This window comes from Flavobacterium cryoconiti (assembly GCF_048158645.1).
GTDB lineage: Bacteria > Bacteroidota > Bacteroidia > Flavobacteriales > Flavobacteriaceae > Flavobacterium > Flavobacterium cryoconiti.
Genome location: NZ_JBLNKW010000007.1, coordinates 115,344 through 230,686 on the forward strand (window position 1 = coordinate 115,344; position 115,343 = coordinate 230,686).

The window sequence follows — 115,343 nt, forward strand, 5'->3', positions numbered from 1 at the left end:
AGGTACGGATTTTAGAGCTCTTGGAGGATTATGGCAATCGTTTAGCTACTGATTTTACAGCGGTAGTAGAACAAAATTCAGTTTCAAAATTGCATTAATGTATCATTTATTGGTATAAATTAATTCATCTTTTATTTCTAAGTTTCAAATTCATGAAAAAATATTTCAGCGTTATTTTTATTGCATTTCTTATTTTTAATAGTGCTAATGCACAAGGGCTTCTTGGACATAAAGAGCAAGTATTTACCAGACAAGATTCATTACGAGGTAGTATTACTAAAGAAAGAGCTTGGTGGGATGTGAAATACTATCATCTTGATGTAAAGGTAAATCCTTCCGATAGTACTATAACAGGCTCTAATACCATACGATATCAAGTGGTACAAGAATACTATAGGATGCAAATTGATTTGCAGAATCCAATGGAGATATACAAAGTCATTCAAGATGGCGTAACTTTAAAATTCAAAAGAGAAGGAAATGCTTTTTTTATTGAATTTATAGCTCCTCAAAAAATAGGTTCAACAAAAGAACTTACTGTGTTTTACGGAGGAAAACCTAAGGTTGCTGTAAATCCACCTTGGGATGGTGGTATAACCTGGAAAAAAGACAGTAATGGGAATCCTTTTATAGCTTCTTCTTGTCAAGGATTAGGTGCCAGCGTTTGGTGGCCTAACAAAGACCATATGTATGATGAAGTTGAGAATATGCTTATTAGCGTGAATGTTCCAAAAGGTTTGACAGATGTTTCCAATGGTCGTTTGCAAAGCGTCAAACAAATGAAAGACGGAACGAAAACATACAATTGGTTTGTATCAAATCCCATCAATAATTATGGAGTAAATATAAATATTGGTGATTACGTTACCTTTTCAGAAAAATTTAAAGGAGAAAAAGGAGATTTGGATTGCACTTACTATGTTTTGAGAAACAATCTGGACAAAGCAAAAAAACAATTTCAAGATGTACCAAAAATGCTAAAAGCTTTCGAACATTGGTTTGGACCTTATCCATTTTATGAAGATAGTTATAAATTAGTTGAAGCTCCTTATTTAGGAATGGAACATCAAAGTAGTGTAACGTACGGGAATGGTTTTAAAAATGGATATTTAGGAAGAGATTTAAGTGGAACGGGTTGGGGTTTAAAGTTTGATTACATCATTATTCATGAATCAGGACATGAGTGGTTTGCTAATAATATCACTTATAAAGATATTGCTGACATGTGGATACATGAAAGTTTTACTGATTATTCTGAAAGTCTTTTCCTTGAATATTATTATGGTAAGGAAGCGGGATATACATACGTAAGAGGAATTAGAAAAAATATTGCAAATGATAAACCAATTATTGGTAACTATGATGTAAACAATGAAGGCTCCAGTGACATGTATTACAAAGGAGCAAATATGCTACACACTTTGCGCCAAATTGTGAATGATGATGCCAAATGGAGAACTATTTTAAGAGGTTTGAACAGTACTTTTTATCATCAAACAGTTACCACCAAACAAATCGAAGATTACTTAAGTCAACAAGTTGGAATTGAGTTAAATCCATTCTTTAACCAATATTTGAGAGATATCAGAATTCCGACATTAGAATATTTTTTCAAGGATAATCATCTTGGCTATCGTTGGACGAATTGTGTTCCGGGATTCAATATGCCTGTTAAAGTAACTTTAAATGGAAAAGAAGAATTGCTGAAACCAGAAACGGAATGGAAAGGTATTCCAGCTAAAACTGAAAATTCAAAATTAGAAATTGACAAAAATTTTTATGTTGCAGGATTTAATATAACTGAATAAAAAGTTAATAGAAGGATGTGTTATTCAAATATAATTAGGAACGCATCCTTTTATCTTTTTTTAAACTGAATCGGATTTTCACCTACCACTTTTTTGAAAATTCGATTAAAATAGGATAGACTTTCAAAACCGCATTCGTAACAAGTTTCAGTTACATTTTTATCACTTTTTAAAAGTCTTTTAGCTTGTTCAATTCGATATTGATTTAGAAATTCAGTAAACGTCAATCGTGTCATTTTCTTAAAATAGCGACAAAAAGCAGCTTTTGATAAATGAGTCAGCTTTGCTATTTCTTCAATGGAAACAGCCCTTTGATAATTATTTTCTATAAATTTATAGACCTCTTTTAATCGTAGCTGTTCTTTATTATTATATAGATTTTCAAATGGCTTATCATGTAAAAGAGTCATTTCACTCGATGTTGCTAAAATTTGAAATAAAGACAACACCTCTATAAATTGTTCAAAATGGGATAAAAGATGAATTTTTTGAAGTCTTTTTCCAATTTTATTCTTTATGTCTCCATGAAAACTAACTACCTTTTTTGAATTTTCAAATAATTGATAAATGGAAACTAATTCAGGAGTTGTAATAAAATCATTTTTGAAAAAATCTTCTTTTATTTGTAAAACTACTTTTTCATATTCCGTTTTAATTCCATAATCAAAATTCAAATGAGGAATATTGGAACCTATAAAAACCAAATCACTTCCTTCAAAATCACTAACATGATTTCCCACATGTCGGGTTCCATTTGGCGCAAAAATAAAAGTCAATTCAAATTCGGGATGAAAATGCCAGTAGTAAAAATCATTCAATTTTGGATTCACTAAGATTCTAAATGAACTTCCAGCTAATCTTTTTATATCTTCAAAAACTATTTTCATACTTTGATAAACTCTATAATTGTTCAAAAATATACATATCTTAGATTAAAGGTACTAAATAAATCAATATTGTACAAATAGTAGTAAATTTTGTGAAAGTATTTAGCCTTCACTTTTTCTAATTTTGAATTAGTAATAACACTAAATATCAGAACAATGGAAAAGAATGATAAATCAATGACACCAACTATGACTCCTACAATGGCGCCAAATAATGCTCACAAAGATATTCCTGGGAATCCATCAACAGCAAAATCCAGTACATCTAAATTAAATGATCGGTCTAATGGGAAACCATTACGTTTACTGACAGAAGAAGATTGGAAATTTTGGATCGAGAATGGATACATTGTAATAAAAAATGCTGTGCCAAAGGAAAATGCTAAAAAGATGGCAGATTTTTTATGGGAATTTGAAGAAAAAAATCAAAATGATCCTGAAACTTGGTACGCTCCACCCAGAGCCGAAATGCAAATGAAAGAGCTTACTAATAGTGGTATGGTTGAAGTATACAACCATCAATACCAATGGGATAATAGACAAATGCAAAAAGTATATGATGCGTTTGTAGACATTTGGGGAACAGAAAAATTATGGGTTACAATAGATAGAGCCAATCTCAATTTGCCAATTAGACCTGGTTATGATTTCAAAGGATTCATACATTGGGATTATGACCCGGAAACAAAACCGCAAAACGTACAAGGAGTACTTGCATTAGCCGATCAAACTGATGAAAACATGGGAGGTTTTCAATGTATTCCTGATTTATATCGAAATTATGACACTTGGAAATTAACGCAACCAGAAGGTAGAAATCGTTTCAAACCTGATGTTGCCGGACTGGAAGATAAATTTGTAAAAGTAAAAATGGAAGCGGGTGATTTATTAATTTTCAATAGTACACAACCTCATGGAATACGTCCAAATATTACAAAAGATAAAGTGAGAATGGCACAATATATTTCAATGATGCCAGCTGAAGAGGATAATGAAGAATTACGTCAATGGCGTATCAATTCTTGGCAAAACCGAATTGCACCAGAAGGATATGCATTTCCTGGAGATCCTCGTAATTGGGAACAAACTAAATATGAAACAGCTAGATTGAGTAAATTGGGAGAAAAATTATTAGGAGTAACAAAATGGTAATAAAAAAAGGGATACTGAGTATCCCTTTTTTATATAACTATATTTCTTGAAAATTATATTAAATTATTTTTAATGTAATTGTAACTTACCGCTGCAGATTCTATTGGATTGGGTTTGTAATTAGATTCATGTTCCAAAAAGAAACGTTTCATTCCAGAAAGTTCGGCTTCAGCAAAAATAGCTTTAAAATCTATCGAACCAGTTCCAATTTCTGCATTAAAATTTGGATTTATTTTATCCATATCTTTTACATGCCACATTTTAAAACGTCCCGGATGTTCCTTAAATAATTGCAATGGGTTATTTCCGGAACGAACTACCCAGTATAAATCCATTTCAAAATCAACTAAGTTTTTATCAGTATTGTTTAATAAAATCTCATATCCTGTAGTAGATTCAAATTTTTCAAATTCAAAATCATGATTGTGATATGCTAATTTTAAACCTGAAGCCTTACAAATTTCAGCAGCCTGATTTATTTTTGATGCTAATTTTTTATAATCATCAATACTTTTTCCTCTTAAGTTTTGTACAATATAAGGTACTGTAACGTATTCACTCCCTAAAATATTTGCAGTCTCAACATAAGACTTAATAGCTTCTGTTGATCCATTTTCTATATATCCATTGAAATCAAAATGATTACTGGTCGCCTTTAAACCATTATCGCACAGCATCGATTTAAAATCCTTTACAGAAGTACCAAAAAAACCATTACTTGGGGAATATCCAAAAGTTTCTACTTCATTAAATCCTACTTTTCCAACTTGGGCTAATACACCTTTAACATCTTTAGGTAAAGTCTCTCTTAAAGTCCATAATTGAATTCCAATCGCTTTTTTTCTTGAAGTAAATGCAAATGAAGGAGCAATAGCTAATGCTCCCAATGCCAAACCGCTATTTATTAAAAAATCTCTTCTTTTTATCATCAGTAATTTTTTTTAATTAGTTAAATATCACATATTGTAATAGCCTGTTTTAAGGAGGCTAATTTGTTTGGATTTTTAGGAATAAATTCTTGACCTACAAATCCTTTATAACCTGTTTTGGCAATTGCTTTCATTATTGCCGGGTAATTTAGTTCCTGTGTCTCGTCTATTTCATTTCTACCAGGAACTCCTGCAGTATGAAAATGGGCAATATAATGGTGATTTTCATTTATGTTTCTAATAACATCACCTTCATCAATTTGCATGTGGTATATATCATATAGCAACTTGAAATTTTCAGAATTTAAACGTTTTGCCAATTCAACTCCCCAATATGTTTTATCACATTGATAGTCTTTATGGTCGATTTTACTATTTAACAATTCCATTACCAGTGTTACATTATGTTTTTCTGCCAATGGGATTAGTTTCTGCAAACCAATTACGCAATTATTCCAACCTTCCTCATCTGTTTTCCCTCTTCTGCTTCCACTAAAACAAATTAGATTTTTATATCCAGCTTTCGCAACTAGCGGAATCATTTCTGTGTAATTTTTTATCAGTGTTTCATGGAATTTGACATCATTGAAACCATCAACTAAATTAATTTCTGCTCCATTGCACATGGTAGATACTAAATCATATTTTTTCAATATAGGCCAATCTTTAGTCCCAACTAAATCTATACCCGTGATTCCCATTTTTTTCACTTCGATGCAAAGATTTTCTATGTCAAAATCGCTAAAACACCATCTTGCAACGGAATGATTTATATTTCCCTTTAAAAAATTAGATGTCATATCTGTTTCATTTTTTGGCATAGCCAAAGCAGAAAAACCACTTGGAATACTCATTGCCGCAGTCCCGGCAAGAATCCCTTTTATAGCAGATCTTCTATTTAAATTGGTACTCATACATTTTGTTTTTATACTGCTGTAATTTCATTTTCTGTTTTACTTTTATCATTAAATAGAAGTGCAAAAAGGAAAAATACCCCTAATGCTATACCTGCTGGAATAATCCATACCATTTTCCAATCAATTGTTCCATCAAGCATTTTGTAATTATCTGTTATCCAGCCCGCAACTGCAAAACCTATCAACATACCTACACCATAAGTAGCTAATGTTATTAAACCTTGTGCAGCACTTTTATATTTTTCACCCGCTTTGGAGTTGGTGTATATTTGACCTGATACAAAGAAGAAATCATAGCAAATACCGTGTAAAGCAATACCAATTATAAGCATAAAGCTCAAATCACTTCCATTACCATAAGCAAATAAAACATAACGAATTGCCCAAGCTAACATTCCTAATAAAATGGTTTTCTTAAAACCAAAACGGCTGAAAAATACTGGAATTAATAATAAAAATAAAGCTTCAGATATTTGTCCAATGGCCATTTTCCCTGTTGGATTTTCAACTCCAGCTTCGGTTAAAAATGGATGTGCATTTTGATAGTAAAAAGCTAATGGAATGCATATAAGGATTGATGAGATAAAAAAGACTGCAAAGTTTTTATCTTTTAAAAGTTTTAAAGCATCAAGACCGATAATATCTCCAATTTTAATTTTTTCATCACTTACTTTCGGTGGCGTTTTTGGTAATAAAAAACTAAATATTCCTAAAATGAAAGCGGCTATTCCTGCTAAAAGGAATGTGTTTTTTAATAATCCATTTGATACACCTTCAGCTGAATCCCAATGAAACAGAAAGCTTATAGATAATCCGGCTAAAATCCAACCGATGGTTCCCCAAACTCTAATATTTGCAAATTCTTTTTCAGGATCTTTCATTTGATTAAAAGCAACTGAATTTACCAGTGCCAATGTAGGCATATACAAAATCATATATCCTAAAACATAAGAGTAAAAAACAGTAACATCATCTGAAACATACATTTGATACATCAAAAATGCTCCAATGAGATGAAGAATACCAAAAATTTTCTCTGCATTAAAATAACGGTCGGCAATCAAACCAATAATAAAAGGAGCAATAATTGCGCCCCACGATTGTGTTGAAAAAACAGCAGCAGTTTCTGAACCTGAAGCATGTAAATTACTTGCTAAAAAAGTGCCTAGTGTTACAAACCATGCTCCCCAGATAAAAAATTCTAGGAACATCATTACAGATAATTTAATTCGGATTGTGGTATTCATTGGTTTTAGGTTAGTTAATATAAATCGTTTATAGTTTTTTATTTTAATGTTAATTTGTGAAAATTATCTCCTAGAATTATAGTTCTTTAATTACAATATTTCTATACCAAACATTTTCACCATGATCTTGCAGGGCTATTTTTCCAGTTTTAAAGGTTCCAAAATTTTTCCAAGAAGCAAATTTACTTCCAGCAATAAGTGATTTCCAATTGTCATTCCAAAGTGTTGTTTCAACAACAATAATTCCATTCAATTTTAAAGTAAGCTGACCATTATTACTAATTATTTCAGCTGTATTCCATTCTCCAACAGGTTTAACGGGTTCAATATCACTTTTTATTAGATCGTATAAATTGCCAGCTCTATGTTTAATTATTTTTCCATCAGGATGTCCATCATTATCCAAAACCTGCATTTCTAAACCAGTTTCATAAGTATTCTTATACTTTTTAGGATCTTCATGAATGTAGAATATAATTCCGCTATTCGATTTTGGTGCTACTTTCCATTCCAATTTTAAATGAAAATTAGTATATTCCTTATCAGTTACAATATCTCCTCCCTGACCATTTGTAATTGCTGATGGGTCAAAATGTAGCGTACCATCTTCAACTTTCCAAGCAGTGCCCACTGTACTTTTGCCATAAGTATGCCAACCTTTGGTGGTTTTTCCATCAAAAAGTGGTTTAAACTCATTTTGAGCATTTGTTATTTGTACCATGACCATTAATGTTAATAAACTTAGGATTTTTTTTATCATGATGATTGTTTTAAATACTTTTATAAAGTTAAATTATTCCAACCCTGACGATATTCCCTTTTTACAAATTGATTAACATCATCAAAATTTGTAATTTTCATAGCATCATTATCCCAAAGTAATTTTACGGATCTACCTGGATATTTAATTTTCCCAAGTGTTTCTTTTTGAATATCGTAGCCTCTGATAGCCAAATTAGCCATTAATAATGCCTCGGTTAAAGGACCAGCTATTTCAAAAGGAGAACTTAATTCTTGCTTCCCAGGACCCGCAATAGCAGCTTCAACCCACTGTTTATAATGTCCATCTGCTCCACCGCTTACTCTAGCGTATTTTTGGGTAACGTTTATATTTTGATTTTTTGTCAAAGGGAGCAAACGAGGGTTCATTCCATAAGTATCACACATCATTTTTCCTTTTGTACCAACAAATAAAGTACCGTTTCCACCATCTCCAAAAATTTCATTTGGTTCTAATTCTAAGGGTCTTTCTGGTTGAATTCCTCCATCCATCCAATGTAAAGTTACATCACCATTCGTTTTATTAGTTTTAGGAAAGGTTAACGTCACATGGCTTGAAGGGGGGCAACTTTGTGGAAAGTAACCTCTTTTAAATTCATCAACATAGACAGATCCAACACTACATTGTACATCTTTAGCATATTTTAAATTTAATACACTAAAAGGAGCTTCAATCAGATGACACCCCATGTCGCCTAATGCACCTGTACCATAATCCCACCATCCACGCCAGTTGAAAGGGACTAATTTATCTACATAATCTCTTTGTGGAGCAGTTCCTAACCATAAATTCCAATCTAATTCTTTTGGAATTTCAGCTTTTGTAGTAGGCCAGGGGATACCTTGTGGCCAAACTGGACGATCAGTCCAAGCATATACAGTATGAACATCTCCAATTAAATCAGCTTCAAACCATTCCTTCATTATTCGGGTTCCATCGTTTGATGCACCTTGATTCCCCATTTGGGTTACCACTTTGTATTTTTTTGCAGCTTGAGTTAAAATACGAGCTTCATAAATATCATGTGTTAACGGTTTTTGAACATATACATGCTTACCTAATTGCATTGCTGCCAAGGTTTGTATTGCATGATTATGATCTGGCGTTGCTACTGAAACAGCATCAAAATTTTTATGTTCTTTATCGAACATTTCTCGCCAATCTTTGTAATATTTGGCTTTAGGAAATGCTGCAACGCTCTTAGCCGCTCTTCGATCATCAACATCACATAGAAAAGAAATATTTGCTTTTCCACTTTTATCAAACATAGCAATATCAGATTGCCCTTTTCCACCCACACCTATACTGGCAATTAATAAACGATCACTTGGAGCTACAAATCCTCTTCCTAAAACATGTCTGGGAACAATCATAAATGCCGCAGCAGCTATAGCACCAGTTTTTATAAAATCACGACGATTCGTTATAATTTTATTCTCTTTATCGTCTTCTTTTTTAATATCCATTATAAGATGTATGTTTTTATTATGAAATACAGAAAGTCTATTGGTACTTGAACTTATTGTCTAATTTGACTACGTTTCGGATTGTTTTATAATCCTAAATTCTTCATATTGAATGCTTTGTCTGTTTCAACTGCAGCAAAATCATCGAAAGCTTTATCAGTTACTTTTATAATATGTTTTTTTATAAATTCAGCACCTTCACGGGCTCCATCTTCTTGATTTTTAATACAACATTCCCATTCCATAACTGCCCAACCTTTATAATCGTATTGTGCTAATTTGCTAAAAATGGTTTTAAAATCAATTTGCCCATCGCCAGGTGAACGATAGCGTCCTGCACGATTTGCCCAACTTTGGTATCCTCCAAAAGTGCCTTGTTTTCCTGTTGGGTTAAATTCTGCATCCTTAACATGAAATGCTTTTATTCGTTCATGATAAAAATCAATATACTGGATATAATCTAATTGTTGTAAAACAAAATGGGAGGGATCGTATAAAATACAAGCTCTGGAGTGATTATTTACAGCTTTTAAGAACATTTCATATGTTTCACCGTCAAATAAATCTTCTCCGGGATGAATTTCATAACAAAGATCGACACCGTTTTGATCAAATTCATTTAAGATAGGCAACCAACGTTTTGCTAATTCAGCAAATCCATCTTCCACTAAACCTGGTGGACGTTGTGGCCATGGATGAAAATATTGCCAAAGTAATGAACCACTGAAAGTAGCATGTGCATTTAAACCTAAATTATGAGATGCTTTTGCAGCATATTTCAACTGTTGAACAGCCCATTCTTGTCTTGCTTTTGAATTCCCATGGACATTTTTAGGTGCAAAAGCATCAAAAAAATCATCATAAGCAGGATGAACCGCTACTAATTGACCTTGTAAATGCGTTGATAATTCAGTGATTTCTAATCCGTATGATGCAATGGTACCTTTTAATTCGTCTGCATACGTTTTACTTTCAGCTGCTTTTTGTAAATCAATGAATCGAGTATCTAATGTTGGCATTTGAATACCTTTAAAACCTAAATCGGCTGCCCATTTACAAATTCCATCTAAGGAATTAAAAGGAGCTTCATCACCAATAAACTGGGCTAAAAATACTGCAGGACCTTGTATTGTTGTCATTTATTTATTTTAATTTTTTTTATGAATACCCTTTTACTACAAAATGTAAGGAGTCCATTTTTTATCTGAATGTGCTGAAACAACTACGTTATCAATAAATGCCATACCTCTTAATCCATCTTCAACAGAAGGGAAATCTAACATTTCTGGAGTAGGTTCTTTACCATCTAGTTTACAACCAAGCGTTAATGCAAAATTGCGATAGATATTAGCAAATGCTTCTAAATATCCCTCTGGATGACCTCCAGGAGTACGACAATTATGGGTAGCAAATGAGGATAAATGTCCATAATTGCTACCGGCTCTTAGAATTTGTGCGGGTTCTTCTAACCATCTTACGATTAAAGTATTAGGATCATGTTGCAACCATTCTATTCCACCTTTTTCACCATAAACTCTAATTCTTAAAGCATTTTCTTCTCCTGCAGCAACTTGAGACGCCATTAAAACACCTTTAGCACCATTATCAAATTTTAACATTACGGCTCCGTCATCATCCATTACACGTCCTTCAACTAATGTATTTAATTCCGCACAGACATCTGTAATCTTAGATCCTGTAATATATTCTGCTAAATGAGCTGCATGAGTACCAATGTCTCCCATTACAGAACTTTTTCCCGCCTTTGTTGGATCTGTTCTCCAAGCAGCTTGTGCATTACCTTCTCTTTCAGATAATTTACTCAACCATCCTTGAGGGTATTCTACCCAAACTTTTCTTATCTTTCCTAGTTTGCCTTCTCTTACCATAGCTTTTGCCTGTTTTACCATTGGGTAACCGGAATAGGTATGTGTCAAACAAAGGATTAATCCTGTTTCTTTTATTTTTTGTTCCAAAAGTTTAGCTTCTTCTAATGAAAAAGTGATTGGTTTTTCGATTACGACATTAAAACCATAATCTAAAGCCATCATAGCAGGTGCAAAATGCGCAAAATTGGGAGTAACAATAGTCACAAAATCCATTCGCTCATTAGCTGGCAATGCAGCTTCAGCTTTAAACATTTCTTCATAAGTTAGGTATGTTCTTGATTCTGGAAGAAACAAGGCTTTTCCTGATGCAATTGCGGTTTCTGGTTTTATACTCAATGCACCACAACTTAATTCTATAAGCCCATCCATATTGGCGGCTAAGCGGTGAATGGCACCTATAAAAGCATCTTGGCCACCACCGACCATACCCATTTTTAATTTTCTATTCATCTTTTGTATACTAAATATTCCCTTTTTTTAATTCTTTTACTGCATAATCACAAGCTCTAGCCGTTAATGCCATAAAGGTCAATGATGGATTTTGGCAAGCAATTGATGGCATACAAGAACCATCTGTTACAAATACATTATTTACTTCGTGCATTTGATTCCATTTGTTTAGGACAGAAGTTTTAGGGTCGTTACCCATTCTGGCTGTACCCATTTCGTGGATAGCCATTCCAGGATAACATTCATTATCATACGTTTCTACATTTTTAATTCCTGATGCTTCAAGCATTTCTGCTGCATCATTCATCATGTCAATTCGCATTTTTTTCTCATTTTCTTTGTATTCGCAATCAATGGCTAATACCGGTTGACCCCATTTGTCTTTTTTATCATGGTTGATATAGACCTTATTTTCATAATATGGCAACATTTCACCAAAACCACCTAATCCCATATTCCATGTATCAGCAGGAAGACTCATTTTGTCTTTAAAATCTCCACCAAAAGCTAATTCTGCAACTTCTTCATGCCAAGGATTTCTACTGGCACCACCTTGATAACCAAAACCTCTTAAATAGTCTCTTTTGTCATTGCCAATATTTTGATACCTAGGAACATAAATACCATTAGCTCTTCGGCCATAAGTATATTTATCTTCAAAACCTTCCGCTTTTCCTGAAGCACCACAACGGAAATGATGATCCATTAAGTTATGTCCTAATTGACCACTGGCATTACCTAATCCTTCCGGATGTGCTTCTGAAGTTGAATTTAATAAAATAAATGTGGAACCTAAAGTGGAGCCATTTACAAAAACAATTTTAGCATAAAACTCCATTGTTTCATTGGTTTCTGCATCAATCACCATAACCCCTTTTGCTTTCTTGGTATCTTTATCATAAATGATATGATTTACAATGGAGTAGGGTCTTACAGTTAATCTTTTAGTTGCCATAGCAGCAGGAAGGGTAGCAGATTGTGTACTGAAATAAGCACCAAACGGACAACCGCGACTACATAAATTTCTATATTGGCAATTCCCACGACCATTATGAGGAACAGTCAAGTTTGCTGTACGTCCAATGGTAAGAATACGTGTTCCTTTATAATGCTTTTCCATTCTTTCCTTAACGGATTTCTCCACACAGTTCAAATCCATTGGTGGTAAAAATATACCATCTGGTAAAAGAGGCCAATTTTCTGCTTGCCCGCTTATTCCTGCAAATTTTTCTGCATAATCGTACCAAGGGGAAATATCTTTATAACGAATAGGCCAGTCATTACCATGACCATCTTTGGCATTATCTTCAAAGTTATGATCACTTAAACGATAACTTTGACGTCCCCACATTAAGGATTTTCCACCTACATGAAAACCTCTGTACCAGTCAAAACGTTTGTCTTCGGTATACGGGCATTCTAAATCATTTACCCACCATTTTTCATTTGCTTCACTATATGGGTAATCTCTTGTTTGAACAGGATGCGTTCTTTTTTGCTCTTCGGTCATTTTTCCGGCATGCTTAAATTCCCATGGATTTTTCATGGCCGAATCGTAATCTTTTATGTGTTCGATGTTCATTCCGCGTTCCAACATCAAGACTCTTAATCCTTTTTCAGTTAGTTCTTTTGCGGCCCAACCACCACTTATTCCTGAACCTACAACAATTGCGTCATAAGTATTTTCTTCTTTTAAATTTGAATTTATATTCATTCTAGAGGAGTTCTATTAGGTTAATTTGAAGATAATATTTCGAAAATTTTTTTGCAATAAAATCCTGTAACATTTATAAAAAAAGATTTTATTTTACCAATTGATTTCTATGTAGCCCAAGCTTTTTGCCCCGGTTTGTAATCTGCACTTCCATCATATCTTCCGGGAACTGCTATATATTCACGTGCTTGAGTACAACCAATTTCTGATGAAAAATATCCTAAAATTGTTAAATCTCTTGCTATAATAAAAAATGAAGGTTTTTTAACATCTACAAGTGATTCCGTTCTTAAATGCTCCATTATTTTAACACGCTCCTCAGGAGAAAGAGAGATGAAATTTTTGCTATATTCTTTTTGACATTTCTCTTCCATCTCTTTCATTCCAGATGCAAAAGTTTGTTGTAAATCAGCAGGATAACATTCATTAATCATCATAGGGATAAAAACTCCTAAACCGGCTGCTTTAGCTCCGGGTGCTGCTTTTGTAGTAGGAATAATTATATCTGCAAATTCAGCTAAAAGAGCTTCATCTGTAGGTGAAAATGATACTTTACTATTCTCGTTGTCAGGAATTACATAATCTTTAATTAAAATTCCAACTGTTGTTGCTGAGATAACACCTCCCAGCACCAATGCCAAGTTTTTGATTGCTCTACGTCTATCCATTTACTAAATTATTAAAAGTATTACTATTTGTTGAATATTATGTATTTATTATAACAATACAATAATAAATAAAAATAAGACAGATTCATTTTTTTAATGTTAAATTATTGACAGAATTCAATAATTTGTAAATTATTAAGGAAATAGATTTAAAAAAATCATCAAACACTATCTCTAATCAATAAAAATTATAAAAAATTGATTTTTTTCAAACAAAGTAGAGGCTTTTTTTTTTCTAAAAAAGGGGAAATTTGATTTTTTTGTAAGTTTTAAATTACACATGCATTAACTAAAACGTTTTATTCAAATGTCAATGCGTTAAAATGACGTTTTTGTTGTCGAAATACTATTAAAAAAAATCAGCGCTCAAATAATCCCAAAGTACCACCAACCCAGTCCTTATCTTTATTAAATTTTACACCTATCATTTCACCGCGACTCAATCGTACTAAGTTACAAAGTAGAGTAGGAGCGGTATCTTCTTTTTTCCAAATACAAAGCATACGCACTTCAGCTTTTACTTTTCCATCAGGAGATTGCACTATTGGAATATAGGTAACCTTTTTTTGGAGAATATATAGTTCTTTTTCAACTACCGCTTCGATGTCTTCTTTTTTTACATGAAAAATAACACCCGTTCCTGAAAAAGAAAATAAAGGTTTTAAAACATAATTTTCTAAATCCTCGGGAATTTCTTTGAGTTCACTTAATAATGTAGTTTCTATGAAATATTTCCCTTTTAAAAAGGGTAAAATAAATTTACTGATTCTAAAAAACCAATTGGGATGACCTGCCCATTCTACATCCAAATCATCTGAGAAATGAAAATTTAATTTTAAATCAGTACGTAAATCCAATTCATCAAAAATAACCCGATTATAAATTCGTTTTACAAGAATTTCGTCTCCTTTTTCGTTTTTGTAGAATAGTTGTTTTCCTTTTTTTATAAGTTCAGTAACACAAACTATTGGAATTCCAATGTCTCTGCGACAGTAATAAAAATCGATTTTTGTGTTTTGTTTTTCCGGTTCTATTTCAAGAAGAATAACATTTTCTTTTGGATGATTGTTACAAATCGCTTCTTCAAGTATATCTAGGTATTCCTGTTGTTCAATGCTATTAATGAAAGGTGTTAATTCGCTAAGAAAAGGATATTGCTTCTTAAACTTTTCATACAAATTAATTTGATAATTGTATAGAGAAGGGAACCCTTGCACTTCAATCAGTTTAGGAATAATTACTCCGTCTTCCTCGCAAATTCCAAAATCAATTGCTAGAAAAGTAGTATGTTCATCTTCATTTGGAACTTTATGATTAAGTTCTAATGATTTATTTGTAAGCAATTTGAACGATTCGTTTTGAATTAAAGCTATAACTTCATTACTTCCTTCAATCAATTGTGTTTTTAGTTCATTGGAAATAAAAAAAGGGGTTTCACCCAATCGAAAAGTAGGCATGTAATTAAAATCGGAAGCAATATCATCTTTAAGTGCTTGATATTTTTTTTCTGTAAATTGAGCATTAAATAACTCCCGATATTTTGAAATCATTTGGAATGGATTGTATTAATTAGAAAGCATTTTCTTTGTTTTCATTAAGTCATTAATGGCTATTCGAAGGAAATTTGGAATCAAAGTTTCATTGGTTCTGTATATTTTATCATCATCCAATAAATCTTCCAGCATATTTCTAAACTTTCTTTTTCCTTTCATAGCTCTGATTTTCTCTTTTGCCTCTTTATTTCTCAAATGGGAGACAAAGCTAATAGGATCCGCTTCTGGGTGAAATTGAGTACCTACAAAATAGTCGGTAAAACGCACAGCCATAATTGCACGTTCGTATTGTACATGGTCTCTAATTTTCTCCAAAGAAATGATTTTAGCCCCTTTTTTTGCAAAAATACTTAGCTTAGGCTGTACCACCTGATAATCTCTGGAATCAATCGCATAGAACGGATCCGCTAATCCTTCAAAAAGCGGATCAACAAGTCCTTCTTTGGTTTTATGAATGGTCATAACACCAAAAGAAGTATCATTTCTTTTAGTCACTGTTGCTAAACCAAAATGCAAACATGCCATTTGAAAAGAGTGACAAATAAATAGTACATGCTTTTTAATTGCATTTTCATTGTTCCATTTGTTCAATGAATCAATAAATTCATAATATTTAACATCCCAATTCCCATCACCGATTAATGGATTTCCAGGTCCTCCGGTTGATATATAAATATCAAATTTATTAATATCAGGCAATTCGCATTTTACACGAACATCGAATATTTCAAAACTCACAACTGGACTAAATCGATTCACTACATCAATGATACAACGCATACCTTGGTTAGGTTCACCGTTATACATATCTAAAAGTGCAATTTTTATAATTTTATTGGACATAACCTATTTTTAAAAAAGAATGCACAAAGGTAATTTATATTTTATAATCCCTTGGTAAATTCACCAGTTATAAAGTCTACGACTCTGCAAAGATCTCCCGTTTCTTCAAAAACCGCTAATTGTTTATCTGCTCCAGTTCCGTTTTTCAAAATTTGATGTACGTAATTAATGTCCTCACGACTTCCTAATTCATCAACTACATCGTCAATGAAATCAAGCAATTCCAGAATAAGCATCTTGGTTTCCACTTCTTTCTGCAATCCAAAATCAATCATATTATTATCAATTCCATAACGAGCAGCCCTAAATTTATTTTCTTTTATTAAAGCCAATCGATAGATATTAAAACTGGTATTGTTCATATTCAATTTGTAGAGTTTAGCTACAATCGCCTGAATTATCGCAACAATACAAATTGTTTCATCTACAGTTAAACACATGTCACAAATCCTGAATTCTATCGTATTATAAAACGGGTGCAAACGTAAATCCCACCAAATTTTCTTCGGATTATCGATACAATTGGTCTTTACCAATGTCTCTAAATAATTCTCATACGATCCTACTGAATCAAAATATTCCGGCAATCCAGTTCTTGGAAATTTATCAAAAACTTTAGTTCTAAAGGATTTATAGCCTGTTTGTCTTCCTTCCCAAAAAGGAGAATTCGTAGAAAGCGCAAAAATATGAGGCAAGAAATAAGTCGCCTGATTCATCAATTGCAAGCCAATTTCACGATTTTCAATACCCACATGACAATGCATCCCAAAAATTAAATTGGAACGTGCCGCATCTTGCAATTCATTTACAATATCGTGATAACGAGGATCATCGGTAATAGGTTGGTCTTGCCATTTCGAAAAAGGATGCGTCCCGGCACCGCCCACAATCAAATCTTGTTTATCGGCTAATTCAACGATTTTTGAACGCAAAAATTTTATTTCATTTTTGGCATCATTAACACTATTACAAATATTAGTACCTACTTCTACCACTGATTGGTGCATTTCGGCCTTCACTTGCTCATTCAAAATTATTTTGGCACCATCCACAATTTTAGACAAATGCGAACGCAAATCCCTTGTTACAGGATCAATAATTTGATATTCTTCTTCTACACCAAGTGTGAAAACTGGTAATTTTTTCATTATTTTTTTTTTAGGAGCTATTTCCCGCTTTTCGTTTCAATCTTTCTATTCCTGAAAAAAAAATCAGGAATAGAAAGGATTTTCTCTGTAATCGGGGCTAGGCAATTCCGTTTATCTATAATTTTTATTTTACAGCTACGGCGTCTTTAATAAAAGTTCCCCAAGTAAGATTGATTTTACCCGGCTTTTGTTTTTTTGCGGCAGCAATAGCCATTTTTGCAGCTTCTTCAACTACCCATTCAAAATTTTCAGCACCTACCGAAGTCAATTCAGCGTCTGGCGCGGGATTTCCAAAATCAATAGCATAAGGAATTCCATCACGAACGGCAAACTCAACTGTATTGAAATCATATCCCAATCCTTTACAAAGGCGTAAAGTATAATCTTTTATAGTCGCTAATAATTTTTTGTCAACTGGTGGCCCATCAATCACATAACGCAAATGATGTGGATTTCTAGGTTCGTATTGCATGATTCTAACCGCTTTACAACCCAAACAATATACTCTGAAATATTCAGTAAAAACAATTTCTTCTTGCAACATCATTACTAATTGTCCCGTTTCCTGATGCTTTTCCCAAAACTCTTCTTTGTTTTCTAATCGGTATACGTTTTTCCAACCACCACCGGCATACGGTTTCATGTACGCTGGAAATCCAATATATTCGAAAATTCCTTCCCAATCCATTGGGTATTTTAAATTGCGGAATGATTTTCCAGTAGTATCCGTAGGATGTTCTGCTGAAGGAAGAATCACTGTATTTGGTAATGGAACTCCAAGGGTATCAGCTAAAGCATTATTGAAAAACTTATCATCAGCGCTCCACCAAAAAGGATTATTAATAACATTTGTTCCTGTCAAGGCCGCATTTTTTAAATAAGCACGATAAAAGGGAACATCTTGTGAAATTCGGTCAATAATTACAGCGTACTCTCCATCTTGGTTTTGAACTACTTTTTCAATAGCAACTGCTTCGGCGATGATTCCTTTTTCATTTTTTGAATTCACGCGATCTATAAATGCTTGCGGAAAGGTATCTTCCATTCCAAATAAAATTCCTATTTTTTTCATCTTGATACGTTTATAATTTTAGAAAAATTTAATTCTTGATAAATAATGTGGAAACATTTCTTGCCAAACTGGCCAATCGTGTTTTCGTTCCTGACGAATATCCAGCCAGTGATGGATGTTTCTGTCACTTAAAACTTTACTCAATTTTAGATTTGCATCAAAACAAATGTCCCAATTTGAAGTTCCAAGAACGATATCCATATTCCACAATTCATGGTCATCAAGTCCGTATAAATAATCTTCAGGACTATTGTAAAACACATCATCATTATGAAAGCCATCCAAAAAACTTTTGATATTAAAAGCACCACTCATGGAAAACATGTGACTCACATACCCCGGATGTCGAAAAGCAAAATTAGCGGCATGATACCCGCCAAAACTGCAACCCGCAACAACAACTTTACCGGAAGAGGTATTATTTTTTACTTTTTCAACGATTTCATGACAAATCATTTTATCATATCTAACGTGATTTTCTATGCGATGTACTGGATGAATTTGCTTATTGTAAAAACTGTCTTTATCGATACTGTCTGGACAAAATATCTGGATTAAACCTTGCTCAATATACCATTTTGCAGAATCAATCAACCCCATATCTTTATTTTCATGGAAACTGCCCATAGAAGTAGGAAATAAGATAACAGGATATCCTGCATGGCCAAAAACCAGCATTTCAATATCTCTACCCAGATTGGGTGAATGCCATTTGAAATATTCTTCCTTCATAACTTTATTTTTAACAATTATAATGAAAAAATCCGAGCGATTAGCATAAATAATTTTACTTAACTAATATTTATTATAAAAAACATTGCGATTATTAAATCATAATTAAATTGTAATATTTACATCAATAAGTGTCTATTTTTTAAAGTATAGACAACAAATTCAGTCGATTTAACATATCGTCATTTCTAAATAGTGTCTTTGAATGAACTAAAAATAAATCGGATTATATGTTTTGATTGATCTCAAACAATTGAACTTGACTTTTTAATCTTTCAATAAGCATACTCATCATCCTTTTGTTGATATTAGAAGAATTTTTTATATACTCCGCATATTCATCGGCTGTAAATAATGCGATTATCATTCCTTTTAAAGCATTTCTAAACTTGATGTCTTTTTGAATAGCATTTTCTATAACCGATAATTTTTTTTCGATAGTATAACCATAAAAATCAGCTTTATTTTTTGCTACATAATTAATGAATGAAGCTATAAATAAATCATTTTGCAATTTTAGAATTGGTCTAAGCACTTCATTTTGAAATGATTCTTCTGTTGAAGATTGAGTAGTTACGGAACCTATTGTTTGTCCTCGGAATTCTTTTAAAAAAGTATCGCGTTCGTTCATGGTTTTTTCTTTAAAAATAAAGAAAATAGCCATAAGAAAAGTTTATTTTTGCAGATATAAAGAAAAATTATGAGATTTCACACTAGAAAATGGGTAAAACCAGAAGATTTAAACCCAAACGGAACCTTATTTGGAGGTAAATTATTAGCTTGGATTGATGAAGAATTGGCTTTGTACACCATTATCCAATTAGAAAACACAAGAATTGTCACTAAACATATGTCTGAAATCAATTTTAGAAGTTCAGCAAAACAAGGCGATATTATAGAAATTGGTATTGATGTTGTCAAATTTGGAAATTCTTCGCTTACACTAAAATGTGAAGCTAGAAACATGATGACACGAGAAACAATTATTACAATTGACCATACTACAATGGTAAGTTTGGGCGCTGATGGAAAACCAAAAGCACACGGAAAAACAGAAATTGAATTTGTTAAGGATCGTTTGTAATTAGAGTTGATATTTTCGCTTTTACTTTGAAAATCGATTAAGGATTTCCATTGTCTTATCAGTGTCTTTTTTATCTACAAAAATATGGTCGTGATAAAAAGCGGCTACCACATTACAACTTATTCCTTCCTGTGAAAGAGCATTAGAAAAAGCTGCGGTTAATCCAACAGCTTCTAGAGATGAATGAACCGTTAAAGTAATCCAAGAAGCAATAAAAGAATATTCTAATTTTAGACTATCAGCAAATTCCTTCTTGATTACTATTGTAGTTCCTTCCTGCTCTTTGAATGTCATAATGATATCGTTAAGATTTAGATTTGCCAAATCATGAACCGCACAAAAAACATATTCTCCTGTAATATGTTCTGGTTTCATTGTTTTAAGCAACTTGCCTAAGTCTTTTTCTCCGCTCATTTTATTATAGAATGCATTTAAATTCCTTTATTTTTGATTTGTTACACTTTCATTGATTCCTTCAAAAATCTCTAAATCGAAATATTTTACGGAAGCAATGATATGATCAAATATGTCAGACATAATGTATTCATAATTTTCAAATCGTTTGTCATGCGAAAAAGCATAAACTTCAAGAGGAACACCGTGAGAAGTAGATTGCAATTGACGACAAAGCATTAACATGTCTTTATTTAATCCCGGATAATGATGCAGGTATTGGGTAATGTATTTTCTAAACAGACCTAAATTAGTCAAATTCCGACCATTTATTGCCAATGATTTATCGATTTTATTACTAGAATTAAAAGTGTCAATTTCTAACTTTCGAGAATCAATATAATCTGAAATCAGTTGGATTTTTTTTAATTCGTTTACTTCGTCTTCTTCTAAAAATCGAATACTGCTTGTTTTAATAAGAATGTGTCTTTTTATACGTCGCCCATCAGAATTAAGCATTCCTCGCCAGTTTTGAAATGAATCAGAACTTAAACTATACGTAGGAATAGTGGTAGTAGTATTATCAAAATTTCGGACTTTTACAGTAGCCAAATTAATTTCAATAACATCTCCATCGGCTCCAAATTTATCCATCGTAATCCAATCTCCAATGCGAACCATGTCGTTTATAGATACTTGGACACTAGATACAAAACCTAAAATTGTATCTCTAAAAATCAAAATAATTACAGCTGAAACCGCTCCTAAAATGGTCAGCAGTTCTTTTTGATCGATATCAAATAACTTCGAAATTATAACTGTGATTCCAACCATCCAAAGCACAATCATAATAACCTGAATAAAGCTATCGATAGGTTTATCGCTGTATCTTGGTTTTAACTTTAAATAATCTCTTAATGCATTGAAAATAGTTCTTATAATCCACAGCACTAGCATTACAATATAGATTCCTACCAATTTACCAAAAACACCTTCCCAGTATTCAAAACGATCTAAAATTATAGGAACTGATTTGTAAATAAATAGTAGCGGGATTAAATGGGCAATGTATTTTGCCGTTTTGTTGGTTACCAATAAATCATCAAACTTAGTTTTTGTTTTCTTGGCAACAACGATCATTAAGGTAACCAAAATAAGTCTAAAAAGTATATAAATACCATAAGCTATTGCACATAATAAGGCAATATTTATAATCAAACTTAGGTAGCTTGAAAAACTACTCCCAAATCCTATTTTCCGTAATATAGGATATAGAAAAGTGAATATTTTTTCTATGATTTTATACATTTTTCAAGTATTTCTTTTCCATGTAAAAAGTACCAAGGGGAATTATTGATGCAAGACCGATAATCCCAAATTTTTTAAAGTCCCAATTTTCTCTAAATTTCAATAGCACTGCTAATATAATGTAGGTAATAAACAACACTCCATGAGCCATTCCTATTGGAAATAAAAGTGTTTTGTAAAGACCTAAATTTGTAGGTTTTACAACAAGCATATTTGAAAATAAAACCAAATAGGAAACGCCTTCGAGAATGGCAACAATCTTAAAAAATTTGAGCATAAAAATTAAATTTGAGGTATAAAAGTAAAAAATAAAGAACCAAAGAAGCATTCTTAGTGCTTTATTTATGGCAAAATTAAGTATTATCATTGATTTTGGATGTATTCATTACTAAAGTAATTTACTTTTGTATTCTTAAACTTTGATAATGAGCAAACGCGATTTAAAAAAATACTTAGCTGAACTTAATAAAGAGCAACTCGAAGAACAGATTATCGAATTGTACGAGAAATTTAGTTCCGTAAAAGTCTATTATAATTTTGTTTTCAATCCAAAGGAAGAAACACTTTTGCAGGAATGCAAACTCAAAATTTCAAATGAATATTACCCTTTAAAAAAGGCAGGAAGACGAAGCAAACCAAAAATGAGGCGTTCCGTTGCCCAAAAATATATCAAACATTTTACGCTTTTGGGAGTAGATCCCTTTATCATTGCTGATGTAATGCTTTACAATATTGAAATTGCACAAACATTCTCCTCGGAGCATATTATTAAACAAGACTTATTTTTCAAAAGTATGTTCAATTCTTTTGAACAAGCAGTCATTTTCATGATTGCCAATGGAATTCTTAATGATTTCAAAACAAGAATAATAGCTATTCATAATGAAACTATTAAGCAAAAATGGTACAATGAACCCGAATTCAATGTAGTCATAGAACGATTTGAATACTAAGGATGCTGCATAATTCAATTTTATTTAATCAATCGTTTTTTTTTTAATTAAAATTGACAATTAAACTGTTTTTTAGGCGTATTTTTGCAAAAATCCAACAATAAGCAATGTCCCAAAACACTTTAGAAATAGAAATCGAAGACAAAAAAGAACTTTATGCATATCAAAAAGGCGATATTGACGCCATATTTGAACGCATAGATAATGCACCGCCACAACATCATTTGTTATACCAATTGCCTACTGGTGGTGGAAAAACAGTAGTGTTTTCAGAAATCGTACGTCGTTATTTATCTCAACATGATAAAAAAGTGGTTGTTTTAACACATCGAATTGAGTTGTGTAAGCAAACTTCAAAAATGTTGAAGGGTTTTGATGTGAAAAACAAAATCATCAACAGTAAAGTAAAAGAACTTCCGGATCAAAACGATTATTCTTGTTTTGTTGCCATGGTAGAAACTTTGAAAAACCGAATCAATGACGAAAAATTACATTTAGATAATGTAGGATTAGTAATCATCGATGAGGCGCATTACAATTCATTCAGAAAATTATTAAGCTCATTCAAAAATGCATTTATATTAGGAGTTACCGCAACGCCTTTAAGTTCCAATATTAAATTACCAATGCATGAAAGCTACGATGAATTAATCGTAGGAGACACTATTAGTTCTTTGATTGCAAATGGTTTTTTGGCCAAAGCAGTAACCTATAGCTATGATGTAGGTTTGACCTCATTAAAAGTAGGTATCAATGGTGATTATACCGTTAAATCATCGGATGATTTATACACGAATATGGCGATGCAGGAAAAATTACTGCATGCTTATACAGAGAAATCTTTAGGCAAGAAAACCTTGATTTTCAATAATGGTATCAATACCTCTTTATATGTTTATGAAACTTTTAGAGAAGCCGGTTATGCGATTCGTCACTTGGACAATACCAGTAATAACGAAGAAAGAAAAGATATTTTACATTGGTTTAAACATACACCGGATGCTATTTTAACATCCGTTGGAATTCTAACCACAGGTTTTGATGAGCCTACTGTAGAAACTATAATTTTAAATAGAGCGACAAAATCGTTGACATTATACTATCAAATGATTGGTCGTGGTTCTAGAAAACTGCCTAATAAAGATACTTTTAACGTTATCGATTTAGGAAATAATGCAGCACGATTTGGACTATGGAGTGAGCCGGTAAACTGGCAACATATCTTTAAATCACCTGAGTTTTACTTGGAAAATTTGCGTGATGATACGGAAATTGAATTGTATTTCAAATACAATATGCCACCTGATGTACGCGCAAAATTCAGCAAAACAGAAGTAGTAACTTTTGATGTCGATGAAGAACATAAACTCATCATTAAACAAAATTTACGCTCAAAAGAAGTGCTTGAAAAATCGTTGGACCAGCACGCAGCCATGTGTGTTGATAATTCAGAGACTTTGCAAGAAGCTAAAGCATTAGGGAAACTGTTAGATGATGATATCGATTGTCGCATCAAACGGTATTCTAAATGTTTGAGTCAATGTAGTAAAAATTACCGCGAGTGGCTTGTTGATGATTACAAATTAAAACTGGTATTGTTAACGGGAAAAAAATATCGTGAGAAAATCATGAACGAACCTGATGAAGATTAATATTTTCTTTTCAAGGAGCTAATCCCGCTGTACACTATATCTGTTGTGGCGAACCCCGCCACAACAGGATGTCGTTTCCATCGGGGCTAAAATTACCGTTTACAAAACAACTTTTTTATAAAATTATAAAATCCAAAAAAAATGCCAAAGCAATTCTCTGATTTAGGAATTTCAGCGCCCATATTAAAAGCAATAAATGAATTGAAATTTACTGTACCAACAGAAATTCAACAAAAAACAATTCCGTTGCTTTTATCAAATACAACGGATCTGGTTGGACTTGCCAAAACGGGTACTGGAAAAACAGCAGCATTTGGATTACCCATTTTACAATTAATAGATACCAATTTATCTGTAATACAAGTAGTAATTCTTGTACCAACAAGAGAATTGGGACAACAAATCTTCAAGAATTTAGAATCTTTTGCTAAATTCCTACCCGAAGTTTCTATTGCAGCAACTTGCGGAGGAATTCCAATCAAACCACAAATAGAACGACTTTCATTGCCTACACATATTGTTGTAGCAACACCTGGACGTTTAATTGATTTAATTCAACGTAAAGCAATAAACTTAAAAGAAACCAGATTCCTCGTACTTGATGAAGCCGATGAAATGGTTACGATATTAAAAGAAGGCTTAGACGAAATTGTAGCTGAGTTACCTAAAAATCACTATACTTTTTTATTCTCGGCAACCATGCCAGGGACTATAAAGCAACTAATTCAAAACTACTTAAACAAAAACGTAGTTCAAGTTAGTGCTAATATGGAAACTATAGGGAATCAAGGAATTGACCATGAATATATTGTGGTGGATCCAATTGAGAAACTTGATGTATTGATGCATTTCTTAAATACTAAAGAAGGAGAACGCGGAATTATTTTTTGTAAAACGAAAGCCGCTGTCAATAAATTAGCTAAAAACTTAGCCATCAATAGATTTTCATCAGGAGCATTACACGGAAGTTTATCACAAGGGATTCGGGACAGAATTATGGAGCAATTCCGTGAAGGACATATCAATATATTAGTAGCTACCGATTTAGCAGCAAGAGGAATTGACGTAAAGGAAATCTCTTATGTAGTCAATTATCATTTACCGGATGTTTATGAAGCATACGTTCATCGTAGTGGAAGAACAGCTAGAGCAGGAGCAAAGGGACTTTCTCTAACGGTTTTACAACCAGAGGAAGTAATAGAAATTGCTGATTTTGAAAAAGAATTAGGAATTAAATTTACCCAGTTCAAAAAACCAACTGTTGCCAGCATCGAAGAAAATAACACGTTGTTATGGGCCAAACAAATTTTCAAAACCAAGCCCAATCATGATGTTGATGCGGAACTTAAAACCAAAATAAAAACAGTTTTTCATCATTTGACTAAGGATGAATTAATTGAAAAATTATTGGCTAATTATTTGTTGCAAAACAAAAATGAACCTTTGGAAAAGCCCGTTAAAAAACTTAAAAAGAAGTAAAAAATCTTTTCTATAATACAATTTACAAAACCATTGTAATTACTTTAAAAAGTAATGCAATGGTTTTTTTGTGAAAATTCATATTCAAAACTGGAAAAACCTTTTAGATCTTAATCTCTCAACCCAATTTAAAAAAGAAAAAACTAACAAAAATTGATTGAGGAAATGAATTATTATATGCCCTTTAATTTTATGGTACATAGAAAATTTTGCATTTAAATAAAAAAGAATACTTCTGCTTAACAAAAACAAAATAGACACTATCAAGCTTTTTCAACGCTATCGTTTTCGTTGAGAATAAAGTAAAAAAAGCCCGAAAACACTAGTGAAATCGCTGTTTTTTTAACCCTTTTTTAATACTAATTATTCGAGTCTCCTCTATAATTTTTGTAATTTTATAACAATTATTTTTTATAAAACTATATCAAAATTATTATATGGAAATTGTTATCATCGGAGGAGGATTTGCCGGATTAAATCTTGCTAAAGAATTAGTAAATGAAAAAGGAATCAATGTAACGCTCGTTGACAAAAACAATTATAATTTCTTTCCACCATTAATATATCAGGTTGCTACCGCTTTTTTAGAACCCTCAAGCATTAGTTACCCTTTCCGAAAATTTTTCTCTGGTAAAAAAAATCTACAATTCCGTTTAGGAAATTTATTAAAAGTAAATCCTTCAGAAAATAAAATTATTCTCAACAATGGAGAATTAAAATACGATTACTTAGTTTTTGCTACAGGTGCTGAAACCAGTTATTTTGGAATGGAAAATGTAAAGAAAAATGCCATTCCAATGAAAACGCTGAATGACGCCATTGTAATGCGTAATACATTGTTGAAAAATTTAGAAAAAGCTGCGATTTGCAAAGACATTCGCGAACGCAGAAAACTCTTAACTATTGTTGTTGCCGGTGGTGGCCCTACAGGTGTTGAAGTTTCAGGTATGTTTGCTGAGATGCGTAAAAATATTTTACTGAAAGAATATCCTGAATTAAGTACTACAGCAAGTAATATCTATCTTGTTGACGGAGCCAATGCTGTATTGTCTCCAATGAGTAAAGCTTCACAGGAAGATACACTTGAAGCGCTGACAAAATTAGGCGTTGTAGTAAAATTAAATACTACAGTTGTGGATTATATTGATGATACGGTATATTTTGGAAATGGGGAAACAATTCAAACCAAAAATTTAATTTGGGCTGCTGGAGTTTCAGCAAAAGTTTTCGAAGGAATTCCTACTGAAAGTTATGGTCGCGGAAAAAGAATGGCCACCGATGCTTTTAATAAAGTTAATGGCACTGAAAACATCTTCGCTATAGGAGATACGTGTATTCAACTAACAGATGTAGATTTTCCTAATGGGCATCCGCAAGTGGCTCAAGTTGCTATTCAACAAGGAATAAATTTGGCAAATAACTTCAAGTTAATGAACCAGAGTAAGGCATTAAAACCCTTTAAGTATAACGATAAAGGATCAATGGCTATTATTGGAAAAAATAAGGCTGTAGTTGATTTACCTAAACCAAAAATGCATTTCAAAGGATTTTTTGCCTGGGTAATATGGCTATTCATTCACCTAATTTCATTGATAACGTATCGCAACAGAATAAAAACATTCTTCAATTGGATGATTGCTTATTTTGCAAAAGATCAATCTTTACGTATGATTATCAGACCTGATAAAAAAGTAAAATCAGAAGCAAAACAAGAATAAATTAAATCCAAAAATTAATGAACTATTGCAATTCCTTCGTCATGAGAAGTTGCAATAGTTCTTTTTATGGTTCGTTTTCCAAAAATCAAAATGATTAAAGCCAAAATTGTGGTAACGGTCATAATCACCACCATAGGCAACATAGAGTCTTTTACAAAAACACCAACTGCAAAAGATGCCAAAGCTCCCAGTCCTAACTGAATAGCGCCCATTAAAGCCGAAGCACTTCCAGCATTTCTTGAGAAAGGAGCAAGAGTAAGTCCTGCGGTATTGGGATTTGAGATTCCTAAACAGCCTAAGAATAAGAATAGCATAGCAATGGTTTCATATATTCCTAAAAGGCTATTTATTGCCAAAATAAGGAATAAAACACTAACAATTGATTGTGTAATTAATGCACCATAAATCATTTTCTCACTTGTGAATTTCCTTAATAATAATGAATTAAGCTGACTAGCACCTATAAAACTTAACGACATAAATGCAAATATCCAACCGTAGGTTTTAGCATCTACTTTGAAAATATCCATAAATAAAATAGGAGAAGCAGCTACATAAGTAAACAATCCTGAGAAAGCGATAGCTCCAGTAAAAGCATAAGTATAAAACTGAGGCTCTTTTACAATACTAATGAAATTTGTAATAATAGGTTTTGGTTTTAATGAAATTGAAGTGTCTGGTTTAAATGTATTTGGCAAGCCCATTTGAGCTGCTAAAAGAATCAAAATTCCCATACACATTAGTATAAAAAAGACAGTGTGCCAACCATAATCAGCTGTGATATAGCCTCCAATTGTAGGTGCTAGCATTGGCGAAAGCCCAACAACTAACATCAATAAAGAAAAAACTTTAGGAATATCTTTCACAGGAAATAAATCCCGAACCATAGAAACTGAAGCTACGGTCGCTGCACAACTGCCAATAGCCTGTATAAAGCGTAATCCAATAAAAGTATCAATGTCAGTTACAAAAACACAACCTAATGATGCTAAAATATAAACCAACAATCCTATAAATAAAGGTTTTTTTCTACCAAAACGATCTAATAATGGCCCATAAAGTAATTGTCCTGCGGAAATTCCAATGAAATAACTGGATAATGTCATAGAAACATTGGCAACCGAAGTATTCAAATCCTTTGCGATTCCAGCAAAACCAGGTAAATACATATCGATCGAAAATGGACCGAGCGCTGTTAATGAACCTAAAATTAAAATTAATTTTATATATTTTGTTTTTGTGATTGATTTACCGGTCATTAAATTGCTTTTTTTAATTTTTTGCAAAGGTAAATATTTAAGATGCCAATCGAACCACTTTCTTAAGTAATATTATATTTTAAACCCAATCTATCTTTATCAAAAACTGTAATCTAAATATTGATTAAGTACGTTTCTTTATATATTTTTTGGTAAACATCTTTACTAAACATAAAAAGTTGAGAAGGTCTTTTTGAAACTCCCACTTGTTTTTCATCAAGCTCAATAATGTATTTCTTTGTTAGCAGTTTTCTCCTAAAATTCCGATTGTCTATTCCATTTCCAAGTATAGATTCATACGTGTCCTGTAATTCTTTGAAGGTGAATTTATCCGGTAAAAGTTCAAAAATGATAGGCTTGTACAATGCTTTTTCTTTTAAATCAGCATATGCTTCATTGATAATATCCCTGTGGTCAAATCCTAATTCCGGTAAATCATTTACGGGAAACCATTGCGGATTATGTTGATTATTTTCTAAAGTAACCTCTTGCGTTTTCAATAAAAAATAATAAGCTATGGTTATCGTCCGTTGATTAAAATTTTCATTTTTGGCCCAAATAACATCTTTTTCATTAATCAACCGATTGGGGTCTCCAAAAACTTTAAATTGTTTTTTATATACATTATCAAGTCCTGTTAACTCCTTCAAGACTCTGGCAGCAGTTTCATCTATGGTTTCATTTTCAAATGTATGATATCCCGTTAGAACATAATCGTTAACTAGAGGTTCGTTATTTTCTTTAGATTCTAAATAACGTTTTATTAATAATACGTTTAGTGATTTTGTATTTGCGTCAAACCCAAAAACGACGCAGTCTACAGATATATTAGGAATTATTTGAGGCATCATAAGATAATAAAGAATATAATTAGTTATTTGAAAGAGAATGTTTACACAACCTTTAATGGTACAAAACTAATGATTTATTTGTAATAATATATTCGTTATAATACACTTCTATTTTTTAATTAAACGTCATTATTACGTTATATATTATTCATAACAAATTAATCAATAATTATAAAAAAATTATAAAATTAAGATTAAATATATTATAGTTGAATATTAAGTTAGTTATTTTTATTTTAAATTAAAAAAAAATAATACATTTGAAAATAATATTCAAAATGACGCTTAATATAAAAAGCCGATAATATAAGTACAAAAAGATAGAGATAATCCAGAAGCCAATATAGTGAACCAAAAAAGTTGGGGTTCTTATATTGGAGTGAAAACAGAGTGGTGGTTATTTTAAAAAATAGGAATCTGTAAAAATAGAAATAAATTTTAAATTATATAAACATGCCGATTTTTGGAACAACAATTTTATCATTTATCCCAGGATGGAGTACCGAAGGAGGTCATTTTGCAATAGAAAAAACAGCTGAATATGGTTTCGATATGCTTGAAATTATTTTACCGGCTTCATTGGATTTCGATGCTAAAACAACAAAAAAACTACTTGATGACAATGGTATTTTAGGACGTTGTACATTGAATTTACCAACGAATTGTCATATTCCTTTATATCCAGACCAAGCAGTAACCCTTATTAAAATGGCACTTGATAAAGTGGCTGAAATGGAAGGTGATTTTTTAGGAGGTGTATTGCATTCCGCCATTGGAACATTTACCGGAAATTCTTGTACCAAAGAAGAAAAGATAATCATTCGACAAGTATTTACGGAAGTTGCTGATTACGCTAACAAGCGCAACATCACGATTGCTCCCGAACCAATTAATCGATACGAAAGTTATGTATTTACAGCTGCAGATGAAGTTTTGGATATGATTGAGTCTATTGGGACAAATAATATAGGATTGCACCTGGATACCTTTCACATGAATATCGAAGAAAGGAATTTCTACGACCCAATCATTCGTGCTGGAAACCGGTTGAAACATGTACATATAACGGAGAGTGATCGCGGTATGACAGGTGAAGGCAACGTTCATTGGGATGATTTTTTCAAAGCTTTAGCAGCAATTAACTATCAAGGTCCGTTAGTTCTTGAAAATTTTTCTTCCCAAATTACAGCATTAGTTGGCCCAACATCCTTGTGGAGACCATCAAAATATAATTCGGAAGATCTTGCTAAAGGCAGCCTGCTATTCATGAGGAAAATGGTCGATAAATGGTACCATTAATCCTTAAACGATACTAAAATTAATTACCCAAATATATTGTTTTACACAAAAAATAAAAAAAATGAAAAAGAAATTAAACGGTGTTTGTTTTGGAGAAATCCTTTTTGATGTATTTCTGGAACACAAAAAAATTGGCGGAGCACCACTAAATGTAGCTTCAAGACTAAATTCGCTAGGAGGGGAGGTTTCTGTTATCAGTGGAGTAGGGAACGATACGAATGGTAAAGAATTAATAGATTATTTAAGTCTTTCAGGTATTAACACCAATGCTATTCAAGTAAAGGATAATTACCCAACAGGTTTGGTCAACGTTATTTTGAATGAAAAAGGAAATGCTTCATATGATATCAATTATCCTTCAGCATGGGATAAAATTGAAACTTCAAGCGAGAATATTTCAATAGTTGAAAAAGCAGATTTTTTTGTCTATGGAAGTTTATCTTCCAGAGATTCAGTTTCCAGAAATACGCTGGAACAACTTTTAGCTGTTGCAAAATATAAAATATTTGACGTGAATTTAAGAGTCCCACATTATACGAAGAAAAATGTTTTGGATTTATTACATGCAGCTGATTTCATTAAGTTTAATGATGATGAGTTAAATGAAATTTGCGAAGATTTAAATTCAAATAAAAAGTCATTAGAGCAAAATATTAAATTCATTGCTAAGGAAACCAACACTGATACTGTATGTGTTACTTTAGGATCTCATGGAGCGGTATTGTATTGTAATAATACCTTTTATCATAACTGTGGATTCAAAGTAAATGTAGTTGATACCGTGGGTTCCGGAGATTCTTTTTTAGCTTCCTTAATCATAATGTTAATCAATGGAGAAGATCCTCAATATGCTATTAATTTTGCCAGTGCTGTTGGTGCAATTGTAGCTCAAAACGAAGGTGCTAATCCCGTAATTTCACAATCGGAAATAGAGGAATTTTTATGTGGTTTTGAACAAACAGATTGTAAAGTCAAAGAATCTTCTGCTATTCTTAATTAACAAATTAAACAAACCAAACAATGAATCCATTCAAAAAAATCCCTGTAGTCAGTAAAGAATTTGTTTTTCAATTTATAATAATAACCATATTATTTGCTCTTTGGGGAATTGCTAATGATTTAACAACCCCGATGGTTTCTACTTTCAAAAAAGTGATGCCAGAACTTTCAAACACACAAGCCTCATTAGTGCAATTTGCTTTCTATTTTGGATACTTTTTTATGGCATTACCGGCTGCATTATTCATTAGAAAATACAGCTATAAATCCGGAATAATATTAGGACTTTTATTATATGCAACAGGTGCTTTTTTATTCTACCCAGCAGCACATTACCAAAGTTATACTTTCTTTCTTATTTCACTATGGGTAATTACTTGTGGTTTAGCCTTCCTTGAAACAACTTCAAATCCTTTGATTTTATTCTTGGGCAATAAAGAAACTGCAACGCAACGTTTAAATTTAGCACAAGCATTTAACCCAATTGGAGCAATAACTGGATTGGTCATGGCTCAGTTTTTAGTAATTAAAGAAATAAAATCAGATGACTACACACAAGAAGCTTATAAAGCTTTAAATTCAAATGAGTTAGCTAGTATTAGAGAAAATGATTTAGGTATTATTAGCATTCCTTACATTGGATTAGGAATTTTTGTCTTAATAATTTTAGTTATTATTATTTTAACAAAAATGCCTAAAACGGCACATGAAGATAAAATGTCTATCTCTGAATCTTTCAAAAAGTTATTTGCCAATAAGAATTATAAACATGGTGTTATCGCTCAAGCTTTTTATGTTGGCGCACAAATTATGTGCTGGACCTTTATTTTTCAATATGTAGATAACATCAATAAAACATTTGGATTAGAATTGACTGCCACATATTACAACATAACTGCCATGATTTTATTTTTATTAGGCAGATGGATTGGAACTGGCTTGATGAAAACCGTAAATCCTTCAAAAATATTAATGATATTTGGTATTGGAGGAGTAATTTGTGCAGCTGGGGCAATTGTATTACAAGGCATGCCTGGATTAATTTCTCTAATCTGCATTTCTATTTTTATGTCTATTATGTTTCCAACTATCTATGGTATAGCACTAAAAGACATGGGAGATGAAGCAAAAATTGGATCTGCTGGTTTAGTTATGGCTATCGTTGGTGGCGCATTGATGCCTGTTATACAAGGAAGTATTTTGGACTTAGGAGGTTCTGGGTTTGCTGATATTAAATTATTTGGTTATATTCCTGAAGTAAATTTCTCCTTTATTTTACCTTTGATTTGTTTATCAGTTGTAACGTATTACGGTTATAGCACTTATAAATCATCAAAAAAGAGTGTAATTAAAAAGGCTAGCATAATTGTAGACGCAGTAGTTTAACTTGATTAGATTTTTTAATTTTAAAAGAAACGAACAGTAAACAGTAATGATATTGTTCGTTTTTTTTTTTGATTTGAATAAACCATAAATTACCTTATTTACAATATAATAATTTGCACTATAATTTATAGTATGCAATGCAGTACGTCCAACAACTTGTTAACAACTTTATCAACATTTTATTAGGAAATAAAAAAACCCCGTTTTATTGGGGTTCATTTATTATTTATTTTTTTAATTTTTTTCTATCATTTTCCCAGTTAAAATTAAATAGTGCAGACATTAAACGACTGGAAACATTAGAATATGAAGTAGTCATAGCCTCATCCCATAACTCAACTTTAGAATTAAAATCATCAAACAAAACATCATTATCAACTGGAATAGCTAAATAATAAACATTAGACCAAACTTTTGATGTAGCAACCAAAATAATACCCGCTAAAGTACCATTCTTTGACCTATGAAATGTTTTAAAATCAAAAACATACTGACCAGTATCACGACGAACCAAATCATTAATAACATAACCTTTTTTAACATCTAAACCAGAAGATATTTGTATTTTATAACCTTTAGTCATATAATTATACTCTTCTAATGTAGTTCCGTTTGGTTTATCCTGAGCATAAGAAAAAGCGGTAAACATAAAAAGCAATAATGTAATTTTTTTCATAGTAGTTTATTTTTTTGTAGGTTAATGATTTATAAATTGTTTCCAAAGATAATGCCAAAATTTAACTTATGTTTATAAATATTCCTACAGAGAATTAATAATTAACAAAAATAAAAAAAACCTTTGTAACTTAATACAAAGGTTTGTCTATTATAAATTTATCAAAATATTGTCTACCAATATACTGACCCGTTTTTCTGTTATAAATGTTTATGTAATGATAATCAAAACCCTCTTTCTCTAAAAGCTTATGCAAGTAATAAATAGACTTCATAAACTCATAACTAATGGGATGCCTTGTTTTATCCTTATGAAAAACCCAACAACTGTAAGGGGTGGGGGTATTATTAGCCATTACTCTAAAGCTCCCCCCCCGCCAACAGGCAAAGGATTAATATTATTTTCAAATACAGCTACATAACCTTGAAATACGGATTGATTTCCTAATTGAGTAAAAGAAGATGTAAACAAATAATGCGAATCATTCAATATTAAAGAATCTGAATTTAAATAATCCGTTCTTATAAGTGTATCATAATATCCTGAGTTTTTACAAAAATACAACTTATAAGGATCTAAAGATATACCAGTTGAATTCCTCATAAACGGTTGTATCTCATAAGGATTATTAGGGAATTTAAAGTCTAAATACGCTTTAAAATACAAATATTCGTTATCTCTTAAGACTAAATCAGGTTTTGGATTTTTTTGATTTTTAACATATTCGTTATTATACGACATAGTTACAGACTGTAACGGAGTCAAAAACGATGAATCAGAAATCAAATCAACATCCATGAAATTATCATTAATAACCGATAGCATATCAGTATTATCAAAATTCTCAAACCCGACACCACTTACTTTTAAATTATTCTGAAAAACAGAAAGTATAAAAAACTCTTCATTTATTCCATTTACAACAAATGTTGTAGTAGTACCATTGTTTACAAAAGTAACGCTTTTAGTCTTTATTATCCTTGAAAGCGTTAGATATTGTATGTAATTATTATTTTCTATAGTGTTCATAATTCCTATTTAAAGAGTGGTAATTTTTTTAAGTACTGAGAATCTAAATTTTTCTTAACATCATAAACAAAATCATTACGAGTTAAAATATAATAACACTTTGAAACCGTACTGACCTGACCTGAATTTTTCAATAATTTTAATTGATTATAGGCATCCTCATCATTTTCAAAAGCAGACATAGGATAGAGTATACCAGTATACCAAGGTGCATCTTTTACCAGAACATCAGTTCCGAAAGCTATAGAAACGTTTTTAGCTAAATTGTGGTAAAATGGATTAATTGTAACCTTGTTTAACTCAGCTACTAAAGTTGTAGGATTTTGATTCGCAAGTGCTAAATCTTTTTGTTCATTTGCGACCGTATCAGCTTTCCCAGCTTGAATAGCATCTTTATAATATTTTACTAAATAAGGCACTCCCAGTAGAAGTGCCAAAATAACAAACCAGTATTTAGATATTATTTGCAAAAAAGGAGATTCACCGCCGTTATTAACTTTTCTCTGCATTTTTAAATAATTTTGAAACGATTAACAATAAAAATAGAAAACCGACTAATTGAACAATTTTCATTTCCCGCCACAAAGCAAGGAGAGGTAAAAGGAAAGGCACTATTTCTTTTTAAAGATTTTGTAAGCCAACAAGCTTGCAATAACAACAACACCAATATGAACTGCGTTTTTATGCGCAGTGTAGAAATCTTGAATTTTTTGTAACATCTTATTTATTTTTTAGAATTATTTTTTAATTAAACGACCGTTTTTTAGAGTGTAACGGCTAACACAGAATAAAAAAAAAGTATTGCGGGGATAAATAAAGTAAGATTTAAACAAGGCCTTTTATACAACGCATATTCTTTTTTTCTACGAATCACTAAACCATTTAAAATTTTACTTCCTGATTTGTTCCAAGAATTAAATAGGTCAGAAATAATAGGGTCATTAGGATTTTTGTTAACTACTTTTAAAATAGTTGACCCCCTAAAATTACCCATTCCAATATTATAGGCTAAACTAGTCAAAGCACCCAATTGATTAGAATTAACTGAGGAAGTAATTTCCTTTTTTACGTCTCTTTCAAAAGCGTTAGAAATATTTGTAAAAAGTTGTTCCGCCCTTGCTTTTGTAAGTGGCTTATCAGTCATTTTTACATGAGTTCCATCCTCATAAAAGGTATTACCATAACCAATAGTAACAACGCCCTTGCCTTGGTCTCTATAAGGCGTTAACACCAAAGATTCAGAATCTTTTATCAGTTTTAAAGCAGCATTAACCATCTATCTCCTTTTTTTCTGAAAAGTCAATCTTTTCTAATTCCTGAGATACAACCTCGATACCTTTAATAATTGCCATTACTACAGCTGAGTATTTAACAATTAACCCAATTACGGAAACAATTCCTTTTAACTTATTCATTGTCTTTATTTTTTAAAAGTTCCTTTTCTTTTTTTTCTCTTCTTTCCTTGCTTATTTCAAGAAATATATCAAACCCCTCGTGTATAATAAGGGGTAAGAGTTTTAATATAATTCTAAACATCTTAACTTCTTAAGAATGTTCCCGCATAACCTCCATTTTTAGCCTTTGGATTGACAACAAAAGCCATTGTATCAATAACAACCTTACCGCTTTTTTTCTCCATTGTACCCCAATGAAAAGCAACAACACCAGTTTTAGTATTAGTCATTGTACAAGCGACAGAACCAAACCAACCCTTTTCTGATAGAACAGATTTTGCAGTGGTTACACATTTTATTGCTATCAATTCACCTTTCGACAATCTCCAACCCGTTGTTAAATGTTGTTCAACACTTGCATTTGGACCCGTTTTTGGGTGATAAGTTGTAGTTTTTGCACCTGAATGCTTAACTACAGCACGCTTTTGATTATTATTATTATTTTTTTGTTCGTAATACTTTGACTTATACGGACTATAGCCGTGTTGAGTATCATTTTTATCGTAATACCCTTTATTTTGTGGATAATTTCCCATTAGTGAAATAAATTTTTAATATTTAATAAAATTTCTGAAATCTTTTTTAAGATAATTACAGCCGTATCAACTAAAAATATTAGAAAATAGATACGACTGTAATTTTTTGGTTTATCGTCGTTTTGCAACTCTAGCCCCTTTCGGTTTTCTAAAATGTCTCCAAGCGAAGAACGCTACAATTAAACCAACAAAAAATAAAATGTAGCTTTTGTATAACTCCCATTGAGTCTTAAACCAAAGACCAGTAAACCACTTATTTACAGCCTGAGCATCACCTGACTTAGCTAACATATCCTGAGTTTTTCTACCAAAAATATCACCCTGAGCCTTAATAATATCAGCAGCCTGTTCAGGAATAACAAAACCTTTAGGTACTAAAGTGACATCAGATTGAGAAGCCCCTTTTTTAGGGTCAGTACTTCCCGCAATCCTAACTAAATCCTGAGAAACAGCCGTAAAATTACCAGTACCTACATTGACTAAATTCTTTATAGAAATAGCTCTTTTAAGCTTGTTTCCAATACTTTTAAAAAATCCCATTTTACACAGCTTTTAAGGTTCTCACCACAAAATTGATAATATCGCCTTGTGACTTGTTAACCTCTAACCAGTTTACATGTGGTAATGGTAAAGTCAATCTATCAGAAATGCCCTGAACAACATTACCAGTAACATCTACATACTGAATTGGGTCAATATCACGGGTTAAAGCTTGCAACTCTTTAGGCAGATATTTAACAACCTGACCATTTACAAACTGATAAGATATATCGCTAATAGTATCAGAAGTAGTCATAATAGCCAAATCAAATCCAGCTACATCAACCTTTTTGTTAACCTCTTCCGAAGCTATACTTTTCGACTCGATAAAATACAACTCATTTGTTTGTACAGGCTCTTCAACACCATTCAAATTATAAGTTTCATCAGCGTCCAAATCCTCTAAAAGAATTTTAATACTTTCTTTATCAGCTAAATAAATAGAACCCTCAAAAGCTAATTCACAAACCGCAATAGTTTTTAAATCACCATCGCTTTGTACAGCAGAAGCACCAAAAGTACTCGCAAGAATGAAATCTTTTAATTTGATTTTGTTTAAAAGAATAACGTTACTGCCGTTTCCTCTTTCAATCATAATGCTAATTCGCTCATTTTCAATATCAGCTAAAGCCAACGTTGAACCAATTATCAAACTACCAATAGATTTTGTTACTGTTAACTCTTCAGTTCTTGTAACACCCGTAATTACTGCAATTCTCATTTTTTCTTATTTTTCATGTTTATACTTGTTTTAACGAGTACAAAGGTTTGTGAAGAATGAAAAAGGGGTTTTACAATATTTTACAATTGTTTATATTTTTTTACATTTTTTTACAAAATACCGTATTGTATTAAGTCTGAAATGGTCAAATATTTTCTTGTCAACTGTAAAGAATCTAAAATAGTACGATACTCTTTTAATGCAGTTGGATAACTTATTTCTAAAATATTTTTCAACTGGGTTTTAGTTACTTTTTGGCTTGTAGAAGTTTTTTTTGTCATGGCTTATAAAAATAAAAATTGATGTTCGTTAAATAGGGGAGTATCAAAATCATTTACAATCTTTTCTTTTGTTCGAAATTCGTGCAGATAAAAATGTAATTTGTTTTTGAACCATTGTAGCAATGGTTTTTCATTAATCATATCCATATCCTCAAGCAATAAATTGAGAGCAACTATATAAGATATATCCTGATTATTTGCGTAATATTCTCTAAATAAGGATTTTGCAAGACGTTTCTTAATTGTGGTACTGGATAAAACAACATTTTTTAAACGTTTAATTATAGGAATAAATTTTGAAATTTGAGACTGTAAATAATCGAAATCAAACAAGACTATCAAATTTTCTTTATTCACTTGACTTTTGCCCGTATTCTCTCTTAATTCAAAAAAACCTTTATTTGCTATTTTCAATAATTCATAAAGGTTAGCTTTATCAAAAATACCCCAAGTCATTGTCTCACTGATATTTTCATCAGCTTTTGAATGCTCGTTTAAACCCCTAAAAAAAGCAGAATTTAACTGATATTCAAACCGCCAAACATTTTCGTTTTTTAAACCATTGTTTGCGTAATATTCATTAATGTACGGTTTTTCAGTAAGTTGGAGCGATAAAGTTTTATTATAACATCGTATAATTTTATCACTCGTTCTTTTACCCAATTGAAAACCATTAAGTATAGATTTGCCCTTATAAGTTTCAAAATAAGACTGTAAATTTTTTGGTCTACCTGATATAAGAAAATTGCCAGAAACGATATTACTATACAAATTTCTATAAGAATGATTAACATCCGATTTATCAAGACAAATATCTAGTCTATTGACTGATTTAAACAAATATGTAGTTTCATCGCAAAAAGCATTTATGACGTGCTTTAAAGCATCGTTTGAAAGTGTGTAAAAAAGATTGTTTTCTATTTGAAGTTGCGCCAGTCGCTCGCTAATAATAGCAGAGCGTGGTTTTGCGGTATAAATACCAATTTTTAAATCTTCATAGTATAAATCTGCTCTTATCTCAAAAATTTTAGTTCCATAATCATAAGGCTTTAATCTAAATTTTGAATTTTCGGGAAACTCACCAAAAGGCAAACCATCCAAATTAAGTATTAAATAATCTATGTTAATGAGCGTAGTTTTTAAATTGTTTGTTTTTAATCTTGTTTTGGCTTGATGCCTTTCTTTATATGTAATCATTAGTTTTTATGTAGGTTTTCTAAAATTTCTATAAAATGTTGAGCAGGAGCATAAGAAGAAAAAACGTGTTTAGTTGTATGCCATCGACCAAAAAGCCAAAATTTAACCTGAACTTTAAAACCTGATTCTTTAAACGAAATTCTTGTTTTCATGTTTATTATATGTGATTGGGTGAGTTAGTTGCCGTTATACCCTACGGCAACGATAAAAAAATATAATGCCCTTAACCGTTCGGGATTTTCCTTCTTAGATAGTAGCATTTTATTGCAGTATAACCCACGTCGAAAAGAGCATTATTTAATAGATTTAAGAAGAAAGTTCAATAATAATATCAGTATAAAGTAGATTTTTAGGCATATACTGAAACATACTATACTGAACATAACCTTTTACAAGTATTTTTTGATGAATATTCAAATAGCAGTATAAAGGTATTTGCAGGACTTTTTCTATTATCATTTAACAGGGGAATAAATTGTTATTAAAATTGAAGCGATAGCCACGAAGCACCAAAATATTAATGCGTTGATTTTTTGATTTGTCATGAGATAAGATATGAGATATATGATATTAGAAAATAAACAATAGTTGAATAAATCAGGAATTTTACTAAAAACCTAATAAAGACACAACACATTAAAATGACAGTAAATAAAACGCCCATAATTTTTAAATAAAAGGTTCGTTAAACAATGAATAATGATTCTTTGGCAAGTCATTAACTGTAAATCTGTTTTTTGATATAGATTCAATTATTTCTTTATTCATAATCTCCAAATCAGCTTTTAAAGTTTGTGATTGAGCAAGAAAAATAAATTTCAACTTTTCGTCAATTTGTTTTATCTCACGAAGTATAAAACCATACTGATACTTAATTTGTTCAAGATCAACAGTCTCGCAAGGAAACTTCGTATATTCTTTTAAATCAGCAGTAACACCAATTATTTGAATAAGTAGATTTTCTCTTTGGCGGGTTAACTCATTAATTGTACTCATAATTAAAAAGTTAAAAGATTATGTTTTAACAATTTAGATATAAGATTTTTTTGCGAGGTGCAATAAAACGTAAATTCGTGGATAGACTGATTTTGACGAATTATAAAACAATCTGATTGTATTTGAATAGATATTCCTACATTTGAACCACGAATACGAATAAACAGCCATTTATACTTTAAATGAGAAGTTTTACAAAAGGGTCGTATTTTTTTTAAAAACGTTTTTGGATGAAATGCAGTATTTCGCATTTTTTCGAGTTCTACCAACAATAACGTGTAATTTTCTAAAGAACTTCTTTTAAGTGCCATATTTCGGGGGTTAGTTATACCCGCAAAGATGACTTATAATTTATATTATGTAAAATAGAATATTTAATGAAACATCTATATCCATCCAATTACTATTAAATACAAAAAGCACTACCTTTCAGTAATGCCTTCAAAATTATAATCTTTTAAAAAAAATTATTTAACAGAAAATGGTATGTTCCAATTTTCCCAACTTAAAACAATATTGTCTTTATTAATTGTGTAAACTAATTTTTCAGCGATTGAATTAGCAATTTGCTGTTTTACGGTAACTCTTAATTGGTCTTCTTTATCATTATATTTATAAGCTCCCCATTGTTTAGCTTCTTTATTAAAAATAATGACGCATTCTTTTTCATTTGGTAAAACAAAAAAAGAATATTTTCCTGCAGGTAATTTTGATCCCTCAATAGTAAGATCTTTATCTGTTTCAAATGTTGTTGCTTCATTTGCGCCAGCACGCCAAACTTCATTAAACGGCACTAATGCTCCCCAAATTTGTCTTCCTTTTAATGAAGGACTACTATAATTTATACTAATTGTAGCGCCATTAATTTTCCCTGTTGCAACCGCTGCCGGGCTTGCTTTCTCTTGAGCATTTAAGAAATTAATAAACAATAATGCAAAAGTTAAAAAAGGTATTTTTTTAAGTAATCTCATGATTTAAAATGTTTTAGTTATTATTACAAACTTAAAATAACTTTATTTAATTTATATAAATTCTTACTAATTTTAAGAAAAAAATAAGGATTGTATAATTTATTTGTTTTACTACATCATTGACAGTATTATAATTGTTTAATTTATTATTTTTACAAACAATACTTTATTTATTTGCCAAAAAATATGAATACAATTGCTGAGCACATTGCTGATTTTTTAAAGGAATATCCACCATTTAATCACTTGACTTTTCAAGAATTATCTGAAATTGCTACAAGTATTCGCGTAGTAAATTTAGAAAAACATAAAGTATTATTTCAAATTAATGATGTTTTGCACGATAGTTTTTACGTTGTAGCTTCGGGAGTTATCAATTTATCAGTCATAGCTGATGCTGAAGAAACATTATTAAACAAATGTCATGAAGGAGATATTTTTGGTTTACGTCCGTTTTTCGCCAAAAACAACTATATGATGACTGCTAAAGCAAGAGAAGAAAGTATTATTTACGCCATACCTATTGCTACTTTCCGTCCTTTTGTTGCTAATAATTCTGAAGTTTTGAACTTTTTATTAGAGAGTTTTGCTACAAATACACGAAATCCAAAGGACAAAGAAAATCTAAACGGAAAACTTATTTCTGACAATGTTTTCTATTCTGATCAACAATCAGAAATGCAATATTTTCAGTCTTTATCATATAATAATTCTCCTTTAATTACAATAAAAAATGCTATTGTTCAAGATGTTGCACAACTCATGAATGAAACCTTAATGAACAATATTATTGTATGCGATAACACTATTCCTGTTGGCATTGTTACTGATACGGATATGCGTTCAAAAATTGCTACTGGTCGATTTCCGGTAACAATTTCGGTAGATAAAATAATGTCTTCCCCTGTCATAACAGTTTTAGAAAATGTTTCTCTTGCAGAAGCACAATTACTGATGTTAAAGCACAATGTCACTCATTTATGCGTTACACAAGACGGGACTAATCAGTCTTCAATAAAAGGGATTATTTCCGAAAGAGATTTAATTGTTGCACAAGCCAGTAATCCCGGTGTATTAATAAAAGAAATAAAACGTTCCCAAACACCTAAAGATTTAAAACAAATACGGGAGCGCCTTTCAGATCTTATTCAAAATTCAATTCATAAAAACATCCCTCTTTCTCATGTAAATAATATTGCCAGCGAAATTAACATGGCAATAATTAAACGTTCGGTAGAATTATCTATTTTAGATTTAGGCTCACCTCCTGCCCGTTTTGCTTGGTTGAGTATTGGTAGTCAGGGACGAAAAGAACAACTATTATTAACAGACCAAGATAGTATTTTAATTTTTGAAGATGTTACTCCTGATAAATATAGAGATGTAAAAGATTATTTTCTTAAATTAGGAAAAAAGACAACCGTAACACTGGAAAAAGTAGGTTATGAATTATGTCCTAATGGGCACATGGGAAGCAACATGCTTTGGTGTAAATCACTGACAGACTGGACTAAACAATACAACAGCTGGATGAATACTCCAGGCGAAAATAGTAATGATTTAAGCAGTATATTTTTTGATTATGAAATTGCTTTTGGAGAAGAAAAAATTGAAGAAGCTATAGGAAATGTAATTTTCAAGAATGTACAAAATAATACCCTGTTTTTTGATTTCTTAGGAAATGATGCACTAAAGAAAAATGCTCCTTTAAGCTTTTTCAAAAAATTTATAGTTGAAGAAGATGGCCTTAATAAAGATAAATTTGACATCAAGACGCGTGCTTTAATGCCACTGATAGATGGAGCTCGTTTATTTATTCTAAACTACAATGTAAAAGGAATTAACAATACCTATTTACGATTCAAACAATTAGCGATTACTGACGCCAAAAATGCCGAAATTTATCTTAATTGTGCAGAAGCTTTTTTGACATTATCAAAATTCAGAACATTAGAAGGTTTAAAAAATGACAATTCGGGTCAGTTTATAAATTTGAATGAATTATCAAAAATTGATAAAGAGAAATTGAAAAATGCTTTTGCTCCAATGAAAGAATTGGAGGAGTTAATTAAAAGTAAATTTCAACTTACACAATTTTCATAACTATGCTAGACTGGCTTAAAAACATTAATAAAGAACACCCTGAATTTTGGAAAACCTATGTTTCAAAATTTGAAAAAAAATCTAATCGTTTTGTTATTTTATCAACTGAAACTTCAGGCTTAAACCCCGTTAAAGATGTTATTTTATCAATTGGTTCTTTTGCGGTAGTCAATAATAGTATTATTATTGGAGATAGTTTTGAAACTGTTTTATTGCAATATAAATTTTTGCACGATAACGGACTTTCAAATGAGTTTATCGTTGAAAGTAAAATGAAAAAGCTTGGAGAATCTGAAGCAATCCAGTCTTTAATAGATTTTATAGGAAACGCTGTTTTAGTGGGACATCATATCGATTTTGATGTAGAAATGATTAATGCAGCCCTTGAAAGATTAGATTGTGGCCGATTAAAAAATGAAGCTTTAGATGTTGATGTAATGTATCGAAAACTTCAAGATATTAATGATCGTCAATTTTCTCTGGACGAATTATGTGATATTTATAAAATTCCAAAAAGCGATAGAAATTCTTCTTCTGAGGATGCATACAAAATTGCTTTACTTTTTTTAAAATTAAAATCTAGATTGGGGATAAAGTAATTGATTCCCAGATTCAGTAATTGAAGTCTTTAAAATATATAATTAACAAAGCAACTTTATGCCTTCCCAAAAACGCCCATGATGACTAATCGAAACTGGGATAGTTTTTTGGGTTTGAATGTCAATTATAAAAGGGATTCCGTTTATTTTACTGATTTCAGCTTTAGAATTTAAAGCCTTTATTGCATTGAAATATTCTTTTTTTACAACAGCAATAGAGTGAATAAATTCCTCTGAAATATTTGTTTGCGTGAAATACGTGTTTCCATTACAAATAACTGTTCCTAAAATTTCATTCTCATAATGACACTCTAATTGTAAAGGTATATATGCTCGAATTCCTGATTCTCTATTGTAGATTTTGTAAGCCGCTTCCTTTCTTGACCATAAATTCCAAACCAGTACTTCAGGATTTATAGCATTCAAAATTAATAATTGCTCTTTTTGAGTAAAGATTTTATCCAAAAAACCTTTCCGTTTCCAGTTACTTTCTTTTCGGGCTAAAGTCAAATCTACAATATCATTACCGATCACTTTTCAGCTAATTTAGTTTCAATTATCGCCATAGCAGCTTTTAAATCAAGCATTTTTTCCATGGATTCATTATCGATTATAAGATTAAATTCTTCTTCAATATCTAAAATTACATCAACTAAATTAGCGGAATTGATTTTTAAATCGTTAATAAAATCAGTGTTCTCCGTAATATTATCAAAAGCCCCTTGATTTTGAACATAAGGCTTAATAATATTTTTTAATTTTTCAATTGTTTCTTGTTTATCCATAGTTTGTTTATTTCTTAGCGCTGATTCCTAGTTTTTCTTTAATTTATTCTCAAATTTAAAATTGATGAACCTGTGACTAAATATACTTTTTAAAAATTACACAACCGTTCACATCTCCAAAACCAAAACTGGCTTTGGCAATAATATTCAATTCTTTTTTAATTAGTTGTCTTGGAATTCTTGACTCATCAATCAGAGCTGTAATCTCATGGTTTAAATCCTCACAATTGATATTGGAAAAAACAAATCCTTCTTTTAATTGCAATACTGAGGCCACACTTTCGATACTCCCCGCTCCTGACAAACAATGCCCTACCATTGATTTCAAGGAGTTTATATAAGGAAAATCTTTTCCTTTTCTTCCTAAAGCTTCACTCCAATTCTGAATCTCCAAACTATCTTTGGATGTGGCAGTCAAATGACCGTTTATAGCGTCAATATCATTAGCTGAAATCCCAGCATTTTCAATAGCATTTTTAATGCATTTTTGAACGGCTGTCGGATTTGGAGCAGTCATACTTCCTAATCCGCGTTGACCACCAGAATTTACATTTCCTCCCAAAATTTCTGCGTAGATTTTAGCACCTCGTGCCAATGCACTTTCTAAATCTTCCAAGACTAAAGCCCCTGATCCACTTCCCGGAACAAATCCAGAAGCACTTTCAGACATTGGCCTTGAGCCTTGTTCCGGATTTTCATTATGCTTAAAAGTGCAGACTTTCATCGCATCAAATCCACCCCAAATATAGGGTCCAGAATCACTTGTACTTCCGGCTAAAATGCGTTTTGCCTGTCCTGATTTTATCCGTTCATAGGCCATAAGAATACTTTCGGTTCCTGTTGTACATGCCGAAGAATTGGTAGTGACTTGATTTCCTAACCCTAATTTCCCTCCTAAATAAGCACTCACACCACTATTCATAGTTTGTGCCACGGCAGTACTTCCTAATCTTCGGGTTTGAAATTCATCAATTTTATAAATACTTTCTCGAAATTTATCAATTCCAGAAGTTCCTGTTCCAAAAATAGTTCCGCTATCCCAATCCGGTTCTTCATTAATTTCTAATGATAAACCTGCATCTTTCCAAGCATCAATTCCTGCAATAACACCATATAAAATTCCCGTTGAATTGAAATTTCTTAACTCTAATTCCGAAAAATACTGCAATGCTAATTCAGTGGAAATTTCAGGTTTTCCAGCAATTTGACAAGAAAATTGCAGTCTTTCTAATTCTGAATCATATTTGATTCCCGAAATTCCATTTTTTATGGCATGAGTAAAAGCATCAAGTCCTACTCCATTTGGAGCAACAACACCAAGTCCTGTAATTACGACACGTTTTTCCATTTATGCTTAATTTATTTCAGTATCTGCTAATTTTTTTAATCTAATTTTCAATCTCAAACTATCATTCCTGCTATTATTCCCATACAAACCATTTCGCCTTTTTCATTTATCATTTTTACTTTACATTTTAATTTTCCAAATCTAAAATATATTTTTTCTGAAATTACTATTACTTTTTCATTTGGAAAAACAGGTTTTAAAAAATCTATTTCTGCTGATGTTAAAGCAATTGAAGTAGTTTTGTTTAACGTATCATTTAATAAAAAAATTCCCAAACAAACCAATCCGATTTGTGCCATAACTTCAGTTAAAATTACACCCGGAGTTACTGGATTGTCTTTAAAATGCCCTTTATAAAAATCTAACGTTTCATCAAATGTATATGCCCCTTCAACTCCATTTTCATTAACATTGATTATTTCATCAACAAACAGAAAAGGTTTAGAATAGGGTAATTTTGATATGATTTCTTCTTTTTTCATAGTTTTTCTATTCCCTCATTTGGGGTTAAGGGCTAAAACTGCAATAAAACACGTTGTGCCGAAAATCCTGGACCAAAACTCAACATTAATCCTTTCTCTCCTTTTTTAGGTTTGCTGTCCATAATTCGTTCTAAAACATATAAAACAGTCGCACTTGACATGTTTCCATACAATCGTAAAACTTCTTTTGTATCGTCAATGTTTTTTCCTAAATCAAAAAATAAACGTTCAACCGTTTGAATAATTTTTTTACCTCCAGGATGAAAAATTAAATGATCAATAGTTTCAATCGTTTCATTATTCTTTTCTAAAAATGGATTAATGATATCCGGAAAATGTGACGCAATAGTTTCAGGAACTTCAATATCCAATACCATTTGTAAACCTGAGTTCGTGAGTTTAAAACCCATCATTTGAATGTTGTCATAAAAATGATACATTTCTTCGGCTAGAATTTCAGGGCCTTCATCTTGGTCATCAGAAGTAAGCAAAACGCAAGCTGCACCATCACCAAAAATAGCTGCGCTTACAATATTAGCCATCGAAAAATCATCTAATTGAAATGTTGCTGTTGGACTTTCAACTGCAATAACTGCAGCCCGTTTTCCAGGATTAGCCTGCAAGAAATTTTTAGCATAAATAATTCCCGAAATCCCGGCAGCACAACCCATTTCAGTTACTGGAAGCCTAATTATATCTTGACGTAACTTTAATTTATTAATCAAATACGCATCCAATGATGGAATCATAATTCCAGTACAACTCACCGTAATGATGTAATCTAAATCTTCTGGATTCCAATTGGCCTTTTTCAATGCTTTTTCTAATACTTTTTCGCCTAAATCAATTACCTCCCGGACATAAATATCATTTCTTTCCTCAAAAGAAGTTTTCGTAAAGACTTCAATTGGATCCATAATAGAATACCGCTTATCAACTGCAGCACCTTCAAAAATTTTTTTCACTTTTCTGATAAAACGTTCGTCTTGTCCTACTAACCAAGCATCCAAAAATGGAATAATTTCATCCGTTGTTCTGGAGTATTTTGGCAATTGTTTTGCAACGGTTTTTATTTTTACACTCATATTTTCGAAATTATCCACTGGTAGCGAAACGCCCATTTCCAATTAATTTTATAGTTGTTAAAATTTAATTTTTGAGAGAAATAAATCAATTCTTCTTTTTTAAAACCTCTTAAAATTGAAATTAATCCATCTTCCCGCGACATATCATTTAATCGAAAAACAAAACATAATGCCTGAAATAATCGATAAGCTACTGAACTCCTTTGTAAATCATTTATAACAATTCCAACATTCGAATTAGCATTAAACACATTCAATAAATGAACTATTTCATTGTCTTTAAAATGATGTAAGGTCAAAGTACACAGGACAATATCGTATTTTAATTCTTGAAAAGGTTTATCAAATATATCTTCACATTGATACGATATATTAGAATATTTTTTAGATAATTTTTGCGCATGGTTAATCGTGAAATTATTGGCATCAATACCAATTAATTTAAATTTAAGATTATTTTTTAATCCAAAATCTGCTAATGTGCGTAACATGTCGCCATTACCACAACCTACATCCATAATACTAATTTCATTTGATTTTGAAATATTCTTAATCAAATCCTGTACTCCTCGTAAAGTTAACAGGTTTCCACCTAAAAGCTGATTGATTTGGGCAATTTTGTCTAAGGCATCCCGTAAGATTTCTCCTTCCATGGCAAAATTATCCATGGTTTCAGGTTTGTCTGTTCTGTATTTGGTGTTTATAAACATTTATGAGCTTAAAATTATAGGTTTTCCATGCGTTTTTTTTATAATTTTCGGCAATAAAAACGGAAATGCAATCAATATACGCATTAATACACGAGAGAGTTTTTGCTTTTGCAAAAGATTAGATAAAAATCTCCCTATTTTTAATCTTTGACTAAAATTAGAACGCCACTCCTTACTATATTTTTTTTCTAATTCGCTTCTGGAATTGATTTCATCATTGCAATATTTCTCCACTAATTCCGAAACAATTTTAGCACTATGAATAGCCATTGCCATTCCATTTCCACACAAAGGATGAATTAGTCCGGCGGTATCTCCAATCATTAAAATATGATTTTCAACAGCTTGTTTTTTTTCGAAAGAAATTTGGCTTATTGTTAATGGTTTTTCGAAAAGCAAGTTGCTTTTTTCGAAAATAGTTTTTAAATGTGGGTTTTGAGAAACGACTTTATTTTGATATTCTTCAACGTTTTTAAACTTATTGAAAGTTTCATAATCTGCTAAGTAACAAATATTAATTGCACCATTTTCTACTTTTGAAACACCACAATAGCCGCCTTTAAAGTTATGCAATCCTACCAAATCATTAGGAAAATCTCCTGAATAATGCCCTTTGACAGCTAACCATGGTGATTTCTTCTGAATAAAATTACGATTTAGTTTTTGATCAATAATAGAGCGTTTGCCAAAAGCTCCAATTACAATTTTAGCTTTTAAAATAATTTTATTTGACGTTGTCACGGTAAATGTATCATCTTCAAAAGCTATTCCTTCAACTAAATCCTGAATAATTTTACAACCATTTGCAATTGCTTTATTATATAAATATTCGTCAAGAGTATAGCGGCTAATTCCAAATCCACCAAGAGGTAAAGTGCTTTTAATTGTCTTTCCGTTAACTGTCGAAAATTCAAGTTTTGTAATCGTAGTAGGATATAAATTAGCTATTTTTAAATCAAGCCAATTGAGATAAGGTAAAACTTCATTAGAAATATATTCTCCACAAACTTTATGTTTTGGAAATTCATTTTTTTCTACAATAATAACTTGAAATCCAATTTTGGATAAATGAATTGCAGCTGTCAAACCTGCTAAACCGCCACCAATAATTAAGACTTCCTTATTTTTCATACTGAAGTAAATTTATGGATTTGTTTATTAATGTAGTTATGATATTTAATAAAAAACTTACATAAATTAATTATTGTTTATTATCAAGAAATGTTGAGTGTTGTATTACAATTAAGTCAAAAAAAAGCTGTTTTATTACAAACAGCTTTTAATTAATTTACAATTTTCCTTCTTTTATTTCTTCTACAATTTCAGGATTTAATAATGTTGTAGTATCTCCAAAATTCGAATAATCTCCTTCGGCTATTTTACGTAGAATTCTACGCATGATTTTTCCGGAACGGGTTTTTGGTAGACCGGAAACAAACTGAATTTTATCTAACTTAGCAATTGGACCGATATGATCTGATATATGCTGATTTATTTCTTTGATAAGATTTTCTTTATTTCTTGTTTCTCCAGTTTCTTTTAAAATAACAAAACCGTATAATGCATTTCCTTTTACATCATGAGGGAAACCTACAATGGCTGATTCAGCAACAGCAGGATGCTCATTAATAGCATCTTCAATAGGTGCTGTTCCTAAATTGTGTCCTGAAACAATAACAACATCATCCACACGACCTGTAATTCTATAATATCCTACTTCATCACGCAAAGCGCCGTCACCAGTAAAATATTTCCCTGGAAAAGTAGAAAAATAAGTATCTATATATCGCTGGTGATCTCCCCAAATGGTTCTTGCGATTCCAGGCCATGGGAATTTAATACACAAACTGCCTACCACTTGATTGCCTTCTATTTCATTGCGTTTTTCGTCCATTAATACCGGTTGAATTCCAGGTAATGGTAAAGTAGCATAGGTTGGTTTAGTTGGCGTCACAAAAGCTATTGGAGAAATCATAATTCCACCCGTTTCAGTTTGCCACCAAGTATCTACAACGGGGCATCTTTTATCTCCAACATGGTCATTGTACCAGTGCCAAGCTTCTTCATTGATTGGCTCCCCTACTGAACCAATTACTTTTAATGATTTTAAAGGGAATTTTTGTACATATTCTAAGCTCTCTTTTGCTAAAGCACGAATAGCAGTTGGTGCAGTGTAAAACTGGGTAACTTTATGTTTTTCGATAATTTCCCAAAAACGACTAAAATCAGGATAAGAAGGAACTCCTTCAAAAATAACAGTCGTCCCACCATTCAATAATGGACCATATAAAGCATACGAATGTCCAGTGATCCAACCTATATCAGCAGTACACCAAAAAATGTCATTTTCTTCATGATTAAAAACATTTTTAAACGTGTAAGCAGTATAAACCATATATCCTGCTGTAGTATGTACCATTCCTTTTGGTTTACCGGTAGAACCTGAAGTATAAAGAATAAACAAAGGATCTTCGGCATCCATGATTTCAGCAACATTATTATCCGATGCTTCGTCTAAAAGAGGTTGCAACCATTGATCACGGCCTTCTTTCATGCTTATAGAAGTATTGGTTCTTTTAACCACTAAAACTGATGAAACTGAAGGACAGTTTGTCAAGGCTTCATCAATTATTCCTTTTAAATCGATAGTTTTATTTCCTCGGTAACCTCCATCTGAGGTGATGACCATTTTACATTCGCTATCATTAATTCTTGTTGCAACTGCCGAAGCCGAAAATCCTGCAAAAACAACTGAATGGATTGCTCCAATTCTAGCACAAGCCAAAGTTGTTATGGCTAATTCAGGAATCATTGGTAAATAAATACAAACGCGATCTCCTTTTTTTATACCTTGTTCTCGCAATACGTTTGCCATTTTACAAACACGTTGGTGTAATTCATTATAGGTTATATGTAAAGCAGCTTCTGTAGGATCATTAGGTTCAAAAATAATTGCCGTTTTATCCCCTCTTTTAGCAAGATGTCTGTCGATGCAGTTTTTGGTCATATTCACTTTAGCTTCCGTAAACCATTTAACTTCGGCTTCTGCCATATTAAAATCGACAACCTTATCCCATTGTTGGTACCAAGTAAAATTTTCTTCTGCTATTTTGCCCCAAAATTTTCTGGGCTCACGAACTGATTTATTATAATGTTTAAAATATTGTTCTAAATTATCAATTTTATAGTAGCTCATGTTTTTTAATTTTTTATAAAAGTATTAAATCTCAAGCTATTCTTAAAATTATTTAAATTATAAATTCCTATAGAAATTTAAATATTAAATAAAAAAAATAACTTTTTAATGATAATTTGTTCGTTTTTTACTTTTTTTTGAAATTTTGATACAAACAAAAAAAGCGAGATAGATTTCCTACCCCGCCTTTTATCTCAACAAAATTTAACAACAAATAATTTTTGTAATAAAAAAAATACTTTATTACAGCTTCAATTAGACCCAACTTTAATACATTTTAATATATAAAGGTAGTTTCTAACTCTATTTCAAATAAAGGAATTACTTCACTTAACTCTCAGCTTGTTGGAAGTTAAGTGAATGTAATATGCATCTATATCCTCTTTTCTTTTAATAAGTGCTTACTAATTCAAAATATTATGGATTCAAATGATATAATGCAAATCCCAACACACCCTCATGTGTGGTAATTCCTAATTTTTATTATCCTATTTTTTTCATTGCAGTCATAGATTCTCTCAACCACTCTCCTACTTCTTCAATAGGATGTTGACGAATACTTTTATTTACTGCAATAAGTACTGCATTATCTACTCCATTAGAAGTTGAAAATGGTTTACCAATTATGTTTGTGTCTACAGTTTTCATAAAATCAACCAATAAAGGCTTACAAGCATGATCAAACAAGTAACAACCATATTCAGCAGTATCCGAAATGATTCTGTTCATTTCATATAATTTTTTTCTTGCCACAGTATTAGCAATCAAAGGCAATTCATGTAAAGATTCGTAGTAAGCTGATTCTTCAATGATTCCTGATTGTGTCATTGTTTCAAAAGCTAATTCTACACCCGCTTTAACCATAGCAATCATCAAAACACCATTGTCAAAATACTCTTGCTCTGAAATATGAGCTGCTGTTGGAGCTGTTTTTTCAAAATTAGTTTCTGCAGTTGCAGCTCTCCAAGTCAATAAATTAACATCATTATTGTCCCAGTCAATCATCATGTTTCTTGAAAATTCTCCAGAAATGATATCGTCTTGATGTTTTTGGAACAATGGACGCATGATATCTTTCAATTCTTCCGAAATTTCGTAAGCTTCGATTTTTGCAGGATTTGAAAGACGATCCATCATATTTGTAATTCCACCATGTTTCAAAGCTTCAGTTATAGTTTCCCAACCGTATTGAATTAATTTTGAAGCATAAGCTGGCTCGATTCCTTTTTCAACCATTTTGTCGAAACATAAAATTGAACCTGTTTGCAACATTCCACAAAGAATGGTTTGTTCTCCCATTAAATCCGATTTTACTTCAGCTACAAATGAAGAGTTCAAAACTCCAGCTCTATGTCCTCCAGTAGCAACTGCGTATGCTTTTGCTTGTTCGAAACCTTCTCCGTTTGGATTGTTTTCAGGGTGAACTGCGATTAAAGTTGGTACACCAAAACCTCTTTTATATTCTTCACGAACCTCAGATCCTGGACATTTAGGAGCACACATGATAACCGTGATGTCTTTACGAATTTGCATTCCTTCTTCTACGATATTGAAACCATGAGAATACGCTAATGTTGAACCGTTTTTCATCAAAGGCATGATTGCTGTTACTACAGCTGTATGTTGCTTATCTGGTGTAAGGTTACAAACCAAATCAGCAGTTGGAATTAATTCTTCATACGTTCCCACTTTGAAACCATTATCAGCAGCATTCATGTAAGAAGCTCTTTTTTGAGCAATTGCTTCTGCACGCAATGCATAAGAAATATCTAAACCTGAATCTCTCATGTTCAAACCTTGGTTTAAACCTTGAGCTCCACAACCTACGATAACTACTTTTTTTCCTGCTAATGCTGCTATACCATTTGAAAATTCTGATTGATCCATGAATTCGCAAACGCCTAATTGTTCTAATTGTAATCTAAGTGGTAATGAATTGAAATAATTTGCCATCTTTTTTTATTTAATGATTTTAAAATTTAATAATTGAAATTTTGATTGCTGCAATAACATTATAAAGTGTTACTGCAAAATGAATTCTATTTAAGCTCTTCTAATAACGTTGATATTTCCATTTTTTCTTTGGAAACTGATATTCTTCCTGAACGTACAAACTGCATGATTCCGAAAGGTTTTAATTTTTCGTATAATTCTTCAATTTCAGAACGTCTTCCTGATTTTGAAATCACAAAAAAGTCTCTTGATACGGTAACAATTTCCGAATGACTTTCTTTGATTATATTTTGTATTTGTCTTTCGTCAAATAATAAACTCGAATGTATTTTGAACAAAGCACTTTCTAAGAAAATAGTTTCTTCATCAACATGATAAAAAGCTTTGATTACTTCGATTTGTTTTTCAATTTGACCTACAATATTTTGTACCCATTTTTCAGTTGTATCCACTACAATAATGAATCTGGAAACATTTTCTATTTCTGATTCGGATACATTTAGACTTAATATATTGATATGACGTTTCAAGAATATTCCTGATATTCTGTTTAATAAGCCAACGTTGTTTTCTGAATAAACAGAAATGGTGAATGTTTTATTTTCCATAATATTAACTTAATCTCATCTCAGAAACCGATGCTCCTGTTGGAATCATTGGGAATACATTATTTTCTTTTTCTACCATAACTTCAAGGAAGTACGATTCTTTTGAAGCCATCATTTCAGCTACGGCCGCATCTAAATCTTCTCTTTTGGTCACTTTTTTGGCTTTAATATAATAGCCTTCAGCAATCGCTATAAAATTAGGATTTATCATCTCCGTAGAAGCATATCTTTTGTCAAAAAACAATTGTTGCCACTGACGTACCATTCCTAAAAATTCGTTGTTCAATACAACAATTTTCACAGGAACTTTAGTTTGAAAAATAGTTCCTAATTCCTGAATCGTCATTTGAAAACCACCATCACCAATAATGGCAACGACTTCACGTTCCGGCATTCCCATTTTGGCACCAATCGCAGCCGGTAACGCAAATCCCATCGTTCCTAAACCTCCGGAATTAATGATGCTTTTAGTCGAATTAAATTTGGCATAACGACAGGCAAACATCTGGTGTTGCCCTACATCAGGTACAATTATAGCGTCACCTTTAGAATGTTTGTTAATCATTTCGATAGTTTCCCCCATAGAAATTCCTTCTTTCTTCGGTTTTAACTCGTCATTGATTACCTCTTCTAGTTCAATTTTATACATTTCCTTGAACTCGTTGTGCCAAGATTCGTGTGTGTTACTTTTGATTAAAGGAAGTAAGGCAGTCAGTGATTCTTTGACATCAGCTAAAACGGCCACAGTTGTTTTTACATTTTTATCTATCTCCGACGGATCAATTTCGAAGTGAATAACTTTGGCTTGTTTTGCATAAGTGGCTAAATTTCCAGTCACACGGTCGTCAAAACGCATTCCAAGTGCAATCAAAACATCACATTCGTTTGTTAATAAATTAGGCCCGTAATTTCCGTGCATTCCTAACATTCCTACATTTAAGGGATGATCTGTTGGCAATGCCGAAAGTCCTAAAATAGTCCAAGCAGCAGGAATTCCAGATTTTTCAACTAATGCTTTTAATTGTTCTTCCGCTTCGCTAAGAATAATTCCCTGACCAAAAACGATATATGGTTTTTTTGCATTATTGATTAGTTCCGCAGCCTCTTTAACCTTTTCAATATCTAAAGTTGGTTTTGGATTGTAACTTCTAATGCTGGTGCATTTTTTATAACTAAATTCAATTTCGTCAAATTGCGCATTTTTTGTAATATCAATCAATACGGGACCCGGACGACCTGATTTTGCAATAAAAAAGGCTTTTGCAATGATTTCAGGTATTTCATGTGCCTCGGTAATTTGATAATTCCATTTGGTAACCGGAGTCGAAATTCCAATAATATCAGTTTCCTGAAACGCATCTGAACCTAATAAATGTTTGCCTACCTGACCGGTAATACAAACCATTGGAGTAGAATCAATTTGAGCATCAGCAATACCGGTTACAAGATTTGTTGCTCCAGGACCTGAAGTAGCTATAGCAACTCCAACTTTTCCTGTTGCTCTTGCAAATCCTTGAGCCGCATGAGTTGCCCCTTGTTCGTGACGTACTAAAACATGCTGTAATTGATCTTGAAATTTATATAATTCGTCATAAACTGGCATTATGGCACCTCCTGGATAACCATAAACCAAGTCTACTCCTTCTTCTAATAAGCATCTAATAACGGCTTCTGCGCCTGATATTTTATTTGTTCCCATGGGTACGTTTATTATTTTTGCTCATCCTAGCTATCTCCAAAAATAGAGAGAGCCGAGATTGATATAGTATTCCTATTTTTTACTTTCAAATAAAAGTCCAAACCCTATTTTATATTTCCCTTTCGGGAGTTAGGGGGATTATTTATCGGTTACACATCCTTCAGAGGCACTGGAGACCGAACGCATATATTTAAGTAACACTCCTTGTTTAATTGGTGATTCTGGTTGAACCCAGTTGGCTTTACGTTTTGACAATTCTTCGTCAGATATTTTCATATTAATAGTATTTTTCACAGCATCAATTGTAATCACATCACCGTTTTCTATCAATGCAATTCCTCCACCTTCATAGGCTTCTGGAGTAACGTGTCCTACCACAAAACCGTGAGAACCTCCAGAGAAACGTCCGTCAGTAATCAAAGCAACAGTACTTCCTAAACCAGCTCCCATAATAGCAGATGTTGGTTTTAACATTTCAGACATACCAGGGCCACCTTTTGGACCACAGTAACGAATAATCACTACGTTTCCCGGCTTAACTTCACCACCTTGTATTCCTTTAATTACATCTTTTTCATTTTCAAAAACTACTGCTGTACCTTCAAAAAACTCTCCTTCTTTTCCGCTAATTTTAGCCACACAACCTTCTGAAGCTATGTTTCCGTATAGAATTTGAATATTTCCAGTAGCTTTTAATGCTTTTTGGATTTCATGAATTACTTCTTGACCATCATGTAAATCAGGAATTGAAGCTAAATTTTCAGCTATAGTTTTTCCTGTTACTGTCAAACATTCACCGTGTAAAAAACCTTCTTTTAATAAATATTTCATTACTGCTGGAACACCTCCTACATTATGTAAATCTTCCATTAAGTATTTACCACTTGGTTTCAAGTCGGCTAATAATGGTGTTTTATCGCTGATATCCTGGAAATCTTTTAATGTGAGTTCAATACCTACAGCGTGAGCCATTGCAATTAAGTGCATCACTGCATTTGTAGAACCTCCTAAAACGGCTACCATCGTAATTGCATTTTCAAATGCTTTACGAGTCATAATGTCTCTAGGCTTAATATCTTTTTCTAGTAATATTTTGATTGCTTTACCAGCATCAGCACATTCTTGTTTCTTTTCCGGACTCAAAGCAGGATTAGAAGAACTGTAAGGCAAACTCATTCCTAATGCTTCAATTGCTGATGACATCGTGTTAGCAGTGTACATTCCACCGCAAGCACCTGCACCTGGACAAGCATTTTGTATTACTCCTTTGAAATCTTCAGGTGTAATCGAATTGCTGAATTTTTTTCCTAATGCTTCAAAAGCAGAAACAATATTTAAATCTTCACCTTTCCATTTTCCTGGGTGAATTGATCCTCCGTAAACCATAATAGAAGGGCGATTTACTCTACCCATAGCCATTAAGGCTCCTGGCATATTTTTATCACAACCTGGAACAGCAATCATACCATCATACCATTGTGCTCCCATAACTGTTTCTATAGAATCTGCAATTACATCACGAGAAACCAAAGAAAAACGCATTCCATCATTACCATTAGAAATACCGTCACTTACACCAATAGTATTAAAAATCAAACCCACTAAATCTTCTTTCCAGACGCCAGTCTTAATATCTTTAGCCAAATCGTTTAAGTGCATGTTACAAGGATTTCCGTCGTAACCCATACTCACAATTCCTACCTGCGCTTTTTTTAGATCCTCTTCTGTCAAACCAATTCCGTAAAACATTGCTTGAGAAGCTGGCTGTGTTTCGTCTTGGGTGATTGTTTTGCTGTATTTATTTAATTCCATTATATGATTGTTTCTGTATTTTTTAATTTATTCCAAAAAAAAACCTTCCAAAATAATTGGAAGGTTTTAAATATTTTTTTAATTATATCTATAACATTCCTACTGCACATGTGATTACCACATTGACATTAATAATTGAAGAAATAATAGTTACGATTTTCATTTTTTTTATTTGTTTCAAAAGTATGAAAAACAAATAGAACAAAAAAATAGAACCTTAAAATTATAAGCACTTTTCAATTATTAAATGCACTTTTGATCATTGTTTTGTTAAACAATAGTCGATTGTCCTATTTGGACATTGTCACTTTTAAAATATAAATCATCTTTACTTAAAATGACATTCGAAATAAAGTCTCCAACTTCATTGGTACCAAATTTTGAATCTGCTTTCAAATCTACTGTCACAACATTATATTCAATTGCTTTTTCTACTGCTTCGTACACTTTTTTAGCTTCTTTATTTAATCCAAAATGTTCTAAAAGCATTGCTGCTGATAATATGGAAGCAATTGGATTTGCTGTGTTTTTTCCTTTTGCTTGTGGATAAGAGCCATGAATAGGTTCAAAAAGCGCATTTTTATTTCCTAATGATGCCGAAGCCAATAATCCTATAGAGCCTGTAATTACACTGGCTTCATCAGATAATATATCTCCAAATAAATTTTCGGTCAAAATGACATCAAATTGTTTTGGATTTAAGATGATTTGCATCGCTGCATTATCAACAAAAAGAAAATCCAATAGTACATCAGGATAATTTTCGCTCACTTTTTTGACAACTTTTCGCCATAAACGAGAAGTCTCAAGCACATTAGCTTTATCCACCATCGTTACTTTCTTACGTCTATTTTGTGCTGCTTTAAAAGCCAAATGAGTAATTCGGGTGATTTCTTCTTCTGAATATTCGCATAAATCAGAAGCTATGGTACCAGCATCGTTCAATTTTTTCTCACCAAAATAAACACCTCCAGTAAGTTCTCTGAAAATAGTGAAATCTGCACCTTCAATTATTTCTCTTTTTAATGGAGAAGAATCTAATAATGACTTATATGGTTTTATAGGTCGGATATTTGCAAAAAGACCTAATTCTTTTCTCAATTTTAATAAACCTTGCTCCGGACGAACTTTAGCGCTAGGATTGTTGTCGTATTTTGGATCGCCAATAGCGCCAAACAGAACAGCATCCGTATTAAGGCAAAGGTTAAGTGTTTGTTCCGGAAGAGGGTTTCCGGTTTTATCTATGGCAACAGCTCCCATAAGAGCATCTTCAAAAACAAATTCATGATCATATACTACACCTATAGCATATAAAGCTTTCTTTGCCTGTAAGGTCACCTCTGGTCCTATTCCGTCTCCTGGCAATACTGCTATTTTTAAATTCATGGTTTAGTTTTTTATATAATTATACTATTGTAAATAGTGCTTTTATTAACTTCTTATTAAATCACTTTGTATTTTACAAGCTTCAATAATTTGATGAATATCATCATCTAAAACTTCTTTTTTGATATCGGCAAATTTTAAGAACTCAATATAAACTACATCCAATTGCACTTTAGTAAGTTCATATCCTACTTTTTTTGCTCTGTAAGCTAATGCTGCTCTACCGCTTCTCGCAGTAAGAACTATTGAAGACTCATTGACACCTACATCCAAAGGATCCATGATTTCATAAGTTGCTCTGTTTTTAATCACACCGTCCTGATGAATTCCTGAACTGTGTGCAAAAGCATTAGCACCAACAATCGCTTTATTTGGCTGTACCATCATTCCCATACTTTCTGAAACTAAACGACTCATTTCGTTCAACTGTTTCGTATTGATATCAGTGTATAGATTTAAATAAGGATGTTGTTTGAAAATCATTACCACTTCTTCAAGTGCAGTGTTTCCTGCTCTTTCTCCTATTCCATTTATGGTACATTCTATTTGTCTTGCTCCGTTTACCGCACCAGCAATAGAATTGGCTGTTGCCATTCCTAAATCATTATGACAATGACAAGAAAGAATAACATTTTCAATACCTTTTACATTTTCTTTTAGGTATTTTATTTTTGCGCCATATTCTTCAGGTAAGCAATATCCGGTAGTATCAGGAATATTAAGTACTGTAGCACCTGATTTGATAACTTCTTCACAAACTCTTGCCAAGAAATCATTATCAGTTCTACCGGCATCTTCAGCATAAAATTCTACATCTTCAACATACGATTTAGCATGAGAAACTGCAAATTTAGCTCTAGCGATAATATCTTCTCTGGTAGTATTTAATTTGTGTATTATATGTGAATTTGAAGTTCCAATTCCAGTATGAATACGTGGTTTTTTAGCATGTTTTAAAGCAGCTGCAGCAACATCTATATCATTTTTCACTGCTCTGGTTAAACCACAAACAGTTGCATTTTTTACAATCTTACTAATTTCAGAAACAGATAAAAAATCACCTGGACTAGAAACAGGAAAACCAGCTTCGATAATGTCAACACCCATTTCGTCTAAGCGATTTGCTATAACGAGTTTTTGATTGGTATCTAGTTTACATCCTGGGACCTGTTCTCCATCTCTTAAAGTGGTATCAAAAATTTGAACTTTCTCTCTATTCATTTTCATTTATTTAATGTAATTTCACATCTCGATAACAAATTTATATTTCATTACTTTAATATAAAACTCATTTTAACGAAATATACTGCTTATAAAGAGAATTAAAACTTTATAACATATTGATTAACAAGCAATTAAGCTACAATATTTTACAATGGCTAACCATCAAAAAGATTTCTTATTTGTATTAATAAAATCCCTTTCAAAGTCTGAAAAAAGACAATTTAAGATTTTTGCGAGCCGACTCGAAACAAGTTCAAATACAAAATTCATCGAATTATTCAATATTTTAGATAAATCAGAAGTGTATGATGAGAAACTTATTTTGAAAAGCGGTATCATTAAAAAAGTACAATTATCCAACCTAAAGTCCTATTTATATAAACAAATTTTAGTGAGTATTCGATTGAATATTCCGAGTCAAAATATTCGCTATCAACTAAGAGAGCAAATTGATTTTGCAGCTATATTATACAATAAAGGTTTGTACAAGCAAAGCTTAAAAATCTTGGATAAAACAAAGATTCTGGCATTAGAAAATGACGAAAAACTCATGGCGTATGAGATTGTAGAATTCGAAAAACTAATTGAATCACAATACATTACACGAAGTATTCAAGGACGAGCCGATGAGTTAGTTATTCAGGCCAAGGAGTTGAATTATCGCAATACTATTTCCAGTAAATTATCTAATTTATCTCTACAATTATACGGTATTATGCTCAAAACGGGTTACGTAAAGAGTGACGAGGAGTATAAATATATAGACGACTATTTCAATAAACACATTTCTAAATTCGACGAGAAAAAATTTGGATTTCGTGAAAAATACTGGTTTTATAATGCCAATCTTTGGCACAGCTTTTTAGTGCAGGATTTTTTAGCCAGTTATAAATATGCTTACAAATGGGTTAATCTTTTTTATGACAACCCCAATATGATTTATCTAAATCCAGTATTTTTCCTTAAAGGAAACCATTATTTATTGGAGTCTTTATACATGCTTAAATACAAATCAAATTTTAAAAAATATTTGGTTTTATTAGAAGAAACTATTAACGATCCTCGCTTTCCTGTGAATGATAATATTGCTTCTTTATCATTTTTGTATTTGTATAATAACAAATTAAATTATCATATTTTAGAAGGCACTTTTGCCGAAAGTGAGTACTTAATTCCTGAAATTTTAGAAAAATTAAAATTACATAGTGAACATCTTGACGAACATCACGAAATGTTGTTTTACTATAAAATCGCTTCTATTTATTTTGGTAATGAAAAATATAATGAATGTATCTTTTATTTAGAAAAAATTATAAATAATAAAAATCTTTCAATGCGGGAAGATTTAATGTGCTTTTCTCGAATTCTCTGTCTGATCGCTCATTATGAATTGGGTAAAGATTATTATTTGGAAAATCAATTGAAAAATACCTACAAGTTTTTATTAAAAATGAACGACTTACATGAGGTTCAAAAGGAAATTATGCGATTCATGAAAAATCTAAACTCTATTTATCCTAGTGATATCAAAAAAGAGTTTGTAAAAATGAGAGCGCGATTTATCGAATTGGAAAAAAATACCTATGAAAAAAGAGCTTTTCTTTATCTTGATATTATCTCTTGGCTCGAAAGTAAAATTGAAAACCGAAAAATCAGCGATATCATTAAGGAAAAAGCGAAATTGAGTAATCGATAAGATTTTATACCATAAAAAGGAGGCCGTAAAACCTCATTTTTGTTATTATTTTAATTTTGATCACTTCTAATATATTCAAATGCGGTGCATTTTGCAAATTTGTTTTCTCAATAAATAATCATTGGTAAAAAAAGGCTATCATTTCTGATAGCCTTTTTTTTTTATCCTAATTTCTCTGTTTTATAAAGAATTGGAGTTTCCAGTAAAAGTGGTTTCGAATTTTCGAAAAACGACTGAATATAAGACTGTTGATTATGGTTATCCAATCCGTCTTGATTTTCCCAAATCTCATGAAAAATAAAGGTGTGTGGTTCATCATGATTTTGATGCAAATCATATTGAAGACAAGCCGATTCTTTTATAGAATTTTGAACTAGATCAAGTAAAAGAGATTTCAATGTCTCTATACTTTCCAGTTTGCTTTTTATGATTACTGTTAGATTTATTGGCATAATTAATTTAAAAATAGTTGTGTTAAATGTTTATGATACAATTTAATATCGTTGTCTACATCAGCATTCTTTTCAATATCATGAAAATGCATACTTTGCAATGGTTTCATTCCCGTAAAAGCATTCATTCTGTGAAAACCAAATAATGGTCCTTCATCAACGCTATGCTGGCTAAAAAATTCTCCCGGCAAAGTAAATGCTTCTTTCGGTGCATTCCAAGATGTGGTTAACATATATTTTTTGCCGTGAAGCATTCCCCCTGTTCCGTAATTAATTGTTGGATTTTCTGAAGATCGCCCATCGCTTTTGTAAATCCCTTTTGCATGACCTTCAGTAAAAACCACATCAATATATTTTTTAAATCCGTGAGGCAATTGAAACCACCATATTGGTGTGTGATAGATGATTACATCTGCCCAAACAAACTTTTCAACTTCAGCAGCAGGATTATAATCATCATTAATATTTGTTGTTTTTACTTCAAAATCGTTATTGTTTTTGAAAAAACTCAAGGTTTCATTCGAAATGGTTTCATTAAATCTACCTCCAGAATGTCCAAACTTTTGTCCGCCATTAATTATAAATATTTTTGTCATGATTTCTTTTTTTTAATTTGATGATGCAAAGTTAGAGCGAGAATTTCTATTATTAAAATAACTTAATTCATACATTTGTATCATAATTATAATAGTTATGGTAAATTTAGAATGGTATCGCACCTTTAAAGCCGTTTATAAAACAGGAACATTGACTAATGCAGCAGAAGTTTTATTTATTTCCCAACCAGGAGTGAGTTTGCATTTGAGCTCCTTGGAAAATTATGTGGGTTATAAATTATTTGACCGAACAGGTCGAAAAATGGTTCCCACCGAAAAAGGAAAAGTGCTTTATAATTTCATAATAGAAGCATTGACTAAACTGGAAGAAGCCGAAAAAAATTTTCAAAGAAGCACCGAAAAAAATACACCAACCATAAGTGTTGGAATGTGTTTTGAAACTTTCCAAATTACACTGGAGCAGTATATTTCGACATTACCATTTAATGTTATTATTCAATTTGGTGAATACCCGGAAATGGTCGATAGTTTAGAAAAAGGGATTCTTGATTTAATCATTACTCCACAAATGGTAATTAAAAACACCATTGAATACCAAGCATTTTCCTCCGAAACAATTGTACTTGTTGGCGGTAGCGAAATTGATGATTTGGAATTCAATTCGATAGAAAAAAATGAAACTATAGAAGAAATCGAACTTTGGTTAAAACAACAAAAATGGTATGGAACTACCGGAGACATGGAGCATTTACGCCGTTTTTGGCAATTAAATTTCAATAAACACCCTGATTTCAGACCTAATTATATTGTGCCAAATCTAAATTCTATTGTACGTTGTTTGAGCAGCGGCAAGGGACTGGCTGTTGTTCCTGATTTTCTTTGCCGAAAAGAAATTGATAATGGTTCTATTAAAATGATTTGGAAAGGGAAAACGCCGCTAAAAAACACACTTTATTTTGCAACCAGAAAAAAAACAATGTATCAGGAAGAGATAACTCTGATTAAGAAAATATTTTTAGAACTAAACTAAAACACTACGTTTTAAAAATATTATTACTTTTAAAGAATACTTAAAAATTTAAATTTATGAATGGATTTTTTAAAACAATACTTGCAGGTTACGGTGCCAAAAAATTAGGTAGTGGCTGTTTTGGAACAATTATTATTTTTATAATAATCTATTGGATATTAGGTTATTTTTAGACTTTTAATTCTAAAAATAACCTAATGCTATAAGTTCAAATATTAGTAAGCCAAAAGTTGTTTCAAATCACTTTCGAATCTGCCTTTCGGTAAATATTGATCTTCCAATGCTTTTGTAAACGGAATTGGCGTATCTAAACTTGCCACGCGCTTTACCGGCGCGTCAAGGTATTTGAAACAATTTTCCATTATCATTGCCGAAATATCGCTGGCAATTCCGCCAAACATACTGTCTTCCTGATAAATAATCACTCTTCCGGTTTTCTTTACCGAAGCAAAAATAGCTTCAATATCCAAAGGTTGTAAAGTTCTCAAATCCAATAAATCAGCTGAGATTTCCGGGTTTTTAGCTAAAGTATCCAAAGCCCAATGTACCGCTGCACCAAACGAAATAATAGTAACCTGATTTCCTTTTTTCAATAAAGCGGCTTTTCCTAATGGAATCGTATAATAATCCGTAGGAACGTCTTGGTAAACGCTTCTGTATAATTGCTTGTGTTCAAAGAATAATACCGGATTTGGATCGTTTATAGAAGTATTTAAAAGCCCTTTGGCATCATATGGAAATGCGGGATAAACCACTTTTAAACCGGGAGTTTTGGTAAACCAAGCTTCATTGGTTTGCGAATGAAATGGTCCAGCTTGTGTTCCGCCACCACAAGGCATTCGTACCACAACATCAGCCTTTTCTAACCAACGATAATGTGATTTGGCCAATAAATTTACAATTGGATTGAATCCTGTTGAAACAAAATCAGCAAACTGCATTTCTACAATCGCTTTGTATCCGTTAATAGATAATCCCATTCCAGCCGAAACCACAGCACTTTCACAAATAGGTGTATTGATAACCCGCTCTTTACCAAACTGCGCTACAAAACCATCGGTAATTTTGAAAGCACCACCATATTCAGCAATATCTTGCCCCATGATAACAGAATTTTCATGACGTTCCATTGATTGCCTCAAACTAGTGGAAATAGCATCTATAAAACGAATATTTTCTTTCTCTTCTGATGGTTTAACTTGTTCGAATGTAAATGGTTTATATACATCATTTAATTCTTCACTTAACGTAGCTTCAATCTCAGGTTCGGCATTGGTAACAGCCAAACTTTCATCAATGTCTTTCTTTATTTCAGCATGCAAAGCCGCATCAAAATCGGCTGTAAGAATTCCGTTTTCTGTTAAATATTTTCTATAATTTTCTACTGGATCTTTAATCGCCCACATGTTCATTAACTCTTGCGGAACATATTTTGTACCACTCGCCTCCTCATGTCCACGCATTCTGAAGGTTTTGAATTCCAATAAAACAGGACGTGGATTTTCTTTCATCGAAGCTTTCAATTCGGATAACAAATTATATACTTCCAGAATATTATTACCATCAATAATATGGCTTTCCATTCCGTATCCCTTACCTTTATCAGCTAGATTTTCGCAACGGTATTGCTCATTTGTAGGTGTCGAAAGTCCGTAACCATTATTCTCTATTACAAATAGTACCGGTAATTCCCAAACCGAAGCTATATTCAAAGCTTCATGAAAATCGCCTTCACTGGTAGCACCTTCGCCAGTAAAAACTGCCGTAACTTTTCCATTTTTCTTGAGTTTATTGGCCAAAGCGATTCCGTCTGCAACACCTAATTGAGGTCCCAAATGCGAAATCATTCCAATAATCTTATATTGTTGGGTTCCAAAGTGAAAACTTCGATCACGACCTTTGGTAAAACCATTGGCTTTACCTTGCCATTGCGAAAACAATCGGTACAATGGAATGTTTCTTCCTGTAAAAACACCTAGGTTTCTATGCATTGGTAAAATATACTCGTCTGAATCTAAAACTGCGGTAACTCCTACAGAAATAGCCTCTTGTCCAATTCCAGAAAACCATTTGGATACTTTTCCCTGACGAATAAGTATCAACATTTTTTCTTCTATCAGTCTTGGCTTCAGTATTCTTTTATATAAATCTAATAATTGATCGTCAGTAAGATTTTTTCGGTCAAAAGTCATTTTTTCAGTTTTATTATATGGTTCAAAGATAAAAAAATATAACAGTTTGATGTTATTTTGTTATATTTTTTTATTTTGTTTGTGATTTTTAAAATACAGATATAAAATTATTCTTTACATTTGTATCTGCAAGGTTTTTAGACCTTGTAAGTTATAAAAAAATATTTAAAAGTATGCAAAACATTCCTAGTGTTGACTTGCGTGATTTCCTTTCGGACGACCCGAAACGTAAACAAAAATTTGTAAATGAAATCGGAAGTGCATTTGAAGATATTGGCTTCGTAGCACTCAAAGGGCATTTTTTAGACGACCAATTGGTTGATGAATTGTATGGTGAAATCAGAAATTTTTTCGCTTTGCCTTTAGAAACAAAGCGTAGTTATGAAATTCCTGGAATTGGCGGACAAAGAGGTTATGTTTCTTTTGGAACAGAGCATGCCAAAGGAAGAAAAGAAGGGGATTTAAAGGAGTTTTGGCACTTTGGGCAATATGTATCCAAAGATTCCAAATATGCTTCAGAATACCCTGAAAATGTTGAAGTAAAAGAATTGCCCCGTTTTAATGTTGTGGGTAAAGAAGCCTACCAAATGCTAGAAAAAACAGGTGTTTATGTCCTGAGAGCATTGGCTTTACATCTTGGTTTGGATGAATTTTATTTTGACAATTATGCCAAAGACGGAAATTCAATCTTAAGACCTATTCATTATCCACCGATTACATCTGAACCAGCCAATGCGATTCGTGCCGCTGCTCACGGTGATATCAATTTGATTACCTTATTGATGGGAGCGCAAGGAAAAGGATTGCAGGTTCAAAATCATGATGGTGAATGGATTGATGCCATTGCTGAACCCGACGAATTGGTAATTAATGTGGGTGATATGTTATCACGTCACACCAATAACAAGTTGAAATCTACAATTCATCAAGTGGTAAATCCACCAAGAGAATTGTGGGGAACATCGCGTTATTCTATTCCGTTTTTTATGCATCCGGTAAGTGATATGAAATTGGATTGTTTGGAGAACTGTATTGATGCAGAAAATCCAAAAAAATTCGAAGATATTACTGCAGGAGCTTATTTATATGAACGTTTAGTAGATTTGGGACTTATTAAAAAATAAAACTTAAATTTACGTCAAATACTAAAAGACATTGAGTGTATGCTTAATGTCTTTTGTTTTTTACTCTTTAGAAATTAAGAAAATAAACGTTGTATTTTAAATTTCTAAATGGTTTTAAATAAAAATTAATTTTAAAATTATGGACTTAAAAGACCAATTAAAAAACCTTTTTCCGGATCACGAACCATCTCCTGAGGAAACTATTGAGGAAGTTGCCCACGAATTATACGTTCAAAAAGAACCCATGATTTGCAAATTCGAAAAGCGAAAAGGAAAAGCTACCACTATAATTGAAGGTTACGAAGGAACTGACGAGGATTTTAAAATTCTCGCCAAAGAAATCAAAACCAAATTAAGTGTTGGCGGCACTTTCAAAGATGATTCTATCATTATACAAGGTGATTATCGGGATAAAATCATGACTATTTTAAAAGAAAAAGGCTTTAAAGTAAAACGTGTTGGAGGGTAATCACCACCTAACCTCCCCGAAGGGGAGGAACCAAAACAAAATAAAAAAAATACAATCTAAATCAGGAACTGGCTCCCTCTCCTTTGGAGAGGGCTGGGGAGAGGAAAAAATAATTTAATAATGATACAATCATCAGAATTAATATTAAATCCAGATGGCAGTGTATACCATTTGAATTTAAAACCAGAACATATTGCGCATGATATCATCTTTGTAGGCGACCAAAATCGTGTCGAAAAAATCACACAATTTTTTGACAGCATCGAATTTTCTGCTCAAAAAAGAGAATTCAAAACCCAAACCGGGATTTTCAAAGGAAAACGAATTACCGTGATGTCAACTGGAATTGGCCCAGATAATATTGATATTGTCATGAACGAATTAGATGCTTTGGTTAATATTGATTTGAAAACCCGTCAACCAAAAGAAAATCTAACTTCATTGAACATCATCCGTATTGGAACTTCGGGCTCTTTACAAGCTGATATTCCTGTAGATAGTTTTGTGCTGTCTAAATTTGGATTAGGCTTGGACAACATGCTCCGCTCCTATTTGATTGACGAAGTTTCGAATATTGAAATGGAAGATGCTTTTGTAAAACACACCAATTGGGACTTGCGAAAAGGAAAACCATATGTGATTTCTTGTTCTTCATCACTGGAAAAAATGATTGAAAGCGACAAAATGCACAAAGGAATTACCGCAACAGCCGGAGGTTTTTACGGCCCACAAGGGCGTGTGTTGCGTTTGAACATTCAAGACGAAACATTGAATTCTAAAATGGATAATTTTCAATTTGGTGACAACCAAATTACAAACTTAGAAATGGAAACCGCTGCTATTTATGGCCTTTCGGCTCTTTTAGGACATAATGCATTGTCGTTAAACGCTATAATTGCCAATCGGGCTTCGGGAACTTTTAGTGAAGATCCTTATAAAGCGGTTGATGAATTGATTGCGTATACATTAGATAAAATTGCTTTAGGATAAGGAGTTCTAATTTTCAAAATCTCACCTATTTGTAGTTTTAAAAAAGTTTAACTTTAATTTTTTAAAACTACATTTGTTTTTTAGAACAATTCAATAATGAAAATAATACTTACAGGTGCTACAGGAGTTTTAGGTTCTCATATTATGTATGAAATTCTGGAACTTTTTATCAACAATAAAATTGACGGAAAACTTTTTCTTATTGCAAGAAATAAAGGAAAGAACTCCGCTTTAGATAGAATAAACGAACTCTTATCCAGTAGTTATACCCCTAAAATCATTAAAGACAAAGGCATAGAAAAATTGCACGAATATATCGAAATCATTGATACTGATTTAGCTTCAATTCAAGATACTTTTTCGAACCAAATAAAAGGCGCATATTTTATTCATTCGGCTGGATACGTTAATTTGTCTACAGATGAAGAGCAACGAGAGAAAATTTTTGATGAAAATACTACAATCACAAAATCACTTTTTAATATATTTCATCCCTTTATAAAAAAGTTCATATATATTGGAACTGCTTTTTCATCAGGAATCCGAAAAGGAGTAATTGCTAATGATTTTCATAGTTTAAGTTTTAAACCAGAGCATCGCAATGCATATGAAAATGCTAAATTCCATTCTGAAAATTTTATAGCCCAAGAAAGTAAAAAAATAGGTTTACCCTTCCAAATTCTGCGTCCAAGTGTGATTGGCGGTAAAATGTTAGGAACCGAAAACCAATATTTCATTCCAAAATACATGGTTTTTTATCTTTTGGCAAAATTCTTTCACTTTACTTCCCAGCGAAAAGGCGAACAAGAAAATGTCCGTTTTATCATCAATGAAGAAACAGTTTTGAACATTATCCCAGTCGATTATGTGGCAAAAGTAATTGTAAACACCTTCGAAAGAGAAGATATTGAACAGCTTAATATTGTAAATACTAAAAGTTTCAATATGGTAAAAGGTTTGCAATTGATTATGAAAGAAGTGGGATACACTAATTTCACTTTAATACAAAATCCATTAGATTTCAAATACAAAAACGTCATTGAAAAATTGTATTATGAAAGTATTGGCAAGCATTTAAGTCCCTATTTCACGACTGCCGCCAACGAATATGATACTACATTATTGAACTCCATTCTTGAAATACCAAAACTGGACCAAGAAGCGTTTACCAATATGATTCGTTATGCAAGAGTGAATAATTTTAAAGATATTAATGTGTAATTTCAGGAGCTAATTCCCGCTGTACACTGTAATCTATTGCGCCGAACCCCGGCACAATAGGATTTCCGTTTCCATCGGGGCTAGTTAAAACGATTGACGATAAAAATCAAAAAAAAATGACAACAATAAAAATAGCTGGAGTTCCGGAACATTTTAATCTTCCTTGGCATTTAAGCATCGAAAACGGAGATTTTGAAAAAGAAGATATCGATTTACAATGGACTGACGTTCCTGAAGGAACCGGTAAAATGTGCCAAATGCTTCGTGATGGAGAAACTGATATTGCCGTAATCCTAACCGAAGGAATCGTAAAAGATATCGTTGCCGGAAATCCGAGTAAAATTGTGCAAGTCTATGTAGAAAGTCCTTTAATCTGGGGAATTCACGTAGCTGCAAACTCTAATTATAAAACGTTAGCTGATCTAGAAAATACCAAAGTTGCTATTTCCAGATTAGGTTCCGGTTCGCAATTAATGGCATATGTCAATGCCAATAATCAAGGTTGGAAAACAGATAATCTTCAGTTCGAAATCATAAATACGATTGATGGTGCAGTTGAAGCTCTGACAAACGGAACAGCTGATTATTTTATGTGGGAACGTTTTATGACTAAACCACTTGTCGACAAAGGAATTTTCCGCAGAGTTGCTGATTGCCCTACGCCTTGGCCGTGTTTTGTAATTGCTGTTCGGGATGAAGTTTTAGAAAAAAACCCAAAAATCATTTCTAAAATTTTAAAAATAATCAATCAAACAACTCAAGAATTTAAAGATATTCCAAGTATTGACAAAACTTTAGCGTCAAATTACAATCAAAAAATTGACGATATTCAAGAATGGTTGTCTTTAACGCAATGGTCACAAAAACCTTTAACAGAGAAAGTGTTAAACAAAATTCAAAATCAACTATTTCAACTTAAAATTATCGATAAAAAAGGTACTTTTGATGCAATTGTAAAAGCAGTCTAGATTTCTGTTTTTATGTTATTATGATAAAAATAAAAAAAATTACTTTTCAAGGTATTAAACAAAAATTTCAGGTCAAAAAACCCTGGGATGACGTTATTATTTTTGTCTTAAACATATTAATTGCAATTCCGGTTTTTATAATTGTACATCAAAACCTAATAAACCCCAACTGGTTTTTTAATATTGACAGAATCATTTTATTCCTACTCATCGTAGTAGCAATACAATTAATCTTGAGATTTCTTCGGACAATTATTCTCATTTGCATGCTCTTGTATTTAATGGTCTTAATTTATGGTTCAGTGATTGGGAATTATGGTTTCAACAGTGTTTTTGAGGACTATAATTCAATGATGTACTCTATGTCGTACAATCCGTATCCGCAGGATATAATCATTGCCAAACTGCTTCCGTTTCCAAATAAATCAAAAATCATTAATGCCATAGAATATCAGAATCCAAAAGTGAGGAATTTTGCGATTATGGCGACAACTAAATATTTCAAAAATGTAAAGGGATATTCTGATTATAGAACCATTATTCAATGTTTTGCCGTATTTAAAGAAATAAATCACCGATGGAACTATGTGAGTGATCCTAAAGATGGGGATTATATTGCATCTGCCAGTGAATCACTTGACTATTTTTCAGGAGATTGCGATGACCATTCTATCTTAATGGCAGCATGTGTCAGAGCAATTGGTGGTACTCCCCGATTGATTCATACTAAAGGACATATTTATCCTGAAATATTAATTGGCTCCCATAATGATTTAGAAAAAGTAAATTTTCTAATTAAAAATGTTTTGTTTGTAAATGAAAGTAATGAGAAACAACTTCATTATCACATCGATGAACGAGGTCAAATATGGATGAATCTAGATTATACGGCTAATTATCCAGGCGGACCTTTTTTATCCGAAGAAATTCTGGGTGCATTAACTTTAGAGTAAAACTATTTTAAGAATTGTAAATACTTTAAATTTTTGGTTTCATTTTTATAAAACATTATTTTTCAACAGCTTTATTTTCAGGTCAATATATTGCAGTTGAAGATTATTTTTCAACACTTCATACTCTGCCGTCAGCAATTGGTTTTTCACAGTGGAATATAAAATCGCTTCTACTTTTCCGCTTATAAACTTTGCTTGTGTAGTAATTAGTGATGCTTTGGCATATCTTAGTTTTTCTATCAATTTATTCTGAAGTTGCAAATAATTTCTTTTGTTTTGTTCTTCTAATACGACTTGTTTGTCTAATTGTTGTTTTTCTTGTTCTAAGACCAGTTTTACCTTATCACTTACTATTTTCGATGCACTGATTTTTTTATTATTTCTAAAGCCATTGAAAACAGGAACGTTCAACTGCATGCCAATTTGTTGACTTCTGTTGTCTTCTAATTGATTCTTAAAACTATCTGTGTTTACTTGATTTAAAGTTTTATAATAAAAAGTGGAATATCCATAATAGGCTGACAATGTGGGCAAATTGCTAGCTTTTTCTAAGCCTACCGACTTCAAACTATTTTGATAATGGAGCTCAGCAAGCTTTATTTTAGGATTATATACTATCTTTTCAATAGCGTCAGTAGTTTTTTCGTTCAAATAGAGCTCCAAAACCACTTTATCAGTTACAACATCTGTAACATTTATCAATTGAAATAATTGCGTCTTTTTAATTGCATACAACTGCTCGGTTTCTAAATTTCGATTTTCTTCCTCCGAAAAGCTCAATTGCATATCATATAAATCACTTTGAGGCTTACTCCCAATAGCGACTTCTTTTGTTACTCTGTCCAAGTTGAAAGTAGCTTGTTTGAGTTGCTCTTTTTGTATTTTTAATAATTCTTGAGTGTAAAGTGCCTGATAATAGCTTTCTAAAAGCTGTAATTTATATTCGTTTTCTACAACATCTTTCTCGGCTTTAGCCAATTCAATATTTATTTTATCCTTTTGAGCATTTGCAAAAGCACTGAAATCAATTAGATTTGTTCGGGCATTGCCGTAGAAATTATTATTTTGCAAATTAGAACTTACCCTTCCGTTTGTTGAAGGATCAATGGTAGAACCAAAATTATAACCTTGTTCCCCATATAAATTGATCGTTGGCAACATTCGATTTAAAACGGAATTTTGTGACTTCTGTGTTCTTTTTATTTCTAGCTGTCTGATTTTTATTTCGATATTATTCTGCAAACCCATTTCCATATACTTTGTAAGCGACCAAGGATTTTCCTGGCCGCTAGCAAAAGCACAAAATAGTATAAAGACTACTGTTAAAACGATTCTATTATTCATATTTTAAATATTTCAATATGTCAGTTTTTGTTGCTTGATAAGCTCTTGACAGCACTATTATTAGTGTTAAAACTAATAAGATTATAAATCCAAAAACGAATGGAAATACCGTTATATCTATTCTAAAGGCGAAATTTTCAAGCCATTTGTTCAATAAATAATACACCGGAAATAAGGCTATTAAAAACCCGATTATGCAATACAAAATATACTGTTTTGATAACTCTTTCAACAAAACATTAGTTTCTGCACCAAGCGTTTTTCGGATTGCAATTTCTTTCATCCGTCTCTGTATCGAATAGGAAGCCAGAGCAAATAACCCGAAAAGGGCAATCCCAATTACTACTACATTCAACAATGAAAAAAGATTTTTTTGTTTTACGTAGGTTTCATAAGTTCTGGCGTACTCTTCATCTACGAAATCATATTCAAATGGGTATTCAGTATTCACTTTAGTTGTCCAAAATTTCTCGATGTCAGCAATGGTATTTTCCATATTATCTGCTTTTAGTTTTACATAAACTCGACGAATGGCTGAGTATGACATATTGAAGGAGGTAACATGAAAAATTGTCATTGGCGGAACTTTATCTTCTGGACTAAATAGATTGAAATCTTTAACGATACCAACTATTTTCAATTTTTTTCCGAGCAATTCAATTTCTTTTCCAATTGGGTTTTTCTCTTTCATCATTTTGAGAGCCGTTTCGTTTATCATCACAGAATTGATAGTGTCCGAAACTAATTTTTGGTCAAGTCCTCTGCCTTTTATCACTTTTATTTTCATCATTTCAAGCATGCCAAAATCAACAGCCATATTCTGCCCTTGAAAATTCACATCTTTATAGGTAACGTTTGACAACATTGCACCATCTCCAAATTTAACAATACCTGTTGAAACCTGTTCAACTCCTTTTATCTTTGACAGTTCCTGTTTTATAGTATTGTATCTGTTGAATATATTTTGCAGTATGGGTGCTTCTTGGTAATAATCAGAAACCGGAGGGGTAAATGTTATAGACATTACTTGTTCTCCCTTAAATCCAAGATCTTTATTACTTAAGTATTTTACTTGATGATAGACAATATAAGATCCAATAATAAAAAAGGAGGCAATTGAAAACTGTAAAACCAGCATCCCGTTGCGTAACCAAACGCCACTTTTGCTCCTTCCAAAATTCCCTTTCAATACTTTTAACGTTTCAAAATTGGAAACATAAACCGCTGGAAATATCCCTGCAACCAAAATAGTAATTATAAAAATCAGAATCAATTGCAAATAAAATTCACTTCCTTGCATCATTAGGTTCTTTTCCAAAAATTCATTGTAATAAGGCAATGCCAATTCTACAATTACCAACGCCAATAAAATAGAAAATGAACTAATAAGGATGGTTTCGAAAACGAATTGGCTAATGATATTGCCTCTTGATGCGCCTACAATTTTGCGCACTCCCACTTCTTTGGCGCGTTTTATGGCATTGGCAGTAGCCATATTAACATAATTAACAATTGATAGGATAAGTATCAAAATAGACAATCCAGCCATAATTAGCAGGAACTGATAATTACCTCTCCCTTCTGGATATCCATCAACGATGGAATGGAGCCTCGCTTTGGAGAGCGGTTCCAAAACAACTTTAATACGTCCATTCTTTTTAATTACTTCCTCGGGTGTAATTCCCTGTTCTTTCGCATCTCTTAGCGTAAATTCATTATAATATATTTGCTCTATTTTCTTTTTAATTTCCTCTGCCTTAGAAGGGGTTTTTAGTTTTAAAAGCACTTTGAAATTAAAAATATTGCTTTGGTTTTTATTTGAATCAAAATTCCTTCCAATCCTGTCAATCAACATTTCTGGAGCAATGGAAGAATTCCCAGGAATGCGGTAAACTGCGCGAACAACAAACATTCCATAAAAAACTTTCACTTGTTTGCCAATCGGATTTTCATCGCCAAAAACTCTTTTAGCAATATCTTCCGAAATGGCTATGCTGGTTTCGTCTTTTAATGCTGTAATGGCATCGCCTTTAATAATTTTAAAAGGAAAAAAAGAAAAGAAAGTACTTTGTATATTAATAATTTTGTCGATTTCTACACTCTTTCCTTTATAGAGAATACGATCATTTATATAATCACCTTTGGAATAAAGGACATTTTCAATTTCGGGATCTTTTTCTAAAAAAAATTTTAATAGTGAGGGTTGATTTGCAGAAACAGTGCCGTCTGGCATTTCAACCAATACCTGATAGACTTTTTCTTTTTCAGGATTCCAAGCATCATAGCTTTGTTCGTCGTTCCAATACAGCAAAGCAAAAATCAATCCCGCAATTCCTATTGCCAATCCGAAAACATTCAAAGCCGAAAACAGCTTGTTGTTTTTGAGATGGTAAATAAATATGTTAATCCAATTTTTTAGCATGTTATTCGTATTTTAAATAGTATAAAACATCAACTCTTGTTGCTTGATAAGCTCTTGAAAGTACCACTATTAGGGTTAAGGATAGTAAGGCTACAAATCCAATTAAAAAAGGATAGATTGAAATGTCTATTCTGTAAGCGAAATTCTCCAACCATTTGTTGAGTAAATAATACACAGGAAATAAAGCAATCAAAAATCCTATGACACAATAAATTATGTATTGTTTGGATAATTCTTTAAGTAAAATTTTCGTTTCGGCACCAAGCGTTTTTCGAATAGCAATTTCTTTCATGCGTCTTTGTATTGAATACGAAGCCAAAGAGAATAATCCGAAGAGAGCGATGCCAATTACAATTACATTTAATAATGTAAACAGGTTCTTTTGTTTTACATAGGTTTTATAAGTTCGCATATAACTTTTATCCACAAACTCATATTGAAATGGATAATCTGAATCCACATTTTTAGTCCAGAATTTTTCAATATCTGCAATAGTTTGCTCTGTATTTTCAGCTTTCACTTTTACGTAGATATGTTGAATATTTCCAATCATCCAGCCAATTGTTTTGAAGTGAAAAAAGACCATTGGAGGTACTTTTCCTTGCGGATTATAAAGGCTGAAGTCTTTTACGACACCAATAATTTTGAGTTTATTACCATTCCAATCGACAATTTTACCAATTGGATTTTTCTCGTTCATTATCTTTAAAGCTGTTTCATTGACCATCATCGAATTTATAGTATCTGAAGCAATTTTTGGATTCAAATAACGCCCTTGAACCATTTGAATTTTCATCATTTCGAGCATACCAAAATCTACAGCAATATTTTGACCTTGAATATTATTGCCCTTATAACTAAAACTCGAAGAAGAATCATTTCCCCCACCAAATTTGAATGCTCCTGTTGCTACTTGCTCTACTCCTTTTATTTTTGAAATTTCATTTTTGATAGTGGTGTATCGATCAAATATCTGCTGTTCTGAATTTTTCGCGTTACGAATGGCCTCAGGTTTGTAATAAAAAATTTCTAAAACCTGTTCCCCTGAAAACCCTAAGTTTTTATTGGCTAGATAGCGTACTTGCTCGTACACAATATAAGAACCGATAATAAAGAAGGAAGCAATGCTAAATTGTAGAATTAGCATTCCGTTTCGCAACCAAACACCACTTTTACTCCTTCCAAAATTCCCTTTCAATACTTTTAAAGTTTCAAAATTAGATACATATATCGCTGGAAAAACGCCTGCACAGATTACTGTAATTATAAAAATGAATATAGTTTGGAGATAAAATTGGTTTCCATAAATGATTAATTCTTTATCTAAAAATTCATTATAATATGGTAATGACAGTTCAACAATAACTAATGCCAGCAAAATAGAAATCGAAACAGTAATTACAGTTTCAAACAAAAACTGTTTGATTATTTCAGCTTTTGAAGCACCAACAATTTTTCGCACACCTACTTCTTTGGCTCGGCGAATAGCATTTGCTGTTGCCAGATTGATATAGTTGACTATAGATAATATCAAAATTAAAATAGACAATCCAACCATTATCAGTAGAAATTGGTAGTTCCCATTCCCTTCGGGCATTCCTTGACCTTTAGAGTGTAATCTGGAAACTGAAAGAGATTCTAATATGAAATTAAAATGACCATATTTTGATTCAAATTCTTTCGGACTGATTCCTTCTCCTTTTGCTTCTTTAACTATTTTATTTTGATAGTAAATTGAAGTGATTTTTTTCGAAATTTCATTCGCTTTTGAAGGGTCTTTTAACTTGATAAACCAACCATTATTAAAATTTCCCCAATTGTCTTTATCTAGATTAATCCTTCTTTTCATATTGTTCACTACTGCATCAGGAGCAATCGATGAATTACCGGTAATGTTATATACAGCGGTTACGGTTAGAATTTGATTTTCATATTGAATTTGTTTTCCGATTGGATTTTCAGTTCCAAAAAATTGTATTGCCGTTTCTTTTTTCATAGCAATACTATTTTCATTTTGCAATACGGTTTTTGGATTTCCCTGAAGAAAATTAAAAGGAAAAAAATCAAAGAAATCATTTTGAGCGTTAAACAATTTTTGAATAATTATTTTTTTGTCTTTATATTTATAAAGTGGGGATTCGTACCAATTTTCGCAGTACATCATCTTTTCAATATTAGGCTCATTTTTTAAGAATGGTTCAATGGTAACTGGAGTATTTGCTCCTGCTTCGTTCTCACCAATATCGACCAAAACCTGAAAAACATTCCCTTTTTCAGGATTCCAATCATTGTAACTCTTCTCATCATTCCAATACAGTAAAGCAAAAATTAATCCTGCGATTCCAATACTCAAACCCAAAATGTTCAAAGCTGTAAAAAACTTGTTGTTTTTGATGTGATATAAAAATATATTTATCCAATTTTTTAGCATGATTTTCTGGTTTATTGGCTAATTAGAACATCAACATTATGGCTATTCATTTTTTCCGAAAGGATTATTCCATCTTTCATAAGAATGATTTTTTGTGAAAATGAGGCATCATAATCAGAGTGAGTTACCATTAATATTGTGGCACCGTTGGAATGTAAATCGGTCAATAATTCCATTACTTCGTTTCCGTTTTTACTGTCTAAATTCCCTGTAGGCTCATCGGCAAGAATAATTTTCGGATCGTTAATTAAGGCTCTTGCTACCGCCACACGTTGTTGCTGTCCTCCAGAAAGTTGTTGCGGATAATGTTTTAATCGGTGCGAAATGCCTAATTTATCTGCAATTGCTTCTACTTTTTTCTTTCTATCGACCGAAGAAACTTTGTTGTAAATCAACGGCAATTCGATATTGTCATAAACCGATAACTCGTCAATCAAATTGAAATTCTGAAAAATGAAGCCAATATTTTCTTTTCTGACTTTTGATTTTTCTTTCTCTTTTAGCCCAATCATTTCTTGGTTTAGTAATTGATAACTTCCGCCAGAAGCACTGTCCAACAATCCAACAATATTCAATAAAGTGGATTTTCCGCTTCCAGATGGCCCCATGATGGACACAAAATCGCCTTGATTAATGGTTAAAGAAACTTCACTTAGCGCTTTGGTTTCAACTTCTTCAGTTCTAAATACTTTTGAAAGGTTTTTAATTTGAATCATAATATTATTCGTTTTTTGATTGATGATATTTTTATATAATTATTTCTTATTCTAAATTTAATATTTCTACCTGTTTATAATCTTTATACGATGACGTTATTACTTTTTCGCCTGCTTTTAATCCGCCAAGGACTTCATAATATAACGGATTTTCTCTCCCCAGTTTGATTGCCCTTCTTTCTGCTTTGTTGCCATTGAGTACAAAAATCCATTTACCATTGGTTTCTTCATAAAAACTTCCTTTTGAAAGCACTACCGTCTTTGTTTTTTCCGACAGATTTAATTTCACCCCAAAACTCAATCCTTGTTTTAAATCCAGTTTTTCGGAGGAAACAAAATCCAATTCTACTTGAAACCTTCCATTTTTGATCTCCGGAATTACTTTGGTTATTTGAACTTCGATGGCTTTGTTTTCAAAATCCACTGTTCCTTTTTGTTTCTCTGCAATCTTATCCAAATAAAACTCATCAACATCAGCTACTAATTTATACCCTTTTCTATCATCAATAAAACCAATGCTCGTGTTTTGCGAATAAGTTTTCCCGAGTATCGGCTCGAATGAAGAAAGCCTTCCGGAAATTGGTGCTGTTATTAGAAAATTCTTTTTGTTTGTCCTTAGTATGTCCAAACTTTTGTTCATGATACCAATGGATTGGTTGAGTTGCCCAATCTGAATTTGATTTGCTAGTTTTTCTTTTTTGACACTTTGTTTGATGATGTTCATGCGCTCCTTTTGAAAACGATAATTCTCATTGGTCTTTTCCCATTCGTTTTTAGAAAGTATTTCTTGTTCAAAAAGTTTCTTGTTCAATTCGAATAAATTTTTAGCATCGAGATAATCATGTTCTATGGCAATTAAGTCTTTTTCTAAATTCAATTCTTGATTTCTTAAATCGAGTTTGGCTTTGTTCAAATTATTGATTTGTTCGATAATCGCTGTTTCCTGTTGCATATATGCTAGCTCTGCATTAGGATTATATAATCTTGCCAGTGGTTGCCCTTTGATAACCATATCTCCATTTTCGACAAATATTTCCTGAACGGCCCCACCTTCTATGATATTAATTAACATTGAGTTTAAGGGAATTGCTTTTGCCTGAAAAGACATGAAATCTTCAAAAAAATTATTTTCAACCATCTTAATCGTGATTTCGGCTTTTTTTACGTTCAAACTTCTTTTTTTGGTTGCAGAAGTAAAGACAAAATACCCGAAGAGTAAGATAATTGGCAAAGCAATTAAAAGATACTTATTTTTGTTAGTTTTACTTGTGATTACGGTGTCCATTGTTTATGATTTGATAAGCATGAAGAGATTTTCGTGCCAAAAACTTAAACATTGTAACAGCCTTATTTTTAAGTTTTTATTTTTAATGCAATTTTAATGTTGTTCATTATTGAACACCTTTTGTCCGAAACCGAACAGTAATGAAGAAGACCAACGCCTCAATATTAGTTATAGATGACCAAGAAGACATTCTTTTTGCTTCCAAAATGCTCCTTAAAAAGTATTTTGAGAACATTTACACGCTCAATAACCCGAAAAATGTAGTTGAATTATTAGCAAAAAACACAATAGATGTCGTTTTGCTGGATATGAATTACAGAATAGGATTTGAGGATGGAAAAGAAGGTTTGTATTTATTAAAAGAAATAAAAACACTTTCGCCAAAAACCGTTGTTATTTTGATGACCGCTTTTGGCAAGGTTGAAACAGCTGTGGAAGGTTTAAAAGCAGGCGCTTTTGATTATATTTTAAAGCCTTGGGAAAACGAAAAATTACTTAGCGTTGTTAAGCAAGCTGTCGATAAAAGTCGGAAAGAACAAAAGAAACCAAATGTTATTGAGAGTGTCGATGATTTTTTTGTTGGTAATTCGGATGTTATAAAAAAGGCGTATTCTTTGGCAGATAAAGTTGCCAAAACAGATGCCAATGTTTTAATACTTGGAGAGAACGGAACTGGTAAGTATGTTTTGTCACATCATATTTATAGTCAATCAGAAAGAAAAAATAATCCTTTTATCCATGTTGATTTGGGTTCGTTGAATTCCAATATTTTTGAAAGTGAATTATTCGGTTATGCCAAAGGTGCTTTTACAGATGCCAAAATCGACACTCCCGGACGTTTTGAAATGGCTCAAAACGGGACTATTTTTTTGGATGAAATAGGAAATGTTCCGTTGCATTTACAATCTAAACTCTTGCAGGTTATTCAAACTAAAACAGTAACCCGATTGGGAGAATCAAAAGCAAGACCGTTGAATGTTCGCATCATCACGGCTACGAACATGGATTTGAAACAAGAAGTTGCCGATAAAAATTTCCGTGAAGATCTATATTATCGCATCAATACTATGGAGATTGTGTTGCCTCCATTGCGGGAACGAAACGAAGACAAAATCCCTTTGGCGCACTATCTTTTGCGAAAAATGATTGATAAATACTCTCGAGAGGAAATCATTTTTGACGAAAAAGCATTGGAGCAAATAGCAAAGCACGCTTGGAACGGAAACATTCGAGAAATGGAAAACAGAATAGAACGTGCCGTGATTCTTTGTGAGAACAATCATATTACCGTTTCCGATTTGGACTTGGAGCAAATAACAACTTACGAGGATAATCAAGATGATATTCAGCTTTCGGCTGTAGAAAAATCTGCCATCGAAAAAATCCTGTTGAAGAATAACAATAACATCAGTAAAACAGCTGAAGAATTGGGGTTATCAAGAGCATCCTTATACCGTCGTTTAGAAAAATATAACATCAGCACCAATTAATATGTTTACATCCTGGAAAATATACCAACTACTTTTTGCTCGATTGATTTTTATTCTTTTCGTTGCTGGAATTTCCATCTTTCTTTTTCAAAAAGAATTGGTTTTTACAGCAGTATTTAGTCTTCTTATCATTTTTCTGCTCCTAGTTGAAATATATTTTTACATCAAAAATGCCTTTTTGCTTTATGACAGAACGATTACTTCGATTTTGCAAAATGATTTTACTTCGGATTTTTCAAAACATAAATCGTATCAAAACTATTCCAACTTATTCAAGTTGTATGAAACGCTGAAAAACAAAGAAAATGAGCAGGTTTCAAAAGATATTGTGTATCGTTCTATTTTGAATAATATTGAAACGGGAATTATTATTCTGCAAAAAGACAAAAACGACTGGAATATTTTTTTGATGAATGACTATTTTTCCAAGCATTTTGATGTGCCAAAAGTCTCCAAATGGAAGTATTTAAAAAATCATTTGCCTTCGTTATGTAAAATTATGGAGGAACAGAATTTTCAGGAAATCAAAACGTCATTAGAGATCCGCGTTAATCAGCAAGACACGCAAACATTTGTGATGCAAACGTCGAGAAGTGAAATTTACAATCGGGATTATTTTATTGTTTTACTGGATTCGATTCAAAATGTAATCGAGAAAAAAGAGAAAGAAGCTTGGATCAATTTGATGAAGGTGATTTCACATGAACTTTTAAATTCAATAACTCCTATTCGATCACTTTCGCAGAATTTACAGGATTTGGTACAGCAGGAAACTATTTCTTCAGAAGATTTAGATGATATGAAAAGCAGTGTTGCTACGATGTTGAGACGAAGCGACCATTTACAACAATTTGTAGAAAGTTATCGCAAACTAGCCATGTTGCCATCTCCCAAAAAAGAAAAAATAGAATTATCAAAATGGATTGAAAACAGTTTTCAAATCATGTCGCCTATTTTCAAGCAAGAGCAAATAGAAGTTCTCAACACGATTGCTTTCGACCGCAGGCTAAATATTGATCCACAACAAATGGAGCAAGTATTGATTAATCTTTTGACGAATTGTATCTATACTTTGAAAGAAACTCTAAATAAACAGATTATTATTTCCGCAGAAATCAAAGAAAAGAGAACTTTTATCATGATAACCGATACTGGAAAAGGCATCGAAAAAGAAATAGAAAACAAAATATTCTTGCCGTTTTTCACTACTCGAAAAGAAGGTGCCGGAATTGGATTGACGTTGTCCAAAAGCATTCTTGAGGCTCATGGCGGCTATCTTGCGTATAGAAATGACGATGAAAAAACCACTTTTGTAATTTGTCTGGTTGATGATTAATCTAAAATCGGAGAAATATAAGGCATTAAAACTCCATTATTTATAATGGAGTTTTTTTGTAACTGTTTACGAGGCATTTTCTCCAAGATTTGAAGAAGCCACTTTTACAATAGTTTTTATAAAACTATATGATAACTACTATCTAATTCATCATAATAGAGTTTGTAATTAATAATAAAAATAGTTCTATATTAGCAAGAAAAAGTTCAATTTATAGTATAAGACCAATCAAAAATAACAGTATTCAAACTGTTTTATATCTGAACAGCTATTTAAATTCAAACTGTAAAAAATGTATAATTTAGAAAAAGAAATTTATTTAGGAAATTCAAAAAATGTATATAATAAATCTGACGGTATTTCTATTATAGAAACTGAATATCAAAATAAAGTATATGAAGGTTGGCATTCTCATAAAAATGCACATATTACCTTATTTTTGAAAGGAGGAACAATTGAAAAAAGGAAAAAGGAAAATTTTTCAGTTTCACCAGGAACAGTATTGTTTTATCATAGTGATGAACTCCACTTAAACCAAAATACGCTATTCCCATCAAAAAATATAAATATAGAAATAGACGAAAATCATTTTAATGAATTTGAAATTACTGAAGAAATCTTAAAAAAAGGAACTGCTGATACAGTAAAAACAAAATTATTTATTCTAAAAATATATAATGAATGTTTAATTGGAGATGTTTTTTCTAAAGATTCAATAAATATGTTATTCGCAAATTTAGCTTCAAATCAAAATTATCTAGAACAATTTTCAAAATGTCCAAATTGGGTAAATTCACTATATGAATTATTAAATGATTGTTGGAGTGAAAACCCAAGTTTAAATGAGTTATCCAAAATTTTAAATATAAATCCTATATCTATTTCAAAACATTTTCCTAAATATTTTGGATGCACTTTAGGAGAATATATCAGACGATTGAAAATAGATAGATCGCTTACTTTAATGCAACAACCTTCTTCATCATTAACCGAAATTAGTTTTGAATGCGGATTTGCTGACCAAAGTCACTTTATTAGAACATTTAAGCATCAAACAGGATTTTCACCAAAAAAATTTCGAGATTTATAATTCAAAAGGCAAATTTCATTCTATTTTTAAAATTCTGATGCTATTATTTTTGTAATCAATCTTAAACAATTAATTGTAAAAATTTATGGAATCAATTACTACTAAACAACGAATTTTAAATTTCCCTTTAACTAAAATCATGCTAGGTCTTTTAGTATGTTTTATTGCTTTTATAATGGCTCAACAATTTGCAACAAAAATATTTGAATTAATTATTCCATTAAATAGAAATTATAGAAACCTAGGAAAAGGAATAATCGCATCTACACTAGTAATTAGTGCGTACATCTATTTTTTTAGAAAATACGAAAAAAGAGAGATAACAGAATTTTCAAGTAAGGGAGTAATCAAATATATTATAGTGGGAACACTTATAGGTGCAATATTACAGAGTCTGACAATATTAGTGATTTTTTTTAATGGTGGTTTTGAAATAGTTTCTATTAATCCTATATCCAATATAATCATTCCGTTCACAATAGCTTTTACCGTTGCAATTTTTGAAGAAATTTTGATTAGAGGTATTATTTTTCGAATAATTGAAGAAAAATTAGGGAGTTATTTCTCTTTGTTAATTTCAGCAATTATTTTTGGCGCATTGCATTTAGCAAATCCAAATAGTACGCTAATATCTGCATTGTGTGTTGCTGTTGAAGCTGGATTATTAATCGGTTTGGCTTATATTTACTCTAGGAGCTTATGGTTTCCAATAGCGATACATTTTGCTTGGAATTTCATGCAATCAGGTATTTTTGGAGCAATCACCTCTGGTAATGAAAAAACATCCAGCTTATTCACCACTAAAATAGTTGGGAGTAAATTAATTACTGGTGGAGAATTTGGACCAGAAGGAACGATACAAGCCATTATCTTTTGTTTATTCGCTTCAATCATTTTATTGCAATTATGCAAAGATAAAATGATAAGTCCAAAATGGAAAAATTAAGCTGATAACAATGGAATATTCATAAGAAACAAATGAACACTAGTGCTTTTTAAATCGTTTTAATCATGTATTTCAATAATTTTGGATGTGTTCGACTCCTGTTTTACAATTTCAAAAATTACTTTTATACAAGTTAAATTAGAGCAGAGAAATACTCAATAATAAAATATTAATTCTAGATTATCAAAAAGTTTATATTGGTTGCTATAATAAAGCTTAAGTTATTTTAGCCTTTACTACCCGTTAATTTGGTATTTAGAAATTCTACATAAATAGCATCCAATTTTTCGAACCATAAAAAACCTCCAAAATCATACGCCTTTGGAGGTTTGTAATTTTTTGTGGCCCTCACAAACCTGTTTGCGAAATATTTTCTACAAGGATTTGAAGAAAATTTCAATAAAATAGCTCCGAGAAATCCTTTCTATTTCAATTTGAAAAAGTTGTTTTGTGCTTTATCTTTTATCTTAAATTTGCACAACTATTACAATGGATAAAATGTTGAAAATATAAATTTATCTCATTAAATTATATAGAAGTAGTGATTATGATTTTCACTACTTTTTTATTATTAGGCCGAGCATTAATTGCATGGCTAAGTTTTTTTTACAGAGAAGAGTAGACATCATGTTAAATAAAGAAGAAGTCAAAAAAGTGGAAAATGAAGGAGCAAGCTGGACTATTTGTTTAGAATGTCAGGGACGAGGCAAAAAAAATCGAGGGCTTACCACCAAAGCACGACTCCACTACAAGAGAGCATTAGATCAATTTGAAAAAACGAATGGCGAAGGGACAGCTCCAGTTCGACCTAAAGGACACCTACACTCCTGCTTGAACTGTTCCGGATCTGGGCTACTTCGTTCTGCCCGTCCTCCTATTGCGGATAAAGAAAACTACCCACACGTTGCTATTATTGGTGGTGGTATAGGAGGAGTTGCTCTAGCTGTGGCTTGTTTACACCGCGGAATCCCTTTTACCCTTTATGAGCGCGATAGTGACTTCAATGCTCGATCCCAGGGCTACGGACTCACGCTCCAACAAGCTAGTAAAGCGATTGAGGGATTGGGTATTTTTTCCTTAGAAGAAGGGGTGATTTCAACAAGACATTTGGTTCATACTACAGAAGGAAAAGTAATCGGTGAATGGGGCATCAGAAAGTGGATGCAGTCAGATGCAAAAACGTATTCGAAACGTACAAATGTGCATATCGCACGGCAATCTTTGCGATTCGCCTTACTTAAGCAGCTCGGCGGACATGACGCTGTACAATGGGGACACCAATTAGTAGATTTTAAAGAATCTGAGAATGACGGTGTTGATCTCAGCTTTCAAGTAAACGGCGAGATGAAGAACTACAAAGCGGATCTTGTGGTTGGGGCTGATGGTATTCGTAGTTCGGTGCGAAGGTTGCTGATTGGTGCCGATATTACCCCTTTACGTTACCTAGGTTGTATTGTAATATTGGGTATTTGTCCTTTGAGTGCTCTAGAAGGGCTGAATAGTTCTTTACTGGACTCGGCCACTGTATTTCAAACTGCCAATGGCAATGAGCGAATCTACATAATGCCTTATACGTCAGATTCTGTGATGTGGCAACTTAGCTTCCCTATGCCAGAAAAAGACGCCAAGGCGTTAAGTGCCAAAGGACCTCAGGCACTCAAGGAAGAAGCTTGTCGTAGAACTCAGTGGCACAGCCCCATACCTGAAATATTAGCAGCTACTTTGGAAACTCAAATTTCTGGTTATCCAGTTTATGATCGAGAATTGCTCAGTTCAGAATTGCTAGCGAAAGCAGGAAAAGTGACTCTAATCGGAGATGCTGCTCACCCTATGAGTCCATTCAAAGGACAAGGGGCAAATCAAGCTTTGCTGGATGCGCTCAAACTGGCTCGCAGGATTTCAAGAGAATGCCGACCTTTATCCGAATGGCGAAAAGCCGGAATAAGAGAAAGTGTATTAACTGAATTTGAAGAGGAAATGTTAGAACGCTCTGCTACTAAAGTGAAAGATTCAGCAGAAGCTGCACAGTTCCTACATTCCGAAATTGTGCTTCATGAGGGTGACGAGCCGAGAGGACGGTGCCTAAAGAAAAAAGACGCATAGCAAATCCTGCGTATTTACTATTTTATCGTCCAGAGGTTTTAAAAAAGGCAAGACATAAAAAAACTCCTTAATTTCTTAAGGAGTTTCTTGGTGGGCGATGAGGGGTTCGAACCCCCGACCCCCTCGGTGTAAACGAGGTGCTCTGAACCAGCTGAGCTAATCGCCCTAGTACAATTTAGTAATTTTCATTCCCTTATTGCGAGTGCAAATATACACCTAGAAATCGTATTTACAAGCGAAATATTAAAAAAATAAAATAAAAAATAACAATAATTCTCTTTTACACTCTCTAATAGCACTTTAAATACAGGATGAAACCATACTATTTTTTTGTATTGAGTTGTTATAGTCTTACATTTGTGACATAAATTATAAATAATGGCAAGGTTTAAAGAAAATGATTTACCAAAATCAAAAATTACCACAAGTTCACTTACTAAAGCAACTCTAATATTTCAATACGCAGGAAATCATCGTTGGAAATTTTATGTAGGTTTAGTTTTTTTACTGCTAACAGGTGCAACTGCACTAGCTTTCCCTAAATTAATGGGAATGCTTATCGATTGTGTGAAAAATAAAGATAATGCACAGGCTAATTATATTGCCATGGGATTAGTTGTTATTTTATTTTTCCAATCTATTTTTTCCTTTTTCAGATTATCTTTATTTGTGAATTTTACGGAACATACGTTAGCCAATCTTAGACTAGCATTGTATAGCAATTTGGTAAAGTTGCCTATGTCATTCTTTTCACAAAAGCGTGTGGGCGAATTGAACAGTAGAATCAGCTCTGATATAACCCAAATACAAGATACCTTAACTTCCACTATAGCCGAATTCTTAAGACAATTCATTTTAATTATTGGTGGTGTTCTTCTATTGGCGAATGAAAGTATCAAATTAACGTTGTTGATGTTGTCCGTTGTTCCGCTCGTGGCTGTTGCTGCGGTTATTTTTGGACGATTTATCAGAAAATATTCAAAAAACGTTCAAGATAAAGTTGCCGAAAGTCAGGTTATTGTTGAAGAAACCATGCAAGGAATTACTATTGTTAAGGCTTTCGCCAATGAATGGTACGAGATTGCTCGTTATAATGGCAAGATAAAAGAAGTCGTTAAAATAGCCATCAAAGGAGGAAAATACCGAGGTTACTTTGCTTCATTCATTATTTTCTGCCTTTTTGGAGCCATTGTAGCCGTAGTTTGGTTTGGTGTTCGTTTGAGTATTAGTGGCGAAATGAGCGTAGGACAACTGATTTCTTTTGTATTGTACTCCACTTTTGTAGGTGCTTCTTTTGGAGGAATCGCAGAACTTTATGCACAAATCCAAAAAGCAATTGGTGCAACCGAACGTGTTTTTGAATTATTGGATGAAACTCCTGAAAAAATTAATTCAATCCAAAATGCATCCGCTGCACATAAAATAAAAGGAAATGTTACTTTCAAGAATGTAGCTTTCAGTTATCATTCGAGAAAAGAAATAAAAGTATTGAAAGATGTCAGTTTCACTGCTAATTATGGCCAAAAAATAGCGATTGTAGGTCCAAGTGGAACCGGTAAATCGACTATAGCTTCATTATTGTTGCGTTTCTATAATATTGATAGCGGGGAAATATTGGTTGACGGAAAAAATATTTACGATTATGATTTAGAAAATCTTCGAGGAAATATGAGTATTGTGCCCCAAGATGTGATTTTATTTGGTGGTACCATCAAAGAAAATATTGCCTACGGAAAACCGGATGCTACTGAGGAAGAAATTCTTTTGGCAGCAAAACAAGCCAATGCTTTAAATTTCATTGAAAGTTTCCCAGAAAAATTTGAAACTATTGTAGGGGAAAGAGGAATTAAACTTTCTGGTGGACAAAGACAACGTATTGCCATTGCGAGAGCATTGCTGAAAAATCCAAGTATTTTAATTTTGGACGAAGCCACATCTTCATTAGATAGTGAAAGTGAAAAACTAGTTCAGGAAGCATTAGAAATTTTAATGGAAGGAAGAACAAGTATTATCATTGCGCACCGTCTTTCGACTATTCGCAGCGCAGATCAAATTTTAGTTCTTGATAATGGAAAAATTACAGAGCAAGGAACACACCAGGAACTGATTGCTTTAGAAAATGGAATGTATAAAAACTTAAGTAATTTGCAGTTTAGCAATTCTTAAATTTCATTAATCATTTGACATAAAAAAACTCCATTCAATAAGCTGAATGGAGTTTTTTATGGATTTAACTGAATGCTAGAAACTGAACATTAATTCCTATTTCCCTTTTCTTCTGTTGCGTTCCGCTTTTATCATTGATAATTCCCGACTGGTTTGTCCTGCTACCGAAGTGTTTTCTTCAGCACGACGAATCAAATACGGCATCACATCTTTTACGGGACCAAAAGGGAGGTATTTAGCAACATTATAACCATTAGCGGCTAAATTGTAACTGATATTATCACTCATTCCGTACAATTGACCAAACCAAATTCTGTCATCGTTTGATTTAATTCCTTTCTCTTGCATCAATTCCATTAAAGTATAAGTGCTTTCCTCATTATGGGTTCCTGCAAAAATAGACATCGTATCTAAATGTTCAATCATGTAAAGCACAGCCGCATCATAATTTTCATCTGTAGCCTCTTTTGAAGCACATATTGGTGACGGATAGCTTTTCTCTTCAGCACGCGCAATTTCTTTTTCCATATAGGCACCACGAACCAATTTCATTCCTATGAAGAAGCCTTCTTTTTTAGCTTGTTCATGTAATTTTTTCAAATAATCCAAACGATCCCAACGATACATTTGCAGCGTATTGAAAACAATTGGCTTCTCTTTATTGTATTTGCGCATCATATCAGTAACTAAGTCATCGGCGGCATCTTGCATCCAACTTTCTTCACCATCAATAAGAAGTGCTACGTTTTTAGAATGGGCATCTTTACAAACCAAATCAAAACGTTCCACTACTATATTCCATTCTGCTTTTTCTTCGGTCGTTAAGGTTTGTTTTTCTCCTAATTTTTCATACAATTCAAAACGTCCAAACCCTGTTGGTTTAAAAACAGCAAAAGGAATTGCTTTACGCTCTTTGGCAAATTCAATCGTTTTTAAAGTCATTTCCAATGCTGCATCAAACTGATCTTCTTCCTCTTTTCCTTCCACAGAATAATCCAATACCGATGAAACTCCTTTAGTAAACATTTTATCAACTACAGAAAGGCAATCAACCTCATTTACTCCGCCACAAAAATGGTCAAAAACGGTAGCACGAATCAAACCTTCAACTGGAAGATTTGCTTTAAGGGCAAAATTAGTAACGGCCGTTCCAATTCGAACTAAAGGCTGATTATCAATCATTTTGAAAAGAAAATAAGCTCTATCGAGTTCGGTATCGCTTTTTAATGCAAACGCAACTTGTGTATTATTGAATATTTTTTCCATTTTTTGTGATATTTTTGTACAAATATAGATAGAGTTTTGAATATTATTCCCCAAAAATTACCTTATTTTGCCCTTTCAATTAATCAATAAAGATGCAATCAATTCAAGCCAACAGTTATCCGATTCATTTCAACGAAAAAGGATATGAAGCATTAAACCTTCATTTAAAAGAGAACAAGTATTCTAACCTATTTATTATTGTAGACGACAATACAAATGAATTTTGTTTACCAAAATTTCTACCCTTTTTAGAAACTGATCTTACTATTGAAATTATTGAGTTTGAAGCAGGAGAACACAATAAAAATATAGAAACTTGTGTCCAAATTTGGAATGTATTAACTGAACTTGGTGCTGACAGAAAAAGCCTAGTGATTAATTTAGGTGGCGGTGTTGTTACTGATTTAGGTGGTTTTGTGGCTTCAACATTCAAGAGAGGAGTTGATTTTATTCATATCCCTACTACTTTATTATCCATGGTTGATGCTTCTGTTGGTGGAAAAAATGGTGTTGACTTAGGAAATTTAAAAAACCAAATTGGAGTTATCAATGTTCCTAAAATGGTTCTTATTGATACCCAATACCTTAATACATCGCCGCAAAATGAAATGCGTTCCGGTCTTGCCGAAATGCTGAAACACGGTTTGATATATGACAAAGAATATTGGGAGCAATTTCTAGATTTGAAAGCTATCGATTTTGCTGATTTTGACGAATTAATTTATCGTTCTGTCGAAATAAAAAATGAAATTGTAAAACAAGATCCAACTGAGAAAAACATCCGAAAAGCGTTAAATTTTGGTCATACATTAGGTCATGCCATTGAAAGCTATTTTCTGGAGAATGAAAACAAAACTACTTTGTTACATGGTGAAGCAATTGCTGTTGGAATGATATTGGAAAGTTATATTTCATGGAATAAAAACTTGATCAATCAAGAGGAATATTTCCAAATAAAATCGAGTATTAAGAGTATATACGACGACATTGTTTTTGAAGAAAATGATATCGAACCTATTTTAGAATTGCTTATTCACGACAAAAAAAATGAATATGGTAATATCCAGTTTGCATTAATCGAAGGCATCGGAAACATAAAAATCAATCAATCAGTTGAAAATGAATTAATTCTTAAAGCATTTTTGGATTATAAATCTTAATTTATTTTTTATAAAAAGGATTGCATTACGTATATAATATTTTTTACATTTGCTGCGATGAAAAAAAGTCAAAACAAGAGAAATTATAGTTCTAAGAAAAACCGAAACAATATGTCTTTTTTAAGAATATTGAAACGTTTTTATTCTATCAAAGGGAACTTTAGTTTTGATGTTTTTCAATATTTGAAATCAGACCACGAAAAGCTTCAAATAATTTATGCAAATATCAGAGTTTGAATTTTAGATTAATTATTTTTTACATATATTTAATCTAAAATACTGAAAAACAAATGAATACAAAATATTCTGATTTAATAAATCAAACCTATTACTTTCCACAAGAAGAATTTACATTAAACAAAGACAATCTTCAGTTTCACAATATAGACTTGATGAAACTCGTAGAAAAATATGGTACACCATTAAAATTCACCTATTTACCTCAAATTTCCAATAACATCAACAAAGCCAAAAGCTGGTTTCGTAAATCAATGGAAAAAAATAAATATGAGGCTAAATATTACTATTGCTATTGCACAAAAAGTTCTCATTTTGAATTTATAATGAATGAAGCTTTCAAAAATAATATCCATATTGAAACATCCTCTGCCTTTGACATCAATATTGTTGAAAATTTATTGGAAAATGGAAAAATCAACAAAAGTACTTATGTAATTTGTAATGGTTTCAAAAGAGATCAATATATTGAGAACATTGCAAGATTGGTAAATAACGGTCATAAAAATGCAATTCCAATTATTGATAATTATGAAGAACTGGATTTACTTCAAGCTCAAATAAAAGGAAAATTCAAAATTGGAATCCGTATTGCAGCTGAAGAAGAACCTAAATTTGAGTTTTATACTTCAAGATTAGGAATTGGATACAAAAATATTGTTCCTTTTTATAAAAAAGAGATAAAAGAGAATAAAAGTCTGGAACTTAAAATGTTACACTTTTTTATTAATACGGGTATAAATGATAATGCCTATTATTGGAATGAATTAGTAAAATGTATCAAAGTATATGTCGCCCTTAAAAAAGAATGCCCTACCCTAGATGGATTAAATATTGGTGGCGGTTTTCCGATCAAGAATTCATTGACATTTGAGTACGATTACCAATACATGATTGATGAGATTATCAATCAAATAAAAATAGCTTGTGATGAAGCAGAAGTTGATGTTCCAAATATCTTTACAGAATTTGGTTCATTTACTGTTGGCGAAAGTGGTGGCGCAATTTACCAGATCTTGTATCAAAAACAACAAAATGACAGAGAAAAATGGAATATGATTGATTCCTCTTTTATCACAACTTTGCCGGATACATGGGCTATTAACAAGCGTTTTATCATGTTAGCAATAAATCGCTGGAATGATACTTACGAAAGGGTTTTATTAGGCGGGATGACCTGTGATAGTGATGATTATTACAATTCAGAGCAAAACATGAATGCCATCTATTTACCAAAATATAACAAAGAAAAACCATTATATATTGGATTTTTCAATACTGGAGCTTATCAGGAAACTATAGGTGGATATGGTGGTTTACACCACTGCTTAATTCCTCAACCCAAACACATACTAATAGATAGAGATGAAAATGGAATTTTGGCAACTGAGGTTTTCTCAGAACAACAAACCTCCGATGATGTTTTAAAAATATTAGGTTACGACAAAAAATAAATTCTTAATTATACAATTAGTCAATTTAAAAATTCGTTAAATTTGAAATACAAATTCAATGTTTCGATTTTTAAATCTTTAAATTTAAAAAAATGAGCAAAGGACCGATCAGTCAGTTTATCGAGAAGCATTACTTGCATTTCAACTCTGCATCTTTAGTTGACGCAGCTAAGGCATACGAACAACAATTAGCCAACGGTGCAAAAATGATGGTGAGCATGGCTGGTGCTATGAGTACCGCAGAGATTGGAAAGATTTTTGCAGAAATAATTCGTCAGGATAAAGTTCAGATTATTTCTTGTACAGGAGCAAATCTTGAAGAAGACATTATGAATTTAGTAGCTCATTCTCATTATGAAAGAGTACCGAATTATAGAGACCTAACTCCTCAAGATGAGTGGGATTTATTAGAAAGAGGTTTAAACCGAGTTACAGATACTTGCATTCCTGAACACGAAGCATTCCGTCGTTTGCAAAAGCATATTTATAAAATCTGGAAAGATGCTGATGATAAAGGTGAAAGATATTTTCCACATGAATTTATGTATAAAATGTTGCTTTCTGGTGTTCTAGAAGAATATTATGAAATTGACTTAAAAGACAGCTGGATGTATGCAGCTGCTGAGAAAAATTTACCTATTATTGTACCAGGTTGGGAAGATAGTACAATGGGAAACATATTTGCCTCTTATGTAATTAAAGGGGAATTGAAAGCATCAACAATGAAATCCGGTATAGAATACATGGTTTTCTTGTCTGATTGGTATCCAAAAAACAGTACTAATGGTGTAGGTTTTTTCCAAATTGGTGGAGGTATTGCAGGAGATTTTCCAATATGTGTAGTACCAATGTTGTACCAAGATATGGAAATGCATGATATTCCTTTTTGGAGCTATTTTTGTCAGATTTCAGATTCAACAACCAGTTATGGTTCGTATTCTGGAGCGGTACCGAATGAAAAAATTACTTGGGGTAAATTAGATATAAAAACTCCTAAGTTTATTATTGAGTCCGATGCTACAATTGTGGCACCTTTAATTTTCGCTTATTTATTAGATTTATAGAATAACTTTATGAAAAGAGTAATAGTTGATTACGCAAAACTTACAAATGAAATTTTAAACCTTTTGGTAGAAAAATTTCCTGAAGGATATGATGATTCAAACATTATCCGTTTTAGAAATGCTAAAAATGAATTAATAGAAGCCGTTGAAGTGCGGACTGAAGACACCATTTATTTAGTAAAAGTCAGTACCAAATTGGCAGACAGAATTGAAAATTATGATGAGGATGATGAAATAGATGACGTTATCGAACCAATCAGCGGACTTGAACTTGATGATGATGATTCTGTTGACGATGACGATGAGGATGAAAATCTTGATAAGCCTGACAAAGATAGTGGAGATGATGGTGACGACGATGACGATGATGCAGAGGAAAAAGATTCATCAGACGAAGATGACGATGACGATGAAGATTAATTCAATTTTTCGATAAAAATAAAAAAGGAACTCACGACGAGTTCCTTTTTTTGTTAATTTAGAATACAAAATATACGCCAAAATGAATCAACAAATCTTACATGCCAAACTCAAGGAAAACTTTGGTTTTGAAAAATTCAGACCCAATCAGGAAGACATAATAAACGGCGTCCTTTCTGGTCAGGACACTTTGGCTATTATGCCAACCGGCGGTGGAAAATCAATTTGTTTTCAATTACCGGCTTTAATTTTACCCGGAATAACAATCGTGATTTCGCCACTAATTGCTTTGATGAAAGATCAAGTCGATAGTTTGAAAGCGAATGGCATTGAAGCCTGTTTTATAAACAGTAGCCAAACGGAAGACGAACGTCAATTTTATATTGAAAGCTTAAAATCGAACGTTATAAAGTTAGTTTACATTGCACCAGAAAGCCTTTCTTATCTTGATAACATTTTCAATAGTTTAACCATAAGTCTTATTGCTATTGACGAAGCCCATTGTATTTCGGCTTGGGGACATGATTTTCGTCCCGCTTACACTAACTTAGGGTATCTAAAAAACCGCTTCCCTTCTACCCCAATCTTAGCTTTAACTGCAACTGCTGATAAAGCTACCCGTAAGGATATTAGCGAACAATTAAATTTAATAAATCCTAAAATATTCGTAGCTTCTTTTGACAGAAAAAATCTGAGTTTAGAAGTTCGGCCAGCTTTAGACCGAGTAAAACAGATTATCGATTTTATCCAAGAAAAGCCAAATGAATCAGGAATAGTATATTGCTTAAGCCGAAAAACAACAGAAGAACTTGCTGAAAAATTACAAAAAATCGGAATAAATGCAAAAGCATATCACGCCGGTTTAGACAATAAAATTCGTTCCAAAACCCAAGACGAGTTCATCAATGATGATTGTCAAGTGGTTTGTGCTACAATAGCTTTTGGAATGGGAATTGACAAATCAAATGTACGTTGGGTAATTCATTATAATTTACCTAAAAATATAGAAGGTTATTATCAAGAAATTGGTCGTGCAGGTCGTGATGGATTACCTTCAGAAACAGTATTGTTTGAAAGCTACGGTGATGTAATTCAATTACAAAAATTTGCTTCCCAAGGTTTGAATGCCGAAGTACAACTGGCGAAACTCGAAAGAATGAAACAATATGCAGATGCCTTAAGCTGTCGCAGAAAAATATTGCTTTCGTATTTTGGAGAATTGGTTACGGAGAACTGTGGAAATTGTGATATTTGTAAAAACCCGCCTTCCTTTTTTGACGGAACGGTAATTGCCCAAAAAGCATTATCGGCGATTATTCGTTTGCAGGAAACGGAACCATTACCCGTTATTATTGACTTTTTACGAGGATCTAAAAATGCCTATATTTACGAAAAAGAATATCAAAATCTTAAAACATATGGTGTTGGCACTGATCTTTCCTGGTTTGATTGGAATCAATATTTAATTCAACTTATCAATTTAGGCTATTGCGAAATTGCTTTTCATCAGCAAAACAAAATTAGACTGACTGCATTTGCAAAAAAAGTATTGTTTGAAGGAGAGAAAGTACAACTAACTACTGTTCAGAAAATCAACATCGACAAACAAGAAGTCAAAGAAGTAAAAAGCAAATCTACTGCTAATTCATTATTTGATACGTTACGAAAACTACGTTATGAAATTTCAAAAGAAGAATCTGTTCCTGCATATGTAATTTTTAGTGATGCGGCTTTGCGCCAAATGGAAACTGAAAGACCCATGAGTGATCAGGAATTATTAGCCATTGATGGCGTTGGGAAAGCTAAACTGGAAAAATATGGTGACGCCTTTATAAAAGCTATAATTGATTTTCAAAAATCTAAAGTTGTTAAAAAAAAGAAAGAAGCCACAACCTATAAAGAAACATTAGAATTATACCAAAACGGATTATCTGTTGAAGAAATTTCTCAAAAGCGAAAATTAGGATTAAATACCATCATGTCCCATTTAGCTAAATTGTATGTTGACGGAGCAGCTATAGATTTAAATCCGTTTATATCTAAAGAAGAAGTATCTCAAATTACTGAAGCTCAAATAAAACTAGAATCGCCAAATACCTTGAAACCTTATTTTGATTATTTTGAAGAAAAAATAGATTACGAAAAAATACGATTGGCATTAGCTATACTAGAAAAAGAAAATGCTGTATTTTAAAAATTAGTATGATAAATTCATTTCCTCCATTTGTAAATTCTCAAACTGAAATTTTGATTTTGGGAACCATGCCTGGCATAGCTTCTCTGGAAAAACAGGAATATTATGCGCACAAAAGAAATCATTTTTGGAAAATAATGTACACACAGCTGGGTAATTTACCTGTATCAGAAATTTTTGAAGAAAAGATTCAGTTATTGCAAAAAAATAAAATTGGATTGTGGGATGTATTGGAAAATTGCGAAAGAAAAGGAAGTTTAGATATTCATATTAAAAATCAAAAAGAAAATGATTTTGAATCGTTGTTTAAAGAATTTCCAGCAATCACTAAAATCATCTTTAATGGTAAAGAAAGTCATAAATACTTTCTGAAAAAATTCGGACAAATGAAAGGCATCACGTATTATGTGATGCCTTCAACTAGTCCTGCTAATACAATGTCTTTTGAAAACAAGTTAAAAATCTGGTCAACTTGCTTCGATACCCTATAAATATCTTTCTTGAAAAACTTTTTGATGGTGTTTTTGATGACCAATAAGAATAAAACCTATTGCACGAACTGAAATAGACGTATTAGAAGCAATTCCAATTCTTTTTAATTGTTCTTCTGAAAAACTTTTAAAAAGAAACAGATTTGAATGCCTAACCGCCGATAATTCTGCTAATAAGTCCTGAATATTTCTATCATTAGCATTCGTGTTGTCTACATAATCATTTTCTTCAAAACCAGGCAATGGTGTTTTGTCATTTCTGGAAATTCGCAACGCACGATAAGCAAAAATACGTTCCGTATCAATGATGTGTTGAATAATATCTTTGATAGTCCACTTCCCTTCGGCGTATCTGTAATCAAATTTATCCATTGGAATATTTTGTACAAAACGAATAAAATCGTGAAGACAAATTTCCAATTCTTCAATCATATCAACATTTCCCGCAGCTCTAATATAAGTTGCGTTAAATTCAGAATATTCACTAACAGGCAATTGATCTGTTTTCATTATTTTTTCAATTAAGCTGAATTTCTACTTGCATTTGTATTCCCAAAAAGAGAACGTGTTACAATTTTCTCATACACTTTAATCAAGTCTACATCTGGATTTTTCTCTTTATTAATTTCATTAATTCTCAATAAAGCATATTGCTGTATTGTCAACAATGGCAATACAATACGCTCTCTTATTTGTATAGATGCTTTACCATCAGGATAATTCTCCATTAATTCTTTATGACCCGCAATTTTCAAAAGCAAACGTTTTGTTTCCAAAAATTCATCATAGATTATTTGCCAAAAAGCACCAAATTCAGGGTCTTTTTTCATGTATGCTGTTAATGGGAAAAATGATTTAGCCAATGACATCATGCTGTTTTCCAACAAAGTTTTAAAGAACAAAGAGTTGTCATATAAATCTTGAACTTTATTCCATTGATCCGTGTCTTCAAAATGCTTCAATGCTGACCCTACTCCGAAAAATCCAGGAACATTTTGCTTCAATTGACTCCAAGAACCTACAAAAGGAATTGCTCTCAAGTCGGCAAAATCCAAACTTTCTGATTTACTTCTTTTTGACGGACGGCTTCCAATATTAGTTTTAGCATAATATTTCAAAGTACTCATCTGTTCCAAATATGGAATGAATTTAGGATGATTCTTGAAACTTAAGTATTTTTCATATCCTAATTCTGCCAATTGATCTAAAATATCTTTTTCGTTAGTTGATAATTCATTCTGACCTTTGCTAAAAACTTGATTCGTTACACCCGCACTCAATAAATTCTCCAAATTATAACGACAAGAATCTAAAGTTCCAAAATTAGAACTTATCGTTTGTCCTTGTACCGTTACTTGAATCTCATTATTTTCAATATTTGGACCTAACGAAGCATAGAATTTATGTGTTTTTCCTCCACCACGAGCTGGCGGACCACCACGACCATCAAAGAAAATAGCTTTTATGCCATATTTTCTGGAGATTTCAGTAAGCTCTTCTTTGGCCTTATAAATACTCCAATTTGCCATTAAATAACCACCATCTTTTGTACCGTCAGAAAAACCAAGCATTATCGTTTGCTTGTTATTTCTATTTGCCAAATGTTTAGCATAAGCTGGATTGGTATATAGTTTCTCCATGATAGCATGTGCATTTTGTAAATCATCAACTGATTCAAAAAGCGGAATAATATCAACCGATGGGTTTTCCCAATTGCTCAAACGGAATAATGCAAAAGTCTCCATTACATTAAGCGCACTTTCGTTATTACTTATGATATAACGATTTGCACCAAATTCACCATTCTTCTCTTGAATTTTTTTTATAGCCTGAATTGACTCAATAGTTGATTTAGTCATTTCATTATTGAAAACATTTGGATCTAAATCTCCTTTAGTATTAGATAGAACTGTAAATTTCTCTTCTTCTGACAATTCAAAATAATTCTCAGGAAAAACAGCTGGATTTGAATTCAAATAAAACTCAACAACATCATTAAAAACAGCATCATGAATTTTACTATTTTGACGAATATCTAAAGACGCAAAATGAAAACCAAATAAATTCACTTTAATTAACAATGAATCTAACTCATCAAGATATAATGATTGGTGTTGGTCAATAATTATTTGCTTTATTTTTTTTAACTGAGACTTAAATTCTTCCAAAGTGATAAAAATATCTCCTGTTGAATAAAAAACCGAACGATAAAGCTTGTGTTCAAGTTCAGAAACTAAAATATCTACACCTGAGAAAGTTAACTTACGTTTTAAATTTCTCATTTCAACGTAATAACATTTTAAGATAGAAGTCCTCAAACGTTCTGCAACCTTCAAAGTAATTCCTGTTGTTACAAATGGATTTCCGTCACGATCTCCGCCTGGCCAAAATCCAAGTTTAATTAATGGGTTCTTAATTGAATTTCCATTAAAAATATTCTTTTGAAGATAATGAACCATATCTCCCGAAGTTTTATAAAACACATTTTCAAGATACCAAATCAAACTTACCGCTTCATCAAAAGGATTCGGTTTTTCATTTTGAATAAAAGGAGTTTTCCCTAATTGAGCTAACAATTGTTTGATATCAAGTAAATTATTTTGACGAATAGCATCCGTTAAATCATTAATAATACCAAGTACGGCACCAGGATAAAATTGCGTAGGATGAGCTGTTAAAACAGTTCTTACATTAAAATTCTCCAAGAAATCTATCAACTCTTCTTCCTTCTCTTTCGCTTCTGATTTTTCTTTAATATCTCTTAAAGAACCTCTTCCTTCGATATTATTAACTACAGGAAAAGCAGCATCTTCAATAGCATCAAACAAAACAATCTGTCTTTCAATGTATTGAATAAAACGAAACATCAAATCAATTTTCTCTGTTTCTGAGGCGCTATGCAAGTATCTTTTAGCAAAAAAATCGACAATTTCTTTAGGAGTTTCTTGCTTCTTAAAACCAGTATCACAAACATCTGTAAACAAAGGAAGTAAAACCCCCGTATTGTCTATGGAATCAAAAGGTAATGTAATAAAAACACTATTATAAATGTGATATTTGGAAAGAACGTCTTGATTGAAACGTTCTATTTTAGGCAGCGTGTACATAATTTAGTTGTAGTTGGTTTAGTTAGTCAATTTATCATAAAAAAACCCCAAGAACAAACTTGAGGTTATATTTTAAAATATAGCGTTCAAGATTAATTACATATTTTTGAAAATAGTATGCATCAAGCGCTTCTTATCATTTATACTTTCTTCAAGAGAAATCATAGTTTCAGTTCTGTAGACTCCTTCTATATCATCAATCATAAAGATAACATCTTTAGCATGTTTCGTGTCTTTAGCTCTAATTTTACAGAAAATATTAAATTTTCCCGTTGTTACAGACGCAACAGTTACGTAAGGAATTTCATTAATACGCTCTAAAACAAATTTTGTTTGAGAAGTATTATTAAGAAATACACCTACATATGCAATAAAAGAATATCCTAATTTATCATAATCAAGAACTAATGAAGATCCCATTATAATTCCGGCATCTTCCATTTTTTTTACTCTAACATGCACTGTTCCTGCAGAAATCAACAATTTTTTTGCGATATCTGTAAACGGAACTCTTGTATTGTCAATCAACATATCTAATATCTGGTGATCTACTTCATCTAAACGAAACTTACTCATATTTCTTTAATTAATATTAATAATTGCTATTACAAAGTATAAAAATATACATAAAAATTAATAAAACGATATAAATATTATATTTTTATCATTCCGTTAACAAATTTTACGTTATTATCTAAGCAAAAATCAGCTTTTTGATTTAATTTCGGAAAATTATCATAGTCATCTTTATATAGCGCTCCTTTAGCATCATACTCATAATGACCGAAATGATTTTCTAATTCGCCAATTTGTGAAATATAGGCGTTAAAATAAATCTGATTTTCAAACAACTCTTCTTTGTATTGTGATGCAAAATTGGTGATTTTTTCGATACCATCATAATTTATTCTGATGTTTTTATACATAAAATCATAAAAAACGACTTTATTTTGAGGAATATTCAAATATTTATTAATTCCATTGCTAACTATAACGTTTTCGCAAAGTGACGTAAAACTCGAAATTAGCGCCATGAAAACAAATTTCCTAGTAACTTCTCTCTCATAATCATTTGCAAAATGTCCTGCTTCAAACAACAAAGTTGGCACACCTAAATACTGAAAAGTATCTCCTATGCAATTTATATTAAAAGAATCATCAAAACGCCCTATTTGATTCGGCAAATACTGTTGCAACACATCGTTTATAGCAGCAATTAAATTAATCGCCTTCAATCTCGAATCATTAATTTCTCGCTCTTCGTTATAAGAAGGTGCTAAAAATGACAATGTCGCTGGTTTACCAGTATCACTAACTCCAAATATAGTTCGCTGATCATGGAGATTAAAGCAATAATTCGGCTTAAAAGTTTCAAAAGTTTGTCGCAATATCTTGCTTTCAGGTTGAGAAAGGTCTTGGGAATCCCTGTTTAAGTCTATTTTATTAGCATTTTCACGCGTATATAAAGTTGCTCCGTCAGGATTCAACATCGGAATACTGCAAAAAGTAAAGGTATTAAGCAATTGTTTTGCCAAATCCGACCCGCTATTTAATACATTTAAAAAGTCAAATAATGCTTTTGTAGTTGTACTTTCATTTCCATGCATTTGAGACCAAAGAAAAATTCTAATTTTACCTTCCCCAATTTGATAGGAATAAATAGACTTTCCAAGAACTGATTTTCCAATAATTTTCAGTTGATTATTGGTATTTAATTTTTGTAATAAAGGTTCAATTGAATCTAAAGTTATATAACGGCCGTGGATAGATTCTTCTTTATATTGATTGAATAATTGTTCTAAATTCATACTATATTATTTGATTTACAAAAGTAAACATCTTTGTATTTACATTTGTAAACAGGTAAAATTCAAATCATTTCAATGATGTAAACAGTTTTTCATGTTAGTTACTCTAAAGGAAACCCTTCATAATTGACAAATGTTATTTTAAATAGTATTACATAATAAGTTATTATTTATCAATAAATTAAATACTTTTATTTATATTAAAACATTAATAAAAATACCTAAATAAATACTATTTACACTTGTAATTTTGGCAATTTCATTTAATTTAGTTACATTTGTAAATAGATTATTGTTAATCAAAATTTACAATGGTAAACATAGACGATTTTATAAAAAGACTAGAAATTATACTGGATTATTACGGTCTGAATGCTTCTTCTTTTGCAGATAAAATTGGCGTTCAACGTTCGAGTTTGTCTCACCTTCTTTCGGGAAGAAACAAACCAAGTCTGGATTTTATCCTTAAAATTTTAGACGTTTTTCCTGATGTTGATTTGTATTGGATTTTGAATGGAAAAGGAACGTTTCCAAAAAACACCGCACAAATCGATACCAAAGAAAATGTATTTGAAGAAGTTATAAAGCAAAATATCCCTACTCCATTAAACAACGAAATTATTCCTGAAAATTTATTCTCAGAAATAAAAGACACGAATCCAATAAACTCTTTGGATACAAAAAAAATGGAAAGTCAAAATATAGCAAAAGAACTTTTTTCGAGCGAAATTGATAAAATTGTAATTTTTTATAAAAATGGAACATTTAAAAGTTATGTTCCAGATTAATTTTCAGAACGATTTATAATAAATGATCTTATTATTTTTTAAAATAAAAGAAATTTAATTTATTCCTCAAACCCTTTTTCAGGAATTTTACCTTCAACTCCTAAATAATGCTTTTTTAAAATAAGCATATCAGCTTCTAAATTTCCTGAAGGAATTAATAGATTTCCTAAATTGACTTCTTTTTTACCAAAATCAAAAGCAACAGGAATTATGGGAACATTTGCTTTTAGTGCAATGTAATAAAATCCTGTTTTTAGTTCGCTTACTTTTTTACGGGTTCCTTCGGGAGCAACAGCAAGTCTAAAAATTTCTTTTCTTTGAAAAATAGCTGCAATAGAATCTACTTTATTCAATCCACCTGTTCTATCCAATGGTTCCCCTCCCATGTATCTAAAATAAAACCCGAAAGGAAAACGAAACAATTCTTTTTTCCCAACCCAATTCATTTCTAAGCCGGTTATTCCTCTGGTGAAAATACCCAAATAAAAATCATGCGCACTAGTATGCGGCATAACCATCATTACACATTTTTTTATATCTGCATCAATCGTTCCAACTATTTTCCAACCCATAAGCTTGAAAAATATCCATTTATAAAATTGTTTCTTCATCACTCCTTATCTTTTGCACAAAATAAATAATTAATATCTATTTATAATTTAAATGACATAAAATTCTAAAAAAAACCTCAAGAAATTCTTGAGGTTTAATCATTATCATTTTATCAAACTAACGAATAGTCTCTAAAAATCTATTCTTTAACCATTCAGTTTTGCTTTCTTTCTTTTCTCTCTTTCCTGTACATCAATCACCGCTACAGCAGTCATATTAACGATTTCATTTACGCTTGCTCCTAATTGTAGAATATGAACTGATTTACTAAGCCCCATAATTATTGGACCGATAGAATCCGACTTATTAAGTTCTTTCATCAATTTATACGTAATATTTGCCGACTCTAAATTAGGAAAAATTAAGGTGTTTACTTTTTTCCCAGCCAATTTAGAAAAGGGGAATTTACTTTGCAACAAGTCAGTATTCAAAGCAAAATCAGATTGTATGTCTCCATCCACAACTAAGTCCGGTTTTTTAGAATGTAAAATTCCAACAGCTTCTCTCACTTTAGTAGCATGAGGATGTACCGAAGATCCAAAATTAGAATAGGATAACATTGCCATAACAGGATCAAAACCAAATGTGGTCGCTACATTGGCTGTCATTTGAGCAATATCAGCCAATTCTTCTGCAGTAGGGTCAATATTTATTGCAGTATCTGCTAAAAACATAGGACCTCTTTCAGTTGTCAAAATGTTTACGGTTGCCACTTTTTTCACATTCGAAGCCTTTCCTATAACTTCAAATATTGGTTTAACCACCGTAGGATATGCTCTGGAATAACCTGATATCATTCCGTCTGCGTCTCCTTCAAGTACCATCATCGCACCAAAATAATTGCGGGACCTCATTTTTATTTGAGCACCGTAAAGCGTCACACCACTTCTTTTTCGGTTGTCCCAAAATTTAGTGGCATATTGATTTCTCACTTCATACGATTCTTCAGCATTTGTATCAATTATTAGCACATCGGCATCAAATTCGATTTCCTTTTTTAATTCTAGTATGGTTTCTCTATTCCCCAATAATATTGGGATTGCAATTCCTTCATCAGAAACAATTTGAGCTGCTTTCAACACATCTAAATGGTCAGCTTCGGCAAAAACTATTTTCTTAGCATTCATTCTGGCTCGGCTGTGCAGCATTCGCACCACTTTATTATCATTCCCTGAACGCTGCAACAATTCTTCTCTATACTTGTTCCAATCGGCAATAGGCATTTTGGCAACACCACTTTCCATAGCTGCTTTGGCAACAGCGGGAGGAATTGACGAAATCAATCTGGGGTCAAATGGTTTTGGAATAATATAATCCCTTCCAAAAGTAAGACGGGTTTCTCCATAAGCAATATTCACCTGCTCCGGAACAGCTTCTCTGGTCAAATCGGCCAAAGCTTTAACAGCTGCCATTTTCATTTCTTCATTTATTTTAGTCGCCCTTACATCCAGTGCCCCTCTAAAAATAAATGGAAATCCCAACACATTATTCACCTGATTTGGATGATCCGAACGACCGGTTGCCATAATAATATCTTTTCGGGTGCTAACTGCCAAATCATACGCAATTTCAGGATCCGGATTCGCCATTGCAAAAACAATAGGGTCTTTTGCCATAGCAAGTAACATCGCTGGATTTACCACATCAGCAACCGAAAGTCCTATAAAAACATCGGCATCAACCATCGCTTCTTCCAGCGTATCAATTTTTCTGTCCGTTGCAAATTCCAGTTTTTCGGCAGATAAATTTCCTCTGTCACTTCGAATAACTCCTTTGCTATCAAGCATTACGATATTCTTGGCACTGGCTCCAAAAGCTTTGTATAATTTGGTACAAGAAACTGCAGCTGCACCAGCACCGCTAATTACAATGCGGACTTCTTCTATTTTTTTCTTGGTTAATTCCAATGCGTTCAATAAGGCTGCAGCCGATATAATAGCCGTTCCGTGTTGGTCATCGTGCATTACGGGAATATCCAATTCTTCTTTTAATCGTCTTTCGATTTCAAAAGCTTCCGGCGCTTTGATGTCTTCCAAATTGATTCCTCCAAAAGTAGGAGCCATAATTTTTACCGTTTCAATGAACTTGTCAATATCTTTAGTATCCAATTCAATATCAATACTATCAATATCAGCAAAAATCTTAAACAACAAGCACTTACCTTCCATTACCGGCTTTGAAGCTTCAGGTCCAATATCCCCTAATCCCAGAACGGCTGTTCCATTGGTAATTACCGCAACAAGATTTCCTTTTGCAGTATATTTATAAACATCATCCTTGTTTTTATGTATCTCTAAGCAAGGTTCAGCAACCCCTGGAGAATACGCTAATCCCAAATCTCGTTGGGTAGCATACGGTTTTGTAGGTACAATTTTTATCTTTCCGGGTTGTGGTTTGGCATGGTAAGCCAAAGCTTCACTTCTTAATTTTTCGTTACTCATAGTTGGTATTATTTAGTAGTGCATTCTTTAAAATTAAATAAGCTATTTTTTTTAATAACTATTTTACATTCACATTTTCGATAATCACGGCATACCCCATTCCAACACCAATACACATGGTGCAAAGCGCATATCTTTTATTTTGTTTTTGAAGTTCGATTGCGGCAGTTTGAATCAAACGAGTTCCTGACATTCCTAACGGATGTCCAAGCGAAATTGCTCCGCCGTTTGGATTGACTCTTACATCATTATCCGCTAATCCTAATGCTCTGGTACAAGCCAAAGCTTGGGCTGCAAAAGCCTCATTCAATTCTATAATAGCAATATCATCCAATCTCAAACCTGCTTTTTGAAGTGCTTTTTGGGTAGCGCCTACAGGTCCAATTCCCATTATTCTAGGTTCTACACCTACTATTGCCGAAGATACAATTCTGGCTAATGGTTTCAGATTGTATTGTTTTATGGCTTTTTCAGAAGCTAAAAATAACGCAGCAGACCCATCATTAAGACCCGCTGCATTACCCGCAGTTACACTTCCTAAATCTTTCTTGAAAGCCGCCTTTAAAGTCGCCAGTTTTTCGAGAGAAGTGTTTCCTTTTATAAATTCATCTTTAGAAAACGAAGTAACTATTCCTTTTTTATCTGCTAATTCTACTGCAATTATTTCTTCATCAAATCGTCCGTTTTGTTGTGCAGCAAATGCTTTTTGTTGTGAATTATAGGCAAATAAATCCTGGTCCTCTCTGCTTATGCTGTACATTTCGACTAAATTTTCCGCCGTAATTCCCATCGCATCCGTGCCGTACATCGCGTCCATCTTAGGATTTACAAAACGCCATCCAAAACTGGAATCAAACATCTTTGCATCATTCCCAAAAGGCTTCGAAGTCTTGGAAATCACCCAAGGACTACGCGTCATGTGTTCCATTCCGCCGGCAATCATGATATCAGCATCGCCCACCTGAATACTGCGTGAAGCATCAATAACCGCTGACATCCCCGAAGCACAAAGGCGATTGACCGTTTGGGCGGGAACCGTAAAAGGCAATCCAGCCAATAAAGTAGCCATTCGAGCCACATTTCTATTGTCTTCCCCTGCCTGATTATGGTTTCCCAAAATCACCTCGTCAATCATTTCAACAGGAATATTCGGGTTTCTTTTCACTAGTTCTTGGATGGTTAATGCCGCCAAATCATCCGCTCTTACAGTGGATAAACTTCCTCCAAAACTACCTATCGGTGTTCGAATGGCATCTATGATATACGATTGATTCATAATTTTCTAATTTAATTTTTCAATAAATTTCGCAGTCGTTTTAGCACGTACTTCTTCCAAAGAACTGCCCGGCATAATTTCGATTAAGGTCAGTTTCCCTTCTTCAAAAGAAAAAACTGCCAAATCAGTTATCACTAAATCCACCACATCCGATGCCGTTAAAGGTAAAATACATTTTGGAACAATCTTAGAAGAACCGTCAGGATTCGAATGCGTCATGGTGATGATTAATCGTTTGGCTCCTTTGGCCAAATCCATTGCGCCACCCACTCCCAATAAAGGTTTTCCAGGAACGGCCCAATTGGCAAGATTTGCAAATTCGTCTACTTCTAAACCGCCCATAATTGCAGTATCCACATGCCCACCACGAATCATTGCAAAGGAATCGGCACTATCAAAATAGCTGCTTCCTTTGAGTGCCGTAACGGGAATTTTTCCTGCATTTACTGGATAATCCATAGCGCCTCCGCCGTCAGTTGGAACTGGGCCTACTCCTAGCATTCCGTTTTCGGTATGCAGGATAATACCATGAGCATCAGTTATCAAATCAGCAACTAATGTTGGAATTCCGATTCCTAAATTTACCACATCACCTTTTTTCAATTCTACAAGCGCCCGTTTCGCCATATTCATTCGGCTTTCATCCACTTTTTTAGAAGTCGAAACAGAAGCTGAACTTCCTAGATCTTCAAGTGTAATTTTGGCTTCGACCAAATAATCTACAAAACAACCTTGTGTATGAACAAATTCCGGCGCAATTTCACCTACGGGAACAATTTCTTCGACTTCGGCAATAACCAAATCAGCGGCAGTTGCCATGGCTTTGTTAAAGTTATTTTCGGTCATTCGGTACTGTAAATTCCCGGCAGTATCAGCTCTCCAAGCCCTGATAAAAGCTACATTCCCACGAATTCCTTTGATAAAAACCTGTTCAACATCATCAATTATTTTGGTTTCTCTACCCTCGGCGATTAATGTTCCGGCGGATGTTGGCGTATAAAAACCTCCTATTCCTGCGCCACCCGCCCGAATCGCTTCGGCAAGCGTTCCTTGAGGCAAAAGTTCGTATTCCACCTGCCCCGTTTGCGCTGCTTTTACAGCATCAGGATTGGACGTAAAAAAAGAACCAATCATCTTTTTGAGTTGCCCATTTCGCAATAAACGCCCACCTCCAAGACCGGCTTCACCAGTATTATTACCAATAAAAATTAAGTTTTTTGTGCCAATTTCAGCCAGTGCATGCATCAGATGAACAGGGTTTCCTGTCATTCCAAAACCACCTTGGAGCAATGTATCTCCTTCTTTTACCATTTTGGCAGCCGTGTGTAAATCTATAATAGGGACTTGTTTCATTTCTTTTTTTGTAAAATAATTTTATAAATAGAATGCGATTTTGAATTCAAAAATTTTATTCAAAAGCTTCAAAAGGCAATCCTACATAATTCTCTGCAATGGTCGTAGCATACGCTTTAGAAATTGCTATATAATCAAATTTAGCTTGTTGCATACTGTACTGAAAAGATCCGTGTTCTTCTTGTTTATGGAAAAGAGCGGTCATAAAATTCGAAAAATCCTGCGCACGCCAAATGCGTTTTAAAGCTGTTTTAGTATACCCATCCAATGCTTCCATTGAATTATTTTTATAAAAATCAACCAATCCATCCACTAAATGTTTCACATCAGCAACAGCTAAATTAAGTCCTTTTCCTCCTGTTGGCGGGACTATATGAGCCGAATCTCCCGCCAAAAATAATCTTCCATATTGCAAATTATCAATCATGTAACCGCGCATGGGTGTTATGCTTTTTTCGAAAATAGGTCCCGATTTCAATTCCCATCCTTCAGTTCCCAAACGAATTGCCAATTCTTCCCAAATGCGTTCGTCACTCCAGTTTTCCAACGTATCATCATTATCAACCTGAAGGTACAAACGGCTCACTTCTTCAGAACGAAGACTAGAAAGTGCAAAACCATTTTCATGGTACGCATAAATCAGTTCTTCGGACGATGGAGCTACGTGAGCAAGAATTCCTAACCAACTAAACGGATAAGTGTGCGTAAATTCAGTATAGCTTTCTTTAGGCAATGTTTTTCTGCCCAAGCCATGAAATCCGTCACAAGCCATAGCAAAATCACAGTCAATTACGCCTTGTTCGCCTTCGTGCTGAAAGTAAATTTTTGGATTATTGGTTTCGAAATCTTCAATTTTTTCTGCCTGTGCTTCAAAATATATTTTTCCACCAGAAGAAAGCCAAGCCTCAGTAAGATCTTTTACGACTTCTTGCTGACCATAAATAGTGATTTTTCGACCACCGGTAAGTTCGTCAAAAGGTACTCTTACCCGTTTTCCATTAAAACTTAAATAAACACCATGATGTTCTAATCCTTCATCCACAAGACGGTCTGCTACACCTAAATCCTTAAAAATGTCTACTGTATTTTGTTCCAACAATCCTGCTCTCACACGAGATTCAATATAGGCACGACTTTGACGTTCAATGATTACGGCTTCAATTCCGTTTTTTTTGAGCCAAATTGCAAGCGTAAGTCCAGCCGGGCCAGCACCGATGATGCCAACCTGAGTTTTAATATTTTTCATTTTTTAAAGTATCTTTTGGTCTATTTTTTATTTTCTCTAAATACGTCTTCTGCAGTATGGATCGCTTCATTGGCTGCCGGCAAACCGCAATACAAAGCGGATTGCATGATCACTTCTTTGATTTCATCCTTGGAAACTCCATTATTGAAAGCCGCTTTAATATGCATTTGCAATTCTGCTTTTCGGTTTAAGGCAATTAGCATGGCAATGGTTATCAGACTTCGATTGTGTTTTGATAATCCTGGCCGAGTCCAAATTTCACCCCAAGCATAATTGGAGATAAAATTTTGGAATTCCCCATTAAATTCATTTATGTTTTCATTCGCTTTATCGACATGAGTATCTCCCAAAACGGTGCGCCGTACATGCATTCCTTTTTCGAAAGTGCTTTCACCCACAATAAAATCGATAAGTATTTCAGCATACTCTTTTGGAAGTTCCGTGCTTGATAAATGACGCGCAGGAAGGACTTTTAGACTTGTATTTGGAATATTTTTTACCAATACTTCCGCTTGTGCTACAGTGGTAACAACATCTTCATCTCCAGTAATAACTAAGGTCTCAGCGGTAATTTTATATAAATGGTCTCTAAAATCAGCATCTCTTACCGCAGCACAACTATTGGTGTATCCGAGCGCATTATTTTTAAGAAAAACAGCTTTAATTTCGGCAATTCTTTTTGGATTTTTTTCTCTGAAACCATCAGTAAACCAACGCTCCATAGTCCCGTCAACAATAGCTTGCATTCCCTCTTTGGTGATGATATTGATTCTGTCGTTCCAAGTTGAAGCGGCTCCGATTTTAGCATCGGTATTGCTTATAATCAGTTTTATAATTCTGTTGGGATGATGAATCCCGAGCCATTGTCCAATTAATCCACCCATCGAAAGACCACAGAAATAAGCCTTTTCTATCTTCAACTCATTTAATAAGTCAACAACGTCATTTCCCAATATATCAATTGTATACGGACTTTCAGTAACTTCACTTACACCATGCCCGCGAGTATCGTATTGCAACACTCGAAAATAAGGCAATAAGAAAGAAACCAATTCATCCCACATTCCCATATCGGCACCCAAGGAATTAGAAAAAACCAAAACCGGGCTGTTTGGCGTTCCCGTTATTTTATAATTTGTTTTCATCTCCGTTTATTGGTATTTCTTTACAACTTGATCAATTAATTCCAGACTTAACCCAATTGCATTTTTCGGGTCGAATAAAGAATCAACATCAGCTACTTCAATATTCATTTCGAGAACCACTTCTTTTAAATGTTTCTTTTCCTGAATGGCTTTTTTACAAGCATTTTCTATCCATTCATGCGCAGCAGACTTGCCTATTTTTTGAGCTAATGCCAAAGCTAAATTTTCAGCATAAATCAAACCTTTCGTCAATTCAAGATTGGCTAACATTCGATTTTCATTGACTTCCAATCCTTCGATTAAAGCAATACTTTTTTCAACAGAACCTGCGGTTAATTGCATAATTTCTGTCAATACTTCCCATTCGGAATGCCATAAGCCAGCCGAACGTTCGTGTTCTTGCGACATTGCCGAAAGTATAGCAGCAACCAAATGTGGCAAGCGATTTGTATTCGCCAATATCGCTACACAAGTCACAGGATTTCGTTTGTGGGGCATCGTGCTTGACCCGCCTTTTCCATCAGCTGCACCTTCAAAAACTTCTCCGACTTCGGTTTGCATTAACAACGAAATATCCTTGGCTATTTTTCCTAAACTTCCACTTAATATTCCCAAAACACTTGCCATTTCAGCAAAATTATCTCGGTGTGAATGCCAAGAAAAAGAAGGTGCTAAACCTAATAAACAGGCAAATTCTTCTTGAATTTGTGTTGAAATATTTTCATTCCCATTCCCTACTGCTCCGCCTAATTGCACCACCAAAACCCGTTTCTGAATTTCTTGCAGACGTTGTTTGCTTCTTGTAATAGCGGTTAACCAACCCGCTGTTTTGAATCCAAAAGTCGTCGGTTTTGCCTGTTGCAAAAGCGTGCGGCCTATTATAATCGTTTGGCGATGCTTGAGGGTTAATACAATTAATTGTTCTTCTAAAAGATTGATTTTATTATCCAACCAAATTATAAATTCTTGGATTTGCAAAACCATTGCGGTGTCTACAATATCTTGGCTAGTTGCTCCCAAATGAATAAACTTGGCCGCATCACTATCTTTATTTTTTACAATTTGTGTCAATTGTTTTACCAAAGGAATCGCAGCATTTCCACCAAGTGCTATATCAATTTTAAGTTTTTCAATATCAATTTTAGAAGTAACACAACTCGCTTCAATTGTTTCGGCAATAGCTTGAGAAAACAACCCTTTATTCGCTTGGGCTTTCGCCAAAGCCACTTCCACATGCAGCATTTTTGCGATAACTTCAGAATCTGAAAACATCGCATCTACTTCTTTCGAATAAAATAATTGGGTGTATAAGCTCATAAATACTATTTTTAAAATTGCTAAATAGCAAAGAAAACGGTCTCCTTTTCCCCTTGCATATGAATATCTAACTCGTAAAATCCTTCTTTTTTCTGGGCAATAATGGTATTTCTTCTTTCTAAATCAATCGCATTTAAAACAAAATCCTGTTCATTTAACACTTCTTCATCAGAAAAGTAAACTCTTGTATACGAATGAATTAATTGCCCACGCATAAATATAATAAGGGTAACGTAAGGAGCTTGACCATCAACCGATTTTGGTTTTATCGTTTCAAAAACAAAATGATTTTCAGCATCCGTTCCTGTACCAAATCTACCAAAAAATTGATTTACTCCGTCATTCTGCCAAAGTTCTATCATCGCATCAGGAACAGGATTATTTTCTCCATCGAAAATTTTCCCTTTTAGGATTATCACGTCTGAAGTTTTATCTGAATTTACTATACGGTTACCCACTAAGTTTTTGAAATCATAGCAGTACTGCTTAGGAGTAAGCCCATAAGCAAAATAAGGCCCAACGGTTTGTGAAGGTGTTTGTAACATTTTACTATTCATTATTTCTATGGAATTTCTTATCTATTTTCAAATGGCGTTGCTTGATTTCCTCTTAAAACGATATCAAAACGATACCCAAGCGCAAAGTTGGGTTCAGTTATATCTAAATCAAATTTAGAAATCAACAGTTCACGACCTTTTGCTTTTACAGCCTGATAAATAGGGTCATATTGCAACAATGGATCGCCCGGAAAATACATTTGTGTGATTAGTCGACTGGAAATCTCATTCCCAAATAACGAAAAATGAATGTGGTTGGGGCGCCATGCATTGGGATGATTTCCCCACGGGTATGCTCCAGGCTTTATGGTATAAAATCTATAATTTCCTTCAGAGTCCGTCATACAACGTCCAGTTCCTAAGAAATTTGGATCTAGGGGTGCATCATGTTGGTCTACCTTATGCACATACCGACCCGCAGCATTGGCTTGCCAAATTTCAATCAGCGTATGAGGTATTGGTTGTCCTTTTTCATTCATCACTTTTCCATGAACAACAATACGTTCGCCTATTGGCGCACCGTTTTTGATCGAATTTTTAGTCAAATCATGGTCTAAAATTCCCAAATTAAAATCCTCAAAAAGTGGTCCTGTTTTTTCTGCCAACGATTTTTTCAAAACAATCAAAGGTTTACTTGGCGCACGTAAAATTGTGGATGTATATTCTGGATAGAAAAACGATGGCTGCACTTCTATATCAAAAGAGCTTTCTATAAAATCACTCATATAATAGTATTACTAGTTATAAAAATCTATGAAACAAATGTATTCTAAGTGAGGGTTACAATTTTGGACTATCTCTATATATTCTTGCACAAAAGAAACATTTTGTATTTTTAATTCAAAAAAAATTGATACTATTGTAATCTCAAAATGACCATGAAAAAAAATCTTCTCAATTACAAAGGGCTCTATGGTGACAATAATCAACGTGATTTTGGTGATTTTGTACACCATGAATTATTAGCAACCAGAAGCAAATTGTATAATTGGGAAATTAACGTTCACTTACACACAGATCTGTTTCAAATTTTTATTATTTCTTCTGGTGAAGGTGTCTTAATTCAAGACAACAAGAGAATAAATTTGAAGGCTCCATGTATTCTTTTAATCCCGACAAATACTTTTCATGGCTTTGAATTTCAGTCAGATGTAATTGGAGAAGTGTTTACCATTTCGGAACAATTCATTGAAACCATTTTTAAAAATACACCACTTATTTTATTGGAACTAAACAAAGCAAAACAGTACAGTTTCAGTTTGAATAACCAAGATTTAAATGATTTTATTTACCTTAAAAATAAGATAACCAAAACAATTTCTGAAAACAGTTCCTATAAACAAATCAGTCTTCAATCACTATTTCAATTATTCTTCATAGGACTGCATCATTTAAATA

The 115,343-nt window shown here is 32.6% G+C and carries 104 protein-coding genes and 1 tRNA gene (2 of these 105 cut by a window edge); 35 read left to right on the forward strand and 70 right to left on the reverse strand.

Annotated elements, in window-relative coordinates:
- A protein-coding gene (locus tag ACM55H_RS11440) for an ATP-grasp domain-containing protein (protein WP_416836612.1) crosses the window boundary here: on the forward strand, window positions 1–98 show its end. Its footprint begins 1,117 nt before the window's first position; only the last 98 of its 1,215 coding nucleotides appear in the window; its start codon lies off the left edge, out of view; the stop codon is at window positions 96–98.
- A 54-nt stretch (window positions 99–152) separates the two neighbouring features.
- Entirely contained in the window at window positions 153–1,808 is a 1,656-nt protein-coding gene (locus ACM55H_RS11445; protein WP_416836613.1) for a M1 family metallopeptidase, read from the forward strand.
- Between the two features lie 50 nt (window positions 1,809–1,858).
- Here ACM55H_RS11445 and ACM55H_RS11450 read toward each other — a convergent pair whose 3' ends face one another.
- Window positions 1,859–2,695 carry an AraC family transcriptional regulator gene (locus ACM55H_RS11450; RefSeq protein ID WP_416836614.1) on the reverse strand — a complete coding sequence of 279 codons (837 nt, stop codon included), beginning with the start codon at window positions 2,693–2,695 and terminating at the stop codon, window positions 1,859–1,861.
- A gap of 156 nt (window positions 2,696–2,851) precedes the next feature.
- On the opposite strand from ACM55H_RS11450, the gene ACM55H_RS11455 reads away from it, so the two are divergent.
- Complete coding sequence (locus tag ACM55H_RS11455) at window positions 2,852–3,847, forward strand: phytanoyl-CoA dioxygenase family protein (protein ID WP_416836615.1); 996 nt, start codon at window positions 2,852–2,854, stop codon at window positions 3,845–3,847.
- Between the two features lie 53 nt (window positions 3,848–3,900).
- On the opposite strand, the gene ACM55H_RS11460 is transcribed toward ACM55H_RS11455, so the two are convergent.
- The 15 genes from ACM55H_RS11460 to ACM55H_RS11530 form a co-directional block, all read right to left on the reverse strand.
- Window positions 3,901–4,776, reverse strand: coding sequence for a sugar phosphate isomerase/epimerase family protein (locus ACM55H_RS11460; protein ID WP_416836616.1), 876 nt, complete (start codon window positions 4,774–4,776; stop codon window positions 3,901–3,903).
- A 20-nt stretch (window positions 4,777–4,796) separates the two neighbouring features.
- Window positions 4,797–5,690 carry a hydroxypyruvate isomerase family protein gene (locus tag ACM55H_RS11465; protein ID WP_416836617.1) on the reverse strand — a complete coding sequence of 298 codons (894 nt, stop codon included), beginning with the start codon at window positions 5,688–5,690 and terminating at the stop codon, window positions 4,797–4,799.
- An 11-nt stretch (window positions 5,691–5,701) separates the two neighbouring features.
- Window positions 5,702–6,940, reverse strand: a complete 1,239-nt coding sequence (locus ACM55H_RS11470; RefSeq protein WP_416836618.1) for a nucleoside permease — start codon at window positions 6,938–6,940, stop codon at window positions 5,702–5,704.
- 76 nt (window positions 6,941–7,016) lie between these two features.
- Complete coding sequence (locus ACM55H_RS11475; protein WP_416836619.1) at window positions 7,017–7,700, reverse strand: 3-keto-disaccharide hydrolase; 684 nt, start codon at window positions 7,698–7,700, stop codon at window positions 7,017–7,019.
- Between the two features lie 20 nt (window positions 7,701–7,720).
- Complete coding sequence (locus ACM55H_RS11480) at window positions 7,721–9,187, reverse strand: Gfo/Idh/MocA family protein (protein WP_416836620.1); 1,467 nt, start codon at window positions 9,185–9,187, stop codon at window positions 7,721–7,723.
- An 86-nt stretch (window positions 9,188–9,273) separates the two neighbouring features.
- The gene (locus tag ACM55H_RS11485; protein WP_416836621.1) at window positions 9,274–10,326 is read right to left on the reverse strand and encodes a sugar phosphate isomerase/epimerase family protein; all 1,053 of its coding nucleotides are present in this window, start codon (window positions 10,324–10,326) and stop codon (window positions 9,274–9,276) included.
- Between the two features lie 36 nt (window positions 10,327–10,362).
- Window positions 10,363–11,526, reverse strand: coding sequence for a Gfo/Idh/MocA family protein (locus ACM55H_RS11490; protein ID WP_416836622.1), 1,164 nt, complete (start codon window positions 11,524–11,526; stop codon window positions 10,363–10,365).
- Window positions 11,527–11,536: 10 nt separating this feature from the next.
- Window positions 11,537–13,240, reverse strand: coding sequence for a GMC oxidoreductase (locus ACM55H_RS11495; RefSeq protein WP_035672590.1), 1,704 nt, complete (start codon window positions 13,238–13,240; stop codon window positions 11,537–11,539).
- Between the two features lie 107 nt (window positions 13,241–13,347).
- Window positions 13,348–13,908: a gluconate 2-dehydrogenase subunit 3 family protein gene (locus ACM55H_RS11500; protein ID WP_416836623.1), complete on the reverse strand. Its 561-nt coding sequence runs from the start codon at window positions 13,906–13,908 to the stop codon at window positions 13,348–13,350.
- A gap of 359 nt (window positions 13,909–14,267) precedes the next feature.
- Window positions 14,268–15,458, reverse strand: coding sequence for a hypothetical protein (locus tag ACM55H_RS11505; RefSeq protein ID WP_416836624.1), 1,191 nt, complete (start codon window positions 15,456–15,458; stop codon window positions 14,268–14,270).
- Window positions 15,459–15,473: 15 nt separating this feature from the next.
- On the reverse strand, window positions 15,474–16,304 hold the full coding sequence (locus tag ACM55H_RS11510; RefSeq protein WP_416836625.1) for a type 1 glutamine amidotransferase: 831 nt from the start codon (window positions 16,302–16,304) through the stop codon (window positions 15,474–15,476).
- A 41-nt stretch (window positions 16,305–16,345) separates the two neighbouring features.
- Window positions 16,346–17,452, reverse strand: coding sequence for a carboxylate-amine ligase (locus ACM55H_RS11515; RefSeq protein ID WP_416836626.1), 1,107 nt, complete (start codon window positions 17,450–17,452; stop codon window positions 16,346–16,348).
- A gap of 124 nt (window positions 17,453–17,576) precedes the next feature.
- A complete protein-coding gene (locus tag ACM55H_RS11520; RefSeq protein ID WP_039108119.1) occupies window positions 17,577–18,524 on the reverse strand; it encodes an ATP-grasp domain-containing protein in 948 nt (315 codons plus the stop codon).
- An 18-nt stretch (window positions 18,525–18,542) separates the two neighbouring features.
- Entirely contained in the window at window positions 18,543–19,256 is a 714-nt protein-coding gene (locus tag ACM55H_RS11525) for an esterase family protein (RefSeq protein WP_416836627.1), read from the reverse strand.
- A gap of 226 nt (window positions 19,257–19,482) precedes the next feature.
- The gene (locus ACM55H_RS11530; protein WP_416836743.1) at window positions 19,483–19,887 is read right to left on the reverse strand and encodes a glyoxalase; all 405 of its coding nucleotides are present in this window, start codon (window positions 19,885–19,887) and stop codon (window positions 19,483–19,485) included.
- A 69-nt stretch (window positions 19,888–19,956) separates the two neighbouring features.
- Here ACM55H_RS11530 and ACM55H_RS11535 point away from each other — a divergent pair, with 69 nt between their 5' ends.
- Window positions 19,957–20,340 (forward strand): acyl-CoA thioesterase, encoded by a 384-nt coding sequence (locus ACM55H_RS11535; protein ID WP_035672571.1) that lies wholly within the window; start codon window positions 19,957–19,959, stop codon window positions 20,338–20,340.
- A 21-nt stretch (window positions 20,341–20,361) separates the two neighbouring features.
- Here ACM55H_RS11535 and ACM55H_RS11540 read toward each other — a convergent pair whose 3' ends face one another.
- Genes ACM55H_RS11540 through ACM55H_RS11550 form a run of 3 tightly spaced genes read right to left on the reverse strand, consistent with a single transcriptional unit; the run spans window position 20,362 to window position 22,318 of the window.
- Window positions 20,362–20,754: an ACT domain-containing protein gene (locus ACM55H_RS11540; RefSeq protein WP_416836628.1), complete on the reverse strand. Its 393-nt coding sequence runs from the start codon at window positions 20,752–20,754 to the stop codon at window positions 20,362–20,364.
- A gap of 27 nt (window positions 20,755–20,781) precedes the next feature.
- The gene (locus ACM55H_RS11545; protein WP_416836629.1) at window positions 20,782–22,041 is read right to left on the reverse strand and encodes a mechanosensitive ion channel family protein; all 1,260 of its coding nucleotides are present in this window, start codon (window positions 22,039–22,041) and stop codon (window positions 20,782–20,784) included.
- Window positions 22,034–22,318: a DUF3817 domain-containing protein gene (locus tag ACM55H_RS11550; protein ID WP_416836630.1), complete on the reverse strand. Its 285-nt coding sequence runs from the start codon at window positions 22,316–22,318 to the stop codon at window positions 22,034–22,036. Before ACM55H_RS11550 ends, ACM55H_RS11545 begins: the two co-directional genes overlap by 8 nt.
- A gap of 148 nt (window positions 22,319–22,466) precedes the next feature.
- Here ACM55H_RS11550 and ACM55H_RS11555 point away from each other — a divergent pair, with 148 nt between their 5' ends.
- The 4 genes from ACM55H_RS11555 (at window position 22,467) to ACM55H_RS11570 (ending at window position 27,843) form a co-directional block, all read left to right on the forward strand.
- Window positions 22,467–22,994: a DUF6155 family protein gene (locus ACM55H_RS11555; protein WP_416836631.1), complete on the forward strand. Its 528-nt coding sequence runs from the start codon at window positions 22,467–22,469 to the stop codon at window positions 22,992–22,994.
- Window positions 22,995–23,101: 107 nt separating this feature from the next.
- On the forward strand, window positions 23,102–24,646 hold the full coding sequence (locus tag ACM55H_RS11560; protein ID WP_416836632.1) for a DEAD/DEAH box helicase: 1,545 nt from the start codon (window positions 23,102–23,104) through the stop codon (window positions 24,644–24,646).
- A gap of 141 nt (window positions 24,647–24,787) precedes the next feature.
- A complete protein-coding gene (locus ACM55H_RS11565) occupies window positions 24,788–26,125 on the forward strand; it encodes a DEAD/DEAH box helicase (RefSeq protein ID WP_416836633.1) in 1,338 nt (445 codons plus the stop codon).
- 437 nt (window positions 26,126–26,562) lie between these two features.
- Window positions 26,563–27,843 (forward strand): NAD(P)/FAD-dependent oxidoreductase, encoded by a 1,281-nt coding sequence (locus tag ACM55H_RS11570; protein WP_416836634.1) that lies wholly within the window; start codon window positions 26,563–26,565, stop codon window positions 27,841–27,843.
- Window positions 27,844–27,857: 14 nt separating this feature from the next.
- On the opposite strand, the gene ACM55H_RS11575 is transcribed toward ACM55H_RS11570, so the two are convergent.
- Both ACM55H_RS11575 and ACM55H_RS11580 read right to left on the reverse strand, forming a co-directional pair.
- Entirely contained in the window at window positions 27,858–29,087 is a 1,230-nt protein-coding gene (locus ACM55H_RS11575) for a multidrug effflux MFS transporter (protein ID WP_416836744.1), read from the reverse strand.
- A gap of 128 nt (window positions 29,088–29,215) precedes the next feature.
- Window positions 29,216–29,953, reverse strand: a complete 738-nt coding sequence (locus ACM55H_RS11580) for an NUDIX hydrolase (protein ID WP_416836635.1) — start codon at window positions 29,951–29,953, stop codon at window positions 29,216–29,218.
- A 453-nt stretch (window positions 29,954–30,406) separates the two neighbouring features.
- Here ACM55H_RS11580 and ACM55H_RS11585 point away from each other — a divergent pair, with 453 nt between their 5' ends.
- The 3 genes from ACM55H_RS11585 (at window position 30,407) to fucP (ending at window position 33,637) form a co-directional block, all read left to right on the forward strand.
- The gene (locus tag ACM55H_RS11585; protein WP_416836636.1) at window positions 30,407–31,252 is read left to right on the forward strand and encodes a sugar phosphate isomerase/epimerase family protein; all 846 of its coding nucleotides are present in this window, start codon (window positions 30,407–30,409) and stop codon (window positions 31,250–31,252) included.
- A 61-nt stretch (window positions 31,253–31,313) separates the two neighbouring features.
- On the forward strand, window positions 31,314–32,252 hold the full coding sequence (locus tag ACM55H_RS11590; protein ID WP_416836637.1) for a carbohydrate kinase family protein: 939 nt from the start codon (window positions 31,314–31,316) through the stop codon (window positions 32,250–32,252).
- Between the two features lie 20 nt (window positions 32,253–32,272).
- Window positions 32,273–33,637, forward strand: coding sequence for an L-fucose:H+ symporter permease (gene fucP, locus ACM55H_RS11595; protein WP_416836638.1), 1,365 nt, complete (start codon window positions 32,273–32,275; stop codon window positions 33,635–33,637).
- Between the two features lie 226 nt (window positions 33,638–33,863).
- On the opposite strand, the gene ACM55H_RS11600 is transcribed toward fucP, so the two are convergent.
- From ACM55H_RS11600 to ACM55H_RS11655, 12 genes are all read right to left on the reverse strand, one after another.
- Window positions 33,864–34,313, reverse strand: coding sequence for a hypothetical protein (locus tag ACM55H_RS11600; RefSeq protein WP_416836639.1), 450 nt, complete (start codon window positions 34,311–34,313; stop codon window positions 33,864–33,866).
- Between the two features lie 354 nt (window positions 34,314–34,667).
- The gene (locus ACM55H_RS11605; RefSeq protein ID WP_416836640.1) at window positions 34,668–35,342 is read right to left on the reverse strand and encodes a hypothetical protein; all 675 of its coding nucleotides are present in this window, start codon (window positions 35,340–35,342) and stop codon (window positions 34,668–34,670) included.
- 5 nt (window positions 35,343–35,347) lie between these two features.
- Complete coding sequence (locus ACM55H_RS11610) at window positions 35,348–35,851, reverse strand: hypothetical protein (RefSeq protein WP_416836641.1); 504 nt, start codon at window positions 35,849–35,851, stop codon at window positions 35,348–35,350.
- A 254-nt stretch (window positions 35,852–36,105) separates the two neighbouring features.
- Entirely contained in the window at window positions 36,106–36,618 is a 513-nt protein-coding gene (locus ACM55H_RS11615) for a lysozyme (protein ID WP_416836642.1), read from the reverse strand.
- Window positions 36,611–36,757 carry a hypothetical protein gene (locus ACM55H_RS11620; RefSeq protein ID WP_416836643.1) on the reverse strand — a complete coding sequence of 49 codons (147 nt, stop codon included), beginning with the start codon at window positions 36,755–36,757 and terminating at the stop codon, window positions 36,611–36,613. The genes ACM55H_RS11615 and ACM55H_RS11620 overlap by 8 nt, the downstream gene beginning before the upstream one ends.
- A gap of 122 nt (window positions 36,758–36,879) precedes the next feature.
- Complete coding sequence (locus ACM55H_RS11625) at window positions 36,880–37,332, reverse strand: hypothetical protein (RefSeq protein ID WP_416836644.1); 453 nt, start codon at window positions 37,330–37,332, stop codon at window positions 36,880–36,882.
- 111 nt (window positions 37,333–37,443) lie between these two features.
- On the reverse strand, window positions 37,444–37,872 hold the full coding sequence (locus tag ACM55H_RS11630; RefSeq protein WP_416836645.1) for a PTS sugar transporter subunit IIA: 429 nt from the start codon (window positions 37,870–37,872) through the stop codon (window positions 37,444–37,446).
- A gap of 1 nt (window position 37,873) precedes the next feature.
- Complete coding sequence (locus ACM55H_RS11635) at window positions 37,874–38,593, reverse strand: hypothetical protein (RefSeq protein ID WP_416836646.1); 720 nt, start codon at window positions 38,591–38,593, stop codon at window positions 37,874–37,876.
- Window positions 38,594–38,877: 284 nt separating this feature from the next.
- Window positions 38,878–40,071 carry a hypothetical protein gene (locus tag ACM55H_RS11640; protein ID WP_416836647.1) on the reverse strand — a complete coding sequence of 398 codons (1,194 nt, stop codon included), beginning with the start codon at window positions 40,069–40,071 and terminating at the stop codon, window positions 38,878–38,880.
- Window positions 40,071–40,223, reverse strand: a complete 153-nt coding sequence (locus ACM55H_RS11645; protein WP_416836648.1) for a hypothetical protein — start codon at window positions 40,221–40,223, stop codon at window positions 40,071–40,073. The genes ACM55H_RS11640 and ACM55H_RS11645 overlap by 1 nt, the downstream gene beginning before the upstream one ends.
- A gap of 517 nt (window positions 40,224–40,740) precedes the next feature.
- Window positions 40,741–41,067: a hypothetical protein gene (locus ACM55H_RS11650; RefSeq protein ID WP_416836649.1), complete on the reverse strand. Its 327-nt coding sequence runs from the start codon at window positions 41,065–41,067 to the stop codon at window positions 40,741–40,743.
- Window positions 41,068–41,534: 467 nt separating this feature from the next.
- Entirely contained in the window at window positions 41,535–42,038 is a 504-nt protein-coding gene (locus ACM55H_RS11655; RefSeq protein WP_416836650.1) for a DUF2911 domain-containing protein, read from the reverse strand.
- 186 nt (window positions 42,039–42,224) lie between these two features.
- Here ACM55H_RS11655 and ACM55H_RS11660 point away from each other — a divergent pair, with 186 nt between their 5' ends.
- Window positions 42,225–44,141, forward strand: a complete 1,917-nt coding sequence (locus ACM55H_RS11660) for a DUF294 nucleotidyltransferase-like domain-containing protein (RefSeq protein ID WP_416836651.1) — start codon at window positions 42,225–42,227, stop codon at window positions 44,139–44,141.
- Window positions 44,142–44,143: 2 nt separating this feature from the next.
- Window positions 44,144–44,740: a 3'-5' exonuclease gene (locus ACM55H_RS11665; protein ID WP_416836652.1), complete on the forward strand. Its 597-nt coding sequence runs from the start codon at window positions 44,144–44,146 to the stop codon at window positions 44,738–44,740.
- A gap of 42 nt (window positions 44,741–44,782) precedes the next feature.
- Here ACM55H_RS11665 and ACM55H_RS11670 read toward each other — a convergent pair whose 3' ends face one another.
- The 14 genes from ACM55H_RS11670 to ACM55H_RS11735 all read right to left on the reverse strand — a co-directional run bounded on the left by ACM55H_RS11670 (window position 44,783) and on the right by ACM55H_RS11735 (window position 61,025).
- Window positions 44,783–45,274, reverse strand: coding sequence for a 4'-phosphopantetheinyl transferase family protein (locus ACM55H_RS11670; protein WP_416836653.1), 492 nt, complete (start codon window positions 45,272–45,274; stop codon window positions 44,783–44,785).
- Window positions 45,271–45,525: an acyl carrier protein gene (locus ACM55H_RS11675; protein WP_416836654.1), complete on the reverse strand. Its 255-nt coding sequence runs from the start codon at window positions 45,523–45,525 to the stop codon at window positions 45,271–45,273. Before ACM55H_RS11675 ends, ACM55H_RS11670 begins: the two co-directional genes overlap by 4 nt.
- 76 nt (window positions 45,526–45,601) lie before the next feature.
- Window positions 45,602–46,873, reverse strand: a complete 1,272-nt coding sequence (locus ACM55H_RS11680; protein ID WP_416836655.1) for a beta-ketoacyl-[acyl-carrier-protein] synthase family protein — start codon at window positions 46,871–46,873, stop codon at window positions 45,602–45,604.
- A gap of 53 nt (window positions 46,874–46,926) precedes the next feature.
- On the reverse strand, window positions 46,927–47,355 hold the full coding sequence (locus tag ACM55H_RS11685; RefSeq protein WP_416836656.1) for a 3-hydroxyacyl-ACP dehydratase FabZ family protein: 429 nt from the start codon (window positions 47,353–47,355) through the stop codon (window positions 46,927–46,929).
- Between the two features lie 32 nt (window positions 47,356–47,387).
- Complete coding sequence (locus tag ACM55H_RS11690) at window positions 47,388–48,440, reverse strand: type III polyketide synthase (protein WP_416836745.1); 1,053 nt, start codon at window positions 48,438–48,440, stop codon at window positions 47,388–47,390.
- Window positions 48,437–49,150 (reverse strand): methyltransferase domain-containing protein, encoded by a 714-nt coding sequence (locus ACM55H_RS11695; protein WP_416836657.1) that lies wholly within the window; start codon window positions 49,148–49,150, stop codon window positions 48,437–48,439. Before ACM55H_RS11695 ends, ACM55H_RS11690 begins: the two co-directional genes overlap by 4 nt.
- Complete coding sequence (locus ACM55H_RS11700; RefSeq protein ID WP_416836658.1) at window positions 49,151–50,281, reverse strand: NAD(P)/FAD-dependent oxidoreductase; 1,131 nt, start codon at window positions 50,279–50,281, stop codon at window positions 49,151–49,153. It lies immediately after the preceding gene.
- A gap of 157 nt (window positions 50,282–50,438) precedes the next feature.
- Window positions 50,439–52,346 (reverse strand): acetate--CoA ligase, encoded by a 1,908-nt coding sequence (gene acs / locus ACM55H_RS11705; RefSeq protein ID WP_416836659.1) that lies wholly within the window; start codon window positions 52,344–52,346, stop codon window positions 50,439–50,441.
- 483 nt (window positions 52,347–52,829) lie between these two features.
- A complete protein-coding gene (gene ilvC, locus ACM55H_RS11710; protein ID WP_416836660.1) occupies window positions 52,830–54,299 on the reverse strand; it encodes a ketol-acid reductoisomerase in 1,470 nt (489 codons plus the stop codon).
- 86 nt (window positions 54,300–54,385) lie between these two features.
- Window positions 54,386–54,907 carry an acetolactate synthase small subunit gene (gene ilvN, locus ACM55H_RS11715; RefSeq protein WP_035672504.1) on the reverse strand — a complete coding sequence of 174 codons (522 nt, stop codon included), beginning with the start codon at window positions 54,905–54,907 and terminating at the stop codon, window positions 54,386–54,388.
- 4 nt (window positions 54,908–54,911) lie between these two features.
- Entirely contained in the window at window positions 54,912–56,606 is a 1,695-nt protein-coding gene (gene ilvB, locus ACM55H_RS11720; RefSeq protein ID WP_416836661.1) for a biosynthetic-type acetolactate synthase large subunit, read from the reverse strand.
- Between the two features lie 138 nt (window positions 56,607–56,744).
- Window positions 56,745–58,418 carry a dihydroxy-acid dehydratase gene (gene ilvD, locus ACM55H_RS11725; RefSeq protein WP_416836662.1) on the reverse strand — a complete coding sequence of 558 codons (1,674 nt, stop codon included), beginning with the start codon at window positions 58,416–58,418 and terminating at the stop codon, window positions 56,745–56,747.
- Between the two features lie 270 nt (window positions 58,419–58,688).
- A complete protein-coding gene (gene leuB / locus ACM55H_RS11730; protein ID WP_416836663.1) occupies window positions 58,689–59,804 on the reverse strand; it encodes a 3-isopropylmalate dehydrogenase in 1,116 nt (371 codons plus the stop codon).
- A gap of 45 nt (window positions 59,805–59,849) precedes the next feature.
- On the reverse strand, window positions 59,850–61,025 hold the full coding sequence (locus ACM55H_RS11735) for a 2-isopropylmalate synthase (RefSeq protein WP_082014141.1): 1,176 nt from the start codon (window positions 61,023–61,025) through the stop codon (window positions 59,850–59,852).
- A 154-nt stretch (window positions 61,026–61,179) separates the two neighbouring features.
- Here ACM55H_RS11735 and ACM55H_RS11740 point away from each other — a divergent pair, with 154 nt between their 5' ends.
- Window positions 61,180–62,724, forward strand: a complete 1,545-nt coding sequence (locus tag ACM55H_RS11740) for a hypothetical protein (RefSeq protein WP_416836664.1) — start codon at window positions 61,180–61,182, stop codon at window positions 62,722–62,724.
- 161 nt (window positions 62,725–62,885) lie between these two features.
- Here ACM55H_RS11740 and ACM55H_RS11745 read toward each other — a convergent pair whose 3' ends face one another.
- Together ACM55H_RS11745 and ACM55H_RS11750 are read right to left on the reverse strand one after the other, a co-directional pair.
- Complete coding sequence (locus tag ACM55H_RS11745) at window positions 62,886–63,176, reverse strand: putative quinol monooxygenase (RefSeq protein ID WP_416836665.1); 291 nt, start codon at window positions 63,174–63,176, stop codon at window positions 62,886–62,888.
- 2 nt (window positions 63,177–63,178) lie between these two features.
- Window positions 63,179–63,772, reverse strand: coding sequence for an NAD(P)H-dependent oxidoreductase (locus ACM55H_RS11750; protein WP_416836666.1), 594 nt, complete (start codon window positions 63,770–63,772; stop codon window positions 63,179–63,181).
- Between the two features lie 97 nt (window positions 63,773–63,869).
- Here ACM55H_RS11750 and ACM55H_RS11755 point away from each other — a divergent pair, with 97 nt between their 5' ends.
- Complete coding sequence (locus tag ACM55H_RS11755; RefSeq protein ID WP_416836667.1) at window positions 63,870–64,763, forward strand: LysR family transcriptional regulator; 894 nt, start codon at window positions 63,870–63,872, stop codon at window positions 64,761–64,763.
- Between the two features lie 215 nt (window positions 64,764–64,978).
- Here the strand turns inward: ACM55H_RS11755 and ACM55H_RS11760 are convergent, their stop codons facing one another.
- Window positions 64,979–66,955, reverse strand: a complete 1,977-nt coding sequence (locus ACM55H_RS11760) for an alpha-ketoacid dehydrogenase subunit alpha/beta (protein WP_416836668.1) — start codon at window positions 66,953–66,955, stop codon at window positions 64,979–64,981.
- 173 nt (window positions 66,956–67,128) lie between these two features.
- Between ACM55H_RS11760 and ACM55H_RS11765 the strand changes: the two genes are divergently transcribed.
- From ACM55H_RS11765 to ACM55H_RS11790, 6 genes are all read left to right on the forward strand, one after another.
- On the forward strand, window positions 67,129–68,079 hold the full coding sequence (locus tag ACM55H_RS11765; RefSeq protein WP_416836669.1) for an isopenicillin N synthase family dioxygenase: 951 nt from the start codon (window positions 67,129–67,131) through the stop codon (window positions 68,077–68,079).
- 139 nt (window positions 68,080–68,218) lie between these two features.
- On the forward strand, window positions 68,219–68,548 hold the full coding sequence (locus ACM55H_RS11770; protein WP_416836670.1) for a translation initiation factor: 330 nt from the start codon (window positions 68,219–68,221) through the stop codon (window positions 68,546–68,548).
- A gap of 120 nt (window positions 68,549–68,668) precedes the next feature.
- Window positions 68,669–69,538, forward strand: coding sequence for a nucleoside phosphorylase (locus ACM55H_RS11775; protein ID WP_416836671.1), 870 nt, complete (start codon window positions 68,669–68,671; stop codon window positions 69,536–69,538).
- A 96-nt stretch (window positions 69,539–69,634) separates the two neighbouring features.
- The gene (locus tag ACM55H_RS11780; RefSeq protein ID WP_416836672.1) at window positions 69,635–70,759 is read left to right on the forward strand and encodes an SDR family oxidoreductase; all 1,125 of its coding nucleotides are present in this window, start codon (window positions 69,635–69,637) and stop codon (window positions 70,757–70,759) included.
- A 116-nt stretch (window positions 70,760–70,875) separates the two neighbouring features.
- Window positions 70,876–71,727 carry a substrate-binding domain-containing protein gene (locus ACM55H_RS11785; RefSeq protein ID WP_416836673.1) on the forward strand — a complete coding sequence of 284 codons (852 nt, stop codon included), beginning with the start codon at window positions 70,876–70,878 and terminating at the stop codon, window positions 71,725–71,727.
- A 20-nt stretch (window positions 71,728–71,747) separates the two neighbouring features.
- Window positions 71,748–72,680 (forward strand): transglutaminase-like domain-containing protein, encoded by a 933-nt coding sequence (locus ACM55H_RS11790; RefSeq protein ID WP_416836674.1) that lies wholly within the window; start codon window positions 71,748–71,750, stop codon window positions 72,678–72,680.
- A gap of 45 nt (window positions 72,681–72,725) precedes the next feature.
- Here the strand turns inward: ACM55H_RS11790 and ACM55H_RS11795 are convergent, their stop codons facing one another.
- From ACM55H_RS11795 to ACM55H_RS11815, 5 genes are read right to left on the reverse strand one after another with little or no spacing between them, the layout of a single operon-like run.
- Entirely contained in the window at window positions 72,726–74,024 is a 1,299-nt protein-coding gene (locus ACM55H_RS11795; protein ID WP_416836675.1) for a TolC family protein, read from the reverse strand.
- Window positions 74,017–76,446, reverse strand: coding sequence for an ABC transporter permease (locus ACM55H_RS11800; protein WP_416836676.1), 2,430 nt, complete (start codon window positions 76,444–76,446; stop codon window positions 74,017–74,019). Before ACM55H_RS11800 ends, ACM55H_RS11795 begins: the two co-directional genes overlap by 8 nt.
- Window position 76,447: 1 nt before the next feature.
- Window positions 76,448–78,877, reverse strand: coding sequence for an ABC transporter permease (locus ACM55H_RS11805; RefSeq protein ID WP_416836677.1), 2,430 nt, complete (start codon window positions 78,875–78,877; stop codon window positions 76,448–76,450).
- Window positions 78,878–78,888: 11 nt separating this feature from the next.
- Window positions 78,889–79,593 (reverse strand): ABC transporter ATP-binding protein, encoded by a 705-nt coding sequence (locus ACM55H_RS11810; RefSeq protein WP_416836678.1) that lies wholly within the window; start codon window positions 79,591–79,593, stop codon window positions 78,889–78,891.
- A gap of 46 nt (window positions 79,594–79,639) precedes the next feature.
- Complete coding sequence (locus ACM55H_RS11815; RefSeq protein ID WP_416836679.1) at window positions 79,640–80,878, reverse strand: efflux RND transporter periplasmic adaptor subunit; 1,239 nt, start codon at window positions 80,876–80,878, stop codon at window positions 79,640–79,642.
- 140 nt (window positions 80,879–81,018) lie between these two features.
- On the opposite strand from ACM55H_RS11815, the gene ACM55H_RS11820 reads away from it, so the two are divergent.
- From ACM55H_RS11820 to ACM55H_RS11840, 5 genes are all read left to right on the forward strand, one after another.
- Entirely contained in the window at window positions 81,019–82,368 is a 1,350-nt protein-coding gene (locus tag ACM55H_RS11820) for a sigma-54-dependent transcriptional regulator (RefSeq protein ID WP_416836680.1), read from the forward strand.
- Between the two features lies 1 nt (window position 82,369).
- Window positions 82,370–83,704, forward strand: a complete 1,335-nt coding sequence (locus ACM55H_RS11825; RefSeq protein ID WP_416836681.1) for a sensor histidine kinase — start codon at window positions 82,370–82,372, stop codon at window positions 83,702–83,704.
- Window positions 83,705–83,996: 292 nt separating this feature from the next.
- The gene (locus ACM55H_RS11830; RefSeq protein ID WP_416836682.1) at window positions 83,997–84,794 is read left to right on the forward strand and encodes an AraC family transcriptional regulator; all 798 of its coding nucleotides are present in this window, start codon (window positions 83,997–83,999) and stop codon (window positions 84,792–84,794) included.
- An 85-nt stretch (window positions 84,795–84,879) separates the two neighbouring features.
- A complete protein-coding gene (locus tag ACM55H_RS11835) occupies window positions 84,880–85,740 on the forward strand; it encodes a CPBP family intramembrane glutamic endopeptidase (RefSeq protein WP_416836683.1) in 861 nt (286 codons plus the stop codon).
- Between the two features lie 627 nt (window positions 85,741–86,367).
- Window positions 86,368–87,843, forward strand: a complete 1,476-nt coding sequence (locus ACM55H_RS11840) for an FAD-dependent oxidoreductase (RefSeq protein ID WP_416836684.1) — start codon at window positions 86,368–86,370, stop codon at window positions 87,841–87,843.
- 88 nt (window positions 87,844–87,931) lie between these two features.
- Here the strand turns inward: ACM55H_RS11840 and ACM55H_RS11845 are convergent.
- Window positions 87,932–88,009: transfer RNA gene (locus tag ACM55H_RS11845), tRNA-Val, on the reverse strand.
- A 212-nt stretch (window positions 88,010–88,221) separates the two neighbouring features.
- On the opposite strand from ACM55H_RS11845, the gene ACM55H_RS11850 reads away from it, so the two are divergent.
- Complete coding sequence (locus ACM55H_RS11850; protein ID WP_416836685.1) at window positions 88,222–90,009, forward strand: ABC transporter ATP-binding protein; 1,788 nt, start codon at window positions 88,222–88,224, stop codon at window positions 90,007–90,009.
- Window positions 90,010–90,105: 96 nt separating this feature from the next.
- On the opposite strand, the gene ACM55H_RS11855 is transcribed toward ACM55H_RS11850, so the two are convergent.
- Window positions 90,106–91,275 carry a proline dehydrogenase family protein gene (locus ACM55H_RS11855; protein ID WP_416836686.1) on the reverse strand — a complete coding sequence of 390 codons (1,170 nt, stop codon included), beginning with the start codon at window positions 91,273–91,275 and terminating at the stop codon, window positions 90,106–90,108.
- A gap of 92 nt (window positions 91,276–91,367) precedes the next feature.
- On the opposite strand from ACM55H_RS11855, the gene aroB reads away from it, so the two are divergent.
- The 6 genes from aroB to ACM55H_RS11885 all read left to right on the forward strand — a co-directional run bounded on the left by aroB (window position 91,368) and on the right by ACM55H_RS11885 (window position 98,295).
- Window positions 91,368–92,435: a 3-dehydroquinate synthase gene (gene aroB, locus ACM55H_RS11860; RefSeq protein ID WP_416836687.1), complete on the forward strand. Its 1,068-nt coding sequence runs from the start codon at window positions 91,368–91,370 to the stop codon at window positions 92,433–92,435.
- 290 nt (window positions 92,436–92,725) lie between these two features.
- Window positions 92,726–94,126 (forward strand): type III PLP-dependent enzyme domain-containing protein, encoded by a 1,401-nt coding sequence (locus tag ACM55H_RS11865; RefSeq protein ID WP_039108056.1) that lies wholly within the window; start codon window positions 92,726–92,728, stop codon window positions 94,124–94,126.
- Window positions 94,127–94,218: 92 nt separating this feature from the next.
- Window positions 94,219–95,190 (forward strand): deoxyhypusine synthase family protein, encoded by a 972-nt coding sequence (locus ACM55H_RS11870; RefSeq protein ID WP_035672419.1) that lies wholly within the window; start codon window positions 94,219–94,221, stop codon window positions 95,188–95,190.
- 9 nt (window positions 95,191–95,199) lie between these two features.
- Window positions 95,200–95,610, forward strand: coding sequence for a hypothetical protein (locus tag ACM55H_RS11875; RefSeq protein WP_039108055.1), 411 nt, complete (start codon window positions 95,200–95,202; stop codon window positions 95,608–95,610).
- 82 nt (window positions 95,611–95,692) lie between these two features.
- On the forward strand, window positions 95,693–97,804 hold the full coding sequence (recQ, locus tag ACM55H_RS11880; RefSeq protein WP_416836688.1) for a DNA helicase RecQ: 2,112 nt from the start codon (window positions 95,693–95,695) through the stop codon (window positions 97,802–97,804).
- Window positions 97,805–97,812: 8 nt separating this feature from the next.
- Window positions 97,813–98,295, forward strand: a complete 483-nt coding sequence (locus ACM55H_RS11885) for a DNA-deoxyinosine glycosylase (protein WP_416836689.1) — start codon at window positions 97,813–97,815, stop codon at window positions 98,293–98,295.
- Here ACM55H_RS11885 and ACM55H_RS11890 read toward each other — a convergent pair.
- From ACM55H_RS11890 to ACM55H_RS11905, 4 genes are all read right to left on the reverse strand, one after another.
- A complete protein-coding gene (locus ACM55H_RS11890) occupies window positions 98,290–98,805 on the reverse strand; it encodes a DinB family protein (RefSeq protein ID WP_416836690.1) in 516 nt (171 codons plus the stop codon). The genes ACM55H_RS11885 and ACM55H_RS11890 overlap by 6 nt on opposite strands.
- A gap of 11 nt (window positions 98,806–98,816) precedes the next feature.
- Entirely contained in the window at window positions 98,817–101,402 is a 2,586-nt protein-coding gene (locus ACM55H_RS11895; RefSeq protein WP_416836691.1) for a phosphoenolpyruvate carboxylase, read from the reverse strand.
- Between the two features lie 96 nt (window positions 101,403–101,498).
- Window positions 101,499–101,978, reverse strand: coding sequence for an Lrp/AsnC family transcriptional regulator (locus ACM55H_RS11900; RefSeq protein ID WP_035672404.1), 480 nt, complete (start codon window positions 101,976–101,978; stop codon window positions 101,499–101,501).
- Between the two features lie 77 nt (window positions 101,979–102,055).
- Window positions 102,056–103,210, reverse strand: coding sequence for a M14 family metallopeptidase (locus tag ACM55H_RS11905; RefSeq protein ID WP_416836692.1), 1,155 nt, complete (start codon window positions 103,208–103,210; stop codon window positions 102,056–102,058).
- A gap of 311 nt (window positions 103,211–103,521) precedes the next feature.
- Between ACM55H_RS11905 and ACM55H_RS11910 the strand changes: the two genes are divergently transcribed.
- Complete coding sequence (locus ACM55H_RS11910; protein ID WP_416836693.1) at window positions 103,522–103,998, forward strand: helix-turn-helix domain-containing protein; 477 nt, start codon at window positions 103,522–103,524, stop codon at window positions 103,996–103,998.
- Window positions 103,999–104,057: 59 nt separating this feature from the next.
- Here ACM55H_RS11910 and ACM55H_RS11915 read toward each other — a convergent pair whose 3' ends face one another.
- From ACM55H_RS11915 to pcaH, 9 genes are all read right to left on the reverse strand, one after another.
- Complete coding sequence (locus ACM55H_RS11915) at window positions 104,058–104,609, reverse strand: 1-acyl-sn-glycerol-3-phosphate acyltransferase (RefSeq protein ID WP_416836694.1); 552 nt, start codon at window positions 104,607–104,609, stop codon at window positions 104,058–104,060.
- Between the two features lie 147 nt (window positions 104,610–104,756).
- Window positions 104,757–107,051, reverse strand: coding sequence for an NADP-dependent malic enzyme (locus ACM55H_RS11920; protein ID WP_416836695.1), 2,295 nt, complete (start codon window positions 107,049–107,051; stop codon window positions 104,757–104,759).
- 58 nt (window positions 107,052–107,109) lie between these two features.
- Window positions 107,110–108,327, reverse strand: coding sequence for a 3-oxoadipyl-CoA thiolase (gene pcaF, locus ACM55H_RS11925; protein WP_416836696.1), 1,218 nt, complete (start codon window positions 108,325–108,327; stop codon window positions 107,110–107,112).
- A 6-nt stretch (window positions 108,328–108,333) separates the two neighbouring features.
- The gene (locus ACM55H_RS11930) at window positions 108,334–109,680 is read right to left on the reverse strand and encodes a 3-oxoacid CoA-transferase (protein WP_416836697.1); all 1,347 of its coding nucleotides are present in this window, start codon (window positions 109,678–109,680) and stop codon (window positions 108,334–108,336) included.
- Between the two features lie 55 nt (window positions 109,681–109,735).
- The gene (locus ACM55H_RS11935; protein WP_416836698.1) at window positions 109,736–110,926 is read right to left on the reverse strand and encodes a 4-hydroxybenzoate 3-monooxygenase; all 1,191 of its coding nucleotides are present in this window, start codon (window positions 110,924–110,926) and stop codon (window positions 109,736–109,738) included.
- A 20-nt stretch (window positions 110,927–110,946) separates the two neighbouring features.
- A complete protein-coding gene (pcaDC, locus tag ACM55H_RS11945; RefSeq protein ID WP_465245465.1) occupies window positions 110,947–112,071 on the reverse strand; it encodes a bifunctional 3-oxoadipate enol-lactonase/4-carboxymuconolactone decarboxylase PcaDC in 1,125 nt (374 codons plus the stop codon).
- A gap of 6 nt (window positions 112,072–112,077) precedes the next feature.
- Entirely contained in the window at window positions 112,078–113,388 is a 1,311-nt protein-coding gene (gene pcaB / locus ACM55H_RS11950) for a 3-carboxy-cis,cis-muconate cycloisomerase (protein WP_416836699.1), read from the reverse strand.
- Between the two features lie 20 nt (window positions 113,389–113,408).
- A complete protein-coding gene (pcaG, locus tag ACM55H_RS11955) occupies window positions 113,409–113,945 on the reverse strand; it encodes a protocatechuate 3,4-dioxygenase subunit alpha (protein WP_416836700.1) in 537 nt (178 codons plus the stop codon).
- A gap of 17 nt (window positions 113,946–113,962) precedes the next feature.
- Window positions 113,963–114,670 (reverse strand): protocatechuate 3,4-dioxygenase subunit beta, encoded by a 708-nt coding sequence (gene pcaH / locus ACM55H_RS11960; RefSeq protein ID WP_416836701.1) that lies wholly within the window; start codon window positions 114,668–114,670, stop codon window positions 113,963–113,965.
- Window positions 114,671–114,823: 153 nt separating this feature from the next.
- Between pcaH and ACM55H_RS11965 the strand changes: the two genes are divergently transcribed.
- Window positions 114,824–115,343: the 5' portion of a helix-turn-helix domain-containing protein gene (locus ACM55H_RS11965; protein ID WP_416836702.1), read on the forward strand. 374 nt of this gene lie beyond the right edge of the window; the window shows 520 of its 894 coding nt (coding positions 1–520); it begins with the start codon at window positions 114,824–114,826; its stop codon lies off the right edge, out of view.

Bases quoted from the DNA above. Each gene is read 5' to 3' on its own strand.
- ACM55H_RS11445 (WP_416836613.1), top strand. From the start codon at position 153: ATGAAAAAATATTTCAGCGTTATTTTTATTGCATTTCTTATTTTTAAT.
- ACM55H_RS11450 (WP_416836614.1), bottom strand. From the start codon at position 2,695: ATGAAAATAGTTTTTGAAGATATAAAAAGATTAGCTGGAAGTTCATTT.
- ACM55H_RS11455 (WP_416836615.1), top strand. From the start codon at position 2,852: ATGGAAAAGAATGATAAATCAATGACACCAACTATGACTCCTACAATG.
- ACM55H_RS11460 (WP_416836616.1), bottom strand. From the start codon at position 4,776: ATGATAAAAAGAAGAGATTTTTTAATAAATAGCGGTTTGGCATTGGGA.
- ACM55H_RS11465 (WP_416836617.1), bottom strand. From the start codon at position 5,690: ATGAGTACCAATTTAAATAGAAGATCTGCTATAAAAGGGATTCTTGCC.
- ACM55H_RS11470 (WP_416836618.1), bottom strand. From the start codon at position 6,940: ATGAATACCACAATCCGAATTAAATTATCTGTAATGATGTTCCTAGAA.
- ACM55H_RS11475 (WP_416836619.1), bottom strand. From the start codon at position 7,700: ATGATAAAAAAAATCCTAAGTTTATTAACATTAATGGTCATGGTACAA.
- ACM55H_RS11480 (WP_416836620.1), bottom strand. From the start codon at position 9,187: ATGGATATTAAAAAAGAAGACGATAAAGAGAATAAAATTATAACGAAT.
- ACM55H_RS11485 (WP_416836621.1), bottom strand. From the start codon at position 10,326: ATGACAACAATACAAGGTCCTGCAGTATTTTTAGCCCAGTTTATTGGT.
- ACM55H_RS11490 (WP_416836622.1), bottom strand. From the start codon at position 11,526: ATGAATAGAAAATTAAAAATGGGTATGGTCGGTGGTGGCCAAGATGCT.
- ACM55H_RS11495 (WP_035672590.1), bottom strand. From the start codon at position 13,240: ATGAATATAAATTCAAATTTAAAAGAAGAAAATACTTATGACGCAATT.
- ACM55H_RS11500 (WP_416836623.1), bottom strand. From the start codon at position 13,908: ATGGATAGACGTAGAGCAATCAAAAACTTGGCATTGGTGCTGGGAGGT.
- ACM55H_RS11505 (WP_416836624.1), bottom strand. From the start codon at position 15,458: ATGATTTCAAAATATCGGGAGTTATTTAATGCTCAATTTACAGAAAAA.
- ACM55H_RS11510 (WP_416836625.1), bottom strand. From the start codon at position 16,304: ATGTCCAATAAAATTATAAAAATTGCACTTTTAGATATGTATAACGGT.
- ACM55H_RS11515 (WP_416836626.1), bottom strand. From the start codon at position 17,452: ATGAAAAAATTACCAGTTTTCACACTTGGTGTAGAAGAAGAATATCAA.
- ACM55H_RS11520 (WP_039108119.1), bottom strand. From the start codon at position 18,524: ATGAAAAAAATAGGAATTTTATTTGGAATGGAAGATACCTTTCCGCAA.
- ACM55H_RS11525 (WP_416836627.1), bottom strand. From the start codon at position 19,256: ATGAAGGAAGAATATTTCAAATGGCATTCACCCAATCTGGGTAGAGAT.
- ACM55H_RS11530 (WP_416836743.1), bottom strand. From the start codon at position 19,887: ATGAACGAACGCGATACTTTTTTAAAAGAATTCCGAGGACAAACAATA.
- ACM55H_RS11535 (WP_035672571.1), top strand. From the start codon at position 19,957: ATGAGATTTCACACTAGAAAATGGGTAAAACCAGAAGATTTAAACCCA.
- ACM55H_RS11540 (WP_416836628.1), bottom strand. From the start codon at position 20,754: ATGAGCGGAGAAAAAGACTTAGGCAAGTTGCTTAAAACAATGAAACCA.
- ACM55H_RS11545 (WP_416836629.1), bottom strand. From the start codon at position 22,041: ATGTATAAAATCATAGAAAAAATATTCACTTTTCTATATCCTATATTA.
- ACM55H_RS11550 (WP_416836630.1), bottom strand. From the start codon at position 22,318: ATGCTCAAATTTTTTAAGATTGTTGCCATTCTCGAAGGCGTTTCCTAT.
- ACM55H_RS11555 (WP_416836631.1), top strand. From the start codon at position 22,467: ATGAGCAAACGCGATTTAAAAAAATACTTAGCTGAACTTAATAAAGAG.
- ACM55H_RS11560 (WP_416836632.1), top strand. From the start codon at position 23,102: ATGTCCCAAAACACTTTAGAAATAGAAATCGAAGACAAAAAAGAACTT.
- ACM55H_RS11565 (WP_416836633.1), top strand. From the start codon at position 24,788: ATGCCAAAGCAATTCTCTGATTTAGGAATTTCAGCGCCCATATTAAAA.
- ACM55H_RS11570 (WP_416836634.1), top strand. From the start codon at position 26,563: ATGGAAATTGTTATCATCGGAGGAGGATTTGCCGGATTAAATCTTGCT.
- ACM55H_RS11580 (WP_416836635.1), bottom strand. From the start codon at position 29,953: ATGATGCCTCAAATAATTCCTAATATATCTGTAGACTGCGTCGTTTTT.
- ACM55H_RS11585 (WP_416836636.1), top strand. From the start codon at position 30,407: ATGCCGATTTTTGGAACAACAATTTTATCATTTATCCCAGGATGGAGT.
- ACM55H_RS11590 (WP_416836637.1), top strand. From the start codon at position 31,314: ATGAAAAAGAAATTAAACGGTGTTTGTTTTGGAGAAATCCTTTTTGAT.
- fucP (WP_416836638.1), top strand. From the start codon at position 32,273: ATGAATCCATTCAAAAAAATCCCTGTAGTCAGTAAAGAATTTGTTTTT.
- ACM55H_RS11600 (WP_416836639.1), bottom strand. From the start codon at position 34,313: ATGAAAAAAATTACATTATTGCTTTTTATGTTTACCGCTTTTTCTTAT.
- ACM55H_RS11605 (WP_416836640.1), bottom strand. From the start codon at position 35,342: ATGAACACTATAGAAAATAATAATTACATACAATATCTAACGCTTTCA.
- ACM55H_RS11610 (WP_416836641.1), bottom strand. From the start codon at position 35,851: ATGCAGAGAAAAGTTAATAACGGCGGTGAATCTCCTTTTTTGCAAATA.
- ACM55H_RS11615 (WP_416836642.1), bottom strand. From the start codon at position 36,618: ATGGTTAATGCTGCTTTAAAACTGATAAAAGATTCTGAATCTTTGGTG.
- ACM55H_RS11620 (WP_416836643.1), bottom strand. From the start codon at position 36,757: ATGAATAAGTTAAAAGGAATTGTTTCCGTAATTGGGTTAATTGTTAAA.
- ACM55H_RS11625 (WP_416836644.1), bottom strand. From the start codon at position 37,332: ATGGGAAATTATCCACAAAATAAAGGGTATTACGATAAAAATGATACT.
- ACM55H_RS11630 (WP_416836645.1), bottom strand. From the start codon at position 37,872: ATGGGATTTTTTAAAAGTATTGGAAACAAGCTTAAAAGAGCTATTTCT.
- ACM55H_RS11635 (WP_416836646.1), bottom strand. From the start codon at position 38,593: ATGAGAATTGCAGTAATTACGGGTGTTACAAGAACTGAAGAGTTAACA.
- ACM55H_RS11640 (WP_416836647.1), bottom strand. From the start codon at position 40,071: ATGATTACATATAAAGAAAGGCATCAAGCCAAAACAAGATTAAAAACA.
- ACM55H_RS11645 (WP_416836648.1), bottom strand. From the start codon at position 40,223: ATGAAAACAAGAATTTCGTTTAAAGAATCAGGTTTTAAAGTTCAGGTT.
- ACM55H_RS11650 (WP_416836649.1), bottom strand. From the start codon at position 41,067: ATGAGTACAATTAATGAGTTAACCCGCCAAAGAGAAAATCTACTTATT.
- ACM55H_RS11655 (WP_416836650.1), bottom strand. From the start codon at position 42,038: ATGAGATTACTTAAAAAAATACCTTTTTTAACTTTTGCATTATTGTTT.
- ACM55H_RS11660 (WP_416836651.1), top strand. From the start codon at position 42,225: ATGAATACAATTGCTGAGCACATTGCTGATTTTTTAAAGGAATATCCA.
- ACM55H_RS11665 (WP_416836652.1), top strand. From the start codon at position 44,144: ATGCTAGACTGGCTTAAAAACATTAATAAAGAACACCCTGAATTTTGG.
- ACM55H_RS11675 (WP_416836654.1), bottom strand. From the start codon at position 45,525: ATGGATAAACAAGAAACAATTGAAAAATTAAAAAATATTATTAAGCCT.
- ACM55H_RS11680 (WP_416836655.1), bottom strand. From the start codon at position 46,873: ATGGAAAAACGTGTCGTAATTACAGGACTTGGTGTTGTTGCTCCAAAT.
- ACM55H_RS11685 (WP_416836656.1), bottom strand. From the start codon at position 47,355: ATGAAAAAAGAAGAAATCATATCAAAATTACCCTATTCTAAACCTTTT.
- ACM55H_RS11690 (WP_416836745.1), bottom strand. From the start codon at position 48,440: ATGAGTGTAAAAATAAAAACCGTTGCAAAACAATTGCCAAAATACTCC.
- ACM55H_RS11695 (WP_416836657.1), bottom strand. From the start codon at position 49,150: ATGTTTATAAACACCAAATACAGAACAGACAAACCTGAAACCATGGAT.
- ACM55H_RS11700 (WP_416836658.1), bottom strand. From the start codon at position 50,281: ATGAAAAATAAGGAAGTCTTAATTATTGGTGGCGGTTTAGCAGGTTTG.
- acs (WP_416836659.1), bottom strand. From the start codon at position 52,346: ATGAGCTACTATAAAATTGATAATTTAGAACAATATTTTAAACATTAT.
- ilvC (WP_416836660.1), bottom strand. From the start codon at position 54,299: ATGGCAAATTATTTCAATTCATTACCACTTAGATTACAATTAGAACAA.
- ilvN (WP_035672504.1), bottom strand. From the start codon at position 54,907: ATGGAAAATAAAACATTCACCATTTCTGTTTATTCAGAAAACAACGTT.
- ilvB (WP_416836661.1), bottom strand. From the start codon at position 56,606: ATGGGAACAAATAAAATATCAGGCGCAGAAGCCGTTATTAGATGCTTA.
- ilvD (WP_416836662.1), bottom strand. From the start codon at position 58,418: ATGGAATTAAATAAATACAGCAAAACAATCACCCAAGACGAAACACAG.
- leuB (WP_416836663.1), bottom strand. From the start codon at position 59,804: ATGAATTTAAAAATAGCAGTATTGCCAGGAGACGGAATAGGACCAGAG.
- ACM55H_RS11735 (WP_082014141.1), bottom strand. From the start codon at position 61,025: ATGAATAGAGAGAAAGTTCAAATTTTTGATACCACTTTAAGAGATGGA.
- ACM55H_RS11740 (WP_416836664.1), top strand. From the start codon at position 61,180: ATGGCTAACCATCAAAAAGATTTCTTATTTGTATTAATAAAATCCCTT.
- ACM55H_RS11745 (WP_416836665.1), bottom strand. From the start codon at position 63,176: ATGCCAATAAATCTAACAGTAATCATAAAAAGCAAACTGGAAAGTATA.
- ACM55H_RS11750 (WP_416836666.1), bottom strand. From the start codon at position 63,772: ATGACAAAAATATTTATAATTAATGGCGGACAAAAGTTTGGACATTCT.
- ACM55H_RS11755 (WP_416836667.1), top strand. From the start codon at position 63,870: ATGGTAAATTTAGAATGGTATCGCACCTTTAAAGCCGTTTATAAAACA.
- ACM55H_RS11760 (WP_416836668.1), bottom strand. From the start codon at position 66,955: ATGACTTTTGACCGAAAAAATCTTACTGACGATCAATTATTAGATTTA.
- ACM55H_RS11765 (WP_416836669.1), top strand. From the start codon at position 67,129: ATGCAAAACATTCCTAGTGTTGACTTGCGTGATTTCCTTTCGGACGAC.
- ACM55H_RS11770 (WP_416836670.1), top strand. From the start codon at position 68,219: ATGGACTTAAAAGACCAATTAAAAAACCTTTTTCCGGATCACGAACCA.
- ACM55H_RS11775 (WP_416836671.1), top strand. From the start codon at position 68,669: ATGATACAATCATCAGAATTAATATTAAATCCAGATGGCAGTGTATAC.
- ACM55H_RS11780 (WP_416836672.1), top strand. From the start codon at position 69,635: ATGAAAATAATACTTACAGGTGCTACAGGAGTTTTAGGTTCTCATATT.
- ACM55H_RS11785 (WP_416836673.1), top strand. From the start codon at position 70,876: ATGACAACAATAAAAATAGCTGGAGTTCCGGAACATTTTAATCTTCCT.
- ACM55H_RS11790 (WP_416836674.1), top strand. From the start codon at position 71,748: ATGATAAAAATAAAAAAAATTACTTTTCAAGGTATTAAACAAAAATTT.
- ACM55H_RS11795 (WP_416836675.1), bottom strand. From the start codon at position 74,024: ATGAATAATAGAATCGTTTTAACAGTAGTCTTTATACTATTTTGTGCT.
- ACM55H_RS11800 (WP_416836676.1), bottom strand. From the start codon at position 76,446: ATGCTAAAAAATTGGATTAACATATTTATTTACCATCTCAAAAACAAC.
- ACM55H_RS11805 (WP_416836677.1), bottom strand. From the start codon at position 78,877: ATGCTAAAAAATTGGATAAATATATTTTTATATCACATCAAAAACAAC.
- ACM55H_RS11810 (WP_416836678.1), bottom strand. From the start codon at position 79,593: ATGATTCAAATTAAAAACCTTTCAAAAGTATTTAGAACTGAAGAAGTT.
- ACM55H_RS11815 (WP_416836679.1), bottom strand. From the start codon at position 80,878: ATGGACACCGTAATCACAAGTAAAACTAACAAAAATAAGTATCTTTTA.
- ACM55H_RS11820 (WP_416836680.1), top strand. From the start codon at position 81,019: ATGAAGAAGACCAACGCCTCAATATTAGTTATAGATGACCAAGAAGAC.
- ACM55H_RS11825 (WP_416836681.1), top strand. From the start codon at position 82,370: ATGTTTACATCCTGGAAAATATACCAACTACTTTTTGCTCGATTGATT.
- ACM55H_RS11830 (WP_416836682.1), top strand. From the start codon at position 83,997: ATGTATAATTTAGAAAAAGAAATTTATTTAGGAAATTCAAAAAATGTA.
- ACM55H_RS11835 (WP_416836683.1), top strand. From the start codon at position 84,880: ATGGAATCAATTACTACTAAACAACGAATTTTAAATTTCCCTTTAACT.
- ACM55H_RS11840 (WP_416836684.1), top strand. From the start codon at position 86,368: ATGTTAAATAAAGAAGAAGTCAAAAAAGTGGAAAATGAAGGAGCAAGC.
- ACM55H_RS11850 (WP_416836685.1), top strand. From the start codon at position 88,222: ATGGCAAGGTTTAAAGAAAATGATTTACCAAAATCAAAAATTACCACA.
- ACM55H_RS11855 (WP_416836686.1), bottom strand. From the start codon at position 91,275: ATGGAAAAAATATTCAATAATACACAAGTTGCGTTTGCATTAAAAAGC.
- aroB (WP_416836687.1), top strand. From the start codon at position 91,368: ATGCAATCAATTCAAGCCAACAGTTATCCGATTCATTTCAACGAAAAA.
- ACM55H_RS11865 (WP_039108056.1), top strand. From the start codon at position 92,726: ATGAATACAAAATATTCTGATTTAATAAATCAAACCTATTACTTTCCA.
- ACM55H_RS11870 (WP_035672419.1), top strand. From the start codon at position 94,219: ATGAGCAAAGGACCGATCAGTCAGTTTATCGAGAAGCATTACTTGCAT.
- ACM55H_RS11875 (WP_039108055.1), top strand. From the start codon at position 95,200: ATGAAAAGAGTAATAGTTGATTACGCAAAACTTACAAATGAAATTTTA.
- recQ (WP_416836688.1), top strand. From the start codon at position 95,693: ATGAATCAACAAATCTTACATGCCAAACTCAAGGAAAACTTTGGTTTT.
- ACM55H_RS11885 (WP_416836689.1), top strand. From the start codon at position 97,813: ATGATAAATTCATTTCCTCCATTTGTAAATTCTCAAACTGAAATTTTG.
- ACM55H_RS11890 (WP_416836690.1), bottom strand. From the start codon at position 98,805: ATGAAAACAGATCAATTGCCTGTTAGTGAATATTCTGAATTTAACGCA.
- ACM55H_RS11895 (WP_416836691.1), bottom strand. From the start codon at position 101,402: ATGTACACGCTGCCTAAAATAGAACGTTTCAATCAAGACGTTCTTTCC.
- ACM55H_RS11900 (WP_035672404.1), bottom strand. From the start codon at position 101,978: ATGAGTAAGTTTCGTTTAGATGAAGTAGATCACCAGATATTAGATATG.
- ACM55H_RS11905 (WP_416836692.1), bottom strand. From the start codon at position 103,210: ATGAATTTAGAACAATTATTCAATCAATATAAAGAAGAATCTATCCAC.
- ACM55H_RS11910 (WP_416836693.1), top strand. From the start codon at position 103,522: ATGGTAAACATAGACGATTTTATAAAAAGACTAGAAATTATACTGGAT.
- ACM55H_RS11915 (WP_416836694.1), bottom strand. From the start codon at position 104,609: ATGAAGAAACAATTTTATAAATGGATATTTTTCAAGCTTATGGGTTGG.
- ACM55H_RS11920 (WP_416836695.1), bottom strand. From the start codon at position 107,051: ATGAGTAACGAAAAATTAAGAAGTGAAGCTTTGGCTTACCATGCCAAA.
- pcaF (WP_416836696.1), bottom strand. From the start codon at position 108,327: ATGAATCAATCGTATATCATAGATGCCATTCGAACACCGATAGGTAGT.
- ACM55H_RS11930 (WP_416836697.1), bottom strand. From the start codon at position 109,680: ATGAAACAAGTCCCTATTATAGATTTACACACGGCTGCCAAAATGGTA.
- ACM55H_RS11935 (WP_416836698.1), bottom strand. From the start codon at position 110,926: ATGAAAAATATTAAAACTCAGGTTGGCATCATCGGTGCTGGCCCGGCT.
- pcaDC (WP_465245465.1), bottom strand. From the start codon at position 112,071: ATGAAAACAAATTATAAAATAACGGGAACGCCAAACAGCCCGGTTTTG.
- pcaB (WP_416836699.1), bottom strand. From the start codon at position 113,388: ATGAGCTTATACACCCAATTATTTTATTCGAAAGAAGTAGATGCGATG.
- pcaG (WP_416836700.1), bottom strand. From the start codon at position 113,945: ATGAATAGTAAAATGTTACAAACACCTTCACAAACCGTTGGGCCTTAT.
- pcaH (WP_416836701.1), bottom strand. From the start codon at position 114,670: ATGAGTGATTTTATAGAAAGCTCTTTTGATATAGAAGTGCAGCCATCG.